This window comes from Anaerostipes amylophilus, from assembly GCF_025567365.1.
Lineage (GTDB): Bacteria > Bacillota > Clostridia > Lachnospirales > Lachnospiraceae > Anaerostipes > Anaerostipes amylophilus.
Window position 1 is genome coordinate 1 of sequence record NZ_JAOQJG010000001.1, and the last position, 115,343, is coordinate 115,343.

Below are 115,343 nucleotides of genomic sequence, written 5' to 3' on the forward strand. Positions count from 1 at the left end.
CCGCGGCTGCTGGCACGTAGTTAGCCGGGGCTTCTTAGTCAGGTACCGTCATTTTCTTCCCTGCTGATAGAGCTTTACATACCGAGATACTTCTTCACTCACGCGGCGTCGCTGCATCAGGGTTTCCCCCATTGTGCAATATTCCCCACTGCTGCCTCCCGTAGGAGTTTGGGCCGTGTCTCAGTCCCAATGTGGCCGTTCACTCTCTCAAGCCGGCTACTGATCGTCGCCTTGGTGAGCCGTTACCTCACCAACCAGCTAATCAGACGCGGGTCCATCCTGTACCACCGGAGTTTTTACCCCTGCACCATGCGGTGCTGTGGTCTTATGCGGTATTAGCAGTCATTTCTAACTGTTATCCCCCTGTACAGGGCAGGTTACCCACGCGTTACTCACCCGTCCGCCACTCAGTCTACAAAACATCAATTCCGAAGAAGATCAGTTAAGCAGCTTCGTTCGACTTGCATGTGTTAAGCACGCCGCCAGCGTTCATCCTGAGCCAGGATCAAACTCTCATGTTTAATGTTGATCCAAGTTCAAGAAGCACTAGCTTCTTTATCCTTGTTAATTACTGTTCTCTATAAAGAACGTTCGTTGATTTTTACTAAAATCATCTGAAAAATTCATTAGAATTTTCAAGGTTGTCTTATTGTTCAGTTGTCAAAGAACTTTTTTGTGATCCGCTTCTTGTGTGCAAGAAGCTTTATTATTTTATCACAGTTCTTTTTATTTGTCAAGAACTTTTTTAATTTATTTTGTTGTTTTGAACTCTTTCGTTCTGCAATAACTTTTATATAATATCATTTCTGATCTCATCTGTCAAGAACTTTTTAACTTTTCTTTCAGATCTGATCTCTATTGTTCTGATCGTTCTCCGTCAGCAACTTTTATAGATTATCACATCTGACAGCTTATGTCAAGAAGTTTTTTCATTCTTTTCAGAAGCAAAACCAGCTTTGATGTTATATTTTCATGCCGCTCTTTCAGCGACGTTGACTATCTTACCATAGCTGTATACAGTATGTCAACAACTTTTTTCATCTTTTTTCGACAATAATTTTGCCCATCAATATGTTGTGTTTTCATTTGCCAAAACTACAATATATCGATGGGCATTCTCTTTAGATTCTTATAAAACAAATTGATAAACTACTGCCAAGACAATAATTGCCAGAACAACCAGACCGAATAATACTTGTGATCTTCCATATCCTTTCCAGTCTTTTTGCAATTCTTTTGTCTTTTCCTCGCTGATAAAGCGAATCTTTCCTTTCTCTGACATAAGATACACCCTCTTTCTTCTATAAAAGAACATATTGTTTTACTGCTCGAATTTAAATATATACTTTATTTTCCTTGCATGATATCTGTAAATTCTGCCTGCTAAAATGTTTTGTTACTACAATGTCTTTATGCTACTTATTGTTTCAATTTAATATATTTTTATTATATATTTTTTATATATAACATTCAAGTTTTATATCAAAAATTATAAAAATAATATCTATTTCCTTGATTACTTATTTTTATCTATTCTTATAAATCTGGTACTTATATTCTTTCCATCTGTACCTTTTTCACTTCCACATCCTACTCCAGCTTCCCATTTTGATCCATCTAATCTTGTAACAATAATTCTTCCTTTCTTTATTTTGACTTTAGCAACATCAGACATTGTTTTTTGTGGAATATATTCATAATTTTCTTCCATGCCATATTCTCCACCCTTTTTACCATTTCCTAATTGTCCATATGCATTATCTCCCCACAAGTACAAATCATTATCTTCAGAAATAGCTGCTGCATTATACCAATTTGATGTTACAAATCTCATATGATCTAATATCTTTTTTACTTGTACTATATCTTTATTGCAATCCTTATCATACCCTAACAATCCACTTCCATTACAGCCCCAAGTCCATACCGATTTATCTTCTTTTATAGCAAGTACTGTCCCTGTTTCATTTTGATTTGTCATGTAAATAACATTATCTATAATAGAGACAGGTTTACGAACAACTCCTGTAATTTCACTAGATTTCTCTTCTTCATTCATTTTAATTCCTAATTCTTCTGTTCGATTCCATCCCATTCCATATAATTTATTTTTGTTATCAAGAAATAACAATGTAGATCCATTAAAACTCAGATGCTTAACATTTGATGCTATTTTTTCCTTTACACCTTTCCCATATTTCTTTAACGGATAACCATCATCCCCTATGGCACTTCCAATAAGAACACCTTTTTTATTTATCTTGTACTCATACGGTATCTTCTTCTCTGCAGATGATTCTGAATTAACAATTTCTTTGATATATTCATCCTCTATATTAAACTTCCTGTACTTTAACTTTTTAAATCGTACTGGTTTCTTGTAGTTCTTCTGAATAGATATATCTGAATTCATACATATAACCCCTCCTGTTGCCAATATTGCTAAAATTAGTAAGATAATAAAACTTTTTTTCTTTCCCATATCCCTTTCTCCTTTGTGTTTTACATTATATATTTATATTATATATGACATATACTCCTTCATCAATGTTTTTAATTTACCATAAAGTTTTATGCAAAAAAATGCAGCCTTGCATCCAACACGCAAAACTGCATTTCTTCTATATCTAATTTATAACCATATCCTACTCAAGAAAATCCGCACAAGAAACTAACAGGTCAATCTTCTTCCACTGTCTCTCTTCATCAATACAGTTTCCTTCTTCTACAGATGCAAATCCACACTGTGGTGATAACGCAATCTGATCTCCTACGATCGCTTTTGCTTCTTCATAACGTTTTTTAATCTCATCGTGATCCTCTAATTCTGGATTCTTTGTGGAAATTAATCCTGCTACAAAGATTGCATCTTTATCTTTTAATGCTTTCCATGGTTCAAATGATCCTGAACGTGCATCATCATATTCTACAAAGAATGCCTGATAAGGAATCTCAGCGATCACTGGTGCTACGGAATCATAGAATCCGTGGAACAATGGATTTCCTTTGAAGTTTCCTTTACAGAAATGTGTTGCAATAAACATATCTTCTGGTTTGTTATCTAATGCTTTTGTTGACACTCGTTTAAACCAGTCAAGGATTTCTTCTTTTTTATATCCAAGGGCGTCTACTTTCTTTAAGAAAGTTTCATCGATCAGATAAGTCCATGATGTATCGTCAATCTGAATATAGCGGCATCCATGATCGTAAAAGTCTGCAATTGCATCCTGATATGCTTTTGCTACATCATCGATCAAAGCTTCTACATTTGTTCCATAATATGGTGTCTCTTTATTTCCTAACTGCAAGAAATGATCGATAAAGATCATGTTCGGACCAGAAATACATTTTTTTGCTGTGACACCTTCGTATTTCTGTGCTAAAGAATGCAAATAATCCCATGCCTCGACTTCTGGATGTTTTTTGTTCTTATCATAGAATACTTTTCCTGTAACGACTCCAAGTTCAATCTCGTTGATCGTTCCATTGATCTCTTTTGTCAGATGTTTTGTCTCAAATCCGTCAAACTCTTTTAACCAGTCTAAATGCCACCATCTTCTTCGGAATTCTCCATCTGTGACATATGGAAGTTTATGTGCAACTTCTTTCTCAACTAATGCTGCGATTTCTTTGTCTTCGACTTTTGTTAATTCTTCTCTTGTGATCTTTCCTTCTTTAAAATCTTTTCTTGCATTTTTGATCGCTTCTGGACGTAAGAAAGATCCTACGATATCATATGTTAATTTCATTTTAATTTTCTCCCTTTATATTCTGCTGTCTGGCATTTTGTTTTCCGTTTGTTGTGCCTTTATTATGCAGTATTATTGGAGAAATGTATAATACTTATAAATGTCAGTTTGATATAACTTTAAGTTATCGCAACTATATTACAGATATTCTTCCAACTGATCTATGGAACTTTCCTCCGTTGACCAGCTTGTTGCAAATCTTACAACCGTATGGTTATCATCGTATTTCTCCCAGAAACCAAATTCTACATTCTTGCTCAATTCTTTCATCTTCTCATTCTCAAGAATGATAAATTGCTGATTCGTTGGTGATTCTAAGAAGAATGTATATCCTTTCTTATGGAAAACTTCTTTTAATTTCTCTGCCATTGCAATTGCATGTTTGCTGATCTCAAAATACAGATTGTCTGTAAATAAAGTATCAAACTGAATTCCCAGCACCCTTCCCTTCGCAAGTAATGCACCTCTTTGCTTAATCTGTGTCACAAAATGTTTAGGTGTATTATGATGCGGAAATACAACAGCTTCTCCGCATAATGCTCCTACTTTCGTTCCTCCAATGTAAAATACATCACAAAGTTCTGCTATCTCTTCTGGTGTCAGCTCATTTTCTTTGCTTTCAAGTCCATAACCTAATCTCGCTCCGTCAATAAACAATGGAATTTTATAATTTCTGCAGATATTGGATATCTCTGTTAGTTCCTTCTTTGAATACAATGTTCCGTATTCTGTAGGAAATGAGATATAGACCATTCCTGGATATACCATATGTTCATGATTGTCGTCTGCATAAAAATCTTTGATGCATTTCTTAATATCTTCTGCTGCTAATTTTCCATCCTTTTCTTCTAACTCGATTACTTTATGTCCGCTGTATTCAATCGCTCCGGCTTCATGAACACTGACATGTCCTGTTTTTGCTGCAATCACACCTTCGTAAGGCGCAAGCATTGTACTGATGATCACCTGATTTGTCTGTGTACCGCCGACTAAGAAAAAGACTTCTCCATCTGGACAGCGAAATACATGTTTGATCTTTTCTTTTGCCTGCGCACAATATTTATCCGTTCCGTATCCGCTTAAATTTTCCATGTTAGTTTCTAATAATCTTTGCATGATCGCTGGATGCGCTCCTGCGATATAGTCACTTGTAAATGAGATCATGTTGTTGTCCTCCCGAATTTATATAATTCCATTTATTTTAATAATTCTGTCAATTTTTCCAATCGTTTTAATGCTTCATCTAAAGTTTCTTTTTCTCTTGCAAAATGAAGTCTGATCAGATAATTTACATCTTCTTTAAAGAAACTTGATCCTGGAACTGCTGCCACTCCGATATTTTTGATCATCCATTCACAGAATTCAAGATCACTAAATCCTTCAAATTGTGGCAGTTTTAGATAGTCTGAAATATCTACCATTACAAAATATGTTCCCTGCGGTACATTGTGTTTTAAACCAATACGATCCATACCCTCCAGGAAATAATCTCGTTTTGCTGTATACACTTCTAATAGTTTCTTATAATATTCTTCAGAAAATTTCAATCCAACTGTCGCTGCCTCCTGAAGTGGTGCCGCTGCTCCCACGGTCAGGAAATCGTGAACTTTCTTTGCTGCCTCGATCACATATTCTGGTCCGATCAGATAGCCAAGTCTCCATCCTGTGATGGAATATGTCTTGGATAAGGAATTACATGTGATCGTATGTTCATACATTCCCGGAAGGGATGCCATACAGATATGTTTGTTTGGTTCATACACCATATGTTCATATACTTCATCCGTTACTACAAATGCATCATATTTTAATGCCAGTTTCCCGATTGCCAGAAGTTCATCTTCACGGAATACTTTTCCGCATGGATTAGATGGATTACAAATGATGATTGCTTTCGCTCCATCACGAAATCCTTGTTCGATCAAGTTGATATCAAATTCATATTCTGGCGGGATCAGCGGAATGTAGATTGGATCAGCTCCAGAAAGAATAGCATCTGCTCCATAATTTTCATAAAATGGCGAAAATACCATAACTTTATCTCCCGGATTGCAGATCGTCATCATGGCACACATCATCGCTTCTGTTCCACCGCAGGTTACAACGATCTCTTTCTCTGGATCTATCTCTCTGTTGATCGTCTTTCCCTGTTTCTTTGCCAATGCCTGTCTGAAATTTGGTGCTCCGTAAGTTACGGAATATTGGTGTGGTCCTTGATAAGCTGCTTTGGCTAATGCATCCATAATCTCTTTTGGCGGGTCGAAGTCTGGAAATCCCTGTGATAAGTTGATTGCTCCATATGCGTCACTGATACGTGTCATTCTTCGGATGACAGAATCTGTGAAGGTTCCTACTCTGTTGCTTAATTGTGGCATGATTTTGTCCTCCATTTTTCTTGCTGATATTTATTTTAGCATACTTGCAAGAAAAAAGAAGAACTTTGCGCCACCGTGGCACAAAGTTCTTCTTTTTTCTATAACGAATTATACATCATAATTATTTTTTAGTACTTTCTTCTAATTAATGTTTTGTATTACGCGCAACTTGACGTGATCCTTCAGTTTGAACTATCCGAAAATTTCGGATAGTTGAATCTTCTTCAAGTTCTGAATCCAAGTAAATCTTTTTTATATGATCGTTTATCGTACGAACATCGACATCATACAACGTCGCCATCATCTTCTGTGTCAACCATATATTCTCATCTTCATATCGCATCTCTATGCTATCCTGCTGATCACCAACAGAAGCAACATATGTCAAATATTCTGCTGCACTAGAGCGAATCGTTATTTTTTCATCTTTTTTCTTTTTCAACCCCGAATCCTCCTTACTAGTTACTATTTACTAATTAAATTTTTCTCTATTTATTAGTATATCATTTTTAAAAGATTTTTCAACAATATAATCACTTACAGCTAAAAAGGGTAACTTTGCGCCACAATGGTGCAAAGTTACCCTTTTCTCTATCTTACTTTCTGCAATAACACGATGCTTTCAATATGAACCGTATTCGGGAACTGATCCACAGCTGTCGCTCTCATAACCTTATATCCTGCTGCCTCAAATACCTCCAAATCTCTCGCAAGACTTGTCGGCTTACAGCTGATATATACCATCTGTTCAACTCCGAAATCAATGATCTTCTGAATCGCTTTTGGATGGATTCCATCTCTTGGTGGGTCAAGTACGATAAAGTCTGGTTTATCTTCCAGCTCATCCACAACTTTCAATACATCTCCTGCGATAAATTCACAGTTATCAAGTTCATTTAACTCAGCGTTCCCTTTCGCTGCTTCTACCGCTTCCTCTACAATCTCGACTCCAACCACTTTCTTTGCGACCGGTGCTAACATCTGTGCGATCGTTCCGGTTCCGCTGTATAAGTCAAAGATCACTTTATCTTTTGTCTCCCCGACAAAATCTCTGGCAGTTTTATATAGTACTTCTGCCCCTAATGTATTTGTCTGGAAGAAAGAGAATGGTGAAATCTTGAATTTCAATCCAAGAATCTCTTCATAGAAGTAATCCTGACCATATAAAACATCAATCTTATCTGCCTGTACGACATCTGCAAGACTGTCATTGATTGTATGAAGAATTCCAATAATCCTTCCATTTAATGGTAATTCTAATAATGCATCACGCAGGTTGTTAAGGTCAGCTTCTGCCTGTGATGTTGTGACAATATTTACCAGAATATCTCCAGAACTTTCCGCTCTTCTGACAACTAAATGTCTGAAATATCCTTCGTGGCGCATCTTATGATAAAATGGCAGTTCCATCTTCTGTGCTTCACTTAATGCACATTTTACGATCAGATTGTAATCATTATCCACAATCTTGCAGTCTGTAATGTTCACAATATCATGGAACGTGTTCTTCTTGTGCATTCCAAGTGCCAATGGTCCGTCTTTTACCTCATCTCCGAAAGAGAATTCCATCTTATTTCGGTATCCCCATGGTTTGGGACTTCCTTTGATCTCTTCCCATATGTCATCTGTCACATAATCTTTTAACAGGTCACGTACCATGCCTTCTTTAATCTTTAACTGATTCTTATAAGATACTGTCTGGTAAAAACATCCACCACAGATTCCAAAATGTGGACAGACAGGTTTTGCATCTTCCAATGGAGATTTCTCTAAGACATCTAATAATCTTACCACACATCCGCTTTTTCTCTTCTTTGTTACCTGTCCTTTGATCGTCTGTCCGTCTATGACACCTTTAACTGTGACTTTCTGGTCTTCACAGATAAATGTTCCCTTGTTCGGAAATTCTGTCTTTATGATCTTTCCTTCAATGATATCTTTCTTCTTCATCGTCATCCCTTTCTTTCGCAGAAAAAAGATGGAAATACCACTTCGGTACTTCCATCATTCCAGCTATAACATTAATTCATCAAACTGCTCTTTGTAATATCCATGGGCATAATGTGCCTGTCCTTCTTCGTCAATCTCCATGATAAGGAATGTTGGTTTCCTTCCTGGCTGACGTGGGTAGGAAATACTTCCCGGATTCAGGATCGTCACATCGTCCCCAATCTCAATATATGGAACATGTGTATGTCCATACATCACAACATCATATCCAAATTCTAAAGCATGTTCTCTTAAATAATCCACACCTGAGTTTACATAATAGTTATGTCCATGAGTTACTAACACCTTATAGTCTCCAAGTCGTATCTCTTCTTCACCCGGAAGATCCAAGTAATAATCGTTGTTACCTGCGACCATGACTACCGGACAGCCCGCTATTTCTCGTATGTATGAATCTCCACGTTCCACATCTCCGCAGTGAATCATCATATCGATGTCACCTACCTGCTTTAAGACACCCTCGATATCATCATTACGTCCATGGGAATCACTGATCACCAATATCCTCATAAACTTTCTCCTCATTTTATTTACAAAACTTCTCTAATACGTCTTAGTGCCTCTCCTCTGTGGCTGATGGCATTCTTCTCATCACTGGTTAGTTCGGCACTGTATTTTCCATATTGTGGTAAATAGAAGATTGGATCATAACCAAATCCATTCTCCCCTTTGATCTCATATCCTATACTCCCTTCCATAGTACCACGAATTACCTTACTTTGTCCATCCGGAAATGCAGCTGCGACCGCACAAACGAATCTTGCACTTCTTTTTTCTTCTGGTACATCTTTCAATCTTTCAAGGATCACACTGTTTTTCTTCACATACGAAGTGTCTTCTCCAAGATATCTAGAAGAATAAATTCCCGGTTCACCATTCAGTGCATCAATCTCTAATCCTGAGTCATCAGCAAGTGTTAACTGCCCTGTGACTTTCATAACTGCTTTCGCTTTGATCAGTGCATTTTCCTCAAATGTCGTTCCATCTTCCACAATATCGATATCCACTCCTGCTTCTTTCATGGATACGATCTCGTATTTGGACTCATCTAAAATCTCTCTGATCTCTTTCATCTTATGTTCGTTGCCTGTAGCAAAGATTAATCTCTGTCTCATTTATTTTCTCCTTCTTGGCGGTTTTGGCCCAAGGTACTGATAGAATTCTCCTCGGATCATTCCATTATAAACTTTACGTTTCTTTGTTGGTTTTCCAAGATATTTTTCTGTATCCTCATAAGAAGTAATAACATACTTAGACCATGTATCTAAGCGGTCAAACGCTTCTTTCATCTCTGTGTATAATTGAGGTAATGTCTCCTGATCTTCCAGTCGTTCTCCATATGGTGGATTCGCAATGACAAATCCATATGGTTTTGGATGCCTTAAATCTTTAACTTCTCTTTGCTGAAAATGGATCAGATGATCGACTTCTGCATCCTGTGCATTCGCCCTTGCAATCTTTAACATTCTAGGATCTTTATCATATCCCTGAAGATCCATTTCTACATCGTAATTTACCAGATCATTTGCTTCATCGATCGCATCATACCATACTTTCTTTGGAAGAAAATTGCTCCAATGTTCTGATTCAAAAGAACGATTCATTCCAGGAGCCATATTTAACCCCATCATAGCAGCTTCAATCAAAAATGTTCCACTTCCACAAAATGGATCCACTAAGATTCTGTCTTTGTGCCATGGTGTTAGCATAAGCAAGGCTGCTGCCAATGTCTCACGGATTGGTGCTTCACTGACTAACTTACGGTATCCACGCTTGTGAAGTGGTGTTCCTGTTGTGTCTAAACTTATGGTTACCTGATCCTTTAAAATGAAGACGCGTACCGGATAGTCATCTCCATCTTCATTAAACCATGATACTTTATATTTTGACTTCATACGATCTACCATGGCTTTCTTGACGATTGACTGGATATCCGGTGCGCTGAATAATTTACTCTTTGCTGTAGATGCTTTCTTTACCCAGAAACGTCCATTCTCTGGGATATAATCTTCCCATGGAAGTTTCTTTGTTCCTTCAAATAAATCATCAAATGTATATGCTTTAAAAGAACCTATTTTTAATAAGATTCTCTCTGCTGTTCTTAAAAATATATTGGAACGGGCGATTCCTTCTAAATCTGTACGAAAAGTCACTCTCCCGTCTTCTACTTTAACGATCTCATATCCTAAATCTAGGATTTCTCTTTTTAATACTGCTTCCAGCCCAAAATGGCATGGTGCAATCAGTTCGACTGTATTCATTCATTCTCCTTTGTATTTTTATTCTTTCACTATTCTACCTTTTTCCCCATTTTTCGTCAACTGTCAACTACATACATCCGACTTATTTCCGTTTGGTTTTCATTTGATTTTTTGCTTTTTCTTCCATATAGTAATATACACCTCCAATAATATTGTAAACTTCAAATCCATCTTTTCTAAGATGCCTTGCTGCCATCATACTCTGTCCCCCAAAATCACAATACACGATGATCTTTTTCCCAATCATCTGTTCATAACAGTCTTTTAAGATTCCATATGGACAACTTAGTGCATCTTCCAAATGTCCTTCTTTATAACGATCTTCCTCCCTTACATCCATTAAAATATAATGTTGTTTATCTCTTGAAAGCCTGATTCCTTCTTTTAATGATATATTCTCAAATTCCATAAAAGTTCCCTTTTTGTTAGCATATGCATATCTAAAACTCTCGGAACTAAAAAGGGATCGCTATATACATTACAAAGCGATCCCTCTTTCTTACTTAGTACTCATCATTTGCATTTTTGCTGCTGTTTTTTGAGCTGTTCTGATTCTTGTTTTTATTCTGATTGCTTGATTTGTTTGATCCTCCGTTGTTGCTTGAGTTGGAAGACTGGTTTTTGTTACTTGAATTTGAACAATTCTTTGCCATGTTCATTCTCCTTTCTTTGTGATACAGGTTTATTTTGCACAAAATCCTGTCAATCTATTCAAAAAAATTTATTTGATTTTTTCAAAAAACACTTGATTTTTTTCAACCAGTCATATATTATAAGGATATCGAGGATATGTTTATTTTCGATTATAACCCCTTATTAATTTATTTATACTCCCCTTAAAAAGAGCAGATTTCCCTATCTGCTCTTTTTATTATTATTTATTTATGTTTTTCAAAATGTACAAATGAATTTATTGACATTTTTTATGTCATGTGTATAATTAAAATTGTTCAAGAACAAAGGTGTTCCGATCATAGGATTGGAATGCCTTTTTTTATTATATTGGTTCATCTGATATAATAATCACACTGTTAATCTATGGTAATTCCTTGGGTCTTCTCCATAGATCAGCAGAATTCTTTCTTAAGACTTTATACAACACCGTACGCTAATCTTTGACAAGTTTTTGGCATCTTGCAGACATACTAGTAACGGACTAATCATTGACTTGAACACATACTTACTATGTTGACTAGAATAAGACTAAAATGAGACTAGAATTTGACGAATGAATGACTAGAATTTGACTGACAATGACGACTAATTTTGAAACTTAAAAGTAAGACCCAACACAATACCCAAACTACATATGACATTAGAGAAGCCTCGGACAAATGTCCGAGGCCTTTCTCTTTAATATATTTAATTATTATGAACTCTATTCTACATCATCTCATCTGGTTTCTTCTGATCTTCCGGACGCATAAATCCTGCAAGTAAAAGTTCATAACTTCCAAAATATGAAATAAACATCCAGATCATTCCTGAAAAGAATGACACTCCCGCTGTTACTCCGATCGTCTCTATCAGTTCAAAGATCACTCTTGCATAAATAGAAAGCTTAAAGATCTTTCCAAATGACACTTCATCTTTATTCTTACGGTCAAGTCTTGTTTTCTGATTAAAGTATGCAAGCATTGTGATAAACACTGCAACTGTCAGATAAGAGATAATATTCACGATCCATTGTGAGAAAAACATGATCACGATAAAAATATGAATTATCGGTATCATGGCCGTCATAGCTTTGTTGTTAAATACAACATCTTTAAAATCTTTAAATGAAACTCTATTGAGCATATTGCCTACTGCTGCATTCTTCACAACCATCTCATCTTTGGCAAATACCATCTCCATCGAATACTCATTGCTTAAATCATTCACATTTACTTTATCCTTTGATGTATCCGCAATAAAATGTACTCCTGCAATATCAAAATCCATTTGACGGTCAACCTTCAGCGTTCCATCTTTTAATTCAAATACAGGCATTCTTTCCATAATAAAGTTCTTAAAGCCACCGACACTGATACTGAATCCTGCAACGTCCATACCATAACCAAGGATTGTTATGATCAACGTGATTGCTGCAAGAAATAAGATCACCTTTCCTTTCGTAAGATCTAAAAGTCTTTTGTACTGGCTTGGTTTTAAGCATGCTATCTTAAACTGCTCAAACCAGCTGATTTTCTCTGATTTATCCATAAGTTTCTATTCCCCATATACGATACTTTCCAGTAATTCGTCTTTTTCTTTTGTTCCTTTTAAAAGTTCAACAAGTTTCGCTGCAAAATCAATTGCCGTTCCCATTCCACGGCTTGTGATGATCTTGCCGTCTACAACAACTTTTTCAGTCTGGTAATCTGCTGATTTTAATTCTTCTTCCATTGCAGGATATGAAGTTGCTTTTCTTCCTTCTAACATTCCATATTGTTCAAGCACTGTTGGTGCTGCACAGATTGCTGCCAGGTATTTATTATTCTTATATGCCTTTTTAAGCACCTTACCAAGACCTTCATGTTCTCTTAAGTGAATTGTTCCAGGCATTCCGCCAGGAAGTACATACATCGCTCCTTCTGCTTCGATCACTTCATGGAACATAATGTCCGCTTCCACTTCGATGCGGTGTGCTCCTGTGATCATTTTTGAATTCCCGATCGATACTGTAACTGTAGGGATCTCTGCACGACGCAGCATATCTACAACTGTCAGTCCTTCAATTTCTTCAAATCCATCTGCCAAAAATACAAATACTTTGCCTATCATAATGTTTTCTCCTTTATCAACTCATATTATGTGTATTACAATATTGTTTTTCTTCCTCTTCTTTATTATAATAACTTTATAGAAAAAGTAATAAAAAGTCAACCCGTCACAGGCTTAGTATTTCTTTCCTGTTTTTGATTGACATTTTCGTTAAGAATCTGTAAAATAGATTTCATTGAGAATATACATGTTTCCGTAGCTCAGCTGGATAGAGCGACCGCCTCCTAAGCGGTAGGTCGGGTGTTCGAATCACCTCGGGAACGTTTTTTGTGCCGGAGTTATATACATCATTTCCGGCACTTTATGTTTATTAAGGAGGAATCTCATGAAAGGTTTATTTATTATCAATCCATCATCTGGTAAACAAAATATTGAATCTATGTTAAAAGATATCATGGCAACTCTGATCCTTGACCAGATTTGTTCTCATATTGATGTTTTTTATACAAAAGGTAAAGATGATGCCAAAAACCGCACTGCAGAATTAAAACCGGGAGAATATGACTTTGTTGTATCTGTTGGCGGTGATGGTACATTAAATGAGGTCACAAATGGTCTGATCTTAAGCGAAAGCAATATTCCTATGGCTATCATTTCTGCTGGAACAGTTAATGACTTCGCTACATATATGAAGCTTCCACAAACAGCAGATGGTTTCTGTCAGATGATCAAAGAATTTCAGATCAAGAAAGTTGACGTCGGACGTGTTAATAATGAATACTTTATTAATGTTCTGGCTGCCGGTATGTTAACAGATATTGCTTACAAAGTTCCAAAAGACAAAAAAGCAGTCCTTGGTAAAATGGCATATTATCTGGAGGGTGTCAAAGAATTTCCAAAGCAGCTGGCACAGAATATGACTTTGACATTTAACAGTAAGGAATTTAATGGAACAGAAGATATCATGCTCTTTTTAGTTGCAAACTCAAAAAGTGTTGGAGGATTTGCTGATGCTGCCCCTCTTGCGTCTGTTTCTGATGGATATTTAGATGTTATGATCATTAAAAAAATGGCACTTCTTACAGAAGCACCAGATCTTATTTTTAAATTATTCCAAGGTGAACATCCAAAGCATCCTTCCATTGAATATTTCCAGACAAAATCTTTATCTGTTCTTCCAACAGAAAAAACTGCTGAAATCGCAATCGACTATGATGGTGAAATATTAGAAGAAGGACTCCCGGTTGATATCTCTATCATGCCAGAAGCCCTCAATCTTATCATCTTACGTTCGACAAATTAATATTATTTTAATTTTCCAGAACCAATCTGCTTTCCATTATAACTTACAGTATATTTGCTTCCTTTGCATTTATATGTAAGATTAGAAGCAGGTTGGTTTTTTTCTAACATCACTGTTACATCTTTTAAATGATTAAGTGGAATCTTATATGGTGATAATTTATTCCCTGTTGTAAGGAATCCGTATGCATCATCCTGTAATACCATTTCCATTGTCTTAAATGGTGCAATGGTTTTATAATTATTAAATCCATAGTTTAACATTTTGATCGTGTCTTCATATAATTCATATCCATGAGCACACAAATCCACAACGATCAGTTCCTGATCTCCTCGTTTTGCAAATGTTACAAGTGTTCCACCTGCTTTTGTTGTATACCCTGTTTTTCCACCTTCCACTCCATCGTACACATACATAGTTCGTTTTACCATCTTATGGTGGTTCCAGAGTTCTTTTCCATGTTTGTCCTTATTCGTTGGTGCGATGTAATAATTGGATTTACATGCAACATAGCGGAATGTTTCATTCTCAAGTGCTGCCTTTGAAATCTTAGCCATATCTCTTGCTGTAACATAATGATCATCATCATGTAATCCATTTGTTGTTACAAAGTGAGAACCTGTACATCCTAATTCTTCGGCTTTCTTATTCATTAATTCTACAAACTTCTTTGTAGTTCCTGCTGTATGCTCTGCTGCTCCATTACATGCTTCATTTGCAGATTCAAGCATAATTGCATTCAATACATCGATCAATGGAATCTTCTCACCTGCCTGAATTCCAATATGTGTACTTCCTGGTTCAATACTGTTTACCGCATAACTTGAGAAATTAACTTCATCATAAAGATCTTTATTATTCTCAATTGCTACCAGTGTTGTCAGGATCTTTGTAATACTTGCTGGATAATGACGATCATCGATCTTCTTCTGAAATAGTATCTTTCCTGATTTGGCATCAATGACAATCCCTGACTTTCCATAAATCGATGGCCGTTTTGCTGTTGTTTTTTCTTGTGTTGCAACTCCATCTTTTGCCAGAATATTTGCTGCTGGCACTTGTGATACAGCCAATAATGACACTGCTGCTATCGCTGTAATCTTTTTAAAAGTATTTTTCATGCTCTCTCTCCTTTTTCTTATTAGATTAGACCGAATTTTTTTAATCCTTTTTCAATTCCATCCTCATCTGCTCTTGCTGTCTTATATGGTGCGATTTCTAATAATTCTGGAACTGAATTGCCCATTGCTGTACCATATTTTACATACTGAATCATGTCAATATCATTTGCACTGTCTCCAAATGCATAGGAATCATCCCTTGAAATGCCTGTATGTTCAAGAATTCTTTCAATTCCTTTTGCCTTGTTAACTCCCATTGGTACAAATTCTACAGAATTAACTGGCTCATGATATGTTCCTTTGTATTTGTGTCCTAAAATCTCCTCGATCTCTGGTTTTAAATCAAGATCCATATGATGATATGTCCATTTAGCTACATCAACAGCTTCACTGATCGGATATAATGTTGTTTCACAGTCAACTTCTGTCTTGTTCTTCATTGCAACATAATAGTCATCATGGTTGTCTGGATCATAATATCCATGCTGTTCACCTTCCAGAATGATTCCGATCTTCTGCTTTTTACCCCAATCAATAACTGTCTGCACTTCCTGTTTCGTCATCAATTCTCTATGAATTACTTTTCCCTCATATTCTACATAAGCACCTGCACCTAAGATCATTCCATGAAATCCCATATGAAAATATTCTTCCGGCATCATTCCTTTGCTTCTTCCTGTGCACATAACTGCCTTGTGTCCATTTGCGATCAGCTGATTTACTGCTTTTACCGCTGATTGTGGAATTCCAATTCCTGAATAATGTAGTGTCCCATCAATATCAAAAAATACGATCTTGCTCATTCTCTCTTTTTCTCCCTCAAATATTCTCTATCTGCCAGTCAATTGGCTCTAACCCATGTTCTTTTAGGAATTCATTTGCCTGACTGAAATGATGACATCCAAAAAATCCTCTGTATGCAGATAACGGACTTGGATGTGGTGCCTCCAAAATCAAGTGATTTGGATTATTAAGCAATGCTTTCTTACTCTGTGCCGGGCGCCCCCAAAGCATGAATACAATTGGTCTGTCCTGCTGATTCAATACTCTGATCGCAGCATCCGTAAATTCTTCCCATCCAATACCTCTGTGGGAATTCGCACGATGTGCCTGCACTGTTAACACCGTATTTAACATCATAACTCCCTGATCAGCCCATTTCTTTAAATATCCATTATTCGGAATATAGCACCCTAGATCTTCATTCAGTTCTTTATAAATATTCACAAGTGATGGTGGTGCTTCAACTCCTGGTTTCACTGAAAATGACAATCCATGAGCCTGTCCATCTCCATGATATGGATCTTGTCCTAAGATCACAACCTTTACATCTTTTACTGGTGTAAAATGGAATGCATTAAAGATATCATCTGCTGGAGGAAATATCAGCTTTGTATGATATTCATCCATGACCTTCTGATAAAGTTTTCTATAGTATGGCTTTTTATATTCTTCTTTTAAATAATCTGCCCAGTCATTTGTAATTGGCGGCATATTTCGACCTCCTTTTTAAAATCTTTTCCCATTATATCATAATTTGTAGTAAAATAAAATTCGATATAAATTATGTAAAGAAAAGGAGGATATTATTTTGAAGCAAATGAAAAGTTTACTTGAAGATCCACATGGTTTTTCTGTATCTCTTGTCTTCGATGGAATTCTTGTCGGAATCTTTGCTGGCTGTATTTCTGTCATTTATCGTCTGCTTTTAAATAACGCTGAAAAACTATTATTTGCAATCATTGCATTTACAAAAACAAGACCTTTCTGGATTGCAGTCTGGTTTATCGCTCTCATTATCATGGGATTGATCGTTGGATGGATCATGTCTTGGGAAGGAATGGCTTCCGGAAGTGGTATTCCTCAGGTTCAGGGAGAAATGAAAGGTTATTTAAATCAGAATTGGTATCGTGTTCTTTGTTCTAAGATCATCGGTGGTACCTTATGTATTCTTGGAGGTTTGTCTCTTGGACGTGAAGGCCCATCCGTACAACTTGGTGCCATGTCCGCCAAAGGTCTTTCTAAAATCACTAAGAAATCTCCAACAAAAGAACGTTATATGATGACGTGCGGTGCTGGTGCTGGTCTTGCGGCTGCCTTTAATGCTCCACTTGCTGGTGTTATGTTTTCTCTTGAAGAATTACAGAAAAACTTTAATAGTTCTATGTTAGTCTGTATTATTTCAGGATGTGTTACTTCCGATTTTATTTCAAAAAATGTATTCGGATTATCTCCTGTCTTCGACTTTCACCTAACAGCAGCACTGCCTTTAAAACATTACTGGATGTTAGTACTTCTTGGAGTTTTGCTTGGATGTTGTGGTGCGTTTTATAACTTTGTTATGTTAAAAGGACAGGATCTTTTTAGCGCTATGAAAAAAATTCCAGCTAAATACCGTATTGTATTTCCTTTCGTGGTATCTGGAATCGTCTGTTATACTTTGCCTTCTATTTTAGCGGGTGGGCATGCCATGGTCTCTTTGATCACAGGACATACATTACTTGTTTCTACAATGTTATTATTACTGATATGCAAATTTTTATTTTCTGCATTTTGTTTTGGATCTGGTGCTCCTGGCGGAATTTTCTTTCCTATGTTGATCCTTGGATCTTATATTGGAGCAATTTATGGAACTATTATGATACAGGCAAGTGGAATTCCTTCCTATTATCTGGTAAACTTTATCACAATTTCCATGGCAGGATTCTTTACGGCGATCGTACGCGCACCGATCACTGGTATCTTGTTGATTGCTGAAATGACTGGTACATTTGAACATTTCCTGTCACTGGCAGTTGTATGTATCATCAGTTATCTTGTCGCTCATCTGTTAAAGAGTGAACCGATTTATGAAAGTCTTCTTGGACGTATCTTAGCAAAAAATGGTTTTAAAGAAAGTGATGATGCTGATCATAAAGTTCTTCGCGGATTCGCTGTAGGTACTGGTTCTCTTGCAGCTAGTAAGCTAGTAAAAGATATTCCTTGGCCCGATCATTGCCTGATCGTTACTTTAAACCGTGGTGACGAAGAGATCATTGCTCGTGGAAGCACAGAGATTCTTGCTGGAGATAAGATCATTGCTTTAATCGATGACAATTATCTTGGAATGGTCACAGAAAGTATCCAGTTGATCTGCGGGGAAATCATTCCTGAATAATCTTTTCATTATTTTCTGTAAGTTGATACAGTTTTTATATGTTGCGATTGACTAACCTTACTTTGGACTCATAAAATGTAAGAAAAGGCTACATAATAAGTTTGAAGGAGGGATTATGATGCAACCATTAACAAAAGTTATGCAAGGGACAACTTGTACAGTCAAGTGGGCATTAGGTCTGCCTGATATTATTGAAAAACTCCGCGAACTGAAAATTGAGCAGGGGAGTAAACTGCGTGTTGTTTGTAAGAATCATGATTATATGATCATTGGTGTAGGTAAAAAACGATATGCTGTTGGGAATGAAATTGCTGAGAGGATTCAAGTTTAAATTTTAATTTTGTAATTGGCCAACTGTAGATTTTGAGTATATGATAAAAAATAAATAAACAACCGAAAGCGCTGCGGTGAAATTTTGCTCATATTTTGAACTAATCAACATTCGCTACCGGCATCTTCTCTGGTTCTTTTTTGTTCTATATAATTATATCGTCACACAAATTTTATTTCAATTTCAAACTCATCAGAACAAAAAAAAGAGAGAACATCAAAGATGACATTCCCTCTTTTATTTTTATTTAACCTTAGCAACTAACTGATCATTCTCAACATCAATTAAGATTGTATCCTCAGCATCAACTCCATCACTTAAGATTAATCTTGCTGCCAGTGTCTCTACACTCTTCTGCAGATATCTCTTCAGTGGTCTTGCTCCATACATTGGTTCATAACCATGATCGGCAACATAGTTCTTGGCTGCTGGTGTTAATTCAACGCTTAATTCTTTGTCTGCTAATCGACGATTCAGGTCTTTGACCAGTAAATCAATGATATTTGTGATATTGGCTTTTGTTAATGGTTTGAACATAATCGTTTCGTCCAGACGGTTTAAGAATTCTGGTCTGAAATGATTCTTCAGGTCATTCATAACCATATCTTGTGCTTCTGGTTTGATATTGCCATCTTCATCGATTCCTTCTAGCAGATAAGAAGATCCGATATTAGATGTCATGATCAAGATCGTGTTCTTAAAATCTACTGTCTTACCTTTTGAATCTGTGATTCGTCCATCGTCTAATACCTGTAACAAGATATTAAATACATCTGGATGGGCTTTCTCGATCTCATCGAATAAGACAACGGAATAAGGTTTTCTTCTGACAGCTTCTGTTAACTGTCCTCCTTCTTCGTATCCAACATATCCCGGAGGCGCTCCGATCAATCTTGCCACGGAGTGTTTCTCCATGTATTCACTCATATCAATACGAACAATGTTCTGTTCATTATCAAATAAGCTTTCTGCCAGTGCTTTGGCAAGTTCTGTCTTACCTACACCAGTTGGCCCAAGGAATAAGAAAGAACCAATTGGTTTGCTTGGGTCCTTAATTCCGGCTTTAGAACGGATGATAGATTCTGTGACAAGTTCCACAGCTTCATCCTGTCCAACAACTCTTTCATGAAGGATCTTATCAAGATGTAAAGTCTTGTTTCTCTCACTTTCAGTAAGTTTCGCTACTGGAATTCCTGTCCAGCGGGAAATGATCTTGGCAATCTCATCTTCTGTGACAGATTCTCTTACCATAGAACGATCTTCTTTCGCTACACGTTCTTCTTCCTCTTCTAACTGTTTCTTCAATTCTGGCAAACGACCATACTGTAATTCAGCTGCTTTATTTAAGTCGTAATTTCTCTGGGCAATCTGAATCTCGCTGTTTACAGATTCAATCTCTTCTCTTAATTTGGAGACTTTCTCAACGGAAGCTTTCTCATTCTCCCATCTTGCTTTTCTTGCCTTGAAGTCTTCTCGCATCTCAGCAAGTTCTTTCTGTAATTCTTCCAGACGCTCTTTACTTAATCTGTCATCTTCTTTCTTAAGTGCTGCCTCCTCTATCTCCAGTTGCATGATCTTTCTCTGAACTTCATCAAGTTCTGCTGGCAGAGAGTTCATCTCTGTCTTGATCATAGCACATGCTTCGTCAACTAAGTCGATCGCCTTATCTGGTAAGAAACGATCTGTGATATAACGATTTGATAAAGTTGCTGCTGCTACCAGAGAACCATCTGTGATCTTAACACCGTGATATACTTCATATCTGTCTTTGATACCTCTTAAGATTGAGATCGTATCTTCTACAGTTGGCTGATCGACCATAACTGGCTGGAAACGACGTTCCAGTGCCTGGTCTTTCTCAATATACTGGCGGTATTCATCTAAGGTTGTAGCACCGATGCAGTGTAACTCACCTCTGGCAAGCATTGGTTTTAACATATTTCCTGCATCCATAGCTCCATCTGTCTTACCTGCACCAACGATCGTATGAAGCTCGTCGATGAATAAGATGATCTGACCATCACTTTTCTTAACTTCTTCTAGTACCGCTTTCAAACGTTCTTCAAATTCACCACGATATTTTGCACCTGCTACCAAGGAACCCATATCCAGTGAGAAGATTGTCTTGTCCTTTAACTGATCTGGCACGTCACCGCGAACGATTCGCTGTGCTAATCCCTCAACAACGGCTGTCTTACCAACACCAGGTTCACCAATTAATACTGGGTTATTCTTTGTCTTTCTTGATAAGATACGAACCACGTTACGGATCTCACTGTCACGTCCGATGACTGGATCTAATTTCTGCTCTCTTGCTCTCTTTACAAGATCATATCCGTATTTTTCAAGGCTGTCGTATGTTTCTTCTGGATTATCACTTGTGACTTTCTGTCCACCACGGATCTGTGATAAAACCTGTAAGAAACGATCTCTTGTGATTCCATATGCACGGAATAATTCTTTGATTGCTTTATTTGGATGTTTGATCATCGCAAGGAATAAATGTTCTACAGATACATATTCATCTTTCATGGCTTTCATCTCGTCTTCTCCGTGAAGAAGCACCTGATTGAGGTCATTGCTCATATATACCTGACCGCCGGATACTTTTGGTTTCTTATTCAGTAATTCCTGTACCTGACTTAAAAATGTCTCTTTGTTTATTCCCATTTTTTCAAGCAGGCTTGCGATCAAACTATCATCAATCGTAAGCAAGCTGTATAAGAAGTGTTCCTGATCTATTTCCTGATGTCCATGATCGTAGGCGATCTTCTCACACTGATTGACTGCCTCGATGGACTTCTGTGTAAATTTATTGATGTTCATACTCTTTCCTCCTTTACCAATGGGTATTTATCTATATTAAGATATCCATTTATCTTTTGTTCTATTCGTAATATAACACTCATTATTAGCACTGTCAATAGGTGAGTGCTAATTTTTTTATTTTTTTCTTCTGCGCGTTATTATATAGTTAAGAAAACAAGGAAAAACAACAAAATCCTAAATTTCATCGTTCTTCCTTGTTATAACTATCTATCTTATTTATATTCTTCTACTGCTTCCAAAACAGGAATCGATGGTGCTGCCCCTTGTCTGGTAACTGCGATCGCAGATGCTTTCGATGCAATATCCATTGATTCTTTGATCGTCTTTCCATTTAAGATTCCTGCAATAAAATATCCTGTATAGGTATCTCCTGCTGCCGTTGTATCAATTGCTTTTACCTTGTAGATTGACTGTTCTACATATTCATCATCAGAAATACAAACAGACCCTTCACTTCCCAAAGTTAACACGATCGTTGCATCTTTAAATCTCTCATGTAACAGACTGGCAATATATTTTCCATCAATCTCTTCTGGCTTATCCATTTCAAGGATCTGCATTGCCTCGATCTCATTTAAAATAAAATAATCAATCTGGTCTAATGGAAGCTTCATGATCTTCTCATTCATCGGAGATGGATTTAAGATAATCTTCATTCCCTCTTCTTTAGCTTTCTCTACGATATATGAAAGTTCGTTGATCTCATTTTGGATCAGTAAATAATCTTCGTTTGTAAAATCTTTAAAGACTTCATCAACCTGTTCTTTTGTGATCGCCTGATTTGCTCCTCCAAATAAAACGATACAATTATCACCTTCATCGTCATTTTGTATGATTGCATTTCCTGTCCTTACATCGTCAAGAATTTTGACAAGATCCGTTTTCACTCCTGCTTCTTTCAACTGCTCCAGCAAAAACATTCCATCTGTACCGATCGCACCTGCCTGATATGTTTCAACCCCTGCACGTGCAAGTGCAATGGACTGGTTTAAACCTTTTCCACCTGTGTATACATTTAATTCTTTTGCTGACAGCGTTTCTCCTTTTTTCACAAAATGTGGGACAGAATATACATAATCAATATTTAATGAACCAAATGATAATATCTTCATATGAACCTCTCTTTCTAAAACTTAATACACTCAATATGATTTTACATCCTTCCGTCCACAAAATCTACTTTTTAACATCATCTTTTTTAATTCCAATCATTTGTTTTAGGATCCTGGCAGATTGCTTTAATTTCCTTTCTTCTTCCTCATTTAATTCGATCGGTACTTGTGTCTCAATTCCATTTTTTCCTACGATTGCTGGCATACTTAATACAATATCTTCAATTCCATGTGCCCCATGCATCATGGTTGAGACAGGAAGAATTGCTTTTTCGTCTTTTAAGATCACTTCGCAGATACGTTTTACTGACATTGCGATTCCATAGTACGTTGCTTTTTTTCTCTTGATGATCTTATATGCACTTTCTTTTACATTATCTGCAATTGCTTTCATTGCCTCTTCATGGTCATAATGTCCCCGCATCTCGCAAAAATCATTGACTGGGATTCCTGATACATTAACACTGCTCCATGCCGCGATCTCGCTGTCTCCGTGTTCTCCTATAATAAATGCCTGAACACTTCTACTGTCTACATCAAGATGTTTCCCTAACAGATAGCGAAATCTCGCTGAATCAAGAACTGTTCCAGACCCGATCACACGATTTTCCTCAAATCCACTGATCTTGATCGCTGTATATGTCAATATATCAACAGGATTTGATACGATCAGAAGAATTCCTTCATAATCCCTGTTTGAAATCTCTGGTATGATTTCTTCAAAGATTTTCTTATTTTTCTTCACAAGATCAAGTCTTGTTTCTCCTTCTTTCTGATTCGCACCGGCAGTAATTATAATGACCGCAGCATCCATCATATCGTTATAGTTTCCGGCATATATCTTCATTCTTCCAGCAAATGGTGTTCCATGTGTAATATCCATTGCTTCTCCTTCTGCTTTATCTTTGTCCACATCCTGCAGAACAATTTCTGAAAACAATCCACTTTGCATCAGGCAAAATGCAGTTGCACTTCCTACAAAACCACAGCCTATGATCGCAGCTTTTCTTTGATTTAATTGCATTTTATATTGTCTCCTTTTTTCTTTTTAGTATTTTTCTTATTTTATGATTTATGCAGAAAATTTAAGGTAATATGTATGGAGCATGACAAAAAAAGAGATAAGAATAAACATTTATTCTTACCTCTTTTCTAGACTATCGTTACAGATCAGATTTTTGTTTTGGAAATATGATAGTGATCTTCGTTCCTTTTCCAAGCTCACTATCAACTTCCATCTCAGCATTATGGAATTTTGCTCCATGTTTTACAATGGAAAGTCCTAATCCTGAACCTTTCTTCTGATTTGAATGGCTCTTATCAACTCTGTAAAAGCGTTCAAATATACGGTCAAGATCTTCTTTTGGAATACCGATTCCTGTGTCTTCTACAATTACAATTGGATAATCGTTCATCTTAGAGATCGTAAATACGACTTCTCCTCCTTTGTGATTATATTTGATCGCATTTTCACATATGTTAAAGAACATCTCATATAAAATCTGCTGAACTCCTCGGATCTTTGTATGTACTCCTCGAATATGAACTGCGACCTTTTCTTCCTGACTTCTTCTTGTAAGATCATTTTTGATAGTAAAAGCAAGCTCATAAAGATCAACATTCTCCCAATCTAGCTGCACCCGATTTTCGTCCAATCGAGACAGTTTGATAATCCCTTCGATCATGGAGATCAGTCGTCTTGCTTCGTCATAGATCGTTGCTGAGAATCTTGGCATGTCTTCTGGCTTTACAAGACCGTCTTTCATAAGTTCTGCATATCCTGAGATCGTGGTTAATGGAGTTTTTAATTCATGAGATACGTTTGCTGAAAATTCTTTTCGCATATTCTCTGCTTCCTTGATCTCTTTGATCTGGCGTTCAATATCCATATTCTGTTTTTCAATCTTATCAAGCAATGGCGTCAACTCACTATAGGTTTTGTTCTTTTTAGGGTGTATAAGGTCTATCTGGTTAATTGGTTCTACAATTCGATCCGTCGACATTTTGGACAAGATCATTGATAAAATCGTCACAACCGCCAGCATTAACATGATGATCGGTATGATATCTTCCATTTGTTTTATGATGGTCTGCGTTTCCCGACTCATTCGAAGAATGGTTCCATCTTTTAACCGTACCGCATAATAATATGTTTGTTTTCTTAATGTATTGGACATACGAGTATCTTCTCCTTGCCCTTTTTCATAAGCTTCTTTTATTTCTGTACGATTTTTATGATTTCCCATGGATTTTTCTTTTCCACTACTGTCATAAATAACTTTTCCATTCTGATCGACTCTGGTAATTCTGCTTACCGTGATATTCTTGTATTTGTTCAGATTCTGATTATCTTTAACATTCAATGAAGCCGCCAGATAGGCCGCTTCATCTTTAATTCCCGATTTTACTTGTTCCATATAACGATAATATGTAAACATTCCAAGGAGTGTCGTTGTGATCAATACCGCCACAACTGCGATGTAGACCATATTGTTAAATATCTTTCGTTTCATTATTCACTGCCCCCGATGCGGTATCCAATTCCTCTGACCGTTTCAATAAGTTTACCGCATTCGCCAAGCTTCTGTCTTAATGAACGGATATGTACATCAACAGTTCTTGTCTCTCCGTCAAAATCATATCCCCAGATATTTGTAAGAAGCTGATCTCTGTTTAATACATTCCCTTTACTTTCTACTAACAAACACAGAAGTTTAAATTCTTTGTTCGTAAGTGTTACTTCATTTCCACAAGATTTTACTTTATGTTTATTTGGATAAATCTTAAGATCACCTACAATGATCTCATCTTTCTTATCATCTCTTCTTGATCGTCTTAATACTGCTTTAACTCTGGATACAAGTTCCATCATTCCAAATGGTTTTGTAATATAATCATCTGCCCCGCTGTCTAGTCCGAGCACTTTGTCATACTCCGTTCCTTTTGCTGTCATCATAATGATCGGCAGATCTTTGGTAGCTGATTTCTTGCGAAGTTTTCCTAAAATTGATATTCCGTCTTCCCCTGGAAGCATAATATCTAATAATACCAGTTCTGGTTTCTCTCCATCACTTAAAGCTTTTAAAAACTCTGATCCATTTTCAAATCCGCAGGCATCAAATCCGGTACTTTGTAAGGTGTATGTTACCAGTTCTCTGATATTCGGATCGTCTTCTACAACAAAAATCACAGGCTTCCTCCTTTATATTCCCCAGTGATCGCAAATTCGACCCATTCAGCGATATTACTTGCATGATCTCCAATTCGCTCAAAATACTTGGCGATCATAACGATGGCTACGCACTCTTCTCCTTTCTCAGGATCCTCATGAATCAGGGATATCGTTTCTTTCTTTACTTTGTTAAATAATTCATCTACGGTATCATCCTGTTCGATCACTTCATGAGCGATCATAAGATTCTGTTTAATAAAAGACTGTACGCTCTTGCTTACCATATTAATGGTAGCTTTTGCCATCTTGTCAAGATGTGTGTTCTCTCTGATTTCAAGAACTTCTGCATCTTTTCTTACGATTCCTGTAATATCACATGCCTGGTCTCCAATACGTTCCATATCAGAAACCATCTTCATAGCTGCTGAAATGACACGCAAATCGCTTGCCACTGGCTGTTGCTGCATCAGAAGTTTCATACAGATTCTCTCTATATCCCTCTCCTTCTGATTGATCTCTTCTTCCATTGTAAAAATATCTTCCATCAGTTCTTTATCTCTTGTCGCAACGATCTTTGCTGCTGCCGTGATCATCTCTTCACATAAAGAACCCATGTCGATCATCTCTTGGTTTAACTTAAGCAGCTGTCTGTCGAATCGGTTTCTCATCTAAATCACCCAAACCTTCCTGTAATATAGTCTTCTGTTCTCTTATCCTGTGGCATGGAAAATAATTGTTCTGATCTTCCATACTCAACCATCTCTCCTAACAAGAAGAATGCTGTATTATCGGAAATTCTGACTGCCTGCTGCATATTATGTGTTACCATGATGATCGTATACTTTGATTTTAATTCTACCGCAAGATCTTCAATTTTGGAAGTAGAAATTGGATCAAGTGCTGATGTTGGTTCATCCATTAATAAAACTTCTGGTTCTACTGCTAAAGCTCGTGCGATACATAGTCTCTGCTGCTGTCCTCCAGATAATCCTAATGCACTCTTCTTTAAGCGGTCTTTTAATTCATCCCAGATTGCTGCATTTCTTAAAGATTTTTCTACAATCTCATCTAACTTTGCTTTATTATGGATTCCATGTGTTCTTGGTCCATATGCGATATTGTCATAGATACTCATTGGAAATGGATTTGGTTTCTGAAATACCATTCCAACTCGTTTTCTTAATAAATTCACATCCATGTCTCCATAAATGTCTTCTCCGTCTAATGTCACTTTTCCAGTGATCTTACAACCTTCTACAAGATCATTCATCCTGTTTAATGATTTTAATAATGTAGATTTTCCACATCCAGATGGTCCGATAAATGCTGTAATCTCATTTTTGGGAAGATCCAGATTAATATTTTTTAAAGCCTTGAATTTTCCATAATACAGATCAAGGTTTTCAACTTTCATTTTACTATCCATATTGGTTACCCTTTCGTAATTCGTTTTGCAATAAATGAAGATACGGCATTGATCACAAGCACGATCAGAAGTAATACAACGGCTGTTGCATATGCCTGATTGATATGTAATCCCTCGCAGGATAATACATACATGTGAAGTGCCAGTGTACGTCCTGATCCCATAACATTTGCAGGGATTTCTGCAATCGTACCTGCTGTATACATTAATGCTGCCGTCTCACCGACAATACGTCCGATTCCTAAAATAACTCCAGATAAGATTCCTGGAACTGCTGATGGCAGGATAATACGAAATACGGTTCTTAACTTTCCTGCTCCAAGTCCAAAGCTTCCTTCTCTAAAAGAATCAGGCACAGACTTTAATGCTTCTTCGGTTGTTCTCATGATCAATGGTAAGATCATGATTGCCATTGTTGCTGCTCCAGATAGCAGACATAATCCCCATCCCAAAGCTTTTACGAAAAATAACATACCGAATAATCCATACACGATCGATGGAATTCCTGATAATGTTTCTGCTGTTAAACGAACAACCTCAACTAATTTATTTCCACGTTTTGCATACTCTACTAAATAAATTGCTGCAAAAATTCCAAGTGGTACTGCAAATAATAAAGATAATACTGTCATGATCAAGGTATTAATGATTGCTGGGAATACCGATGCATTTTCACTTGTATATTTTAATTCAAATAATTGTGAATTTAAGTATGGTACTCCATTTACAAGAATATAAACGATCAAATATGCCAGTACTGCGACAGTTGCGATCATCGCAACATTTACAAGAAGCCATAATACAAAGGATAACGGCGTTCTTTTATATGATTTCATTCTTTGTATCCAAGACGTTTTATTGATCGCTTGGATCTTTTCTACTGATTCCATTTCTTTTACCGCTTCCATTTTAACGTTCCTCCTTGCTCTTTAATACTGCAAAGCACAGGTTGATCATTAAGATAAATACAAATAATACAACTGCTGTTGCGATCAGTGCTTCTCTGTGAAGGTCTGTCGCATATCCCATTTCAAGGACGATATTAGAAGTTAAAGTACGAACTCCAGAGAACATTCCATCTGGAATGATCGCCTGATTTCCAGCTACCATAACAACTGCCATTGTCTCACCGATCGCACGTCCAATCCCTAATACGATTCCTGCCAGAATTCCTGATTTTGCTGCCGGTAATACTGCAAAGAATACGCTTCTCTCATGACTTGCTCCAAGTCCTAAAGATCCTTCATAATAACTTTCTGGAACTGCACGGATCGCACTCTCTGATACTCCAATAATTGTTGGAAGGATCATGATCCCAAGTAAAATAGATGCTGTAAATACACAGTTACCATTTCCAAACATATTACGGAAAGTTGGTACTAATACAACCATCCCAAAGAATCCATATACAACAGACGGGATTCCTGCCAGAAGATCAACTGCCGGCTTCACTATTTTATAAACTCGTTCATTACAAAACTTTGCCATATAGATCGCTGCAAGGATTCCAACTGGAACTCCAACTAAGATTGCACCTGCTGTTACATAAATACTTCCTATGATCATTGGGAAGATGCCAAAGATTCCACTCTTTGGCATCCAAATCTTTCCTAATACAAAATTTCCAAGTCCAATCTTCCCGATCGTAGGAATACCATTCACGAACAGAAATGCACAGATCAAAATTACTGCCAGAATTGAGGCACATGCTGCGAGCAAGAATACGACATGCATGATTTTTTCTGAATATTTCTTCATTCTTACCATTCCTTTATATTGATGATTTCTTCTTATTTAACATCTGCCCATTTTGTTGTTTTACCTGTGTAGATATCTTTTACCTGAGCACTTGTTAATTCATCAACCTTGCTGTCTTTGTTTACGATAACTGCAATTCCATCTTTTGCGATAACTGTTGCTTTTACACCTTTTTTAGTTTCGCTGTCTGCAAGATCACGAGATGCCATACCAATATCACATGTTCCTTCGATCGCATTTGTAACACCTGTTGTTGAATCGCTCTGCTGTACTTCAACTGTTACGTCTTTGTTTGCTTTTGCATATGCTTCTTTTAATTTTTCCATAACTGGTGTTACTGATGAAGATCCACCAACTACAACTTTACCTTTTGCTCCATTTGATTTGTAAGCTGGTGCCTTTTCGTCTGCTTTGATGTATCCATTATCCTGAATGACCTTCTGTCCATCAGCACTCATAATGTAGTTTTCAAAATCCTGTGCCTGTTTGTTTAATTTGTCTTTTGTTACAATATTAAATGGACGAACAATTTTATATGATCCATTCTTTACATTATCCACACTTGCCTCAGCTCCATCAATCTTCACTGCTTTTACTGTGTCATTTAATGATCCTAAGGATATGTATCCGATTGCTGCTTTATTTTCTGCAACTGTTGTCATCATAACTGATGTTGAGTTTGTGATCTGTACACTTGATGTTGTTTTGTCTACTTTATTTCCGTCTTTGTCTTTTTCTTCAATTCCGAATAATTCGATGAAAGCTCCTCTTGTTCCTGATCCGTCTTCTCTGGATACTGCTGTGATGTTTTCGTCAGCGGATGCTTTCTTATCACTGCTTGAACTTCCGCCACATCCTGTTAAGATGCTTGATGCTGCTACTGTTGCTACTGCTAATGTTAATATTTTCTTTCTCATAGTTCTTACTCTCCTTTTGAACTTTGTGTTCGTATCAATTACAGATATTATGTTACTTCGGAAATGTAAAATCAAAAAGAAGAGTTGTGTAAAGTTTTTGTTAAATGTAAAGTTTTTAGATAGGCTTACATGTATGTGACAGGGATCAAAGAAAAACAAATATTTAAAAGAATCCAGGTGGCAACGTTTAACATATACACCCACTTAAATTTTTCAATCTTGTAATTGTCCACACTTTAGACTTCTGGTATATGATAAAAAATAAATAAACGATCGGAAGAGCAGCATTAGAATTTTGCCACGTTTTTTACGGATTCGCAGCCGGCTTGGTGCGCTGTTTGAGCCTCAAAGAGTTCTGGGCTAAATAGCTTTGAAGGCGAGTTCGCAAAGAAAGCCGGCGGATCAGCGATCTGTAAAAAACGTGAGGAAAATTCTCTAGCTGCTCTTCCGATCGTTTATTTATTTTTCATCATATACTCAAAATCTACAGTTGGCCAACTACAAATTTAAAATTTTATAATCTTTTGCTGTTAATGTAAATTCCACTCCATCGCTTACATATACTTTATTGTTTTTATCTACAAAAACAGCCTTTGCATTATATTCTTTTAACAATTTCTGGCTTTTCTTTACTCCTAAACTGAAACATGCTGTAGATAGTCCGTCTGCGTTGAGTCCTGAATTGCAGATGATCGTGCAGGATCTGATATCTGTTTTTACACTGTATCCTGTTTTGGAATCTAAGATATGAAAGTAGCGTTTGCCTGTCTTTTTATCTGTAAATGTTTTTTCATAATCTCCAGATGTTGAAATGCTTGTGCCGCTTTTGACTTTGATCCCTCCTAGGACTTCTCCGTCTTTGCCGTTTGGATCTTGGATCCCTACGTTCCAGTCGGAGCCGTCAGATTTTTCTCCATAAACTACAATGCTTCCTCCTAGGGCTACCATGGCTCCTGTGATTTCTTTGTCTTTTTTGATCATCTTGATGGCTTCGTCGGTTCCGATTCCTTTTCCATAGGCTCCAAGGTCTATCTTGGTATTTTTGTCGCATGCAAGGATTTCTCCGTTGTCTTTGACTGTGACATGCTGGCTGTTTTCTGACAGATCTCCGCTGATCGCTTTCTTAATCTTATTTGCATCTGGTACTTTTGGGCTGCTTGATTCAAAATCCCAGAGTTTTGTTAATGCTCCGATCGTTGGATCTACCGTGTTTCTTCCGTCTGCATAGGAGTCCTGACTGATCTTGATCGCTTGTTGTAACCAGTTTTTAAGATTCCCTGTGACTTTTGTTTTTCCGTTGTTTTGTTCTAATTTCTGATTGATTTTTGAAACCTGGGAACTTTTTAATCTCCATGACAATTGTTGTTTTTCAAGTTTCTTTTCCATGTCGATGATCTTTTGTTCTGTCTGTTCCAGATCATCGCTTGTTCCATAGAGTGTAATGTTCGTTACAGTTCCCATTGCAAAATCTGTATGGCTGTATGATGTCGATTCCTTTTTGCATCCTGTCATCATAGATGGGATCATACTGATGCACAAGATACTTGCGATCATTTTTTTCAATGTAAGTTTCATATTCTTTACTTACCCCTTCTTTATAAATTTACATACTGCCATCCATACTCTTTGTAAGCTTTGATCTTTAATTTATTCTGACTAACATATTTTTGTAAGACTTTCTTCCTCTGATTTTGTGTGACAGAATCCTTCATCATCCTTATTGCAACATCAGGATATCCTTTACATAACTTCCAGATCGATCTCTCCAGAGATTCTCCATCTTCTGCGTATCTTGTCTTGGTTACTCGATAGCCGTCTTTTGTTTTCTTCAGATACATGACCCCTGGATAACTTCCACCAGAGTAGTTCTTTAACAGACTTCCATAACGATAATATGTTTCACTCCAAAAGTTCGCATAAACTTCTGCTCCGGATTTTGTTTCAACGATCTTATAAATATTCAGCATTGGGATTGTAACAAGTCCTTCTTCTTTATCTTCGTCAGATCTCTTTTTTGTCTCATCAAAGACTGCCTTGATCCTTAAGTCTTTCCCTGTATATTTGTATTCTGGAAGTTTGGTATTAAGTTTTATTTTGTCGGATGTTTTAAGATCTACCATTTCACTTTGTATGTCTGGCTGGTTTTCTTTTCCTGATAAAGTATATAGTTTTAGGCCGTCTTTGTCTACCACTAACACCGATTGTTTTCTGATTCCTTTGGAATCTTTCCACTGATATACATACTTACTTGATGAGACATCCATTGCACGGATCTTATCTCCGATCTTTCCAGGTATGTTGTCCGATTCTTTTTGTGTATGTTTATGATCTTTGATGATCGTCTGATACAATTTGTCTTTTTCACTGATCTGTTTGGATGGCGTGATTTTTGCAAATTTCATGTTCTCACACCGTTTGAGCGAATATGCATAAATATTTCCGTTTACTTTTCCTTGTAATTGATTGTAAATGATCATCCATTTCTGATCTTTTGACACCTTTATAGCCGTCTCAAGTCCTGGATTTTCTTCATCTCCTTCACTGTAGAAATGATCACATCCGATTTTGTCAAGATCTACCGCAGCAATGACTTTCTTCTTTGTTCTATCATAGATCACACTTCCGACAGAGTCTGAAAATACGGCAAGGTTATCTGAGCAATACGACAATTCTATTCCTTCATTCTGAAACAACCTATTATTTTTTGCCCTGTAAGAAAGCCAGGCACAGATCTGTGCTGCAGATGCTGACTGATCGCTTTTTTTGATCGTTGCATAGACTTCATTTTTCTGTGCCTGACTACTCTTACCCTTCCCACACCCTGTAAACAACGATGCTGCCATAACAGCACTCATCAATAGTAAAGTACCTTTCCCACACTTTCTCATCTTTGTTCCTCCTTATTCTCTTATTGTCTCCTGTCTTATTGTTTTCAACTTTATTATACAAAGAAAAAGCATCAAAAAAGAAAACAAAATCTTAAGATTCTTCTACATAATTCTTAATGATTTTGTTTTCTTCTTGTATACATTATAATTCTATGATCTTGCCATCACAGATCGTATATTTTACTTTTCCTTTTAATTTCCATCCTGTAAATGGAGAGTTCGTTGCTTTGGATTTATATTCCTTGACTTCCCATTCTTCCTCTGGATCAAACAAGACAACATCCGCAGGTTTCCCTTCCTGCAATCTTCCTTGTTCCATATTATATAGTTTTGCTGGATTGATCGTCATCTTCTCCAGAAGCTGCATCATAGAAAGATATCCTTTCTCCACAAGTTCTGTGACTCCAAGTGCCAGCGACGTCTCGATCCCTGTAATGCCACTTGGTGCCTGATCTAATGGTTTGTCTTTCTCTTCTTTGGAGTGTGGGGCGTGGTCTGTCGCAATGATCTCGATCGTACCTTCCTGTAATCCTTTGATGATCCTCTGACGGTCTTCTTCTGTTCGCAGTGGCGGGTTCATTCTTGCCAGTGTTCCGTATTTTAATACGGCCTCTTCTGTCAACGTGAAATGGTGTGGAGACGCCTCTGCGTAAACATTCGCACCTTTTTCTTTGGCTTCTTTCACGTAATCTACCGCAACACCAGAGCTGATATGCTGAATATCGACTTTCGCTCCTGTTTTGACTGCTAATTCACAGTCTCTCTTTACCATCACGGCTTCTGCCAGGTAAGAAGCTCCACCATAATTTAACTGTTCGGAGACTTTTCCCTGATTCACTCCTGGCTGTTTAATATATGCAGGATCTTCTTCATGAAGACTGATCGGTACATCTAATTCTTTGGCTTTCTTCATGGCTTCTTCTACGAGCTTCTCATCCATCAGTGGAATTCCATCGTCTGTAAATCCACGAACCCCTGCTTCATAGAGTGCATCCATGTCTGTTAATTCTTTTCCTTCAAATCCTTTGGACACAGCTGCTGCCTGCCATACTTTGATCGGAAGTTGTTCACATCTGTCTTCGATCTCTTTGTAAATATCCACAGAATCCACGACAGGCTTTGTATTTGCCATACATACTACCGTCGTAAATCCACCAGCTGCTGCCGCAGCAGAACCTGTCTGTAAATCTTCCTTATATGTAAATCCCGGATCGCGGAAATGTACATGTACATCGATCAATCCAGGGGCTGCGATCATCCCGGAAGCATCAATGACCTGTTCAATGCCAGAGACATCATCTACCTTACCGATCTGTCTGATCCTCTTCCCGTCTAATAAAATATCTGTTACCTGATCGAATCCGCTTTCTGGATCCATCACTCTTGCATTCTTAATTAAAATCATCTCTGCCTCCACGATCATATGTTTTATTTTACTTGTTCTTTCACTGCTTCAGCGACAGTTTCTAAATTATCTTGTGTCAGTTCTTTTTCTGATTTCACGACAATAACATAGTTATTTCCGCTCTTTGATGTGATCGTCCCAAATGCATTGTATGCTGTCTCATCATCAATTTCTTTTGTCATTGGTACAAACGCTACTTCTTCTGTCTCGATCGTATCTCCGATCTCGTAATTATGTCCTTTTTCTTCCAGTGCCATTACCTCATTAGAGATTGTTTCATCTAGATCTTCTTCCATGATCTCCTCAGATTTTCCTTCACACTGCTGAATGCTGACATTCATTCCATTGACTTCAAAACTGTTATCAGAGGCTTTGGTCGTGATCTTCTGTTTGATTGCAAATCCTCCGGCTACAGATAAGCAGATTCCTACAACTGCTAAAAACTTTTTATTAAAAATAATTTTTCTCATAGCATATCCCTCCTTGAATGTTGGCATTTTTGTTAGCTATAGTATACCCTATTTCAGGTATCAATTGCGAGTTATTTTTTTCTTAATTTTTTATTTCCAAAAAAGATACCTTTTACCTGATGTAAAAATGTTTGTTTTGGTGTCTTTTCCTTCTTTATAAGTCTTTTCGCTTCATTTAAGAAATAAATCTGCGAATTCACATTGTCTTCTCGTTTCTTTTTCGTTGTATATTCTCCACTTGAAAGCAATACCTGTGCCTGAATATTATCCTGTTTCATAATCTTGATCATCTTTAAGATTCTTTGTTTTAGCCTTGGATCATAGATTGGCACTGCAACTTCGACTCGTCTTCTTGTATTTCTTGTCATCATGTCTGCTGATGAAATATAAATATCTGTATCGTCCCCAACTCCAAATGCATAAATTCTTGAATGCTCTAAAAATCTTCCGACAATACTCTCCACCCTGATATTTTCTGTCTTTCCTGGAATTCCCGGACGGATACAACAGATTCCACGAATCAGAAGAAATATCGGAACACCTGCTGTTGAAGCTTTTGATAATTCGTCAATGATCTTTCGATCTGTCAGTGAATTCATTTTCATAAAGATTCCACATGGCTGGAAGCTCTCGGCTTTCATCTTTTCTCTCTCAATCCTTTTTATGATCTCATCCTGAAGACTTGATGGTGCGACAAGTAGATGTTTATAAGTTCTATTGAGATTAAAGGTCGCCATGTTATGAAAAAATATCGATGCATCCTGTCCAATCTTATCTGATGCTGTCATAAGACTTAAGTCTGTATACATTTTGGATGTACTTTCATTATAATTTCCTGTTCCTATCTGTGTAATATAGTAAATTCCACGACTGTTTTTCTTCGTGATCAGGCAAACTTTGGAATGTACTTTATAATCTTCCATTCCATACATAACTTTGCATCCTGCTTCTTCTAAGATTTCTGAATAATTGATATTATTTTCTTCATCAAATCTTGCTCTAAGCTCCATCAACACAAGAACTTCTTTTCCATTTTCGGCAGCCTCGCACAAATATTTGACAATCCGTGCCTGTTTTGCTAAGCGGTAGATCGTAATCTTAATTGATAGTGTCTCTTTATCTCTTGCACTTTCCTTTAATAATTCAATAAAAGTATCCATGCTGTCAAATGGAAATGATAGCAGTTTATCCTCCTCCATGATCTGTTTTGTCACGCTCATCCCTGGAATAAAATCTCTGTTTAGTGCTGGTGTAAATGGACGATAGCATCCATTTTTTCGTTCTTCTTTGGAGACTTTATCTGTTAACTTATAAACATATTTCAGATCTAGCGGACTCTGACTTTTGAAAATATCCTGTTCTGAGATATTTAACCGCATAGACAGATATTTCTTAATCTGTTTATGATCATTTCCTTCAAATTCCAAACGAACCGGTTTTAATCTTGCTCTCATTTTAATGATCTTTTTCATGTGAGTACGATAATCGTCCGTTGATTCATAAATCTCATCATCCGGATTGATGTCAGCACTTCTTGTGATACACAAAACGGCCTTTTCTTCCACGGAATAATTTTCAAACAGATCATCACAATAATACAAAATGATATCTTCCAAAAGTACATACCTTCTTCCATCTCCAGGAAAGAAGATCATTCTCTCCAAGTCTCTCGGAAGTCCGATGATCCCGAATGATATTTTCTCTTTCTTTTTTAAGATCAGTCCGATTTGTAAAACCTTATTCGGAATATGTGGAAATGGATGCTGTTTGCCGATCACGATCGGGGAAAGCACTGGTAAGATCATCGCTTCATAATATGATCTTAATTTTTTCTTTTCTTCTTTTGTAAGTTCCTCAATCTTGCTTCTTATAATATTTTTCTGTTCTAATTCTTTTGAAACTTTCGCAAATATCTGATCCCGTAATTCATATAATGGTCTTACATGCTTTGCGATTTCATCTAATTGTTCTTCTGGTGTAAGATCAGATCTGATATCTCTGTGATCATCATGGATCAGACTCATCTCATGAATACTTCCAACTCTGACCATAAAAAATTCATCCAGATTGTTTGTAAATATCTCTAGAAATTTTAATCGCTCAAAAATAGGAACATTCTTTTTATCCGCTTCTCTTAAAACTCTTTCGTTAAACTTCAGCCAGGACAATTCTCTGTCCTGTGTGTAGGAAAAATCATAGTGTTTGTTCATAATCCTGCCCTCCATGATCCTTTTGGCTGTTTTCAGGGTTTTTATTAGGTAAATTTAGGTAAAGAAAATCCGGAGAGATATCAGATATTCCCCCGGATCCTCATTCTTATTAATATGCGAATTTTTCTGCAAAATATGCTTTCAGATCTTCGATCTTAATACGTTCCTGTTCCATTGTATCACGGTCACGTACTGTTACTGCATTATCTTCTAAAGAGTCAAAGTCAAATGTTACACAGTAAGGTGTTCCGATCTCATCCTGTCTTCTGTAACGTTTACCAATGTTACCACGTTCGTCAAATTCACAGTTATATTCTTTTGCTAATTCTTCATAAACTTTCATAGCACCATCACTTAACTTCTTAGATAATGGTAAGATACCGATCTTAACAGGTGCTAATGCTGGATGGAAATGAAGAACTGTTCTTGTATCCCCACCTTCTAATTCTTCTTCATCGTAAGCAGAGCATAAGAATGCAAGTGTTACACGATCTGCTCCAAGAGAAGGTTCGATAACGTATGGAATATAACGTTCTTTATTCACATCATCAAAGTATGTTAAATCTTCACCAGATGTATTCTGATGCTGAGTTAAGTCATAATCTGTACGGTCTGCGATACCCCATAATTCACCCCATCCAAATGGGAACATAAATTCAATATCAGATGTTGCCTTAGAATAATGAGATAATTCTTCTTTCTCGTGGTCACGCACTCTCATCTCATCTTCTTTGATTCCAAGTGTCTGTAACCAGTTGATGCAGTAATTCTTCCAATATTCAAACCATTCTAAGTCTGTCTCTGGTTTGCAGAAGAATTCTAATTCCATCTGTTCAAACTCACGAGTACGGAAAGTAAAGTTTCCTGGTGTAATCTCGTTACGGAAAGATTTACCGATCTGTCCGATTCCAAATGGGATCTTCTTTCTTGATGTTCTCTGAACATTCTTGAAGTTTACAAAGATTCCCTGTGCTGTCTCAGGACGTAAGTAAACTGTATTCTTCGCATCTTCTGTAACACCCTGGAATGTCTTGAACATCAGGTTGAACTGACGGATCTCTGTAAAGTTCTTCTTTCCACAAGTTGGGCATACAACATCATGCTCATTGATGAAGCTTTCCATCTCTTCTTTGGACCATGCATCCACAGATCCTTCGATCTCCATTCCATGTTCCTGCATATAATCTTCGATCAGTTTATCTGCACGGAAACGTTCATGACATTCTTTACAATCCATTAATGGATCTGAGAAGTTACCAAGATGTCCTGATGCTACCCATGTCTGAGGGTTCATTAAGATTGCAGCATCAATTCCGACATTATATGGGCTTTCCTGAATGAACTTCTTCCACCATGCTTTTTTAACGTTATTCTTAAGTTCTACACCAAGGTTTCCGTAGTCCCATGTATTGGCAAGTCCTCCATAGATTTCAGAACCGCTGTATACAAATCCACGTACCTTGGCAAGGTTAACGATTTTCTCCATTGTTAATTTCATAATAGCCTTTACCTCTTCACTTTTTTGTATTATTATATATTGTATCTTGTAATAAGTAATTTTTCAAGATATATTTGAAAAGCTTCACACTCGAAAATATATCAAATATACTGAATGAATATTACTTTTTAATTTTTTTTATATTATAATACTTAGTGTTATTATTATATGAGATATGAAGAAAGGGAATTTATAACCATGTATCAAATTGACTACACCAATGTTGGTAAAAGAATGAAAACTCTGCGCAAGCAGGCAGGGTACACTCAGGAACAGATTGCTGATGCACTTGATGTAACAGTTGCATTTATCAGCAACATTGAGAATGACCGCGTAAAGATGAACCTTCGTGTATTATCTTACTACGCAAAACTATTAAATGTATCTATTGACTATCTTCTTCGTCCAGAATCCGATGAAAATGGTGAGAAAGATAACGTACTGAACAAAGAAATTCTTCGTCTGTTAGAAAAATTTTCTACAGATGATAAAGAAAAATTTGTAAAAGTTCTTCGCATTTTATCAAAATAACAAATAGATACATATCTCAGTAACGAAAAAAACTTCAGGACTTGTTTTTATAAAACAAGTCCTGAAGTTTTTTATTTTTTTTTTTGTATCAAACAGATTACAAAAAAACGAGTGATTTAAATTCATGATCAATATGATATCTCATATATTCTCTTATGATCTTTTTTAATTCCCATAATACATCATCACTTACCTTAAATGTATAAAGCTTTTGAATTGAACTATACATGATGTACTGAAGGGTATACAGGGTTGAAGGGCTTACTTTTACTTTGCCATGCTCACAATCTTTGCATACAACGCCACATTCTTTTGCATCAAACCAGATCAGATTTTCGGTTTTTCCACATTTTACACATCTGGATGCTTCAATTCCTATTCCATAAAATGCGAGAATCTTAATCTCATAAATGCAGCGGATCAGTTCGATATTGATCGTCTTTTTCTCCAACGCCCGCAAAGTCTGATATAGTAATTTTAGGATTTCCAGTTCATCATTATTTTCTCTTGTAAGATATGATGCAAGCTCACAAAAATAACTGGCATAATAAATGAGATCTAAATCTTTCTTTAATGTATCAAAATAATTATCGACTCCTGCCCACATCAGATTAAAAGAATTCTTTCCTTCATATAAAGAAAACTCTCCAAATGTAAATGGCTGACAGGCAGCAGCATACTGGCTGGTTGCTTTTTTTGCTCCTCTGGCAAATGCAGAAATTCTTCCGCGTTCTTTTGTAAGGAGTACGATCCGTTTATCGTACTCCCCGATATTGCCAGCCTGTAAGACCATACCTGTCACTTTGATCTCCTGTGACATTTTTATACTTCTTTCTTATCGTATCCATAGTTCTTAAGCAGCATGTCACTGTCTCTCCAGTCTTTTTTCACTTTGACCCACAACTGAAGATTTACTTTCATATCAAGAAGGTTTTCCATCTCGATTCTTGCCTGTGTCCCGATCTTCTTAAGCATAGATCCCTGTTTTCCGATGATGATTCCTTTGTGGGAATCTCTCTCACATACGATCGTTGCATCGATATCTACGATATGTCCATGACGTCTGACCTTCATCGCATCGATCACAACAGCGATTCCATGCGGAATCTCCTGGCTTAACAAGCGAAGTGCTTTCTCACGGATCAGCTCTGCACAGATCTGTCTCTCTGGCTGGTCTGTGATCGTGTCTTCATCAAAATACATTGGACCTTCATCTAAATATTTATAAATGCTGTCTATGACATCATCTGTATTCTTGCCTTTCAGAGCTGATACTGGTATGATTTCTGCAAAGTCACATACATCTTTGTAAGTATCGATTGCTTCTAAGATATCTTTTTCTTCCACTGTATCAATCTTGTTGATCACCAAAATAATCGGTGTTTTGATCTTAGATAACTGTTCAATGATATATTTTTCACCGCCACCAATAAAAGTACTTGGTTCTACTAACCATAAAACTACATCAACTTCATTTAATGTGCGTTCTGCAACCTGTAACATATAGTTTCCAAGTTTATTTTTTGCTTTGTTGATCCCCGGTGTATCGAGGAAGATGATCTGTCCTCTTTCATCTGTATACACAGTCTGAATACGATTTCTTGTTGTCTGTGGTTTGCTTGATGTGATCGCGATCTTCTGTCCGATCAAGCGGTTCATTAATGTTGATTTTCCAACATTTGGTCGTCCGATAAATGTTACAAATCCAGATTTAAATTCATTTGCCATAAATTGTCCTTTCCCTGTTTTCTCTATAGTACGTGTTTTACTTCATCAAAATATTCTTTATTCTGATCAATCTTCTCTTCATTTCCAATACAGCAACGGTTTCCTGATTCTACGACTGCCTTAACGATCGGTGCTAACGCTCTGATATCTGCCTGTGTGCAAGATAATACCTGATCTCTGTCTTTCTGAAGATCTGCTTCTGTCTTTCCTAGGAAATATGCATGGAAACTTCTTGCTCCCATATCAACCGCTTCCATTGGAATATCCATATTTCCGATCGTTCCGATGATATATTTCTTCATATCTCGATCATCAGCATCGAAATTTGCTACATAATCTGCTGCCTCATCATAAACTTTGTAAGATTCTGCAAGATTTGGATCACGGTATGTCACAAACATAGAATCTCCCTGATCTGAGAAACTGCACATGCATCCATAAGCTCCACCTTTGACACGAAGCTGAATCCACAGATATTCGTAAGAGAAGATCATCTGCAATACTTTTAATGCCCCTGTATATTCAAGGCCTGCATCTTTAAAGTTTCCTGCACATGCTACATACTGAACACCACCTGCTGTTGCAAATCCTTCATTATTCTTTGTGCATATAACTTTAACTTTCTCACCCTGTTTCTGATCTTCATACAGCCCTTCGATAAAGCTTTCTACTTCTGCTTTCATGAATTCAGGAGCTTCTTCTTTTCCTGTGTAACTGATCGTCATATTCTGTTTCTCAAAAATTGCCTTCGCTGCTTTCTTTAATCCATTGACGATGTTGTCATATTCTTCCTCGAAGTTTTCATACCATTTCTTCACAGTATCAAACATTGTGATTCCCTGAATTGCTTCACGGTATGCTGCGTATTCTGAGAAATAAGACATCGCACGGTTTGCAGCACTCTTATGTCCTGTCTCTGTCAGTGTGATCTTAAGATTTGTATAAATCTGTCCGATGATCTCTTTTAATCGTTTCTTATCATCTAACTTGCTTTCAAATGCAACTTCTTTTAATAACTCGAATGCTTTTGTGATATTAGAATAGAAGCATTTTGTCTTTAAGATAAACATTGGCAGGAATTCATGAACATCGGTTGGCATAACATCCATTGTCGTACCGATTCCACCTGTCTCAATGCTGATCTCATTTCCTAATTCCTGATAGCTGTAGTTTGTTGTATCAACGATTGTTAAGATCTCTGCTAAAAATGATGCATATGGTACTAGATTCATTGGTACATGACTCATATCAAAAGCCAATTTGACATAAGCGATCTTGTTTGTAAAATACTGATGCCATAAGACTTTCACACCTCCAAGTTCAGATTCCACATTGGATAATGGTTTGACATCTTTTCTGATATCCTCGATATCGATGACTGGAATCTTCTCTAATTCCTCTTTTGTTGAAGCTTCTTCCTGTGATGCTTTTAACTGTTTTGTCTCTTCCACTAATTTCTTCACTTCATCTTCAGATAAAGAATCTTTATAAGCTTTTAATTTATTCGCTTCTTCCTGGTCTTTGACTTTCTGTAAACCTTTCTTTGGCTTCATAATTACAATGGACTTATGTTTGTTATTGATCAGATATTCTTTGATCAGATTTTCAAAATAACCATTCTCTATCTCATCTCTTAACTGCTTGAATGTCTCATTTGTCTTAATATGAATAAATGGTTTCTCATCGTCGTATAACCAGCTGTCAAACATCTGAAGTCCATACATCAATCCCTTTGGAAAACGTCCAAAGTTTGCTTCTCTGTATTTGAATTCATAATAATTAAATGCAGCTAAAAGATTTCTTCTTGGAATTCCTTCTTCGGCGATCTTTGCTAAATTCTCTTCTAAGATCTTAACAAATTCTTCTTCCTGATCATCCCTTGCTTCCTGTGCGATCACAGAAAATACTGGCTGCATGATTCCATTGTCATAAGAGCTTTGAATATCTTTTCCGATCTGTGCATCCATCAATGCTTTCTTCACTGGCGCCCCTGGTGCATCAAATAACACTCTATTTAAGATTTCAAATCCTAAGTAAAGTTTCGCATCCAGACTGTCCCCGATCACTGCATTATAAGATAAATAAGTCTTCTCTTCTTCAGAATCATTTTCCCCGACTGGATAATATTCTTCCACACGTTTTACTTCTGTAAACGGCTGCTGCTTCTCCCATGAAGAATCAATCTGTTTCTCATCGAAATCACTTAAATAATGTTCATCGATAAATGTCAGATATTCATCAACATCCATATCTCCATACAGATAAATATAGCTGTTGGATGGATGATAATAAGTCTTATGGAAATCAAGGAACATCTCATAAGTCAGATCAGGGATTGCCTTTGGATCTCCTCCTGATTCGAATCCATATGGTGTGTCTTCTAATAAAGACTTCTGAATGATACGGGCAAGCTGCTGGTCTGGAGATGAGAATACTCCTTTCATCTCATTAAATACAACACCATTATAAGTAAGGTCGGCATCTTCACTTAACAGATCATAATGCCATCCTTCCTGTTTTAAAATCTCTGGTTTCTTGTAGATGTTTGGATAAAATACGGCATCAAGATAGACATGTACCAGATTAAAGAAGTCCTTGTCATTCTGGCTTGCAACCGGATAGACTGTCTTGTCTGGATATGTCATAGCATTTAAAAATGTGTTTAATGATCCTTTGACCAGTTCTACAAACGGGTCTTTCATTGGAAATTCTCTTGATCCGCATAATACGGAATGCTCTAAGATATGAGGTACTCCAGTGTCGTCTTTCGGTGGTGTACGAAATCCGATCTGGAATACCTTATTGTCATCTTCGTTTGATACGACAACGACTCTTGCCCCTGTCTTGTTATGTTTTAAAAGGTATCCTGTTCCATTTAATTCTTCAATAGATTCCTGTTTGATAATTGTATATTTATTATTCATAAAATCTTACAAAATCTCCTTTTTCTATATCATTTGATACCTTTTATGCTACTACAAATGGAACAGAATTGAAAGGGGTAGTTTTGGTAGTTTTTATCGTTTTATTGATTTTACTGCTGTGTAGGAACTATAGTAATATGTTCCTGAAACTTTTTTCGCTGTTCTTATTTTAAAATAATATTTTTTACCTTTTTTTAATTTTGTTTTTGTGTAAGATGTCTTTTTGGCAGAAATAGTCGCGATCTTTTTAAATCCTGATTTTGATTTTGTGGACATATAGATCTGGTAATTGCTGATACCAGTTACTTTGCTCCATGTGATCTTGATTCCGTTTTTGCCGCTTTTCTTTACACTTTTGATCTTTGTTGGTTTTGGTGTGACTGTTACTTTGCAGGTTGCTTTAGCTGAACTGTTGAATGTTGCTGTGATGTATACTTTCCCTGCGGATTTTGCCGTGATCTTTCCATTTTTATCAACCGTTGCAATCTTTGTGTTGGAAGATTTCCACTGTACGGATATTTTTTTGCTGTTTGCAGGATCATACGCACTTAGTCCTGTTGTTCTTCCAACCGTTGTATTGATATTATTCTGACTGATGACAAGACCGATCTTGTAATTATAATCAACCTTTCCGGAAATTCCGTTAATCACTGTTGAATTGCTGCACTGCCATATCTGATAATTCTTCTTATAGGTGCAGGAATTACTGTACTGTGCAACCCATTTTGGATATTGATTAAATACAGATGCTGTGAGTTTTGTTTCAAAATAATATTTGCTGCTGTATACACCAAGATTATTATATCCTGCCGCCTTCATTGTGTTTAAAAATGTCTGTGCGATCTGGCTTGCTTTTGCAGCTGTTATCTTGCTGTTATTCATAACAGATTTATCTTCCATATCGTAGTAGATCGGATAAGACAGATTCTTTCCTTCTAACATTCTTATCACATGTTCGGCTTCACTCTTTGCTTTCTCTGTCGTATCCGCATAGGAATATAAGTAAACTCCATATGGTATATTCAGTCTCTCACATTCGCTTGTGTTATATTCCCATTGTGGATCATCCTGTGTCCAAGTCTGTGTTGTCTCATTCCACTCATTCATTCCATATCCACAACGAATGATCGCAAAATCTACTTTCCCTGTATTCTTTACTTTCTCCCAGTTGATCACTCCTTGATGATAACTTACATCAATTCCCTGTGCAGATGCATTCTCAGGCCGTTTTACATTGATACTTGTTGTTGTCCTCGCTGCTGTTTTCGTTGAATCAACAATTAATTTTCCATTTTTGTAACGGAAACTATTCTCTATTCCTTTTTTCTCGGCCTCACTTGCACTTAATGTTGTCTGACTTCCCCATACTTTGCAAACTGGCTTCACTCCCATCAGAAAGCTGATCAGTAAAAGAATCGTTCCTACGATCAACCCAGTCAGCATACCTAGTTTTTCACTTCTTCTCATTTTACCCTCCTTTTGTGCCTGGCGATTTTATAAAACCTGTCCCTCATTGCTGCTGTCTCATTGTTTTGTTAAATTCATTATAGCATGGATAAAATGACAAATAGTGAACATTTTCTTAAGATTTCTGCGAAATTATACACAACCCATCTTGATCATCTCTTTTTTCAAACGTTTGATGATCTTCTTTTCAAGTCTTGAAATATAAGACTGGGAGATTCCAAGAAGATCTGCAACCTCTTTCTGCGTTTTTTCTTCTCCCTCTTTCTGGTTGATCCCAAATCTTAATTCTATGATCATTTTTTCACGTTCTGTTAATGTTGTCATGGCACGCATCAAAAGTTTTTTATCAACCTCATGTTCTAAATCTTTATAAATGATATCATCATCTGTACCAAGGATGTCAGATAATAACAATTCATTTCCGTCCCAGTCAACATTGAGTGGTTCATCGATGGATACTTCCATTTTGGTCTTATTATTTCTTCTTAAATACATCAAGATCTCATTTTCAATACATCTGGATGCATAAGTTGCAAGTTTGATCTTCTTCGCTGGATTAAATGTATTGATCGCTTTAATGAGTCCGATCGTTCCAATGGAAATTAAATCTTCCACACCAATTCCAGTATTATCAAATTTCTTTGCTATGTACACGACAAGTCTTAAATTTCTCTCGATCAACTTTGATCTTGCTTCTTCCTGTGCTGATGTTCCGAGCATATGGATCATCTTCTGTTCTTCCACCGCATCAAGTGGTGCTGGAAGGATTTCTGTTCCTCCAATATAATGAATCTCATTTCCTCTTGCAAAAAATGTTCTCTTTCTACTTACCAAGCTTAACTTTAACACGACATTACCTCCCATTTTTTATCAAGTCCGGATGCAGCAGTATTTCATATTGTCCCCACTTTGAAAGGGAAACTTTGGAAACTGCAATGACTGCATGTGGTACTTCTATCCTTCGTTTTTCCTCAACGATCTTGAGATCACTGACAAAGATTGCCGTCATGATGCCCCCTTCTTTTCCAATGCTTCGATAAGGAATCAGACGGATCTTATCCGTTTCATACTTTTTGATGAATTCCTCTAATGAATGATGAAAATACCTTTTGAATGCTTCTTCCTCCAGAATACAGACCGGGAGATGACTGATCGGATCATATAAAAAATTTCCTGTATCTACAAAACCACATACACAAACTTTTGTATGATTCCATATAAATTCAACCTCATAAAAGTTTCCTTGCTTCTCCAGCAGATCTTTTCCGAGCAGCTCATACACTCTTCTTAGGAAAAACATAGTGGATAATGCACATATGATCCACGGCAATGAAAAGTGCTGTCTTATCACTGTAAAAATTCCTCCACTTACAAATGCAAGAATCCATGCATACAAACTGTAAGTTCCTGCCTTTTTCACAGATACGCCATACGCTGCTTTTATCGTTATGATCAAAACTGGTTCTATCATCAAAAAACTTAACGTATGATATTTACTACAAAATTCAAGGATCAGACATCCAAAAAAACTTCCGATTCCTGCTGAATACAACATTCTTAAGTATTCCATCTTCTTTTTTAAGATTGTTCCAAGCAAGATGAGTTGTATGATCCCCATCACCCATTGCTCGAAAAACATCTCTATGAAATACATATTGCAATTATAAGAAAGGATGCCGAAATACTTTGTCAAAATATAGAAGAAAAAAACAACAACTTCTTACAGCTTTTGACGAATTGTTTCACACTTTTTCACCATCTGATAAAATAAATGTAGTAAAATGTAGAAAAACAAAAGAAAGGACAACTTGATATGACACATGTGATTCATAAAATTCCACCTGTATACAATAAAAACAGCCAGATTTTAATTCTTGGTTCATTTCCTTCTGTAAAATCCAGAGAAGGACGGTTCTTTTATCATCATAAGCAAAACCGGTTCTGGAAAGTATTATCCACCATCGTAAATGATGTTCTGCCTGAGACGATTGATGAGAAAAAAGATTTTTTGTTAAAAAATCATATTGCTGTATGGGACGTGATCGCTTCCTGCGATATTGAAGGTTCCAGTGACAGCAGTATCAAAAATGCAGTTCCAAATGACTTCTCAGACATACTAAAAGCGGCCCCAATCCGTAAAATCTATACGAACGGTGGAACCGCTTATAAGCTTTATCATAAATATTGTGAAAAGGTAACAGGCATTAAAGCTATGAAACTTCCTTCAACAAGTCCTGCTAATGCTTCTTATTCTCTTGATCGTCTGATCAGTGAATGGAAAGTTATCGCAGATCAGATTTCAAAAGACTGATCTGCATGAGTAATATCTTTGACGATCTGATTCCATTTGCGTCCATCATCACAGTTTAGATAATGATGATTGATCTTGTATTTTTTGAAACAATGCATTGGAAATACTGTTTTTACATCCGTATGTTCCAGAAAATAATTCATTCCCCAGCAGTATTTATCTTCCTGTCTTGGGTCTAGCAGCATAAATGCAAGATCGATCTTCTTGCCTTCCAGATATTTCATTTCATCCTGGAAGGTATTTTTGTAATATTCATTGTCTTCTTCTGGCTCTCCATTCCAATGCCACCAGTTTAAATCTCCTGCATGATAAATTACTTTACCTTCCACTTCTACAATGTATGCCACTCCAATATCATTTGACTTTAATGTTTCTACTGTCATTTCGCTGATCTGCTTTTTCTCATGTGGTTTCATACGAAGTGCATTTTCCTTTGTTTTAACATCATCAGATATGATATATTGCACTTTTTCATATTGCTCTTTTAATTCCCAGATGACCGGATTATAATGGTCTGCGTGGCTGTGAGATACAAACACATACAGCATCTTATTCTTATCAAATGTTGGAATCTTTCCATGATAATAATCAAATAATAAGACTGTGTGTTCCATTTCTACCATGAAACCACTGTGTTCTATAAATGTGATTTTCATTTTGCATTATCCTCCAAAATCTTTTCCTTCATTTGTGGATCAAATGTTTCTGTGCGAAGCATCTCAATCTCGTATTTGTATGGCGGATAGGATTTCTTTCCGTCTTCTGTCTTGATATATGGTGTTTCTAAGATCTTTGGTACATTCTCAAAATCTTTGTGATGAACGATATAATTTAATGTCTCAAATCCAATTGTTCCAAATCCGAGATTCTCATGGCGGTCCTTACCTGCTCCGACTGGATTTTTACTGTCATTGATATGAAAGACTGCAATCTGGTCTTTGCCAAGTGCCTGATCGAACTTATCGATAACAGTATCAAACCCTTCTGTCAGATCTAGTCCGCTGTCACTTACATGACAGGTATCGAAGCATACTCTTAAATTCTCTGGATATTTAACTCCATCGTAAATTCTTTTTAACTCCTCAAATTCTCGTCCGATCTCGCTTCCTTTTCCTGCCATTGTCTCAAGTGCAATCTGAACCGGCATATCTTTGTACATGACTTTATTAAGACCTTCTATGATGCGGTCAATTCCTTTGTCTAAGCCCGCTCCGACATGGGAGCCAGGATGAAGTACAAGTGTATGGCTTCCCATCGCTTTCGTACGTTCTACCTCAACCTCAAGGAATTCTACTGCCAGTTCAAATGTCTCTAGTTTTGTTGTATTGGCAAGATTGATGATATAAGGTGCATGTACAACAAATGTATCCATTCCATTTTCTTTCATCAATTGTGTGCCTTCTTCGATTCGCAGCTCTTCAATCTTTTTCCTTCTTGTATTTTGTGGTGCACCTGTATACACCATAAATGTATTTGCTCCATAAGATAATGCTTCTTTGACTGATCCAAGAAACATATCTTTCCCTTTCATCCCTACATGAGAACCGATCAACATATTTTTGCCTCCAATTTTTAAATTTTCTTTGCTATTCTGATGCAGATTATACCGAAAATATCTTATAAAATCTATATTTTGTAACTTTTTTAAATTTTATTTGATTTTTTTTGTAATTTTTATTGACAGATTACGCTGATAGTGATATTATAACCTTGTTGCGCAGTTGTGGCGGAATTGGCATACGCGCTAGACTAAGGATCTAGTCCGGGTTAACTGGGTAGGGGTTCAAGTCCCCTCAACTGCATTCAAGCCGATGTGGCGGAATTGGCAGACGCGCTGTGTTCAGGTCGCAGTGAGCTTACGTTCGTGCGAGTTCGAATCTCGCCATCGGCATAACCGAAGTTGAAGCTTCGGTTTTTTTGTTTTTATGGATATTTTTGCAATTAGAAAAACGGTACAATGAACTCATAGATCCATGAGTTCATTGTACCGTTTTTGTCTTATATCTCTTTTACTATTTTAAGATCCCGATTATTTTAAGCGTTCTGCTACTGCTTTAATAAATCCTTCACTGTTTACAGCATTTACATTCTCAAGAGTTGTGATCAGTGCTAAGTCTTTTGTCATTGTTCCACTCTCGATCGTGTCTAATGTTGCTTTCTCAAGCTTATCAGCAAATTCCATTAATTCTTTATTGCCATCTAATTCTCCACGTTTTCTTAACGCTCCTGTCCATGCAAAGATCGTTGCTACAGAGTTTGTAGATGTTTCTTCACCTCTTAGGTGTTTATAATAATGACGCTGTACTGTTCCATGAGCTGCTTCATATTCATAGTATCCGTGTGGTGATACTAAAACAGATGTCATCATAGCTAATGATCCGAACGCAGAAGAGATCATATCACTCATAACGTCTCCATCATAGTTCTTACATGCCCAGATAAATCCACCTTCTGATTTCATAACACGTGCTACTGCATCATCGATCAGTGTGTAGAAATATTCAATTCCTGCCTCATCAAATTTCTCTTTGTACTCTGCATCAAAGATTTCCTGGAAAATATCTTTGAATGTGTGATCGTATTTCTTAGAGATTGTGTCTTTTGTTGCAAACCACAGATCCTGTTTTGTATCTAATGCATATGTAAAGCAGCTTCTCGCAAAACTTGCGATAGATTCATCAATGTTATGCATTCCCTGGATCACACCTGGTCCATCAAAATCATGAATTGTCTCTCTGATCTCTGTACCATCTTCTCCTGTAAATACTAATTCTGCCTTTCCTGCTCCTGGAACTTTGATCTCGACACCTTTGTATACATCACCATAAGCATGTCTTGCGATCGTGATCGGTTTCTTCCATTTGCTAACAGTTGGTTCAATTCCCTTAACTGTGATCGGTGCTCTAAATACTGTTCCATCTAAGATCGCACGGATTGTTCCGTTTGGACTTTTCCACATCTCTTTTAAATCATATTCGTCCATGCGTGCTGCATTTGGAGTGATTGTTGCACATTTGACTGCAACTCCATATTTCTTTGTAGCTTCTGCAGAATCAAATGTTACCTGATCGTTTGTCTCGTTTCTGTGTTCTAACCCAAGGTCGTAATATTCTGTCTTCAAATCAATAAATGGTAATAATAGTTCATCTTTGATCATCTTCCAAAGAATTCTTGTCATCTCATCTCCGTCCATCTCTACTAATGGAGTTGTCATCTGAATTTTGCTCATGGTCATTCCTCCTGCGTTACGTTTTATTTGCTGTCTGACTGTTATTTTCAGCTTATTGTTGTTTATCATACCAAAAAAACTGACAGTTGTAAATAAATGTATTAAGAATAATACACAGTGTTCGAAAGTTCAAACACAAAACTGTTTCGATCACCCCTGTATTTCGCAATAGAATATTCAATGACTGTATGCGTTACATCGTATCCTGTGGAATGAAAATAAAATAAAGGATCTCCATTTTTGATATCTAAAAGATCAGCACATGTTTCATCTGCAAGGATCACGTCCAACTTTCGTTTTATTGATGTAATATCTCTTCCTTCCTTATGAAATGTCTGATACAGACTTTCCTTTTCAAAATCAATGTCTGATAAGTGTTCAAACAGCCTGCATGGCACATACGTTGTAACCAAAACATTTGGCTGATCATCGATGTATCTTAGTCTTACCAGTTTATATACTTTCTCTGTTTCTGACAGATTTAATTTCTGACAGACTTCCTCCTCTGCCTTTTCTTTTTTGAATGTCAGGACTTTCGTTGATGGGGTAAGTCCTTTTTCTTTCACTTCTTGATCAAATGTCTGAATCACCTGTGCAAATTCCTGGCGGATCGTTGGATCACATACAATCGTTCCTCTTTTTTTTCGTTTCTCTAAATAGCCTTCACCTACTAAGATCTGTACTGCCTTACGGACCGTTGGACGGCTGACTTTGTAGATTTCTGCCAATTCATATTCATTTGGTATAATGCTTCCTTGTGGATAGACTCCGCTTAAAATCTTATCTAATAAATCTTTTTTTATATCTAAATAAAATGCTCCCATTTTATACTCTCTTTCTTTTACTTTATGGTATATCTGGATTGTTTCTTTGCTACGCAATTGATATTTTTGACACTTACATCACTTTATCGAATTTTTCATATTATGTCAATTTATTTCCTTTTATTTCATTTACATAATATTGACATAATAATTACATAATGTTATATTTTAATTAACATGAAGTAAACATATTGAAAAAACAGGAGGTTTTTATGAAATCATATACATTAGATAATCTTGCAAGAATGATCGATCACACGAATTTACATACGGATGCTTCTCCAAATGACATGAAAATCTTATGTAATGAAGCGAAAGAGAATCATTTTGCCATGGTAGCGATCAATCAGGTACAGTCTGGATTATGTGCAAAATTACTCAACGGAACCGATATTCATATAGGAGCTGCTATTTCTTTCCCTCTGGGACAGACAACAATTGCTTCCAAAGTCTTTGATACAAAAGATGCCATTGCAAATGGGGCAAATGAGATCGATTACGTTGTGAATCAAACAGAGATCAAGGCTGGTAATTGGGATTATATCAAAGATGAGATGACTCAGATCGTTACTGCTTGTCATGAAAAAGATGTTACCTGCAAAGTTATTTTTGAGAACTGTTATCTAAATGATGATGAGAAGATCAAGCTTTGCGAAATTGCAAAGGAAGTGAAACCTGACTATATCAAAACATCTACTGGATTCGGTACTGGCGGTGCTACATTTGATGATGTAAAATTAATGAAAGAACATGTTGGAAATGAAGTTAAGGTAAAAGCTGCTGGTGGAATTCGTGATGCCAAGACATTTATGAAAATGGTAGAATGCGGTGCAGAACGTATCGGTACGAGTGCTGGAGTCACGATCATCAAAGATTTCGAAGCTATGATGAAAGAACAAGGTGTTTCCACACTTGAGATTTAGCACTTAAGATTTAGAAAATTTTTTCTTTAGGAGGCTGTTTATGAATCAGTTTAACTGGGATCAGGCTTTTACTTTGGATTTTGATCTAAATGACGGTCTGTCCAAACATGCAGAGACTACAAAGCGTTATCTTTCTCAGATGAAAGATATGTATCAAGACCAGCAGGTAGTTGAAGAAATTCTTAAGAATGATGATCCTTTGATCTATGAATTTTATGAACTTGGATGTCCGGAACGTGCCGGAGATCTTGCATTTGGCACAACGATGATCCATCCTGGTAAGATTGGAAATGAATATTATATGACCAAAGGGCATTTTCATCAGATCGTGGATACTGCAGAAGTTTATTATACATTAAAGGGCGAGGGATATATGATGCTTGAAAATCTTGAAGGCGACTGGAAAGTCGAACGCATGGAGAAGGGAAAAGCACTGTATGTTCCCCGTGGATATGCTCATCGTACCATCAATACCGGCGATGAGATTCTCACTGCTTTTTATGTATTTGATGCCAATGCCGGACATGATTATGGAACGATTGAAACCAAAGGATACCATCATATCGTTTGTGATATTGACGGTGAAATGAAAGTATTGGATAACCCACGATGGTAATTTCATCATTTATCAACGAAATTTTAATATTATAAAGAGAACCCATATATTTAGGATTTATATCTTCTAAATATATGGGTTCTCTTTATAATATTAAAAGGTATTAACAGCTATTCCTGCACATGTAGTAACTGATGTGCTTTATGACTTCCCGGTGATCCAAAATATTCATCGTATAGATGTTTGATATCTGGATTCTCATGGGAAAATCTTAATTGAGAAGTCTTGTCCAGGAAGTATAGGTTGGATCCACGGTCGGACGCCATTTCTTTTCCTTCATGGATCGGCTGCCCGCCTCCACCTACACATCCGCCTGGACAGGCCATGACTTCTACAAAATGATAGTGTACTTCTCTCTTACGGATTGCTTCCATCAGATTTCTTGTATTCTGAAGTCCACTAACAACTGCAATCTCTACCGTATTGCCTGCAATATCAAATTTCGCTTCTGTCCATCCATTTTTATTTACTCCACGGATTTCTTTGAATGCATCTGCTTCTGGGTTCTTTCCTGTGATCAGGTAATATGCAGAACGAAGTGCCGCTTCCATAACTCCTCCGGTTGCTCCAAAGATCACTCCTGCTCCTGTTCCTTCTGTAAATGGAGCATCAAATGCAGAATCTTTTAATGTCTTTGGATCAATGTGGTCTGCACGGATCAGTCGGTCTAATTCTCTTGTTGTTAATACAAGATCAACTCCATGACCTGCAAACTCTCCATGGAATAATGGTTTCTCTCTTTCGTCTTTCTTTGCAAGGCATGGCATGATGGACAACGCAAAAATGCGGTCTGGATCAATGTCCATCTTCTTCGCAAATGCAGTTTTCATCACTGCTCCAAACATCTCCTGTGGAGATTTTGCTGATGATAATCTGTTCGCCATCTGTGGATACTGGGATTTTATAAATCTTACCCATCCAGGACAACAGGATGTAAACATTGGATACATATCAAGATCACCTTTTGTAAATCTCTCTACAAATTCGGTTCCTTCTTCCATGATCGTAAGGTCTGCTGAAAATGTTGTATCAAATACATAATCAACCCCGATCTTTCTTAATGCATCTACGATCTTCTCTACGGTTGCTTCTTCTCTTGATAATCCAAGACTTTCACCCCATGCAGTACGAACTGCAGGCGCAATCTGAGCTACAACGATCGTATCTTTATCTTCTAATGCACGATATAATTTCTCTGTATCATCACGTTCACGTAATGCTCCTGTTGGGCAATGTGTAATACACTGTCCGCATAATGCACAATCCGCTGTTTTAATATCTCTGTTCCCAGACACTCCAACCGTTGTTCTTGCTCCTGTTCCAGATACATCCCAGATATGCATTCCCTGAATCTTATCACACACCTGTATACAACGCATACATTTGACGCATTTGCTTGCATCACGCACCAGTGGATATCTTGTATCCCACTCTTCTACACAGATTTCCTTCTTATATGGACTTTCCACAACATTCAAATCATTTGCAATGGTCTGTAACGTACAATTACCACTTCTTACACACGTTGCACACTGTGTATCATGCTGGGAAAGGATCATCTCTACCGTATGTTTTCTATTTCTTCTTACTTTTGGACTGTTTGTATAGATCGTCATTCCTTCTTCAACCACGTTGTTACATGATGTTACAAGGTGATCCTGACCTTCGATCTCAACTACACAGACTCTGCAGGCACCAATCTCGTTGATATCTTTTAAATAACAAAGTTTTGGAATTGGAATATGGATGGAGGCAGCTGCTTCCATGATCGTTGTACCTGCTGGAACTGCGATCGTATGGTTGTCGATTGTAATATTTACCATTTGGTAGCCCTCCCTCCTTTAAAGATTCCGTAACCAAAGTGGTCACAACGTAAGCATCGTCCAGCTTCCTGACATGCTTCTTTACTTGTCATGCAGTTTTCAATTCCTTCAAAATCTTTGATTCTCTCTCCGGCTTCTCTCTCTGTAAGATTCACTCTTCCACATGCTGGTTTATCTTCTAATTTTGGCTCTGGAATCTCAACATCTGCTGTAATTTCATGGTGATATCCAAGATATTCATCAATATTTGCTGCAATAACTTTACCAGCTGCGATCGCAGAAATCACTGTAGATGGACCTGTTGCGCAATCTCCACCTGCAAATACTCCAGGCATTTCTTCGAATCCACCGAATTTCTCTACATTGATCTTACCTCTCTGCACTGGAACTCCTGCTTCTTCAAAATGCTGATATTCGATATCCTGACCAATCGCTACGATCAATGCCTGACATGGGATAAATATATCTTCTTCCCCTGTTGGTTTTACAGAGGCTCTTCCATTCTTGATGTTACTGATCATCTGTGGAGTTACCCATACACCTTTGACATTGCCTTCTTCGTCTTTCTCAATTCTTGAAGGTGCCATCAGCGTTTTGATCTCAACACCTTCTGCTTCCGCACCTGAAATTTCATCTGGAAGGGCTGTCATATCTGCGACTCTTCTTCTATATACAATGCTTACTTTCTTCGCACCTAATCTTACGGATGTACGAACCGCATCCATAGATACATTTCCACCACCGATAACGGCGACTTCTTTGCCTTCTAAACTTTCCTGCGTTCCGTATCCAACATTTCTTAAGAACTGTACTGCTGAGATCACACCTTTAGCATCTTCTCCGTCAAGTCCTAACTTCTTATCTGTACTTGCACCGATCGTGATCAGTACTGCGTCATACTTTTCTTTTAAATCCACAATGGAATAATCTTTACCAATGGATTTTCCACAGTCTACTTTTACTCCTGTATCCAAGATTGCCTGAATATCATCATCTAAGCGTTCTTTTGGAAGTCTGTAGTTTGGAATTCCATAACGTAACATTCCACCAAGTTTTGGAAGCATCTCGTATACTGTTACCTGATGTCCCATTAACTGTAGGAAATAAGCTGCACTTAATCCACCTGGTCCACCACCAACAACAGCGATATTCTTACCGGTAGATTCTGCACACGCAGGTGGTGCAACATAACCTGCTGCATCTGCTGCCATACGTTTTAATCCACGGATATTTACGGCATCATCGATCATATTTCTACGGCATAATGCCTCACATGGATGCTCACAAATAAATCCGCATGTTGTAGGGAAAGGATTATCCTTTCTGATCAGACGGATCGCATCCTCATATCTTCCTTCACGCACCAGTGCAATATATCCTGGAATATCTACTCTTGCGGGACATCTTGATACACATGGTACTGGCTGTTTTAATGTACTTAAGCAGCGATGATACATAATATGTTCCACATAATCATCTTTAAATCCAATAGCTCCTTTATATACCATATTGGCTGCCTCATAACCAATTGCACAATCTGCTGATTCCATAATGGATTTTGCTGTTTCTTCAATTGCTGTCAATGTCCTGATCGTTGCTTTGCCATCTAAGACATCTGTGATCAGATTCTTAAGCTGTCCTAGTCCCACACGACATGGAACACACTTTCCACAGCTCTGTGCATGACAAATCTCTAAAAATGCTCTGGACATATCTACTGGACACAACCCCGGCGGGCTTGACTCGATTCTTCGTTCCAGATCCTTATAAAGTCCTTCCACAACCAGTTGTGCCTGGTTTGGAGTCCTTAATTCTAAACGACTCATGACTCATCCTCCTTAATTCCTCTATATCAGTATATTGGTTTCAATTATAGCGGAGAATTTCGAGCAATTCAATCATTTTTTGTGCATTATATACGTTAAATTCGTAACAATTGGTTTCTTTTTTGTGCATTATAACGTTAAATTCATAACAAAGAAATTGCGATTTGATAGCCTTCTGGTATATGATAAAAAATAAATAAGCAACCGAAAGCGCTACGGTTGCTTATTTATTTTTTATCATATACTCGAAATCTACAGTTGGCCAATTACAAAATTAAAATTTTAGTAAGAAACTATAATTCCCCCATCGCATGCATACATACTACTAACTCCCTTAGTATCAACAATATCTACATCCTGGGCATGTAAGTTCTTCTGAATCAGTTCTTTTACAAATACAGCTCTCTCATAGCAATTGCAATGTGAGATCACAAACTGTCTTCCTGAAAGGTCTCTTCCTTCACTAGCCATATGTTCTACCATCTTAGCGAGTGCTTTCTTCATTCCTCTTGCCTGGCCTGCTTTCTGAATGACGCCATCTCTTGTTCCGATCATGACTGGTTTGATATTCAGTGCACTTGCGATCGTTGCTGATAGTCTTGATAGTCTTCCGTTCTTTCTTAATACTTCTAATGTCTCTAAAACAAAATATGTTCTAAGACTTGTTGTGTATTCTTCAATCTTCTCAACTACTTCTTCAAATGGCATTCCCTGACTTGCATATTCATAGATCTTACGTGCGATCAATACCTGTGTTGTAGCAGCTCCTCTTGAGTTTACTACATGGATATTTTTCTTTCCATGGTCTTCTTCATAGAGGGTCTTTCCAAGTACCGCACTGTTATATGATCCACTTAATTCTGCAGATAATGTTACAACATAAATATCATCCGCCTTGGAATAAGCTTCCATGTAACTTTCTGGTGCTGGGCATGCTGATTTGACTGATTCTTTGCTGGCTGCTACTTTCGCTAAAAAGTCTGCCTGATCAAATGTTTCATCATCTATAATCTCTTCTCCGTCCACTAATAAGGTTAATGGCACCCATGTATAACATCCCTTTTTAATATCTTCTTCTGTCAAATCCGTACAGCTGTCACAAACAATATGAAAACTCATATTCGTATCTCCTTTTTACAACTTTCTTATCTGGTATTCATTACTACTTATTCTAACATATATCTTTTGAAAAAGAAACATACAAACTAAGTTTCTTTGTGGATCTTGCCTATAAGTTTGTGAAAAAATCTACAGATACTTTGTTAAAAAGTGGCACAAGTTATAGTATATACTTACATTTTTTATGAAAAAAATTTTTAATTTATCTTATAAAAATTCCAAAAATCTCTCTTTTACTTCCTGATCCCATGCTTCTTCTAATGTCTTATCAAGGACAAACGTCTTTCTTGAAACACCAGCCGTGCATTTTAATCCTTGTCGGTCATATAAGATATTGATGAAAAGTCCTGCGACTTCGTCTTCTCTGATCGCTAGGTTGTATTTTGCAAGGATATCGCTGACAAGATCTAGTTTTAACATCATGACAAACTGAAATGACAGAGGTGTTTTCTTACCTTTTACCAGTGAAAAGATCTTTTCTTTCTCTTCCTGCCACATCACGTAGGGATAGGTTTTCATTTCTTCCCATTCTTCAGTATCATAAAATTCTTTTAATATCTTCCCATCAAATTCATATGCGATATTCATAGAAAGTTTTCCTTCGCTCATTAAAAAATCATCAAACAGATTTCCTCCTAAAAATCCTGCCATGAATTTCTTGATATTTTCTATTTCGATCATAACCATAGGTTTCTTCTCCTGACTAAAAAATGGAACCCTGCCTTTGATCAGGGTTCCATTTTATTGTATCTTTGTTTGAATATTTTTTCAACTGATTTTACTGTCCATAGCTGTAATACTGGCTGTCGGAACTTTCATTATTATAATTGTTGTTATAACTGTTGCTGCTTCCGCTGTTATTACTGTTTCCACTATTGCTACTGTTACTGCTTCCGCTATTGCTGCTTGTGCTTGGTGCGTCAGATTTCTTTCCTAATGTTACTGTCAATGTCTTCTTCTCATATGTTCCCATCTGATTCTGACGTTTTACAACAATCTTGACTTTCTTTCCAGCTTTTAAGTTCGAAATCTTCTCTTTTAATCCATCCATTGTAGAAACACTGCTTCCATCAATTGATACGATCACATCACCTGCACTGATTCCTGCTTTCTGAGCTGGAGAGCTCTTGATCACTTGCTGTACATAAACACCAGATGGCATATCAAACTGACTTGCCATTGAGCTGTCGATCGTCTGTCCTGATACTCCTAAATATGCCTGCTCACTCTCACTTGTGGCTTCATTCTTGATCAGCTTATTGATGATCGGTTTTGCTGTGTTGATTGGAATCGCATATCCCATTCCTTCTACATCTTCAGAAGAATATTTGACTGTATTGATACCGATCAGTTCACCTTTGCTATTTAATAACGCACCACCACTGTTACCTGGGTTGATTGCTGCATCTGTCTGAATCAGTGTCATTGTCTTATCTGTTAACTGAACCTGACGATTTAAGGCACTGATATATCCACCAGTTACTGACTGTCCATAACCTAAAGCATTACCGATTGCAATCGCTCTCTCACCTGTCTTTAACTTGGAAGAATCACCAAGTGTGATCACTGCGATTTTCTTTAATGTAGAAGCTTTCATATCTTTTGTATTAACCTCTACAACCGCCAGATCAGCATCACTGTCGGTTCCACGGATCGTTGCACTTGCACTCTTGCCATCAACAAATCCTACTGATAATGATTTCGCATCTGCAACAACGTGGTTATTCGTTACAATTAAGATCTTACCATCTTTTTTCCCAATGATAATCCCAGAACCAACACCTTCTGATTCGCTGCTCTGTGTCTGACCGAACCAACTCTGGCTTGTTGTCTCAAACTTTCCTGTGATGGAAACGATTGATGGCATAACATTTGATGATACTCCTGAAAGGTCTTCACTGCTTGTGCTGGAACTGCTGCTTGTTGTCTTCGTCGTTGCAAGCTGTGTTGCTCCATTTCCAATGCCTGCTTTTGAAAATCCATAAGTAACACCCTGCATCACAAGACCTGCGATCAATCCAAATGCTACTGCTGATGCCACAAGCTTTGCTGCGTATTTTCCTCTACCTGATTTCTTTGGTTTCTTATTTGAAGTGTTGGCTTCCTCAGCTCTCCACTGATCAGAAGTCTTCCACTGTCCGTCTTGATTTGTATGATATCCATCCATATTGATGTTCTCCTTTCAATCTTGATCTTTTGTCTTTGATCGATATCTGATCTTTGTATGTTTTTTCTTTATGAGATAAATATATCCTATAAATGTGTAAAAAATGTGATTAATATGTTACAAAAAAATGGTTTTTTTCAAAAATTGAAGTTTTTTCCGTTTTCCTTAAAAATAAGAAAAAGTTAAGGCAATTTCTCGTTGTGCGATCTTTATTTTTCCCTTATAATAGAAGCAGTAAAAAAGGAGATTTATTTCTATGATCAAGCAAAATCAAACATATTTAAACAGACTGCACGTCGTGATGGATGCTGTCTGCATTTATCTTGCAGGATATGTGGCCTATTATATAAGATTCAAGATGATTATTCATGGATTCTGGTTGAATAAAGAGATTTTTGAGTATAACCGTTATTATAAGGAATTCTATCAGTACCAGCAGCCATTGATCGCTTCACTGATTTTTTTACTTCTATTATATTCCTTTTTTGGACTTTATACTCCAAAACGTTATCAACGTGGATCAAAAGAACTTGTGAATCTTGTAAAAGCAAACCTGATCGGACTTGGAGTTTCTGCTTTTGTGATCACCGTATTCCAGATTCAGAATTTTCCACGTTCCTTATATCTGCTTTTTTATTTCTTTAACTTTATCTTTGGTGTCTTTTCAAGATATCTGATTCGTAAGGTTCTAAAGGTAAACCGCAAGAAAGGCAGGAACATCAAACATACTGTATTTATCGGATTCAGTACATCAGCTGCTGCGTATATTGATCGTATCAAAGCTAATCCACAGTGGGGTCTTAAAGTTCACGGAATCTTTGATGATCTTGTAAGTGATAACTTTGAATACCGTGGAATTAAGAAGATTGGTACATTAAAGGATCTGGCTGCTTACCTTGAGAAGTCTTCCTTAGATGAAGTTGCGATCACATTGAACCTGAATGAATACCACAAACTCGAACAGATCGTTGCGATCTGTGAGAAGTCTGGTGTTCATACGAAGTTTGTACCTGATTATTATAACTTTATTTCGACAAACCCATACACGGAAGATCTTGACGGACTTCCAGTTATTAATATCCGTAACGTTCCGCTTACCAATACAGTCAACCGAATGATCAAACGTCTGATCGATATTATCGGTTCTATTGTGGCACTGATCTTATTTTCACCGATCATGCTCGTTGTAGCGATTCTTGTTAAGAAGAGTTCTCCGGGACCAATCTTCTTTGCACAGGAACGTATTGGACTTGGGAATAGACCATTTAAGATGTACAAGTTCCGCTCCATGGGAGTTCAGGATCCAAAGAAAGAAGCCAAGGAATGGACAACCAAGAATGATGCCCGTGTTACACCTGTCGGACGTATCATTCGTAAGACAAGCCTTGATGAACTTCCACAGTTCTGGAATGTACTAAAAGGTGATATGAGTCTGATCGGTCCACGACCAGAACGTCCACTCTTTGTTGAGAAGTTTAAAGAAGAGATTCCTCGCTATATGATCAAACATCAGGTTCGTCCTGGTATCACAGGCTGGGCACAGGTCAACGGATTCCGCGGTGATACTTCCATCCGAAGCCGAATCGAACATGACCTTTATTATATCGAGAACTGGTCTTTAGGACTTGATATCAAGATTTTATTTCTTACATTCTTTAAAGGATTTGTCAATAAAAATGCATATTAATAACAAAACGGATGGACATTTTCATCCGTTTTTTGTTTAAAGGGGGAACTACTTTATGGCAAATAAAAAACATATTAAAAAAAGACGGCTATCACCAATTCGTTTCTTATTTTTACTGATCCTTCTGATCGCAGTACTTATCGGAATTGTTGTTTTTATGCTTCATTCAAAGCTTGGCAAAGTTCAGACAAAAGCGCTGGATCAAAGCCAGCTTGTCACCGTCGATAATGACAACAACATGAAGGATTATACCAATTATGCTTTCTTCGGAATTGATTCACAGACAGGAAGTATGTCTGACCGAGGTAACCGCTCAGATTCGATCATTGTTGTAAGCATCAATAATTCCACAAAAGAAGTAAAACTGCTCTCTATTTACCGTGATACATTTTTAAGCATCAATGGAAAATACAGTAAAATAAATGCAGCCTACTCATGGGGTGGTCCAGAACTTGCCATCAGTACGATCAATCGTAATCTCGATCTGAATATTGAAAAATATGCAACTGTAAACTTTAAGATCCTTGCAAATATCGTCGATGCTGTTGGTGGTATTGAAGTAAATGTTGATAAAAGTATTATAAAGAACTTGAATTCTTATATTAAAGATATGAACCGTATCAATGGTGGTAATTCTTCTACGATCAAAAGTGCCGGAACTTACACGCTTGATGGTAATCAGGCCGTTGCTTATTCCAGAATCCGTTATACAGCCGGGGGTGATCTTGCAAGAGCTGGAAGACAAAGAGAGGTTCTTGAGAAAATTTTCGAAAAGGGTAAGAAAAATCCTTTAAAAATGATGTCTGTTATGGATGAAGTACTTCCACAGGTTAAGACAAATATGAGTCAGGATGAATTATTTAAGATGGTGTTATCTGTATTTAAATATAATATTAAAGACCAGCAAGGATTCCCTTGGAATCAGAAAGAGATGCGTTATTATGGAAGTTATTATGGTTTTCCAACAACACTGAAAGAAAATGCGATCCGCGCTCATGAGTATCTGTTTGGTACAAAAGATTATCAGGTTAGTGATGAATTGAGCAGGATTAATCAGAAGATTATTTATCGGGTTGGGTATTAAAATTATATAATAAATCGGCAGGATTCTATATATAAATCCTGCCGATTATTTTATCGTTCTATTTTATATTTTTCAGGAATTCAAGAAGTTTCTCCCCAACCATCTGCTGTCCATCTTTACAATAGAACAAATCTCTGACTCTCTGTCTCTCTTCAACAAAATGATCTTCATCCTTCGCGATACTATCTAATTCCGTCATTAATTCATCAAACGTCGCCGCCTTATAACCCGGTGTTACTTCGTCGTAATCATAATACATCTCACGATCATTCTGAAGATAATCTTCATAATCAAAGTTATAAAAGATCAACGGACGATCTAACAACAGATAGTCAATATAAGTGCTTGAATAATCACTGATCAGAATATCCGTATCCATTAAAATCTCCTGAATATCCATGGATTTCTTCGTGATATCTGTAATATTAGAATACATTGAGAAATCAACTTCTTCATTCTTATGATAGAAATGGCGACGTATAACAAATACCATATTATGCTCTACACACCACTGATTCAGCTTCTCAAAATCAAACTGTTTCCTCAATGGAAAGACTATTTTCCCTTCCTGTCTGTGTGTTGGTGCATAAAGAACAACTTTCTTACCCTTAGCTGCTTTCTCTAACTGATGGGATGGTGTAAACATTCCATTCTTATCATAAAACACATCATTCCTTGGCTGGCCCAGTGTTAAAATGTGGTCTGGTTTTCTTCGGAATGCACTTTCGTAGATTTTTGCATAAAAATCACTGGTTGCAACAACGTATTCTCGTCCTAATGGAATCTCCTGAATCGCTCGTCTTAATTTCTGCCCTTTGCTGTCCCAGTTCTTTACTTTATCATCATCATATCCGACTTTCTTTAATGGAACCCCATGCCATAGATTTAAGAACACGGCACGTCCCATAAATGTATGATTGACATCACTGATTCCATTGCATACAACAACATATTTGGCTCGAAGCTGCATCCATATTCCTTTCAGGCTGTTAAACATATAGGCTTCATAGCCAAGTTTTCGAACCTTCGCACAAACCTTCTCGTCTTTTGTGATCCATACTGGACGGATATCATCGTGTTCCTGTGCTTCCAGAAATAAATATCTTGGATTATCTGCAAACTGCTCTCCCAGCCACGCCCCAAATATATAGATCTTTCTGCTTCTTGGAAACAGACAGGAAAGATACATAACCAGATATTTCCCAATAAGTCCTGCTGCTTTTTTCATAAATCCCCTTTATCCCCACAGCCACTGCATCAGCTTGCGGACATTTCCTTCCTTTAATACATGGTTGTTCTTGTAGAAGCTTAAACGACGCAGCTTTCCTTTATAATATAACTCACCATAACATGCCAAAAGTTCGTATACGTCCAGACTGTCTATCTCTTCTCCATAAGTATCCACAAAGCCTTGTACCTGCTCCATAGATTCGATCATCATCCTGCGGTAACTGTTCTTGCCTTCTTTGAGACGATGATATAAATACACCGGATTCTTAGCATTCTTGGCTCCAACAGAATTGTTGCCATGCTGGCGATAGTACATCGTGGATTCATTGACAAATCCAATCTTACCAAAGACTTTCGCAATCAATGCTGCCCAGTAATCATGCATAATGATCTTGGAAATTGGAAGTTCCCGCAGAAAATACTGCTGTAAGCATCGATTGATCATCACAGTACATCCGGTCACTGAATTCTGTACCATCAGCTGATTTAACACAATTCTCTTTGGAATATCTGCATACTGGAAAAATGATTCTGCGATCATCTCCAGATTGCTGTCCGCCACAGAAAGGTCGGAATGTACCAGAATCGGTATCTTATCTCCATAACGTGCTTCCAAAGACTCCATCTTCTGTAATGTCAGATAAATCTTATCCGGTTTCCATACGTCATCCTGATCACAAAACATAAAATATGGTCCATAGGAATTACGCAACAGGGAAATGAAGTTATCCTTGGCACTTCCCTGCGGCGGATCATTCTTTATGATCGTTACCTGATCTGGATGTTTCTCGCTAAATTCTTCTATAATACTGATCGTATCATCGGTAGAACCATCATCCCCAACGACCAGCTGCCAGTTTTCATAGGTCTGAGCTGCAATTGATTCTAACTGCGCCTTTAAATAATCCTCTCCATTCAATGTCGCTAACAGAATCGTTACCATAATGTTTTCAAACCTCCTGACAAATTTATTTATCTGCTTTTCTTCTTAATCAGATCAACAATATGCTCTGATGCATGTCCATCATCGACATGGTTGTATTTTGCACTGTATGCCTGATATTTCTCTTTCCATTGTGATGGATCATAAGTCTTGATATCCTGAATCAGCTGGTCTGTATTCTTAGAAATTGGCCCTGGTGCCTCTTCAACGAAATCAAAATAGAATCCTCTAAGGTTTTCTTTATAATTCTCCAAATCATATGCAAAGAATAACATTGGTCTCTTTAATAAACTGTAATCAAACATTACAGAAGAATAGTCTGTGATCATCATGTCTGATACAAGATAGAGCCATGCAATATCCTTTGTCTCATCAAATGTATAAACGAATCCTTTGTATGGACTCCAGTCGATCTTATCTGATACAAGATAATGATATTTTACGATGAAAATATATTCATCAGATAATTCTTTCTGCGCCTTATCAAAATCAAGTTTGGATACAAATTTGTATTTTCCTTTGACACTGTACTCATTATCTCTCCATGTTGGAGCATATAAGATAATCTTCTTGTCTAATGGTAATCCAAGTTTCTTCTTATACTCTTTGATCTTTTCTTTGTTGTTATCTCTGATCAGAATATCATTTCTTGGATATCCAATCTGAAGGATCGGTCTGTCTTTAAATGCAAAACAAGATTTAAAAATCTCTGTTGAAAAACTATTCTGTGATACAAGGTAATCCCAGTCGTTGCATGTTGCAAGAAACTTTCTGTGATATCCTTCGATGTTTGTACTTCCACCCATATCCATACGATCCATATCAAGCGCTAATTTCTTAAGTGGTGTTCCATGCCATGTCTGAATATATGTTACATTCTTTTTCTTTCTGCAGTACTTAGGCTGACGGCTGTCAAATACCCAGAATCCTGCTCTCATCAGATACCAGAAATATGGGAAATAGTTATTTCTGATCTTCTTGCAATTCCCCGGTACCTCAATGCTTGTATCAAATAAAAACCAGATACATTTATATTTCTTATCTAATCCCTGACGGATCATCTCCTCATAAATATAACGAGGATTTCCTGTATAGTTTCTTCCGTTGCTACTCTGGAAAATGATGATCTTCTTGCTTGTTGGAATTATATGTGTTAATTTCTTATAAATTTTAATTGTATATTTTTTAATTAACTGTTTAATATTCATAAAGCACTATTCATCCTCTTTTGTAATTGTTGTTCCAAGTCCAAGATCCTTCTTGATCTTTGTTGTAGAGATTCCTTCTGTTCTTGGAAGATAAACAACTTCGCAATAATCTTTTAAGAAATCAAATTTACCTTTCCAGTCATCTCCCATAACAAATGTATCAACATGATATTCCTGTACATCTGAAATTTTCTGATCCCAGCTATTTTCTGGAATTACAAGGTCAACATAACGGACTGCTTCTACTAATTTTTTTCTTTCTTCATAGGTAAAATAACATTTCTTCTGTTTTTCATTCCAGTTGAATTCATCTGTTGAGACAACAACGATCAGATAATCTCCAAGTTCTTTTGCTCTTCTTAACAGATTGATGTGTCCTGCATGTAACAGGTCAAATGTTCCATATGTGATAACTTTCTTCATTATTAAAAACTCCTTGTACTCTGTTTTATTTTGTTTTTTCTTCGTATACTTTACTTACTTCTTCGATTGAACCACGAGAAATGATCTGTCCTTTCTCCAGTAAAATCGCTTTATTACAAAGTCTCTTTACCTGATCTAAGGAATGAGATACGAATAATACCGTAACTCCTTTATCAAACATACTCATGATCTTCGCTTCACTCTTCTTTCTGAATTTGGCATCTCCAACAGATAATACCTCATCCAGAATCAGAATATCAGGTTCTACTAATGTTGCTACGGAGAATCCAAGTCTTGACTTCATACCTGAAGAATAGTTCTTAACCGGCACGTCAATAAACTTTCCAAGTTCAGAGAACTCAATGATCTCATCTAATTTTTCATCTAAGAACTTCTTTGAGAATCCAAGAACTGCTCCATACAGATAAATATTCTCACGTCCTGTATACTGCTGGTCAAATCCAGCCCCAAGTTCCAGAAGTGGTGCGATCTTTCCTTTTGATGTTACTGTTCCTTCTGTAGCTTTTAATACTCCTGCGATAACCTTTAACAGAGTACTCTTTCCTGCACCATTCAATCCAAGAATACCCAGACGATCTCCTTTATTCAATGTAAAATTAATATCTTTTAATGCCCAGAATTCATTATATGAAATCTGATGTTTTAATAACTTAATTACATAATCCTTTAAGTCATCTACTTTTTCCTGACTTAAGTTGAACTTCATTCCAACATGTTCAACCTTTAATACTTCTTTCTTTGCCATGATACCCTCCTAAATGTGCAGAATGAATTCATCTTGCTTCTTATAGAAGAAAACCAATCCTACAATCACGCTTACAATTGCAAATACTACGGATGCTGCTAAAAATTTCATATTCATTGGCATACCAAAAACTGCCTGTCTGAAGTTATGGATCAGAAGATATAATGGGTTACATTTTAAAATCCATCCAAATCCTGACTTTAATAATCTGTCTGGTTTATAGAAAATTGCAGATGCATACATAATGATCATCAGTCCTACAGACCATAAATACTCTAAGTCTCTGAAGAAAACTGCCATTGTTGATAAGATCATTCCTACTCCAAAAGCTGTAATCAATAATAAAATCAGCGGAATGATTGCCTGCAACAGATAAACTGTTGGATATACCTTCAAAACAATTGATACAACAACCAATACAATTAATGAAATTGCAAAAATAATGTAGTTAAATAAAACACTTGATAATGGATAAATATACTTCGGTACATATACTTTCTTTATCATTCCAGAATTCGTTCTGATTGCCTTCATTGCTCCATTCGTCGCAGATGAAAAGAAACTATACATCAATCGTCCACAAAGAATATACACTGGGAAGTGTGGATCTTTGTTGCCAAACAATGTACCGAATACTACACTTAATACGATCATTGTCATTAATGGTTCCAAAAGTGTCCATAAAATTCCAAGATAAGATCTTCTGTATTTTAACTTGACACCCTTCTTTACTAATTCCCATAAAAGGAATCTGTACTTTTTAAAATTCTCAATATACGCTTTCACTGTACTTCTCCATTTTTGTTATTTGATTTAATCTCTGTGATATTATACTCTTCATCGACAAATTATTCAAATTATTTATTATTATTCACAAATTGTTATCAATTTTCTTGCTTCATCCAGATAAATATCTTCTTCTGGATTATCATAATCATAGATCAAATACTGATCAAATTTTGCCAAATACTGATCATTTAAATCAACTCCACAAACAACATATACATCGTCTCGTAAGTCCATATCATCTAACTGTGCATATACTGCATCTGATACATAGCGAATATTATCCAAAAGATAAAGTTTGGCATGTGCTTTTTCTTCTTTAATCTCCAAAAATCTTGACAATAACTTTTCAAAGTTTTCTTCAGAATAATTGGTAATATTCGTAACACAATTATATTTTGTCTTTTCTGGTTCTTTTACAACAGTTATTGTTAAGTTTCCGCCAGATCCTTGTTGATTTAATACAAAAAACTGATCATTTTGATAATAACAATGATTCACTTTTTGTGTTACAGCAAATTCCTTTGGTATACGATCTTTTAATACTTCAAGCTTTGTATTAATATCAAAATTTTCTCTTACATAATTGCATGCTTCATTTGATATAAGATACATCTTATCATATTGATTGCAATTTTTTATATAGTTATTTACTTTATTGGCATATTCTTCATTGCCCTGCATCATTTTATACTCTGACTCAAAATTTCTATATGCTATCACATATTTCTCTGGAATATCGCTTTGCAAAATCAACATATGCCATAATCCCATCTGTTTCTGAGCCATATTGTCACATACAATCACTTTATCAAAAGAAGCTTCTCCAAAAATTCTGTACCATTCATTTTGAATAGTATCTCTTGAGATTTCCTGTCTTAATTCCTGATAGTTATTTAACTCAAGATATTTTCCTATCATACAATGATATTTGACATACTCTTCTTTTTCTGCATTCATATGGCCTGATCTCATCAAAATTCTGATATTTTTATTTAGCGCTTGTAATACTTTAATTTGTGCAGCATTTCGTACTATCTGACTTACTAGAGTAATATCATATTTCTGATAATCAATGTCATCCAAAATTCTTTTTAACATTGGATGCCACCATTTTGCTCCTCTGTAGTCAGCATAAATCAATATCTTCTTTTTTTCATCTTTGCATGTGACAGTATTTTCTATTTTTTCATTTTTACAAATCTGTTCTAATATCTGGCTGAATTTTTCAGGATCTACTTTATCCATCTCAATAATTTCACCAGAATATATTGATCTTAACTGATAATTTTCTTTCAAATATTCTTCCGTCATCTTGCTATCTCTAGAAAAAATATAACTTGCATTTAATAAATCCCTAGTTACCATTCTCCTCTGATCAATATTCTCTTTTGTAGAATATTCCTGAATATCTTCATAAAAACTATCTTCAAATAATCTAACATAAATCTGTTCTTTTCTTGCCATGAAATAATAAGGCATTCTTTTATTCGAAATAATTATTTTCGAAGTTGCTGCAGCTTCTTTATATCCTAATTCTTTTTGAGAAACAATGTCTACATTACTAAATTTGCCTTTTAAAAACTCTTTTTCTTCTAATGTTTTAACCCCTACAACAAATTTATAATCGGCAAATTCCTGTTTATCACAACATGCTTTTATATAACAATTCATCATTGCATGCTTATTATTCGTAGTTTCAATATTAAATAAAATAATATTTTTAATTGTTTTTTCTAATTCTTCGCCATATTCTAATGCCTTTTTCTGCACATCTGTTGGATCTTGAATATTACTCAAAGCTTTCTGATACGCATCTTGATATTTATCTGTTTGATTTTCAATCATTATAATTTCTCCTATCCTAATCCAGCAATTTTTCAAAGTCACCGTAAGCTTCTTCATTATATCGTTCTGGGCTGAAACTATATGATGGTACATTTCCTAACATAAATTCTTTCATTCCCTGATAAATTGACTCTTCATCTGTATCAATCAGTAACTGTCCATTTTCCATGACACTATCACTTACAGAAGAAAACTTTCCAATAATTAATGGCATCTGTAATGTTCTTGCTTCTAAAAGCACAATCGGCTGACCTTCATGTAATGATGGAAGAATAAAACATTGACATCTCTTCATATAAGCAAATGGATTGCTTATATTTCCTGTAAGAATCACCTTTCCTGTCAGGTTTTGATCAAATATCTCTTTCTCTATTTGCTGTTTTAATGTTCCATCCCCAATGATATGTAATCTTGCCTGTGGATACTCCTTGCTTAATTTTGCAAATGCTTTAATCAATGCTAGATGATTTTTTTCAGTAGACATTCTTCCAATTGTAACAAAATTAATATAATTCTCTCTTGGTGCTTCCATTAATTCTAATTTCTTCGTACTTTCTGATTCATCCTGCTCAGTTTTAACCAGATATACTTTTCCATTCATTTTAAGTTCAATATCTTCTTTTAAGCATGCCTGAATTCGGTCAAAGTTTAATGTATTCGCTGCATAGAAAAATTTATCTTTTGTTTTTGGCGTCTGAAGATTCTTTTTATTAACCTCCATAACTGTTTTGCTGCATGAAACAATTTTATCAAAATATGGATATAATGAGAAAACAGTTCTCAATTTGATAATATGTGGCTGTTTACCATTGACGACCTTTTCTCTATCTGCTTTCAGATCATTATGCTGCCAAATAAGTTTTTTAGCACCTTCCGCATGCAGTAAAAGCATGCTAAAAAACGGAGAGTAACCTGAAAAATCAATTACATAATCAAAATGTGTCTGTCCAAAACATCTTCTAAACTCTCTGTCAAACATATCATGCGGAAATTGTTTCATAAAGAAATCATTTTTTATTCCCGTTTCAAAGAATACTTCTTTCATAAAGTCTTCTTTAAAATCAGCATTCCATGTTCCTACTCTTTTTAATGTACGAACATTTTTGTTTAATTCAAGAACTCTGTTTTTTGCAGCTGTATCATTTGCACCTGCACTTACATACGCAGTTACATCATATTTATCATAGTCAAAGTTATTTAATAAACTCATAAATGAATGTGTAATTCCATTTTCTGACATCGTACCACGGAATAATAAAACTCTTTTCTTTTTCTTAGTATCTGCTTTTCTTAAATTGTATCCTTCTTTTCCATCAAGAATAATTTCCCATACTTTTTTTGATACATTTCCATCATCTCTTGGACATGCCCATTCAACATTTTTATTATAAATTTCTTGATATTCCTTCTGTACATCTCCAATGTTATTAATCCAACCTACAACATCATCTAATTCTTTTGTTGTTGGACCTGGTAATTCCTCTAATGGGAAATACACACCTCTATATCCTTTATACATTTCCAAATCCGGAATATAGAATAATATCGGACGACCTGTATCTAAAAAGTCAAAATAAATACTTGAATAATCTGATACAAGAATATCAACAATTGATAAAAGTGAATTAGTATCAATTGTCGCAGGTATAAAATCACCACTTAAACTTGGATCATCCTTAATAAATCGATACACCTGTTGATGCGGTTTCACAAAAACCTGATATTTCTCTGTATCAATACGACTTTTAACTTTGTCAAGAAACTCAAAATATGCATTTAAACCTAACTCAGGTTTCCCAAAATCGCTTCCTTTCCATGTTGGAGCATACATGATAATCTTCTTATTTGGATCAATTGTAACCCCCTCATGTTTCAACTGATCTATCACTTCATCACGATCCGCATGATAAATCATATCACTTCTTGGCTGTCCCTCTTCGATAATAGTACCTTCGTATAATCCATCTAATTTGTATGCCTTTAAGTAGATATCTGAATGGAATTTATTTGGTGAAATAAGATAATCTGCTGATAGAAAATTCCTCATTGTATTAGCTACTGCTATATTAGCATCTGGGAGATCGTATCCCAATGTTTTAAGTGGTATTCCATGCCATGTATTAATATAAATTTGCTCATCTTTTTTTGTCACAAAACCAGGGAATGTACTATTATTAATAATATATTTTGCTTCTGCTAATGCTTTTAAATACTCATTTGAATTAAATTCTACAAAACGAACATTGGAAACATTCTTATATTTATTAATAATATATTCATTATCTTCCATATCGTAAATTGCCCATACATGCTCATATTTATCAAAATCACTTCTGTTCATAAATTCTTTAAATAACGCATATGGACTACAAAGCATTCCTCTTGCTGCAAATGCTTCATATAAAACAATATTCTTTACTTTACATTTTTTATAATACTCTGCATAATCACATCTTCTTTTTGAATATTCGCTTTTATTTCTATTTGATTTTACATGATTATATACTTTTTTTACATGTTCTAATTTCGTTTGTATCATCCAAATAACTCCTCTTATATATATAGCTTCTTTTTATTTTAACACATTTGTTAATGATTTAAAACCACCTAAAAAGGGACATTCCGAAAAATGTCCCTTCCAAACTTACAATATAATATATTATTTTTCAGTGCGATATCCATCTGGATTCATAGACTGCCATTTCCAAGAATCAGCACACATTTCTTTGATTCCTTTTTCAGCTACCCATCCAAGTTCTTCTTTGGCTTTTGTTGCATCACAGTAACATGTTGCGATGTCTCCAGCTCTTCTTGGTTTGATCTCATATGGAAGTTTCTTTCCACATGCTTCTTCATATGCATGTAATACATCTAATACACTGTATCCGATTCCTGTTCCAAGATTGTAGATACTTACCTGTGGTTCCTGCTCAAATTTCTTTAATGCTTTAACATGTCCTTTTGCAAGATCCACTACATGAATATAGTCACGAACTCCTGTTCCATCTGGTGTATCGTAATCGTCACCGAATACTCCTAATTTCTCAAGTTTTCCAACTGCTACCTGTGCGATATATGGTACAAGGTTGTTTGGAATTCCTTTTGGATCTTCTCCGATCAGTCCACTTTCATGTGCTCCAATTGGATTAAAGTAACGAAGTAATACAACATTCCATTCTGGGTCTGCTACATGGAAATCTGTTAAGATCTGCTCTAACATTCCTTTTGTCTGTCCATAAGGGTTTGTGATCTGTCCTTTTGGGCATTCCTCTGTAATTGGAATAAATGCTGGATCTCCATAGACTGTTGCAGATGAACTAAAGATAATATTCTTTACTCCATGATTTCTCATGACATCACATAAGATTAATGTTCCTGTGATATTGTTATGATAGTATTCTAATGGTTTCTGTACAGATTCACCAACCGCTTTTAATCCTGCGAAGTTGATAACTGAATCAATATCTTCTGTATCAAAGATTTTATTTAAAGCTTCACGATCAAGAATATCAGCTTCATAGAATTTTACAGTCTTTCCTGTGATCTGTTCTACTCTCTTTAATGCTTCTTCACTTGAGTTATATAAATTGTCTACTACTACAACTTCATATCCTTCTTTTAACAGTTCTACACATGTATGGCTGCCGATATATCCAGCACCACCAGCTACTAAAATAGCCATGTTCGTTCCTCCATTTTTCTCTGTTTGGTTTATTTACTCTATCTTTTATCATATCACAGTTTTTAGTGATACAAAAGCTTTTATTACTATGCAATCTTCCTATTTAATTGCTCTTCCTTCTATGTAATATCTTTTCTCACTTGCATGTCCCATAGAAAATGTCTTTCTTGGCAGCGTTCCATCTGTCATTACGCTTGGGAATAACTGGTCTTTCTCCATTGCTGGCAATTCGATTCCTACCGCATTTTCTTGGCTTGCAAGTTTCCTTAATACTTCTTCTCCGTGAATATAATCAATGACTCCTGAATTTTCTTTTAAATATTCATCAAGAAATGTCTGAACTTTATCCACTGCTAATTGATGTTCATGGAGGTTCAAATGTAATACTTCTTCTTTATTTTCATAATAACATTTGATTTCTTGTCCATCTTTGCCACAACACTGTTCTTTTAATGTTTCTATTAATTCTTGTGCATCAGTTCCTGTGATAACTCTGTGGATTGGTTCAAACTGCTGTGAATCATCGTGAAGATTTTCAAGTTCTACGAGTGCATATCTAGCCAGATGATTCTCTACATGTTTCCATTGATGATTTTTCTTTAATTTCTCATAACATGCTTTCGCTGTTGCCAGAGAGTGATTCCCATCTCCTACTGCATAATACATTGGATGTTCACTTAAATTCTTGTATTTATCAGCCATCATCTGTTCATATTGCTGTAGCTTCTCTATGAATTGTTCTTTTATCTCTCCATCTACCAGCCATCCTGCAATATGTCCACCTTTCTGCATCAGATCAAATTCATATAGCTTTGACAGGTTGCCTTTATTCTGTGTAATATACTCTAATAATTCATTCTTCCAGTCATCACAAAGTAAGATCACATGTGGCAGTTCAATCGGTGCCTGATATCTGATCTTCATTCTTGGCGGAATTCTCTCCATAACTGTTTTCTCTGTAGAACGGATCTTTGCTTCATCTTCTGGTGTGTAGCTGTATTCTTCCAGGTCGATCGCACCTATGATTCCTCTTCGTATCTTGCCATTCTGTAATGTTCTTTCCACATATATGAAGGATTGTTCGTAGGTTTTCAACAAATGATTGTCTACATAGTTCTTCATTGTGGATTGAATCTTACGAATTTTCTCATCTTCATCTTTACTGCCAAGTTTTGCTTCTGGAAGCATCAGATGTAATGTGGATGGTGCTTCTTTTACATAGTCTTCCACTTCTTTCCAGTATTCTGGCTGTGATGAAAACTGGTCGCAGGCGATGACTGCCCATTTCTTCATAGAATCTACTTGTGGCATTAGTATGTCTGCTGATATAAATGTACTCAATTTATGATTCCTCTTTTCTTAATTTTATAATTCCTTCTCACACATCTCAAGTGCCGCAGCAATTACTGCATCCATATCATAATATTTATATTCACCTAATCTTCCACCAAAGATTACATTCTCTTCCTGCTCTGCAAGCTTCTTGTACTCTTCATACAGCTTTCCATTCTTCTCATCGTTTACTGGATAATATGGTTCATCTCCTGGTTTCCATTCTGAGCTGTATTCACGACTGATAACTGTCTTAGGAATATCATTTCCTTCATCATCTTTTCCAAACTCAAACCATTTATGTTCAATGATTCTTGTCCATGGAGTTTCGGCATCCGTGTAGTTCACTGCTGCATTTCCCTGGAAGTTTGGTTTATCTAAGACTTCTGTCTCAAATCTTACAGATCTGTATTCTAACTCTCCTAGTTTGTAATCAAAGTATGCATCCACTGCTCCTGTGTATACAACTTTATCTGCCAGTGCATCCAATTCTTCTTTATGTTCGAAATAATCTGTATCCAGTCGTACTTCCACATCCCCAAGCATATTAGCTACCATCTTTGTATATCCTCCAACTGGGATTCCCTGATATAATGCATTAAAATAGTTATTGTCAAATGTCAGTCTGACTGGAAGTCTCTTAATGATAAAGGATGGAAGTTCACTACATGGTCTTCCCCATTGTTTCTGTGTGTATCCTTTGATCAGCTTCTCATAGATATCTGTTCCAACGAGACTGATCGCCTGTTCTTCTAAGTTCTTTGGTTCTATGATCCCTGCTTCTTTTTTCTGTTCTTCAATCTTTGCCTGTGCTTCTTCTGGTGTTATAACGCCCCACATCTTATTGAATGTGTACATATTAAATGGAAGAGAATATAATTCTCCTTTGTAATTAGCTACTGGTGAGTTTGTAAATCGATTGAATTCTGCAAACTGTGTAATATAATTCCATACTTTCTTATTATTCGTATGGAAGATATGTGCTCCGTATTTGTGTACATGGATCTTCTCTATATCTTCTGTGTATACATTTCCTGCGATATTCGGACGTTTGTCGATCACTAAGACTTTCTTGTCTTTTTTTACTGCCTGCTGTGCAAATACAGCACCATATAATCCGGCTCCTACGATCAGATAATCATATTGTTTCATTTGCTTTTGTTTCCTTCCTGTCTTTATAATATTTTCTTATGATAATACTTTTTACTATAATATTTTTTACGCTGATAACTTCTTATCATTTTATTACATATCTTCTTCTCAGTAAAGCAAGGATCACCAAGGCTCCCCATCCTGCAAGACTTATGACTACTCCTATTTTTAATCCAGGTGTCATATAATTTAACTCTACCTTATGTTCTCCCGACGTCATGAAAATTCCCATAAACATTCCATTTGCCTTATAGATTTTTGCATTCTGTCCATCAACTTTTGCACTCCATCCTTTGGAATATGGAATTGTGACACATAGCATTCTGTCTTTGTCTGTCTGGAAAGTTCCTTTGAGCATGTTTTCTTTATATTGAATATTTTTAAGTGTATGTCTCTTTAATTGTTTTAATTTATTAAAAGTATCCTGCTTCTTAACCGAGATCAGTGTAATCTCATCATATTCATAATTTCCCGGTGCCAGAAAATCTAACTTTACAGTCTCTTTCTTGTTGTTTGTATGATGATTTAACCTTACCATATAGTCTTTTCTTCCAAAATAATATGGGTTTGTTGGATTCTGAATATGAATCTTCTGCTGTACATCATTGTCACTAATCAAAATACTACTTGTTCCTTTTTTCCCTTCTAATAAAAATATGTCACCCTGTAGTTTTTTTCCTTTATAAACGAGATTCTTAAAATATAAATAGGTTTCCTTATCTTTCTCTACCGGCACTGTAATCGTACAATACTTTTGTCCTTTCGGATATGAGATATCATTCTCTGAAACAGTTCTTGTAGAAATCCCCTGATCTAGTGCATCTTCTATATGCTTGATCGTATTATGTTGCGGCTTTTCATCAAGAACAATACCATTTAACATTGCCTGTTCCCTGCCGACACCATTAAGTTGTTCGTATTGGTCTTCCGTAATGTAGGAATCGTACCCATATCCAAATGGTAAAGCATAAGGATTCTGATACAGTGTAATATTTCTATTTTGTTTTACTTTTTTCATTCCATATGGCACATCAGATGCAGTCGTTTGTTCTCTTCCTATCTTCTTTTTCTCATGGATTGTCATGTATTTTACACCAGATAAGGACAATAACCCGATTCTCTGATCCAATCCCTTATATTTATCTGCATACTGCATTCCAAGTGTCTCATAACTTTTTACTGTATCTGTCACACATTTTGATGTGATACTATAATAGCCACTGATCGTATTAAGATCATTGATCAATCCATAATTCTTATAACGACATCCATCTGCGTGAACTCTGTATAAAGATGGATCTTTAATATTTTTAAGCATCGTAATATTATCTGTTCTTAATTCTTTCAACGCTGTTCCCTGATCTAGAAATTCATTTGCATATGCAGACTGGTCTGTATGAAAACGATAATATCCATGAATTCCTACTGAGATCAGAAGCAACACAGCTGTCACAATCCTTGCACTTCTTGTCCTGCTGTCGTATCCCATCTTCTGAAAGATAAGAAATACTGCATAAAAAACAATCATCATGATACATGCTGCCATAATTCCCGGATTCTTAAGCATTTTTCCACCTGATACGCTGATCACTGCACATAAGATGATATACAAAACAATGCCTGATCCAATCCCGATCTTCTGTCTCTTCGTCATTAGAAACAGTCTTGGATACATCTCTGCTGTCAAAAGTGCTACGATAAAACTTAAGACAAATGCCCATCGGTTATTCGCATAAGATAGTCCATTAAATACATATCCAAAGATTGGAAAGATCAATGCGATCATACTTCCTAAAAATACGAGACGATATTTCTTATGTTTCATTCTTCTTGAAAATAAGGTAAATAACACTACGATTCCTGCAATCGGAAGATATCCTGTATTGGTATTGCTTCCAACATTTCCATAACCAACAAAGTTCTCAAGAAACATCAGATAATATTTTCCAGGATACACGATCAGCGCTTTCCAGTCTGTGCCACTTCCATATCTTCCATTTCCAAGAAAACCAATCACTGATGGAATCAAGATTACTGCTGCCATACAGATTCCAAGAATATAATACCCGCCGAATTTAAGAATCGTTAAGAAGAAGTTCTTGATTCTGTCTTTCTCTGTATATTTGTAAAATCTGATCCATGCATAGATTACTGAAAAGATCGTAAGCATGTAAAAGAAATAATAATTACTGATCGCAGATACATAGATCATAACAATAAACAGATATGGTCTCTGCTTCTGGTAGATTTTCTCAATTCCAAGACAAAGCAATGGAAAATAGATCATTGGATTTAAGAAAAATGGATGGCGCAGTCCAAGACGGAAACAAAATCCGCAAAAGACATACACTAATGCCCCGATCACTGTTCCATACGTTCTCTTCTTCATCTTTCTTGCATACAAAATAAATGCGATTCCCGCCAAATACATTCGAAACAGGATCATAAAGTTGTACATGATTTCTGTATATTTTACCGGTACAAATCCATACAGAAGATTTAGTGGATCTCCAATCGCATAATAATTCAGTGTTGCAATGACATCTGCTCCATAGCCAAGGCTCATATTCCACATCATAAGTTTTGGATGTCCTGCGATCAGATTCTTAACAAACTCCCGGAGCAATTCTCCATAATATGCCAATGCAGAAAAATGCTGGCTTAAGCCATCCTCTACTCCTGCACCCCATACAAAGTTCTTTCCTCCCATAAAAAAAGGAAGGAAGGCTGCCATACACATCAGTAAGAACATCAGCGTATACATCCCATAACAATATTTTCTCTCTTTTTCTCTCATATTCTGTTTCCTCTACCCTTTATCTTATTGCTTTATAGTCACTTTTAGTATATCATATTTTAGTTGAAAATTAATGAAAAATATCTTAAGATGTTAAGTATGTATAAATTTTATTATGGAGGAATAGCTGTTGTTAAATTTAATTAAAAAACTATATTATGATTCAAGAATACGTTATTTATTTTTTGGAGGACTGACAACACTTGTTAATATTGTTGTTTTTGGGATTCTCGAAGGTCCTCTGGGAATTGATTATAAGATTAGTAATTTCTTTTCTGTTGCGATCGCAATCTGTTTTGCGTTTGTCGTAAACAAACTTTATGTTTTTCAGTCAAAGTCTAAAACATTTGGCGATACTGTACAGGAATTTATTAAATTTGTTCTTGGTCGTCTTGTGACAATGGTCGTTGAAGTTGGAGGCGTTCCATTTTGTGTCGAACTGCTTGGTCAGCCAAAGATGGTCGCAAAAATCGAAACACAAGTCATTGTTGTAATCGTCAATTATTTTATCAGCAAATTATTTGTATTTAAATCTGGATCTGAACAAGATAAATAATACGGATTCAGATTCTTTCAAAGAGGAGTAGTTTTAATGAAAGTAACTAAGAAGAGATATTTATTTCTTACATACACTATTTTGTTTGCAATCTTATGTATGATTGTTTTTTATCCATTTTTTACAAACCATTTATCCCTGATCTGGGGACGTTCTGGAGAAGATGGAACATCTCAGCATTTAGCATCTTTGCTTTATTATGGAGATTATATCCGTACTTTCTTCAATAATCTGATTCATGGTAATTTTCAATTTCCTATGTGGAATAATAGTATTGGATTCGGTTCTGATATCATTACTACTTTAAATTACTATGCAATCGGTGATCCATTGAATATTGTTTATGTGTTTGCTAACAAGGCAAATGCATCTTACCTTTATACCTTTATGACACTTTTCCGTGCATATTTAGCTGGTATTTCTTTTATTATCTTTGGATGCTATTTCAAAAAGAATGCTTATGGAATCCTGATTGGAAGTTTTACTTATGTATTCTCCGGTGTATTTCTTAATTTTGCAATTCGCCATCCTTTCTTCTTAAATCCTATGATCTATCTTCCATTACTTGTCGTAGGCGTTGAGAAGATTTACCGTAAAGAAAAACCTTATCTATTCACAATCATGATTGCAATATCAGCTATGAGTAATTTCTATTTCTTCTATATGCTGACTGCCGTTGCCGTGATCTATGCATTGATTCGTTTCCCTATTTATAAGGAAGCTGGATTTTTCAAAACGTTGGGACGTTTTGCTGGATGGTATATTCTTGGATTAGGTTTATCCATGATCTTACTCCTTCCAGTTATTATTGCATTTATGGGAAATGCCAGAAGTTCTTCTGGAGTGAATTATTTTAATATCTTCCTTTATCAAAGGAAATACTATCAGTCTATCATTCTTCAGTCCATCGGTTTCCATCAGATTGGAAGAGGAACTTCACTAAACTTTATTGCCCTTGCTTATTGTGGTGGAATTGTATTATTATTAAAAAAATCCAAAGAACGTTTTCCTTACAAAGCCTCTTTGATCCTAGGTGTTGTATTTACATTATTCCCAATCTTTGCATATATACTTCATGCATTTAGTTATCCTACAAACCGCTGGCATTTTGCACTGGCTTTTATTGTCGGAGCTGTTTTAATGGAAGTTTATGATGATCTTTTAGATCTTACATTAATTCAAAAGATTGGTATTGTGCTTGGAATCGTATTTTATTATCTTGCCTATAAACGTTATGCAGAAGGTGCCATAGACGTTAAATATGCAGCTATTATTCTTATATTAACTGCATTCGTATTATTTGTAGTTAATGAGATTCCATTTATGTCAAAATTCCGTCTAAATCATTTGCTTCTTTTGGGATTAACTTGCTTTTCAGTAAGTTTCACTGGTTTTGGGCATTATTCAACTAGACTAAGTAAAGTTATTAATTCTTATGTTGCATTTGATGAAGCTTATGATTTATTAGGTAAACAGGAAGATTCATTATTCCGCTCTGCAAATATTAAAGTTAATCAGCTTGACCGTGTTGATGCTATGAATGAATCAGTTCCAAACTGGGGAATTATCAGACATATTCCAACTACAACAAACTATTATAGTATCACTGATAAAAATGTTTCTGATTCTCTGGAAAATCTTGGGTTGAATCAATATCAATATAAATTTAAGTTTAAAAAACTTGATATGAGAGAAAACCTTTTAAATTTATATCATGTGAAATATATCGTTATAAACAAAAATAATGCTGCTAAGATTCCAAATGGTTATGAATTAATTAAATCTAACGAAAAAAATAATCTTTATGAAAATAAAAATATTGTACCATTCGGTTATACATATAACACTTATGTTACAGAGAAAGATTTTGCAAATGCAAATGCAGCTCAAAAGGAACAGACCATGACACAAAATGCTGTCATTTCTGATTCAAATGATATTGCTTCTGCTTCATTGAAAAAATCTTCTATCACTGATAATTTAGTCACACATGATGTTTATACTAACTTCTACTACCATAAAACGAAGAAAAAGGAAAAAGTTGTACAGATCCAAATTCCAAAAGAATATTTTAATGATCAATGTTATATTTATCTTCAAAATATACAAACAATTCCTTCTAATAGTGGTAGAAATCATATTCTTTATACAGGGAAAAATAATACCCGATTAAAAGTTGGTATTTCTGGTCATACAGCTAATATCTATAATGCTGAAAAAGATTCTATTTATGATATTGATAATCGAAATTATTTGGTAGAAGTTAATACAGAAAAAATTAAAAAAGATCAGAAATATGTTACCTTATCTATTATCATGAAGCGACGCGCTACTTATAAGATCGGTAAGATTTCTGTCGTACAGATTAACAGCAAAACACAGACTGCTGCATTGAATACTTTGCGTAGCAATCCTCATTTAACTGATATTTCTTATGATGGTGCAAACCACTTTTCTGGAAATATCAAAACAACAGATGATCGTATCTTATGTATTCCTTTCGCTTACAGTAAAGGATGGAAGGCTACTGATAATGGTAAATCTGTAAAAGTAATTAAAGTAAATGGCATGTTCTGCGGTATAGTTCTAAAACCTGGAACTCATAATATTAAATTAAACTACACAACTCCTGGTCTTAAAATTGGTACTTGTATCTCATTGATCAGTTTGATCATTCTAATAGGAATTGCAATTCGTTCACGAAAAAAATTATTAAAAGACTAAATATATCATTTCTTTCGATTAGTTATAACATGAGGCTGTCGCACTAAAGCGGCAGCCTCTTCTAATATTAAAAATTCTTTTTTCATTTTTATTCATCTTTTGATTTCACAACTTCTGATATAATATATCTCGGCCGCATCTTCACTTCATCATAAATCTTTGCAATATAATATCCAATCACTCCAAGACTAAACATCAAAATACTTCCAACCAGCAATAGCAATAAGATCACTGTTGTAAATCCTGCAACTGCATGTCCTGCAAAATACATATAAAGTGACTGTATCCCTAGTATCACTGCAAATACAAAGAACACAATCCCACAAAACGTCACTATCTGCATCGGTGCTGCACTAAACGATGTAATGTTATTGACCGCGTATTTTACCAATGATTTAAACGACCATTTGGAAGCTCCTGCTTCTCTCTCCCGTACGTCAAATTCTACATAGGCTGTCTTGAATCCAACCCAGGAAGACAATGCTCTAAAGAATACATTACGCTCTGGCAGCTTTAGAAATTCATCTGCTGCCTGACGGTCTAATAATTTAAAATCAGATGCCCGAGACATATCAATTCCTGTTGCATCACTGATAATCTTATAAAACGTCTTGGCAAACATCTTATGAATAAAACTTTCTTTTCCTCTGGATGCCTTCACACCCTCGATCACTTGAAAGCCATCTTCCCATAATCTGTACATCTTAACCAATACTTCTGGCGGATGCTGGAGATCGCAGTCCATAACTGCGATACAATCTCCATCTGCCTGCTCAATCCCAGCAAATACTGCGGATTCTTTTCCAAAATTCCTTGAAAAACATATTCCTTTGATACAGGAATCTTCTTCCTTAATCTTTAGTATTTTGTCCCATGTATGGTCTTTCGACCCATCGTTTACAAATACCAGCTCATAGGGTATCTGCTCCCTGCTCAAAATATCTCCTACCACCTTGGCAGTTTTCTCAATCATCTGTTCTTCGTTATACGATGGAAGAACAACTGATAATTTCTTACCCATTCTACCTCTAACTCCTTAATTTTCTATTCGACAGTGATTTTCGCACTTACATTATCTTCGATCGTCATGTTCTTAATCTTTGTTAATTGAATCTGTACGGTATGTGTTCCCGGTTCATATAATCTCATATCCAGTTTTGGATTCAGATCTTTGACAACAACCTTATCGATAACTGAACGTAAACCACTGATCTTCACTTTAATCTCCTGATCGTCAAATGTCACAGCATAATTCTTTGTATTATTGATCAGTGCAATCTGACTTGTCGGTATCGTAAGTGTACGACTCTTTTTCTTTTCTATGTTCGCACGTATTACCACATTCTTAATCTTATCTACGGATTTCACAAATGAAATTCCATCTGGAAGCTTGATATCTGATGCTTTGATCGTCTTTTCAATGCTCTTTGTACTGTCACTGATATCCAGCTTCACCAGTTTGATACTGTCAACCTTGTCCAGGTCTTCTTTCGATCCTGTGATCTCGATATGTTTTGGCTGATAATCAATACTTCCAAGAACATATCCTTTTCCCGGACTTCCTTTGGTATCCACCTTAAATGGAACAATCTTAGTTCTTGACAGACCAATCTTGACCTTGATCTTGTTCGTATCCAGTTTAATTCTTTCCTGACTTACCTCGTCTCCGTCTTCATCATAGCATTTTACACTCTGTGTCATTGTGACATCTTTTTTGACACCAGAAACGTTGACAACTGCAACAATCTGTTTAATTCTGCTCACAACGCTCTTTGGCCCGGATATGGAGATAAGATTTGGAGTTGCTGTCTGTGTACTGACAGTATACCCGCTTGCAGGCTTTCCTTTTACTTCCATAACAACTGGAATCTGATCACTCTTCACATCCTCAAGCACAACCTTAATCGTTGCATTTCCTGTATCTACATCTAACTGACTCTTATACCTTAATGCCTCAACCTTAATCGGAATCGCATGAACATCGGACATAGACGATACATCCGCAGTCGCACGGAAATCTGACTTCGTCAAACGGTCTACAATATCTTTCTTTCCTTTAACGGTAAAACTCACTGTATCTCCAGATTCAATCTTATATGTCTGATTCAGTTCATCTAATACCTGTTCATTCAGCATATCTACAGGAACATCACTAAATGTCTTCTTAATCACAGGATTATCCGTATTAATTACAAACATCCAGAGCAGAAATGCAAAAACAACAGAAAGTATTTTCAATAAAAGATCACTTTCAATTCTTTTTCTCATTACGATTCCGTCCCTTCCATAATTTAAACTTCTTATTCTGTCCTTTTTCTTCTCTCAATACAGAAAGTTCATCTCTAAGCCCCTGCGGATCTAAATGTCTGATGATCTTTCCATCTCTTGCAATCGAAATTCCTCCTGTTTCCTCTGAGACGATGACTGTAAGACTGTCTGACACTTCACTGATACCTACTGCAGCTCTATGTCTGGTTCCCATCTCTTTGTCTATCTCCACACTATCACTTAATGGAAGGTAGCATGTTGCAGATACAACTCTGTTGTTCCTGATGATCACTGCTCCATCATGAAGTGGTGTGTTATGTTCAAATATATTGATCAGCAGCTGGCTGCTGACTTTAGCATCGATTGGAATTCCTGTTCGCTCATATTCTCCAAGTGCAACCGTTCTCTCCAACACGATCAATGCTCCTGTCTTTACTTTACCCATCTCAATTGCTGCCCTTGAAATCTCCTGCAATGTTCTTGCAGTATATTCCTGTTCTTCCTGTCTGCTCTCCGTAGAGAAGATATCTGTTACCCAGTTCTTCCTTCCAAGCTGTTCCAGTGCATTACGAAGTTCTGGCTGGAATACAATCAGAATTGCTGTAATTCCAACGCTCATCGTATTAGACAGAATCCATGATACTGTGTGGAGCTGCAGAATATATGCTGCAAATGCGATACAAAGAAGGATAATAATTCCTTTTAATAATACCCATGCCCTTGTTGTCTTGATCCACTTAACGATCAGATAGATCATAACACTAACGATCAAAATATCTACAATATCATTGATCCCCATCTTTGGTATTGATGTCCAATATATATACTTTTCAAGTCCATTGAAAAATTTGCTCAAATCTATTCTCCCTTTTTATGCTCTTTGTCTTGTTCTTTATGTTCTTTTCTTCTTAAACTGAATCTATGTGCCGGTGCTGTGATCTGCGTCACATTAAATTCTTCTTCTTCCACAGATACCTTTGGCACTGCTCTTACATAATAATAATATTCTTCATCTTCAAATTCAAATGTCTCTTCTCTCGTGTAGTCTATTACATTATATAAAAACTGGATGATGATCGCGATCACGATACTTACTACGACCATCCCGATCTGTGCCAAAATAGAAACTTCACTGTTTGCAAAATATCCACCTGCAAACAATAAGATTACATACGCTGCTCCTCCTACCAGAATTGATACTTCCCAGCTGCGTGCCGCACCTTTTCTTCTGATCGCAGTTATCAGTACCACGATCAAACAGAATATTCCAAAATACAGCAATAATTCCTTATTATCTATTGCTCTTGCTGCGACCAGGCTGTATATCTTTCCATGTGCTGCTCCTGTCTGAAGCTGTGTCACCGCCTGTGAGACCATCGTTGCAAGATAATAAATAAATGTTCCCATTAAGATAGCAGGAATTCCTGCAATTCCTGCAAACATTCCTGCAAAGATCGGAATGCATGCTGGCAATTGAAAGTAAAAGAATACCGGTACCATCATCAAATAAATTCGTGTCTCCGGAAATACTCTTTGGTACACTAAAAAATATAACAAAACAGCAAGTAAAAAAAACAATGCAACTTCCAGAGAAACATGTGCCAACTGTAAAAATATGACTACATAGAAAATCAATGAAAGGGCTGATGTTGGAATAAATACATTAATAATTCCCATCATAACAAGGAAAAATGGTGATGCAAAAAAATCTGTATAACCAAATAATCTTCCCATTGCATAAAACAGGATAAATCCGCTTAGAAATCTGATTCCTGATTGAATATATCTTCCTCTTGCTGCTATAAATTTTAAAAGCCGTTCTCTATATATCAATAATTTTTCCATCTTCGTCTTCCTCCGGTGCGATCGTTGGACTTACATCCTCATTCTCTTCCACTTTATAAAGCATCTCGAGTTCCTCCAGATGTTTGTCATAGATCAGAACTCTTGCCCTTACTTCATCATAATGTCTGGCTGCACGTTTTTTTATGAAATGACTATAAATAAGATACACTGCTATATAAATGATCAAAACAACTGCTGCTAATATAATGATTTTCCCATCTCTCAGGTTCATGATCACTGTATCCATCTTCACAACACACAGCAATCCTGTCAAAATAAGATATGCGATCAACAGACAGATACTTGTCTTGATCTGTTCTAATCTGATATAGTCTTTCTTCTCATATTTATAAACACGGAAATCATCTTTCCCGTGATTCTTCTCATATCTGGCCATCTCTGCCATAATCTTTACTTTCTCTTCTGAAATCATATGCTTTCACCTGCTTTTTCAGTCTTATTTTTTATTATAGCATGGAATATAGCAAAAAAAAAGGAGGTATGAAAACTCATACCTCCTAAAATAATCCTTCTTATCCGAAGTATCTCTTTAATAATCCTTCAAATGCCTTACCATGACGAGCTTCGTCTCTAGCCATTTCATGAACTGTATCATGGATTGCATCTAAGTTTGCTGCTTTTGCACGTTTTGCAAGGTCGAATTTACCTTCTGTTGCTCCGTGTTCTGCATCTACACGCATCTCTAAGTTCTTCTTTGTGCTGTCTGTTACAACTTCACCTAATAATTCAGCGAATTTAGCTGCATGTTCTGCTTCTTCGTATGCTGCTTTCTCCCAGTATAATCCGATTTCTGGATATCCTTCTCTGTGAGCAACTCTTGCCATTGCAAGGTACATTCCTACTTCAGAACATTCTCCTTCGAAGTTTGCTCTTAAATCAGCTAAGATATCTTCACTGACACCTTTGGCAACACCTACTACGTGTTCTGCTGCCCATTCTTTTTCTCCTTCTACCTGCTCTTTGAACTTATCAGCTGGTACTCCACACTGTGGACATTTCTCTGGTGCCTGTTCTCCTTCATATACATATCCGCATACTGTACAAATCCATTTCTTCATAATCTTGTTCTCCTTTATACTTTATATAATCATTTATATTGCTTTGCCTCTCGGCTTAGTGTCTCTGGATTAAAAATAGTAATTGTTACTGTTTTTAACTTGTCTTTATATTACCACCACATTGTATTTTTGTCAATGCTTTTTTAAACAATTTTTACAGATTCCTTTAAAATATACGACGTTTTGTGTGATCTCTCCTGGGAAATTCTCGCTTGCGATCTCATTTAGCTTCTCATCGATCGGTGCCATATCCAGATCAATGACTGATCCGCATTCCTGACATACGAAATGATAGTGTGGATCGGTGCATGCATCGTAATGATCTGCTCCGCCTTCATAAGATAACTTTAGTATCTCCCCGCGCTCGCTTAATAATGCAAGATTTCTATAGACCGTTCCAAGACTAATCTTTGGAAACTCCTCTTTGATGTTCATATATACCATGTCGGCAGTCGGATGGTCTTTGCGAGTCATTAAAAACTTGATGATTGCATCCCTTTGTTTGCTTTTCTTTGTTACTGGCTGCATAACCTCTTCCTTTCCTTTTACATTCAAATAGTAATTGTTACTATTTTTAGTATATGTTTTTTTGAAATATCTGTCAACCATTTTGCAACAAATTGTATTATTTTATGTACACAAAGCAGACAGGAATGTCTTTCCTGTCTGCTTTGTGTATTTTTAAACTTAAGAGGGTTTCTATGAATGTATGTTTCCAATCTTCTTTCATTTAACCTTGGAATACTTTATGTGGATTCAGGATATTCTTTGGATCAAATGCTTTCTTGATTCCGCTCATCAATTCAATGGTTTCAGGATCAAGAGATTCTCTTAAATATGGTTTCTTTGCAAATCCGATTCCATGTTCTCCGGATACTTTTCCACCTAACTGTGCAGCCTTTTCGTAGATTTTTTCCATTGCTGCTGCCATTCGTTTTTCAAATTCTTCCTGGCTTAAATCATCTTTTAAGATATAAGAATGCAGGTTTCCATCTCCAGCATGTCCGAAGCTCTTGATTCGAATATCTACTTCATTATGTAGATTATGCAGATATTCTACCATTTCGTTAACTTTATTTCTTGGTACAACCATATCTACCTCATCCATATCGGTTGTAGATCCTTTGATTGCTTCAAGGAAGGCTCCTCTGGCTTTCCAGATGGATTCTTCTCTTTCTTCTGTGTCTGAGATCAATACATCGATCGCTCCTGCTTCTAAGCATAATTTTGCAACTTTGTCATAGTCTGCTTCGATCTCTTCTGTTGAATTGCCATCAAACTTGAGCAGAAGATACGCATCGGATTGAGAATCTGGGAATTTTTTACCTAGGTATTCTTCTGCATCAATGATGACCTCCCTCTGCATAAACTCAATAGCGGTCGGGATTGCTTTGGACTTAATAATGAGAGGTACTGTGTCAATTGCTTCTTTTAAGGTTTTAAATGGTATCAGTAAGCTTATTGCCTTTTTAGGCAGAGGGAGTAACTTTAATGTGGCTTTTGTGATAAAGCCTAAGGTTCCTTCGGAACCGATCATCAGGTCTTTTAAGGAATATCCGGAACTGTTTTTTACAACCTTTCCACCAAATTCCACTATTTTTCCATTTGGAAGGACAACTTCAAGACCTCTAACATAATCTCTTGTCACGCCATATTTTACGGCACGCATACCACCGGCATTCGTGCTGATATTTCCACCGATTGTTGCAGATTTCTCTCCTGGATCTGGTGGGTAGAAGAAATCGTGATCTTCAACGTAAGCTGCAAGTTCCATCAATAAAACTCCAGGTTCTACGGTGATCGTTAAGTTTTCTTCGTCAAGTTCTAATATATGATTCATAAGGCTTGAATCGATCATGATCCCGTGTTCAATTGCTACGGATGATCCTACCAGACCGGTTCCAGCTCCTCGTGGTGTGACCGGAATATTATTTTCATATGCATATTTCATGATCTCTGAAATTTCTTCTGCGGATGTCGCTTTTACTACTACATCTGGATAGCTGCTTGCTCCACCTAATTCATCATGACTGTATTCTTCATTAATATTTTTCGCATATAAAATTCTTTCTTCATCTTTTACAATATTTTTGATAGCTTCTAAATCTGTTTGATCAAATTTCTTATAACTCATATCTCTTACGCCCCTTTCGCAGCTTTAATCTTCTCGATCAGTTTTGGTACGATATCGTAGACATCTCCTACCAGACAATAGTGTGCTGTCTTAAAGATTGGTGCTTTTTCATCGGTATTAATGGATACGATGCAATCAGAATGATCCATTCCAGCGACAAACTGGATGGCTCCTGATACACCACAGGTAATGATGAGTTTCGGGCGTACGGTTCTTCCACTTAATCCTACCTGACATTTTGCTTCCACCCATCCTGCTTCTGCAAGTGGTCTTGTGCAGGCTACCTGTCCGTCTAATAATTCTGCTAATTCTTTGATCATTGCAAGGTCTTCTTCTTTCTTGATTCCTCTTCCTGCAACGACTAAGACATCGGCAGATTCAATAAATTTCTCTGGTTCTTTCTTAACAATATCTAAAACATCTACGTGTGCTTTGATCTTTTCTTTATCGATTGCACATGGGATGATCTCTCCTTGAGTTTCCTCAGTTCTCTCTGGTGCATTCATGACTTTATATCTTACCGTTGCCATCTGTGGACGATTATTTGGTGTTAAGATATGTGCCATAATGTTTCCGCCAAATGCTGGTCGGATCTGGGAAAGGTCTGTGTTCTCATCCATCTCAAGGATCGTACAGTCTGCTGTCAGTCCTGTTTTCATTCTTGCTGCAACTCTTGGTGCTAACTGTCTTCCAACAGTTGTTGCTCCAGTAAGGATTGCGCATGGCTGATGTTTCTTGATGAAATCTTCAAATACGGATGTATAGGATTCGATCTTAAATCTTGCCAATTCTGGAAAATCGTAAACAAATACTTTATCAACTCCGTAATGTAATAATTCTTCTGCTTTGTCTTCGATGTTATTTCCCATAAATAAAGCATATACTGGGTGATTGATCTTACTTGCCAGTTCTCTTGCTTTACCGATCAATTCGTATGTGACTGGATGAATCTCTCCATCAACATGATCGACATAAACAGCAATTCCGTTCCACTGACTCTTATCAATCTCTTCTTTCTTCTCATCTTCTACATATTCTACTGCTCCAGCTGGTCCTTTCTTTACACAAAGTCTGCACATCTTACATGCAGCATTGATGGAAAGTTTTCCGTCTTTTTCTTCCATTGCTCCAAATGGACAAATATCAACCAGAACCTGTGGATCTTCTACTTTTTCCTGATGTATTACTAATTTTGGCATTCTCATTTCCCCCTTTTAGATAAATTTCATATCTGTGATCATATGGAATAATTTGTCTGCGACTTCACTTCCGTCTCCGTCCCATACTTCATGATGGTCATTCGCTGTTGGAGGGAAAATTCGTTTTACCTGTGTTGGTGATCCATTTAATCCATAATGTGTTTCATCTTTATCTTCCATGTCATCTAAGGAATATACTTCAATCTCACGGTCTGCGGTATCCATCTTCTTTACATAGGATGGTAATCGTGGCTGGAAGATGTCTTTATCTACGGATAACAGACATGGATACTGAACTTTGGCGATCTCTAGTTCTTCCGGCAGATCCATCTCGATCGTGATCGCATCGGATTCTACCTTTGATATCTTCTTTACATTTGATACACTTGGGATATTTAACCATTCGGATACTTCGGAACCAACCTGTGCTGTATCTCCGTCAGTTGTCTGTTTTCCACAAAGGATCAGATCAAAATCTCCCATCTTCTTGATTCCTTGTGCAATCGTATAACTTGTGGCGAGTACATCTGCTCCACCGAATCGGCGATCAGATAACAATGCCCCACGGTCTACTCCCATTGCAAATGCCTCTCTTATAACTGCCATTGCCTGTGGAGGTCCCATACTGATCACGCTGATCGTTCCTCCTACTTCTTCTCTGATCTTAAGTGCTGTCTCTAACGCATACAGATCATATGGATTCATCTTTGAATCGGCCCCGTTTCTTAACAGTACGCCGGTTACCGGATCAACTTCTACCTTATTAGATGCCGGTACCTGTTTGATACATACTAAAATATCCATGACTATTCCTCCTCATTCCTAAGACTTTTATATCCTTTATCTTAAGCTGTCCGCTCTTAATTGGTACTACCAATTTTCTTTTAAAAAAATTTGGATGTTTGATGCATCCATTTTATTTTCTCATTATACTTTGTCTTATTGGTACTACCAATTTATGTTTTTATTATATATATCTTGTCTGATTTTGTAAAGTACTATTTTTTATTTTTTGTTTTTTTGTTAATTCTGCATAAAAAAGAAGAGCCTTATTGGCTCTTTCTTTCGAGTTCTTTGTGAATAATTTTATCAATCATTTCAAAATGTTCCATCAATGCTTTCTGTCCATTGACCACATCTCTCTTTAATAAACACTCAACAATCTGCTTATGTGCTTCTTGTAGCATTCCTTTTCGTTTCTCTGTTCTTAAGATTTCTCGGCGCATCTCAGAAATGAAGATGTCGATCACGTCAGATAATGCATCTAAGATATTCATGATCAGGACATTGCCTGAAGCCTTCGCAATCGCGTAATGAATCTTCTTATCGTACATTGCTTTCTCTTCATCATCTGTACTTTGATCCAACGCATTGACATATTCTTGTAATTCTATGATATCTTTTGACTCTGCATGCTTTACCGCCAGTGCATATGCCCGCATTTCAAGTCCTATACGAATCTGGTTGATCTGATCATAATCTAGCTGATCAAGCATAAACATCATAGAGAGGGCATCTACCATATATCCTTTAAAATTTCCTGATATATAATTGCCTGCTCCCTGCCTGCTTGAAACAACTCCCATGACGGTTAAGATCTTTAGTGCTTCACGGACGGAATTTCTGCTGACTCCAAGCTTCTCTGAAATTTCTCTCTCTGGTGGAAGACTTTGTCCAAGGACGAGTTCCTGATCCATGATCTGTTCTTTGATACTGTCTATGACGATCTCATAGGCTTTCTTCGTTTTTTCCATATTTTAAATATCCATTCTGTCTGTTGCTTTTCTTTTAAATCCTATAATTGTTAATAGTATAACAGATTCATTTTTTTTTGAAAAGCCCTTGCAATATTATCAAAATAGTAGTAGTATGTAAGAAAGTTAGATGTGGTTTTTAATACTATGTTATAGATTTTATCATACTAGAATGACTGGAGGTTTTACCATGACACATAAATTAAAAGATCCCGGAAGTGCTATTACACATTTGATCGGAATGATCCTTGCAGCGATCGTTTCCATCCCTTTGATCATCAAGAGTTTTTTAAGCGGGGACTATGTACGCATTATTTCTCTGATCATCTTTACTTTAAGCATGATCGGACTTTATGGGGCGAGTACTGCTTACCACTCTTTTAATATCTCACCTCGGATCAACAAAAAGTTGAAGAAACTCGACCATGCAATGATCTTTGTTCTGATCGCCGGTTCTTATACTCCGATCTGTACGATCGTTCTTGGCGGTAAGATTGGTTATGGATTATTGTCTGTCATCTGGGCTATTGCAATCCTTGGTATCGTATTTAAGATGTTCTGGGTTACTTGTCCAAAGTGGGTGTCTTCTGTAATGTATATTGCCATGGGATGGCTTTGTATCGTTGCGATAGCTCCGATCATTCATTCGCTTTCCCACACATCCTTTGGATGGCTGCTTGCTGGTGGAATCATTTATACTGTTGGCGGTGTAATCTATGCACTTAAGATTCCTTGGTTTGAAAACCATTGGAAGAATTTTGGACTACATGAGATCTTTCATCTGTTCGTGATGGGTGGAAGCTTATGCCATATGATCTTGATGTTTCAGATTTAATTTTTGCTCCTGCTGGTAGGTTTCTATCAACAGGAGCTTTTCTTTTCTCGTAAGACGTTTGATCTTAGCTTCCCTGCTCATAGCCTCTTGCTTTGTTTCGAATTCTTCGAGGTAGACTAATTCTACCGGGCCTCTGCCTCTGGTGTATTTTGCTCCTTTTCCTTCATTGTGCATCTTTAGACGATGTGTGATATCATTTGTCCATCCTGTGTACAAGCTGTTATCGTTACATTTTAATATGTATGTTACATTTTTCATCTATATCTTCCTCTTTGTTTCTGTCTTTTTCTTTGAAGAAAGGCTGCCAGATCAACTCTGACCGCCTCTCTTCTACATCAGCCAGATATATCTTGGCTGTTATTTCCTTACTATATATTATAGTGTTTTTTTATTTTTGTCACAATTTTATTCCAGATATTTTAAAGGATCTACACTCTTTTTATTTTTTTCCATCTGAAAATAGAGATTGGTTCCTTCTAATGAATAATAGCTTGTCGGCTCTGCTACTTTTGCGATCACGTCTCCTGCATTTACTAAGGTTCCTTCTTTTACTTTTATGTCTTTTAACTGCCCATATAACACGGTGTAATCATTTCCAAGATCCATCAATACCGTTTGTCCATATTCTGCTGATTTTCTGATTTCTCTTACTTTTGACTGCTTGACTGCTTTTACTTCGGTTCCTTCTTTCGCTTCGATCAAAATTCCTTTATTGATCCTGTACTGATCGAGTGATTCAAAATAAATTGTTGAATTTACGCTGTATGGAAGGATGATATTTCCTTTGACCGGCCAGGTTAGTTTTGATGTACCATTATACGTCACACTTTTATTCATAGTACGTTTCGCTTGTGCATTTGCTGTCTTTGTTTTTTCTTTTGCTTGCGCTGTTGTCGTCTTTGTTGTTTGTGTGGTCTTGTTTGTAGCACTGTTATTTGCTCCAATGGATCGTTCTTCTAATTTTATTTCCTGCTTCGCCTGATTTCTTTTCTGTCTGAATGTTGCACTGTAATATGCCATAATTCCAAGAAATAATGTAAATACCACGATCATGATCCCATAATATTTTCTCAGCTGAAATGGGGTTTCTTTGTTGTTTTTTCTCATTTTCATCACCTCAAACATAGTTTTACCCATTTCATATTGTTTATTCATATAGATTTGTGATCCTTGTCTTTGGATAGTAATATTTTAATATTTTTTTATAACTTTTTCCTGTTTTTGCCATCGTTCCTGCTCCATACTGACTCATTCCAAGTCCATTTCCTTTTCCAAGACAGATGATCCTTAATTTTCCTTTATACTGTTCAAAATAAAAATTATTTGATGCTAAATGAAACCAATCTGCAAAATCTTCCCCTTTGATCATCAGTGAATCAGCATAGACTTGTCTTACATATCCATTTTTTGTTGTTCTCCCTATTCTTAAATTTTTTTCTAAGCGATTTATTTTGATATCTTTTTTTGTCTTTGTCTTGATCATTCCAGCGATTTTTTCATAGCTCATGACTTTCACGCTCATATAATCTTTTGCTTCAATATCACTTAGGCTTTCTTTTTCCCTGATATATGGAAGATCTTTTCCAAACCATTCCCTTGAATCAAGGGTCATCCCAACACTTAGTGCATGAAAATATGGTTCTATGAGTTTGTTTTTGTATGTGATAACCTTCCCTCGTGTCTCACTGACTGATTTTTTTCGTTTCTGATCCATGCTCTGATAGCTGCGATTTCCAAGCTTTTTTCTATATTCACTGTTTTCATAAGTTGTATAGGGAAGTTTCTGTCTTGCTATCTGCTTTTTATTTTCCATTCTTCTTATGATATCCGTCCGTAATATTACTGCCTGTGCTTTAACTGCTTCATTTTCCTGATCCATGGAAATCTGTCCCGGCAGTATCTTAAGCAGATATGTTTCAAGATCATCTTTATCATTTCCTGAAATAACCTGATAGCCGCTGTCATAGTTTTCAAACTGAATATTTTTATCTTGCTGGCTTAAAAATACTGTGATCACGTATGGAATTGTGATCAATAAAAATATTAAAAAAAGTATATATATCATTTTATACCTCATTTTCTCCTCCTCTTTTTGTCCGTCTTACTATTTTATGTTACAATAAGGTTACTTAGAACTATCTGAACAGAAAGAGGATTGATTTTATGAAAATATATGATTTTACGATCAAATCACCAAGAGGACTTCATGCACAACCTTGTGCTGCTCTTGCGGCTATTGCACGTAAATCTTCTTCCAAAGTTATCATGGAACACAATGGACAGATCATTGATGTTGCTGATCCGATCCAGATGATGACATCTTCTGCCAGCCTCGGTGAACACATAATCATAAAAGTTTCCGGGAATGATGAAGAAGATATCTTGTTAAAACTAAAGGAAATTATTGACTCGCAACTTTGAGAAGAATATTGTTTGTTATTGTCAAATTATGTTATAATATGTGCTGTATAGGCCTGATCAATGCAGGCCTGATATTTTTGTATGTAGAGAAGGAGTATTTATGGATATAAATCATCTTACCTTGCTGACTGATCTTTATGAATTAACCATGATGCAGGGATATTTTAAAACAGGTAACGACGAAACTGTTGTTTTTGATGTTTTTTATCGTGACAATCCATCCGGAAGTGGTTATGCGATCACTTGCGGTTTAGATCAAGTCATTGATTACATCAAGAACTTGTCTTTTTCTTACGATGATATCGATTATCTTCGTAATCAGGGAATCTTTGATGAGGACTTTCTGGAATATCTTGCCGGATATCATTTTACAGGAGATATCTATGCGATTCCTGAAGGGACTGTCGTTTTCCCAAGAGAACCACTTCTTAAAGTGAAAGCTCCGATCATGGAAGCCCAGCTTGTAGAAACTGCAATCTTAAATATCATCAATCATCAGAGTCTGATCGCTACGAAGGCTTCTCGTGTTGTTTATGCTGCTGGAGGAAGTGGTGTTATGGAATTCGGACTTCGCCGTGCACAAGGACCTGATGCTGGAACCTATGGTGCCCGTGCCGCTGTGATCGGTGGCTGTGATGGTACTTCTAATGTACTTGCTGGTAAATGTTTTGATGTTCCGATCCTTGGAACTCATGCCCACAGCTGGATCATGAGTTTTGATGATGAATATAGTGCTTTTCGTGCTTATGCAGATCTTTACCCTGATTCTTGTACATTGCTTGTGGATACTTACGATACCCTTCGTTCTGGTGTTCCAAATGCGATCCGTGTCTTTGAAGAATTAAGAGAAGAAGGACATATGCCAAAGCATTATGGAATCCGTTTAGACAGTGGTGACCTTGCTTACCTTACTAAGAAAGCCCGTATGATGCTTAATGATGCTGGTTTCCCTGATGCTGTCATTGCTGCTTCTGGTGACCTTGATGAGAATCTGATCTCCAGTTTAAAAGCGCAAGGGGCTCCGATCACTTCATGGGGTGTTGGTACGAAATTGATCACTTCTGAAGACTGCCCTGCATTTGGCGGTGTATATAAACTTGCTGCCTCTAAGCATAAAGGATCTAAAGAATTTACAGCGAAGATCAAGATTTCTGAAAATCCTGCGAAGATCACAAATCCAGGAAACAAAACGATCTATCGTATTTACGGAAAAGAAGACGGTAAGATCCGTGGTGATCTGATCTGTCTCGTTGGGGAAGAATATAATGAAGCTGATGATCTTACGATCTTTGATCCTCAGGCTACATGGAAGAAATCTACACTTGCTGGAGGAACTTATACATTACGCGAACTGCTTGTCCCTATATTTATCAAAGGACAGTGTTTCTATGAGAGTCCTTCTGTCATGGATATCCGTTCTTATTGTAAGGATGAATTAAATACATTATGGGATGAAAGCCGTCGTCTTGTAAATCCACAAGAAGTATACGTCGATCTTTCCATGCCTCTTTACAAGTTAAAGCATGAATTGCTCGATGCAAACCACAAAAAATAATTTAAATATCAAACACAAACTATAACTTATAGAAGGGAGAACGATCATGATTCGTTTTTTTGCGGATATTATTTATCTGTTCTTTTTCCTGACACTGACTGCACCACTTTATCCATTATTTGAGCATTGGAACAAAAGTGGAAAATCTCACAAACGTTCCTCTATAGCACAGCGTATGATTTTAAAATCTTTTAAGCTCTGCCTTGCTATGGCTGGCACGAAACTGGTTGTTGATGGTGAGGAAAATATACCAGATGATACTGCTGTTTTATATGTTGGAAATCACAGCAGTTATTATGACATTTTATGTAGCTATGTTGCGACTGGACGTGGAATGGGATTCTTTGCCAAGAAAGAGATGGAGAAGATTCCTTGTCTGGCACACTGGATGCGTTTTATCAACTGTCTGTTTTTAGATCGTAAGAATATCAAAGCAGGACTTGCTACAATGAATGAAGGTACACAGCTTTTAAAAGATGGATTTTCTATCGCGATCTTCCCTGAAGGTACAAGAAGCCAGGATGAAGATCCTCATGAATTTAAAGAAGGAAGCTTAAGACCAGCTCTGAAAGCCAAAGTTCCTGTCATTCCTATGGCAATTTCAGGTACCGCTGATATTCTTGAGAATAACAAACGTTTTCAGGTAAAACCTGCAACTGTTCATATTACTTTTGGACAACCAATCTATCCAGATCAGCTTGAACGAGCTGAGAAAAAGCATCTCGGAGCTACAATTCGTGAAGAAATTATCGAAATGAGGAAAAAACATAAGACAAGTTAGAAAAAAGATGTTATAATAGTTAAGATATTCAAATGTATATACTAGGAGGAGAAGAGAAATATGAGTATTTGGACAGTCATACTTATTATTGCAGTTATCGCTGCGATCATTCTTGGTGTTCTGTACTTTGTTGGTAGAAAGATGCAGGCCAAACAGGAAGACCAGCGTGCACAATTAGATCAGATGGCACAGACAGTTAATATGCTTGTCATTGACAAGAAACGAATGAAGATCATGGATGCTGGATTTCCTAAGATGGTAACAGACAACATTCCAAAACGTGCCAGATTATCTAAAGTACCAGTTGTAAAAGCAAAGATTGGACCTAAGATCACACCATTATTATGTGATGAAGCAATCTTTGATGATGTTCCTGTAAAGGCTGAGATCAAAGCCGTTGTAAGTGGAATTTATATTACATCTATCAAGAATCTTCGTAATGTAGCACCACCAGAACCAGAGAAACGTGGTTTACGTGCAAAACTTACTAAGAAAAGCGCTGAATATATGCGCAAGAACTAATCTTGTTGTTATATTAAGATTCAGATACAAATCAAAATACCGGAAACTTGTGGTTGAATTCAAGTTTCCGGTATTTTTCTTATTTAAAATTCATTTTTGTTGATTATTGTTTTCTTTCCTGAATCTTTACGATCACATATCCTTTCTCGGTTGTTATATAACCAAGCTTTAGATATTGTCCATCTCTCTTGATATATCCACCCTGTGTAGATGGTAGATGATAACCAAACTTCTTAATAAATTTGTCACCATAGGAAAAATGAACGCCATTAATATCAAAACTTTCTTCTTCCATGTCTTCCTGATCTTCACCTCCGCTTGATGCTGGTGTGAAGTTCTCTACATATCCTTCGACACTCTTATAATTCCCTTGTTTATATGCATGAATCACCTGCATATATCCAAAGCAAAATCTAAGTGCTGCAATCGCACAGATAGCAAGACAAACTGCAGATAACAATTTAAAAAATGGTTTCTTTGAAAATACAAGGAGTAGTACTCCTATTATTCCTAATATTGCAAATGGAATAACCCATCTTGCCTGTATCGTAAAATTACTGGCTTCGTATAATAATTTCATATATATCTAAGCCTCCCTTCAATTACAGTATTCTAAAACTTTTGCGAATTCCATATCACCACCAAATAAGTCTAAGGCACTTCCGATCGTTACATCGATCTTATCGTTTCCATAATCTTTCAATAATTCAAGATCATCAAAGTTCTTAACTCCACCAGCATATGTGACTTTATTGCCATCATACTGAGCCAGAAGTTTCACTAATTCCTGATCGATTCCCTGAGCCTTTCCTTCTACATCGACTCCATGAATCAGATATTCATCGCACCATGACTCTAGTTTGTGCAGCAGTTCTACCGTTAATTCTTCATCAGTAAACTTCTGCCAGCGATCGGTTGTGATATAATATTTATCGTCTTTCTTTCGACAGCTTAAGTCAAGCACAAGATGATCTTTTCCTACCTGTTCTTTTAAAGAATCCAGTCTGTCATAATGAATCTTGCCACCCGCAAATACAAACGATGTTACGATCACATGAGATGCTCCAGCTTCAATAAATTCCTTGGCATTCTCATCTGTGATTCCTCCACCGATCTGAAGTCCTCCTTCAAATGCTTTCAATGCCTTTAACGCCTGTACTTTATCTTCTTCATAATACTGTGAATCTCTGGCATTAAGCATGATGATATGTCCACCGTTTAAATGATTATCTTTATAAAGTTTTCCATAAAATGTACCATCTTTTTCTGATACAAAATTCTCTGTTGCAAAATCTCCCTGATCAAGGAGACTTCCACCTACGATCTGTTTGATCTTACCATTGTGAATGTCAATGCATGGTCTGAATCTCATTTTTCTTATCATCTCCTGTTATTCTGTCATCTCTAATAAGTCAAATGCTTCCCCACTTGGATCTGCCTTAAATACCATTCTCTCATGTGTCGTTGGATGGTCAAATGCAATCCTTGCTGCGAACAGTCCGATCTCTTTGTATTTCTTCTTTGTCTTCTGATAAATTGGATTATACTTTGTATCTCCCCAGATTCCAAATCCTCTGCTTGAAGTCTGGACACGGATCTGATGATGACGGCCTGTTTCTAAATGGATCAGACAATATGTGTATTTCATCTTAGAATCTTCCATCATATCAATAACTTCGTAATCAAGAATAGCTTCTTTTGCACCTTTCGTTCCTTCTTTGACGACTTTGGATACATTATTTTTGGGGTCTTTTAATAAGAAGTCTCTGAATGTTCCCTCATCATCAGGAAGCCATCCAGTTAGTACCGCCTGATAATCCTTCTCAAAAGTATGATCTTTGATCTGTTCTGTCAGTGATGCTGCTGCCTGCTTTGTTCTTGCAAATACCATAACACCACCAACTGGTCTGTCTAAGCGGTGTACCAGATATAGTTCTGGCTCTCCATCTGTATTTTCCTCAAAAAACAGTTGATTCTTAAGCTGATGCAAAAGATCCATATCTCCTGTCTTATCGCTGGAAACTGGAATTCCTTTTGGCTTCTCGCATACAACAATCTGTTCGTCTTTGTATATGATATTTATCTTTTTATTTTTTCTCATAAAAATCTCCTACATCTTGAAACGGTATCCAACACCCCAGATTGTCTCGATATACTGTGGTTTGGCTGTATTCACTTCAATCTTCTCTCTGATCTTCTTGATATGAACTGTAACAGTTGCAATATCTCCCAAAGATTCCATATCCCAGATTTTATTGAATAATTCCTCTTTTGTAAACACTCTGTTTGGATGTCCTGCAAGAAATGTTAAAAGGTCAAATTCTTTTGTTGTAAATACTTTTTCTTCGCCATTTAAATATACACGTCTTGCTGTCTTATCAATCTTTAATCCTCGAATCTCAATGATGTCGTTGGCTTCCATCTGATTATTTACAAGTCTCTGGTAACGATTCAGATGTGCCTTTACTCTGGCTACAAGCTCACTTGGGCTGAATGGTTTTGTGATATAATCATCTGCTCCGAGTCCTAATCCTCTGATCTTATCGATGTCTTCTTTTCTTGCAGATACCATAAGAATTGGAATTTCTTTGGCTTCTCTGATCTGTTTGCAGATTTCAAACCCATCAACTCCTGGAAGCATGATATCAAGAATGATCATATCAAAATCTTCTTTTAATGCTTTCTCAAGTCCTTGCTGTCCATCTGTTTCTATTTCTACTTCAAATGAACTAAGTTCTAAATAATCTTTCTCTAATTCTGCGATTGAAAGTTCGTCTTCTACGATTAATACTTTGCTCATGTTATTTCTCCTTTGACTGATCGATTACTTTATTTAATGTAAAGAATATTGTCGTTCCTGCACGCAGTTTACTCTCTGCCCAGATTTCTCCACCATGTTCTTCTATGATCTTCTTGCAAATGGATAGTCCAAGACCACTTCCTCCGGCAGAATTTCTTGACATATCTGCACGATAGGTTCTTCTGAAAATATGTGGAAGATCTTCTTTGGAAATTCCCATTCCATTATCCTTGATCGCTACCTGTACCTTGCGATCAAATTCTGTTAAGGTAATTCCTACCTTTCCTTTGGCCTTATTGTTATATTTGCATGCATTATTAATAATATTATTAATAACTCTCTTAAGCTGTTCCGGATCAGCTGTTACCAATACATTCGCTCCACAATAATTACGATATGAGAACAGCATTCCCTTCTGTTCAAGGTCTGCTCCGATCTCATCTACACAATCTTTGAAATATGAATTAATATTAATCTTCTCAAAATTATACGGAATAATATTGGAATCAATCTTTGAATATAAAGATAATTCGTTGATCAGGACGTTCATATCATTTGCTTTATTATAAATCGTCTTAATATAGCGATCTATCTTCTCTGGAGTATCTGCAACTCCGTCCATGATTCCTTCGACATATCCCTTGATCGCTGTGATCGGTGTCTTAAGATCATGAGAAATATTACTGATCAGATCCCTATTCTGCTTTTCATAAACAATTCTTGCATCGATCGAGTCTTTTAACTCCGCCCTCATCTCATTAAATGCATTGCAAAGTTCTCTGATCTCTTCGCCACCACTGTTGATCACTACATCATTATCAAGGTTTCCTTCCTTGATTCGTTCTGCTCCTGCCTTCAGTTCCCTGATCGGACTTACGAATTCACGGTACATAAACCATGATAAAAATGTACTCGTTAAGATCAGTACACCAATGACTGCACAAGATACCTGAATAAAGATATTGCGGTAATGTGGCAGGACTGTTCCAAGATCTGTCATAATAAATACAGATCCTTTTCCTCCATCCTTGTATTTAAAATCCTGCTGCTTTACAAGGTAATTCCCTGGATGGCTTACAAAAAAACCACGGTCAGCATCACTGTCTTTATTCCCATAGGATGGCAGTTTATTGATCAATTTGTCAGAAACATTTTCCTTTCCTGCATAAGTGATCTTGTTATTTTTTCGAACGAGCAGATAGGAATCTTTACCCCCTAATCGTTTATTGACGTCATTTAAATATTGCTGATTATTAAAGATTTCAGGATTCTTATTTACATGCTCTTCTAATTCAAAGAAAATGCCCTGTGTCTCTGTATTCATCGTCTTTAAAGGATTTGCGAATCTTTCAAAAGATCCTACTGACAGGTCTGCTTTGTTGATCCTTGAATACCCTATACTTAAACCAGCGATCGACACTATCATCACAAAGATTGGTAGCACGATCGCTGGCAAATAGATTAATCGAACTTTATTTACTGCTTTCATCCCTTGACTCTCCTTTGGTATTAATATCTTTTATTATACCATAGTCACAGAGAGAAACCAGAAGTTGAACAATTATTTTATTTAATTTTTAGAAAGATTTTTATCATTATAAACATCTAATTTCTTGAAATGATAAAATCAAGGATTGCATCTGCAACTTCTTCTTTTGTCATCTTTGGAAGCTGTTTTTCTTCATCCTTTGTGATCAATGTGATCACGTTTGTATCTGTGTTAAATCCAGCTCCCTGTTCTTTGAGGTTATTTGCTGCGATCATGTCAATCTTCTTCTTTTCAAGCTTTGCTCTGGAGTTTTCTAACATGTTCTGTGTCTCCATGGAAAAGCCGCATAGGAACTGACCTTCTTTTTTATTCTCTCCAAGAGTCTTTAAAATGTCTTTGGTCCTTACCAGTTCAATTGACATATCTCCGTCTTTTTTCTTGACTTTATGATCGCTGACATTCGCTGGTGTGTAATCTGCAACAGCTGCTGCCTTGATAATGATATCCTGTTCATCACTTCGGCTTGTCACAGCATCATACATATCCTGTGCACTGGTAACAGGTACTACATCTACAAACATTGGTGGTTCGATCGCTGTTTGTCCTGTAACCAAAGTTACATCCGCTCCGCGAAGCATTGCCATCTTTGCGATTGCATACCCCATCTTTCCTGAAGAATGATTGGAAATATAACGTACCGGATCGATCGCTTCAATCGTTGGTCCTGCTGTTACAAGAACTTTCTTGCCTTTTAAATCTTTTTCTTTCGCAATCGCTCTCTCAAGATGTGCAACCAATACTTCTTCTGATGGCATCTTTCCTGCTCCACTTGTTCCACAAGCAAGATGTCCTGTTGCTGGCTGTACGATCTCATATCCAAATCTTCTTAATTTATCAAGATTATCCTGTAAGATTGGATTATTGAACATCTTCGTATTCATCGCTGGTGAGATGATCACTGGTTTGTTACATGCCATCACTGTGGTTGATAACATATCGTCTGCAATTCCATTTGCAATCTTACCGATGATGTTCGCTGAAGCTGGTGCGATCAACATTGCATCGGCTTTATCTGTCAGTGATACATGTGCTACATGAAACTGAAAATTACGGTCAAATGTTTCTACAAGACATTTTGTGTTGGTCAAACTTTCAAATGCAATCGGGTTGATAAAATGTGTGGCATTCTTTGTCATGACCACATGAACTTCACACCCACGTTTCACAAGCATACTTGCCACATTTGCCATCTTATAAGCTGCAATACTTCCTGTCACACCCAATACAATCGTTTTTCCTTTTAACATGATCTTCTTTCTCCTACATATCTTCTAATCGTCCATGTCTTTCATAGTTTGTGCAGCGGGAAATCTGGTTATCGTCATCTACAAATACGACTTTTGGCTCAAATGTCTTTGCTTCTTCTGGTGTCATATCTGCATATGCGATAATGATGATCTTGTCTCCTGTTGCAACGCAGCGTGCTGCAGGTCCGTTTAAGCAGATCATTCCACTTCCTGGTTCTCCAGGAATTGTGTATGTCTCAAAACGACTTCCGTTGTTAACATCTACGATATGTACATGTTCGTATTCTAAGATTCCTGCTGCTTCTAATAATACAGGATCAACTGTAATACTTCCTACATAATCTAATTCTGCCTGTTTTACTGTTGCTCTATGAATTTTTCCTTTTAACATGCTGATATTCATTATTTTTCTTCTCCTTTAGTCTATTCGTTAATGAGTGTATTGTCAATAAGTCTTGTCTTTCCGATGTAAACTGCCATAGCCAGCATACATGTTCCTTCTAGTTTCTCAACTGGTTCCATAGACAATGCGTCAACTGCTTCTACATAGTCAATCTTAGCCATTGGTTCTGTCTCGATATTTTTCTTCATTGCTTCTACGACTTTATTTGCATCTTTTTCTGTTTTCGCAAGTTCTTTTCCTAAAGCAACTGTTTTTGATAAGATCAATGCTGCTTTTCTTTCTTCTGGAGAAAGATATGTATTTCTTGAGCTCTTAGCAAGTCCGTCTTCTTCACGAACGATTGGACATCCGATGATCTCGATATCCATATTCAGATCACGCACCATACGTTTGATAACTGCTAACTGCTGTCCGTCTTTCTGTCCAAAATATGCTCTGTCTGGTGTTACGATATTAAAGAATTTATTTACAACAGTACATACTCCTCTAAAATGAATTGGACGTGTTTTTCCACATAATCCTTCTGTAAGTCCTGTCATATCCACAAATGAGCAGAAATCTTTCTCATACATTTCTTCTGGTTCTGGATGGAAGATTAAATCTACTCCTGCACTTTCACATAATGCTGCATCATGATCTAAATCTCTTGGGTATGTTGCAAGGTCTTCTGTTGGTCCAAACTGCATTGGATTTACGAAAATACTTACAACGACTTTGTCGTTATCTTTTCTTGCTGCATCCATCAGACTTTTATGTCCTTCATGAAGGTATCCCATAGTTGGGACGAAACCAACTGTTAATCCCTGTTTCTTCCACTCTTTTACCTGTTCTCTGACTTCTTTGACTGTTTCTACGATTTTCATTGTTAAAACTCCTTTTTCCCATTTATGTATGAGAATCTATCTATATAAAATATGTCCTTTATGTTGTCTGTTTTTAATATAATTTTTCAATCACATCATCACTGATCGCATATGTATTTTCTGGTCCTGGGAAAGTTCCTTCTTTGACTGCATTGATATAGTCTTTGACTGCTCCCTGCATCACTTCTCCAACCTGTGCAAACTGTCTTACAAATTTAGGCACAAAGTTTCCATACATTGCTAACATATCCTGGTATACCAGTACTTGTCCATCACATTCTGGACTTGCTCCGATTCCAATCGTTGGAATATGTACTTTCTTTGTGATAATCGCTGCTAATTTCTCTGGAATTCCTTCCAGAACTAACATAAATGCTCCAGCTTTCTCAACTGCCTGTGCTGCTTCGATCAGCTCTTTTGCTGCTTCTTCGCTTTTTCCCTGTACTCGGAAACCACCAAACATATTAGATGACTGTGGTGTCAGTCCAATGTGGGCACATACTGGGATCTGTGCATTTACGATTGCTTCGATCTGTGGACATACGTTTTTTCCACCTTCTAATTTAACCGCTGTACAACCTGTTTCTTTCATAATTCGTCCAGCATTTGCTACCGCATCATATACAGATGTGTGATAAGATAAAAATGGCATATCAACTACGATCAGAGCATCTTTTGCTCCTCTTACAACGGCTGCTCCGTGATGGATCATGTCATCAACTGTTACAGGAATCGTTGAGTCATATCCAAGCATTACCATTCCAAGAGAATCTCCAACTAACATTGTATCGATTCCAGCTTCATCGAATAATTTTGCGGTAGAATAATCATATGCTGTCAGCATTGTGATCTTTTCTCCGTTATCTTTCATTTTCTGTACTGTGCTTACTGTTGTTTTCATTTTACTTCCTCCAATACATGTTTCATGTCTGCATAAGAAGTATCAGGATGACGTGTCTCTGCAAGTTTTATGATCTCTTTTGTCAGAGCACTGTAAGTTTCCTTTTTCTCCTGATCTATGGCATCTAAATGTTTTTGCACGGTTTTGATATCATGGCGTTCTACTGGCCCTGTCAGTGCATCACATGTTCCAACATCAAATATATTGTTCATGTTTGTAACTGCCAGTGGTTTCAATGCATTCAATGCTGCTTCATCATCAAATCCACATTCATTAAGCAGTTCCTTCGCCTGATTGATCAATCCGACTGCAAGATTAGATGCAAAGACGGCTGCTGCATGGTATTTAGGCTTATCTTCGCTTTTTAATCTCACGATGCGATTTGGACAAGCTGACAATAAATCCATGATCTCTTCCATGTGTTCTTCATTTCCTTCCACACTGAATAATGCCTGTGCTAGATCTTCGTATGCAGTTTTTTTACTTTTAAATGGAAACATTGGATGAATAGAGTAACCGTATGCTCCGGTTGCTTCAATTCCAGAAAGAACAGCTGATCCTAGTGATCCGCTGCAATGACAAATAAACTTTCCTTGTATCGGATAAGTTTTGACTTGTTCCCAGACTGTGCTGATCGCATCATCTGGTACTGTTAAAAATAGAACATCACTTTTTGTTAATATTTTATCAATCGATGTTGTAAATATCTTCTGTGTTTGTTTTTCCGTTCCACTTACATTCGCTTGTGTACGGGTGTAGCACCCTGTGACGAGTATGTTATTGTGTACAAAGTAATCATAAAGAGAGCAGCCTACTTTCCCTGCTCCGATGAATCCTACTTTCATACATGTATCACCTGCTTTCTTGCGGGTGATGTTCTAAGTTAAATTGATTTGCCGGTATGATTTCTTTCAAGAATACCATCCAGATGTTAACTATAACACCCGTGTGGGGAAATAGCAAGTATAATTTTGATTTGTTGATAGTGTTGCATGTATGAGTCAGAAAGAACAAGAGAAGAAATATTTATAAGAATAAAGGGTGACACTCAACATACACACCACTTAAGTTTTCCAATCTTGTAATTATCCACACTTTAGACTTCAGGTATATGATAAAAAATAAATAAGCAACCGAAAGTGATGCATTGGAATTTTAAGACAACAACATTCTATCGTTTGCAAATTCTCCGCCGCTGGCTTCTTCGAATTTCTGCAATAAATCTGCTACCTTAAGCTTCTTCTTTTCTTCCCCTTTCACATCATAAATGATCTTTCCATCGCTCATCATGATCAGGCGGTTTCCGATATTGATCGCATCTTTCATATTATGTGTTACCATCATTGTTGTAAGATTATCTCTGGCTACGATCTTCTCTGTGATGTCTAGTACTTTCTTCGCAGTCTTTGGATCAAGGGCTGCTGTGTGTTCGTCTAATAATAGCAGGCTTGGTTTCTTTAGTGTTGCCATAAGCAGTGTCAATGCCTGTCTCTGACCTCCGGATAATAGTCCTACTTTGGATGTCATTCGATCTTCTAGTCCTAAGTCGAGCATTTGTAATTTTTCTTTAAACATTTCTTTTTCTTTTTTTGTGATTCCCCAGCTTAGGCCTCTTTTCTTTCCTCTACGGTTTGCCATTGCCATGTTTTCTTCAATCTGCATACCTGCTGCCGTTCCCATCATTGGGTCCTGGAATACTCTTCCTAACATGTAGGCACGTTTGTATTCTGGAAGATCTGAAATATCCTTGCCATCTAGAATGATCGTTCCTTGATCGATCGGATAGACTCCTGCTACCATGTTGAGTGTTGTAGATTTTCCGGCCCCATTTCCTCCGATGATCGTTACGAAGTCCCCAGGATCTAAGTGAAGATTGACTCCATTTAATGCTTTTTTCTCATTAATCGTTCCTTTATTAAATGTTTTATGTACATTTTTAATTTCTAACATAACTTTGCCCCTCTTTCTATGCTGGTGTCCTGCGGTGTGAATATTTTGATTTGAGAGCAGGAATACCGAGTGCTAATGCTACGATGATCGCTGTGAATAATTTCATATCATCGGTACTTAATCCGAAATGTAAAACAAGTGAGATGATCATACGATATACCATTGCTCCTCCGATCAGTGATGCAAGGATATAAGCAAAGTTAAAACGTTTTCCAAAGATAACTTCTCCGATTACAATGGATGCAAGACCAATTACAATAGATCCTGTTCCCATTTTGATATCTCCGTATCCTTGGTTCTGGGCTACTAAAGCTCCAGATACTGAGATCAGTCCATTAGAAATCACCAATCCTAACACTTTGGATGTATCTGTATTGCCCCCTAAAGCACGTACCATAAATTCATTGTTTCCTGTTGCCCTAAGTGCACATCCGATCTCTGTTCCAAAAAACCAGTACAGAGCTGCGATCACAATGGCTCCAATAATGACTCCAACTACCAATGTTGCCAGTGTCTGATCTACTCCTAACAGATCCATTACCTTTGTAAATGCAGTGTCTTCTCCAAGTAATGAAACATTTGGTCCTCCCATAACTCTGATATTAACGGACCATAATGCGATCATTGTTAAAATACCTGCTAAGATCGCAGGGATCATAAGTTTCGTGTGCAGCCAGCCTGTAACAAGTCCTGCTAACATTCCTCCTACAAGTGCAAATAATAATGTTACAAATGGATTGACTCCCCTTGTAATAAGGATTGCACTGATACATCCACCGAGTGCAAATGTTCCATCGCAGGATAAGTCTGCGATATCTAAGATCCTAAATGTAATATAAACTCCCAGTGCCATGATTCCCCATAATGTTCCTTGGGCTAATGCACTATAAAGATTTGTAATTAATGCCATTTTCTACCTCTTTTCTAAATGCACAGAAGTGCCTCCCGCAAATCGGAAGACACTTCCTGATCTTCTTGTAATCTTACATGCAAGAAAATCTTATTTATTATTCTTTATCTGTCTTTTTCTGTGTTGTTACCATCTTAGCTTCTTTTTTTAACTTCTCTGGAATCTTAATTCCTAATGTCTTTACTGTGTCTTTATTGATGATCAGATCCGCATTTTCCTGATATTCAATTGGCATATCTTTTGGTTCAGCTTTTCCTTCTAAGATCTTTACTGCCTGCTTTGCTGTCTGCTGTCCTAACTTGTAGTAGTTAACTCCGTATGTTGCAAGTCCTCCACCTGTACACATTCCTTCTTCAGCTACGATAAATGGAATCTTAGCTTCATTTGCTACCATGGATACTGTATTGATTCCTGCTGCGATCATGTTGTCTGTTGGTGAATAGATTGCATCAACTTTACCTTTTAAGGATTCTACAACCTGACGGATCTCACTGGATTCTGATACTGTTGCATCGATTGTTTTTAATCCTAATTTCTTTGCTTCTTTCTTCGCAAGTCCTACCTGGAATTTGGAGTTTGCTTCTGCAGAACAATATAACATTGCAACTTTCTTTGCATTTGGAATTAATTCTTTTAATAGATTCATCTGTTTTGCTACTGGTGTTAAATCTGATGTTCCAGATACGTTTGTTCCTGGTTTTTTATTTGATTTCACCAGTTTGGCATCGGCTGGATCTGTAACAGCTGTTACTAAAATCGGAATATCTTTTGATTCATTGGCCATTGCCTGTGCTGCTGGTGTTGCGATCGCTAATACAAGATCGCACTTATCTGTGACAAATTGTTTGGCAATTGTCTGACAATTTGACTGTTCATTCTGTGCGTTCTTATATTCAATCTTGATCTTGTCTCCGTCTTTATATCCAGCTTTCTCAAGACCATCCTTAAACCCTTTGTAAGATGCATCTAAAGCATCATGTTCTACTAACTGAACGACTCCGATCTTCTTCTGGTCTGAACTGTCTTTCTTGCTTGAGCAACCAACCATTGTGGATAATGCTAATGCAGCAACTAATCCTGTTGCCATGACTTTCTTTAATCTCATATTTTTCTCCTCCTTAATATCGTTCCCGATTGTATTCCTTGACTTTAAACTTCTGAACTTTAAAACTTCAACGCTTTTATGTACTAAATTGTAGCACTATGATTTTGTGTCGTCAAGCTAATTTTATTGCTTTATATGGTACATCATATTCCATACAATCTAATATCAATTATTTTATACGCATATTTCTTTATTTCTATGCAAAAAAGGATGAAAGATTTCCCAAATTCTTTCATCCTTTTTCTTCTATCAATTTCTTCTATTGCTGTGCTTCTTCGGCTGCTTTCTTCGCATTCTCTTCTGCAACTGTACGATATTTTATTGTCAGTGTTCTGATCAGTTCTTTTAACTCATCTGTTAACTGCTCTTCTTTCACTCTCCACTCCCAGTTACCACCTACCGTAGATGGTGTGTTGATCCTTGCTTCATTTCCTAATCCAAGATAATCCTGAAGTGGGATGATCACCATATCGCTTCGACTCTCTAATGCAAGAGAAATCAAGTCTAAATGTACAGTTCCTGTTCTCTCGATCGTACTGTATTTTAAATAATGCTCTAAGAATTTCTTATCATCTTCTGATAATGTTTCGTACCATCCAACAACCGTATCATTGTCATGTGTTCCTGTGTATACAACACTATTTTCTTTGTATTTATGTGGAAGATAGATGCTGTCATCATATGCTCCAAATGCAAATTCCAGAACATTCATTCCTGGGAATCCTGTGTCATCTAACAGTTTGTGAACACTGTCTGTTAAAAATCCTAAGTTCTCTGCAATAACCTTCTTGTCTCCAAGTTGTTCCTTCATTGCTTCAAAGAACTCAATTCCTGGACCTTTGACCCATTCTCCATTGACTGCTGTTTCATCTTCTGCCGGAATCTCGAAATACTCGTCAAATCCTCTGAAATGATCTAAGCGTAATACATCATATAGCATGAAGTTATGACATAGTCTGTTCATCCACCATTCGTAGTTTGTCTTCTTATGATATTCCCAATCATAGACTGGATTAGACCATACCTGTCCATCTTCTGCAAATGCATCTGGAGGGCATCCTCCAACAACAGTTGGCTTTCCTTCTTCATCAACTTTAAATAATTCTTTGTGATATGTAAAGGCTGTTCCGTCCAAGGCTACATAGAATGGAAGATCTCCTACGATCTGAATTCCTTTATCATTGGCGTATTTCTTTAACTTGAGCCATTGTTTATGGAAATAATATTGACAAAAAGCGAAATAACTCTCTGGCAATTTACTCTTTTTCTTGCTCATATACTCTGTATATTCTCCAAGCCAGTACTCATTGTCTTTGACAAATTTCTTATACTCTTCGTCTGGATGGAATCTGAAATAAGCCTTTCTTAATAGTTTTCTATGATTCTGTCTTACTGTATCATAGTCAACTTTCCCCTGATTTTCTTCCTTGATCGATTCGAGTTCCTTTTTCTTAAGCAGTCCTTCTTCAAGTAGTTGTTCTAAGTCAATATAGTATGCACTTCCTGCAAAACTTGAAAACGAAAGATAAGGAGAATTTCCTGCTCCGATCGTTCCTAATGGAAGGATCTGCCAGTAGTTCTGGCCTGCTTCTTCTAAAAAGTCTACAAATTTATATGCTTCTTTTGAAAAGCATCCGATTCCGTAATCTGATGGTAAACTAAATATTGGTAATAATATTCCACTTGTTTTCATTGAATAAATTCTCCTAATTTTTTCTCATGATGCAATATAGTATATCACAAAACATACTCCTTGAACAGAAGTGCCCTTGTACTTAATTTAGTTCTATGGCTTATTTCTGGCTTTCTTCTGCAACAGCTTTTGCTACAGCTTTGCATACTCTCTCATCGAAAGCTCCTGGAATAATATATTCTTCATTTAATTCATCATCACTGATAATACTTGCGATTGCTCTTGCTGCTGCCATCTTCATCTCTTCTGTGATCTGTCCGGCTCTTGCATCTAAGGCTCCTCTGAAGATTCCTGGGAATACTAATACGTTGTTGATCTGGTTCGGGAAGTCAGATCTTCCTGTTGCGATCACCCTTGCTCCACCTTTTTTCGCTTCATCTGGCATGATCTCTGGTGTTGGGTTTGCCATTGCGAAGATGATCGCATCGTCTGCCATTGTAGATACCATCTCAGCTGTTACGATATTTGGTGCGGAAACTCCGATAAATACATCTTTATCTTTGATGATCTCCGTTAATGGACCTGTCTGTTTATCTTTGTTTGTGATCTCTGCCATCTCTTTCTGGGCTGGGTTCATCCAGTCTTCTCCTGGGCATAATGCACCTTTCTGATCAACTAATACTACATTTCCAGCTCCGAACTGTAATAATAATTTACAGATAGAGATTCCTGCAGATCCTGCTCCGTTGATCACGATGTTGGCATCTTCCATTTTCTTTCCGACAAATTTTAAGGCATTTAATAATCCGGCTGCTACAACAATGGCTGTTCCATGCTGGTCATCATGGAAAACTGGGATGTCTAATTCTTCTTTTAAGCGGCGTTCAATTTCAAAACATCTTGGTGCGGAAATATCTTCTAAATTAATACCACCGAAACATGGTGCGATATTTTTGACTGTCTTGATGATCTCTTCTGTGTCTTTTGTATCAAGACAGATTGGAAATGCATCGATATCTGCAAATTCTTTAAATAAAAGGGCTTTTCCTTCCATAACAGGCATCGCTGCTTCTGGCCCGATATCTCCAAGTCCTAATACAGCTGTTCCGTCAGATACGACAGCGACTAAATTTCCTTTTGCTGTATAGCGGTATACATCTTCTTTATTATCACGGATCTTACGACAAGGTTCTGCAACTCCTGGTGTGTAAGCTGTGCTTAGGTCATCTCTTGTCTTTACTGTTACTTTAGAACGTACTGCGATCTTTCCTTTATTTTTTTCGTGCATTTCTAATGCCAGTTTGTTGTAATCCATTTTTGTATCTCCTTTATGGTATGATGTTTCAGATTTTTGTTCTTTTATTATTGTATCATAACATAATTTGATTGACCATGTTTTTAAAAATATGGTATAATAGAAAATTACAATAAAAAAAGAAGAATGCATAACATTCTTCTTAATAAAAGAGCGGGTGATGGGAATCGAACCCACGTGATCAGCTTGGAAGGCTGGAGTTCTACCATTGAACTACACCCGCATACAATGCCCAGAGCCGGAATCGAACCAGCGACACGAGGATTTTCAGTCCTCTGCTCTACCGACTGAGCTATCTGGGCAGTTAAGTTGTTGTCTCATTTCTGCGACTTCTATACTTTATCATATTCCTCGTGTCTTGGCAAGCTTTTTTTTCAAAAAATTTTATTTATCAGCCAGATTCCTGTTTTGGTCTTAAAAATCTTGTTTTTTACGGACTCAATTGTCTCTTTGGAACTTTGTTCTTCCGCAAGATTTACAAGGAAATCTGCTTCTACAAGAATCTGATAGTCGATTCCATCGATTTGATCATATGTGTGATGATGTCCGATCAGATAGCAGACTCTCTCTATTTTTGTTTTATCGTACTGTAAGTCTTTCAACATCTTCTGCGCGATTGCTGGTCCTTCAATCTCCTGATATTTTCCTGCACTGCTGTTATATTTTTCTTCGCTTATTTTGATCCCAATATCGTGTGTTAATGCAGCCACTTCAAGAATATCTAAAGTTTTCTTATCTAATCCTTCCTGTTCTCCGATCAGTTTCGCATATGCGTGTACTTTCAGGAAATGCTGGATTCTCTTTGGGTCTCCTTTGTAATAATCGATCATTGCTGTTGTCACTTGATTTTTGTCCATCTGTCCAATCCCCTTTGATACTTTCTTATTTAATATCTTCTTATTTAATATTTTCTGAAAAAGCTAAATAGTCTTTTTTTATTTAATATCCTGATTGCTCTGTCTGCATCTTCTGCTCGTAATCCACCTGTACAAAAATCTGTCTTTACCAGATGCTTATCAAATCCATGTCTATGCCATTCGTAGTCTCCATCATCTAATATGACAAATCCTTCAATCTTCTCTTCGCACTTATCTAACCAGTCTTTGATCTCGTCTTCTCTTCTTCCACTGCTTAGATATTCTGTCTTATCTATGATCTTTAGATCGTATTTTGCTAAAATATCAACCAGGATCTGGCACCAGTCCTGTACTGCATCACTGTGTTCTGCCCATCCATATCTCCAGGAAGATGATAAAACGATCTTGGCTCCTGTTGCATCTACGATTTTCTTCAAATTCTTAATATTCTCCTCGTCTACGGAGATCAATTGGGCATCTTCAGATTTTTCAAATAACTGCTGCGAATTTAATACTCCATCTACGTCCAGAAATATAACTTTCATGTCTTTATTCCCCCTTTTACCTTTACGGCTATAAGACATGGTCCTTGTTGAGTATTATACTCTCTTTTCTCGAAAACGTAAATCCTTTTCAAATTTGCTCATTTATAATATTTTCTAATCCACCCTCAATTGCCCAATTCTTAAATTCCTGCATCTGTTCTTTCGTGTACAATTTAGGATTTTCTTCAAAACAGTATTCTTTATCTACCAAATGATATTTGGCTTCTGCCAGTGGATTATAGTTTAAGATTTCATAAGAAACATACTGATAGATTCCATTTAAATATTTTGCAATCCCTTTGATGTTCTCTCTGGTTGCAGTCATGCCTGGGATCATCGGTGTTCTTATGATTACTTTGTTTCTATTTGATGTCTCTAGTAAGTATCTGATATTCTCTTTGATCTTGCGATTTGAAACCCCTGTATAATGCATATGATCTTTCTCTGTTGCTAACTTAAGGTCTGCAA

107 protein-coding genes, 5 tRNA genes, 1 rRNA gene and 1 pseudogene (1 of these 114 running past the window's edge) are annotated in these 115,343 nt (G+C 36.6%); 19 read left to right on the forward strand and 95 right to left on the reverse strand.

Annotated features, from left to right (window positions below):
- From OCV53_RS00005 to OCV53_RS00075, 15 genes and pseudogenes are all read right to left on the reverse strand, one after another.
- Positions 1-521 (reverse strand): 16S ribosomal RNA (locus OCV53_RS00005); the annotation flags it as partial.
- 608 nt (positions 522-1,129) lie between these two features.
- On the reverse strand, positions 1,130-1,282 hold the full coding sequence (locus OCV53_RS00010; protein ID WP_226799491.1) for a hypothetical protein: 153 nt from the start codon (positions 1,280-1,282) through the stop codon (positions 1,130-1,132).
- A gap of 234 nt (positions 1,283-1,516) precedes the next feature.
- Positions 1,517-2,482: an RCC1 domain-containing protein gene (locus tag OCV53_RS00015; protein ID WP_055196201.1), complete on the reverse strand. Its 966-nt coding sequence runs from the start codon at positions 2,480-2,482 to the stop codon at positions 1,517-1,519.
- 163 nt (positions 2,483-2,645) lie between these two features.
- Entirely contained in the window at positions 2,646-3,749 is a 1,104-nt protein-coding gene (locus OCV53_RS00020; RefSeq protein ID WP_055196202.1) for a 5-methyltetrahydropteroyltriglutamate--homocysteine S-methyltransferase, read from the reverse strand.
- Between the two features lie 138 nt (positions 3,750-3,887).
- Positions 3,888-4,913, reverse strand: a complete 1,026-nt coding sequence (locus OCV53_RS00025) for a threonine aldolase family protein (RefSeq protein ID WP_055196203.1) — start codon at positions 4,911-4,913, stop codon at positions 3,888-3,890.
- 32 nt (positions 4,914-4,945) lie between these two features.
- Positions 4,946-6,124 carry a pyridoxal phosphate-dependent aminotransferase gene (locus OCV53_RS00030; protein ID WP_055196204.1) on the reverse strand — a complete coding sequence of 393 codons (1,179 nt, stop codon included), beginning with the start codon at positions 6,122-6,124 and terminating at the stop codon, positions 4,946-4,948.
- Positions 6,125-6,272: 148 nt separating this feature from the next.
- Positions 6,273-6,566 (reverse strand): annotated as a pseudogene (locus OCV53_RS00035) (cell filamentation protein Fic); the annotation flags it as partial.
- A gap of 149 nt (positions 6,567-6,715) precedes the next feature.
- The gene (gene rlmD / locus OCV53_RS00040; RefSeq protein ID WP_055196206.1) at positions 6,716-8,074 is read right to left on the reverse strand and encodes a 23S rRNA (uracil(1939)-C(5))-methyltransferase RlmD; all 1,359 of its coding nucleotides are present in this window, start codon (positions 8,072-8,074) and stop codon (positions 6,716-6,718) included.
- A gap of 63 nt (positions 8,075-8,137) precedes the next feature.
- A complete protein-coding gene (locus tag OCV53_RS00045; protein ID WP_055196207.1) occupies positions 8,138-8,644 on the reverse strand; it encodes a metallophosphoesterase in 507 nt (168 codons plus the stop codon).
- Between the two features lie 20 nt (positions 8,645-8,664).
- Entirely contained in the window at positions 8,665-9,249 is a 585-nt protein-coding gene (locus OCV53_RS00050; RefSeq protein ID WP_022375163.1) for an XTP/dITP diphosphatase, read from the reverse strand.
- Complete coding sequence (locus OCV53_RS00055; protein ID WP_022375164.1) at positions 9,250-10,395, reverse strand: THUMP domain-containing class I SAM-dependent RNA methyltransferase; 1,146 nt, start codon at positions 10,393-10,395, stop codon at positions 9,250-9,252.
- Positions 10,396-10,477: 82 nt separating this feature from the next.
- Entirely contained in the window at positions 10,478-10,804 is a 327-nt protein-coding gene (locus OCV53_RS00060) for a rhodanese-like domain-containing protein (protein WP_022375165.1), read from the reverse strand.
- Between the two features lie 94 nt (positions 10,805-10,898).
- Positions 10,899-11,048: a hypothetical protein gene (locus tag OCV53_RS00065; protein ID WP_022375166.1), complete on the reverse strand. Its 150-nt coding sequence runs from the start codon at positions 11,046-11,048 to the stop codon at positions 10,899-10,901.
- Positions 11,049-11,778: 730 nt separating this feature from the next.
- Entirely contained in the window at positions 11,779-12,600 is an 822-nt protein-coding gene (locus tag OCV53_RS00070; RefSeq protein WP_055196208.1) for a DUF1189 family protein, read from the reverse strand.
- Positions 12,601-12,606: 6 nt separating this feature from the next.
- Positions 12,607-13,158 carry a DJ-1 family glyoxalase III gene (locus OCV53_RS00075; RefSeq protein ID WP_431833211.1) on the reverse strand — a complete coding sequence of 184 codons (552 nt, stop codon included), beginning with the start codon at positions 13,156-13,158 and terminating at the stop codon, positions 12,607-12,609.
- Positions 13,159-13,350: 192 nt separating this feature from the next.
- Between OCV53_RS00075 and OCV53_RS00080 the strand changes: the two genes are divergently transcribed.
- A tRNA-Arg gene (locus OCV53_RS00080) sits at positions 13,351-13,424 on the forward strand.
- A gap of 62 nt (positions 13,425-13,486) precedes the next feature.
- Positions 13,487-14,404 carry a diacylglycerol/lipid kinase family protein gene (locus tag OCV53_RS00085; protein WP_055196209.1) on the forward strand — a complete coding sequence of 306 codons (918 nt, stop codon included), beginning with the start codon at positions 13,487-13,489 and terminating at the stop codon, positions 14,402-14,404.
- Positions 14,405-14,406: 2 nt separating this feature from the next.
- Here the strand turns inward: OCV53_RS00085 and OCV53_RS00090 are convergent, their stop codons facing one another.
- From OCV53_RS00090 to ung, 3 genes are read right to left on the reverse strand one after another with little or no spacing between them, the layout of a single operon-like run.
- Positions 14,407-15,525 (reverse strand): D-alanyl-D-alanine carboxypeptidase family protein, encoded by a 1,119-nt coding sequence (locus tag OCV53_RS00090; protein ID WP_055196210.1) that lies wholly within the window; start codon positions 15,523-15,525, stop codon positions 14,407-14,409.
- Between the two features lie 20 nt (positions 15,526-15,545).
- Entirely contained in the window at positions 15,546-16,328 is a 783-nt protein-coding gene (locus tag OCV53_RS00095) for a Cof-type HAD-IIB family hydrolase (RefSeq protein ID WP_055196211.1), read from the reverse strand.
- Positions 16,329-16,344: 16 nt separating this feature from the next.
- The gene (ung, locus tag OCV53_RS00100) at positions 16,345-17,019 is read right to left on the reverse strand and encodes a uracil-DNA glycosylase (protein WP_022375172.1); all 675 of its coding nucleotides are present in this window, start codon (positions 17,017-17,019) and stop codon (positions 16,345-16,347) included.
- 106 nt (positions 17,020-17,125) lie between these two features.
- On the opposite strand from ung, the gene OCV53_RS00105 reads away from it, so the two are divergent.
- A complete protein-coding gene (locus OCV53_RS00105; protein ID WP_055196212.1) occupies positions 17,126-18,682 on the forward strand; it encodes a ClC family H(+)/Cl(-) exchange transporter in 1,557 nt (518 codons plus the stop codon).
- Between the two features lie 115 nt (positions 18,683-18,797).
- Entirely contained in the window at positions 18,798-19,013 is a 216-nt protein-coding gene (locus tag OCV53_RS00110) for a FeoA family protein (RefSeq protein ID WP_242852069.1), read from the forward strand.
- 243 nt (positions 19,014-19,256) lie between these two features.
- Here the strand turns inward: OCV53_RS00110 and clpB are convergent, their stop codons facing one another.
- The 16 genes from clpB to OCV53_RS00190 form a co-directional block, all read right to left on the reverse strand.
- The gene (gene clpB, locus OCV53_RS00115) at positions 19,257-21,839 is read right to left on the reverse strand and encodes an ATP-dependent chaperone ClpB (protein ID WP_055196214.1); all 2,583 of its coding nucleotides are present in this window, start codon (positions 21,837-21,839) and stop codon (positions 19,257-19,259) included.
- A gap of 215 nt (positions 21,840-22,054) precedes the next feature.
- Positions 22,055-22,954 carry a ribokinase gene (locus tag OCV53_RS00120; RefSeq protein WP_022375176.1) on the reverse strand — a complete coding sequence of 300 codons (900 nt, stop codon included), beginning with the start codon at positions 22,952-22,954 and terminating at the stop codon, positions 22,055-22,057.
- Between the two features lie 64 nt (positions 22,955-23,018).
- A complete protein-coding gene (locus OCV53_RS00125) occupies positions 23,019-23,978 on the reverse strand; it encodes an L-lactate dehydrogenase (RefSeq protein WP_022375177.1) in 960 nt (319 codons plus the stop codon).
- 139 nt (positions 23,979-24,117) lie between these two features.
- Positions 24,118-25,467: a sensor histidine kinase gene (locus OCV53_RS00130; RefSeq protein ID WP_022375178.1), complete on the reverse strand. Its 1,350-nt coding sequence runs from the start codon at positions 25,465-25,467 to the stop codon at positions 24,118-24,120.
- A complete protein-coding gene (locus OCV53_RS00135; protein ID WP_022375179.1) occupies positions 25,467-26,144 on the reverse strand; it encodes a winged helix-turn-helix domain-containing protein in 678 nt (225 codons plus the stop codon). The genes OCV53_RS00130 and OCV53_RS00135 overlap by 1 nt, the downstream gene beginning before the upstream one ends.
- Positions 26,141-26,794: a phosphate signaling complex protein PhoU gene (phoU, locus tag OCV53_RS00140; RefSeq protein WP_022375180.1), complete on the reverse strand. Its 654-nt coding sequence runs from the start codon at positions 26,792-26,794 to the stop codon at positions 26,141-26,143. Before phoU ends, OCV53_RS00135 begins: the two co-directional genes overlap by 4 nt.
- A gap of 5 nt (positions 26,795-26,799) precedes the next feature.
- The gene (gene pstB, locus OCV53_RS00145; RefSeq protein WP_022375181.1) at positions 26,800-27,552 is read right to left on the reverse strand and encodes a phosphate ABC transporter ATP-binding protein PstB; all 753 of its coding nucleotides are present in this window, start codon (positions 27,550-27,552) and stop codon (positions 26,800-26,802) included.
- A gap of 5 nt (positions 27,553-27,557) precedes the next feature.
- Positions 27,558-28,460: a phosphate ABC transporter permease PstA gene (pstA, locus tag OCV53_RS00150; RefSeq protein ID WP_055196215.1), complete on the reverse strand. Its 903-nt coding sequence runs from the start codon at positions 28,458-28,460 to the stop codon at positions 27,558-27,560.
- A gap of 1 nt (position 28,461) precedes the next feature.
- Positions 28,462-29,310: a phosphate ABC transporter permease subunit PstC gene (gene pstC, locus OCV53_RS00155; protein WP_055196216.1), complete on the reverse strand. Its 849-nt coding sequence runs from the start codon at positions 29,308-29,310 to the stop codon at positions 28,462-28,464.
- Between the two features lie 32 nt (positions 29,311-29,342).
- Complete coding sequence (locus OCV53_RS00160) at positions 29,343-30,227, reverse strand: substrate-binding domain-containing protein (protein ID WP_055196217.1); 885 nt, start codon at positions 30,225-30,227, stop codon at positions 29,343-29,345.
- A 498-nt stretch (positions 30,228-30,725) separates the two neighbouring features.
- The gene (locus OCV53_RS00165; protein ID WP_055196450.1) at positions 30,726-31,742 is read right to left on the reverse strand and encodes an FAD:protein FMN transferase; all 1,017 of its coding nucleotides are present in this window, start codon (positions 31,740-31,742) and stop codon (positions 30,726-30,728) included.
- Between the two features lie 80 nt (positions 31,743-31,822).
- Positions 31,823-33,115 carry a hypothetical protein gene (locus OCV53_RS00170; protein ID WP_055196218.1) on the reverse strand — a complete coding sequence of 431 codons (1,293 nt, stop codon included), beginning with the start codon at positions 33,113-33,115 and terminating at the stop codon, positions 31,823-31,825.
- A 142-nt stretch (positions 33,116-33,257) separates the two neighbouring features.
- Positions 33,258-34,520, reverse strand: coding sequence for a dihydroorotase (locus OCV53_RS00175; RefSeq protein WP_009265529.1), 1,263 nt, complete (start codon positions 34,518-34,520; stop codon positions 33,258-33,260).
- A 23-nt stretch (positions 34,521-34,543) separates the two neighbouring features.
- The gene (locus tag OCV53_RS00180) at positions 34,544-34,990 is read right to left on the reverse strand and encodes a hypothetical protein (protein ID WP_055196219.1); all 447 of its coding nucleotides are present in this window, start codon (positions 34,988-34,990) and stop codon (positions 34,544-34,546) included.
- A gap of 71 nt (positions 34,991-35,061) precedes the next feature.
- Positions 35,062-37,200 (reverse strand): polyphosphate kinase 1, encoded by a 2,139-nt coding sequence (gene ppk1, locus OCV53_RS00185; protein ID WP_242852071.1) that lies wholly within the window; start codon positions 37,198-37,200, stop codon positions 35,062-35,064.
- A gap of 109 nt (positions 37,201-37,309) precedes the next feature.
- A complete protein-coding gene (locus tag OCV53_RS00190; protein WP_055196221.1) occupies positions 37,310-38,698 on the reverse strand; it encodes a glycine--tRNA ligase in 1,389 nt (462 codons plus the stop codon).
- Positions 38,699-38,896: 198 nt separating this feature from the next.
- Between OCV53_RS00190 and OCV53_RS00195 the strand changes: the two genes are divergently transcribed.
- On the forward strand, positions 38,897-39,229 hold the full coding sequence (locus tag OCV53_RS00195) for a helix-turn-helix domain-containing protein (RefSeq protein ID WP_242852072.1): 333 nt from the start codon (positions 38,897-38,899) through the stop codon (positions 39,227-39,229).
- Between the two features lie 97 nt (positions 39,230-39,326).
- Here OCV53_RS00195 and recO read toward each other — a convergent pair whose 3' ends face one another.
- From recO to OCV53_RS00225, 6 genes are all read right to left on the reverse strand, one after another.
- The gene (gene recO / locus OCV53_RS00200; protein ID WP_055196223.1) at positions 39,327-40,049 is read right to left on the reverse strand and encodes a DNA repair protein RecO; all 723 of its coding nucleotides are present in this window, start codon (positions 40,047-40,049) and stop codon (positions 39,327-39,329) included.
- A 2-nt stretch (positions 40,050-40,051) separates the two neighbouring features.
- Complete coding sequence (gene era / locus OCV53_RS00205; protein WP_022374164.1) at positions 40,052-40,957, reverse strand: GTPase Era; 906 nt, start codon at positions 40,955-40,957, stop codon at positions 40,052-40,054.
- A 23-nt stretch (positions 40,958-40,980) separates the two neighbouring features.
- A complete protein-coding gene (locus tag OCV53_RS00210; protein WP_055196224.1) occupies positions 40,981-43,881 on the reverse strand; it encodes an insulinase family protein in 2,901 nt (966 codons plus the stop codon).
- A 93-nt stretch (positions 43,882-43,974) separates the two neighbouring features.
- Positions 43,975-45,348: a GH25 family lysozyme gene (locus OCV53_RS00215; protein ID WP_055196225.1), complete on the reverse strand. Its 1,374-nt coding sequence runs from the start codon at positions 45,346-45,348 to the stop codon at positions 43,975-43,977.
- Positions 45,349-45,480: 132 nt separating this feature from the next.
- Complete coding sequence (sigE, locus tag OCV53_RS00220) at positions 45,481-46,212, reverse strand: RNA polymerase sporulation sigma factor SigE (RefSeq protein WP_055196226.1); 732 nt, start codon at positions 46,210-46,212, stop codon at positions 45,481-45,483.
- Positions 46,202-47,002, reverse strand: coding sequence for a sigma-E processing peptidase SpoIIGA (locus tag OCV53_RS00225; protein ID WP_070097204.1), 801 nt, complete (start codon positions 47,000-47,002; stop codon positions 46,202-46,204). Before OCV53_RS00225 ends, sigE begins: the two co-directional genes overlap by 11 nt.
- A 159-nt stretch (positions 47,003-47,161) precedes the next feature.
- Here OCV53_RS00225 and OCV53_RS00230 point away from each other — a divergent pair, with 159 nt between their 5' ends.
- Positions 47,162-47,659: a DNA-deoxyinosine glycosylase gene (locus OCV53_RS00230; RefSeq protein WP_022374169.1), complete on the forward strand. Its 498-nt coding sequence runs from the start codon at positions 47,162-47,164 to the stop codon at positions 47,657-47,659.
- Here OCV53_RS00230 and OCV53_RS00235 read toward each other — a convergent pair.
- Both OCV53_RS00235 and OCV53_RS00240 read right to left on the reverse strand, forming a co-directional pair.
- Entirely contained in the window at positions 47,641-48,315 is a 675-nt protein-coding gene (locus OCV53_RS00235) for an MBL fold metallo-hydrolase (protein ID WP_022374170.1), read from the reverse strand. The genes OCV53_RS00230 and OCV53_RS00235 overlap by 19 nt on opposite strands.
- Positions 48,312-49,214 (reverse strand): deoxyribonuclease IV, encoded by a 903-nt coding sequence (locus OCV53_RS00240; RefSeq protein ID WP_022374171.1) that lies wholly within the window; start codon positions 49,212-49,214, stop codon positions 48,312-48,314. Before OCV53_RS00240 ends, OCV53_RS00235 begins: the two co-directional genes overlap by 4 nt.
- A 162-nt stretch (positions 49,215-49,376) precedes the next feature.
- Here OCV53_RS00240 and OCV53_RS00245 point away from each other — a divergent pair.
- A tRNA-Leu gene (locus tag OCV53_RS00245) sits at positions 49,377-49,461 on the forward strand.
- 5 nt (positions 49,462-49,466) lie between these two features.
- Positions 49,467-49,550 (forward strand) — tRNA-Leu (locus OCV53_RS00250).
- 138 nt (positions 49,551-49,688) lie between these two features.
- Here the strand turns inward: OCV53_RS00250 and OCV53_RS00255 are convergent.
- Positions 49,689-50,888: an NADP-dependent isocitrate dehydrogenase gene (locus OCV53_RS00255; RefSeq protein ID WP_055196228.1), complete on the reverse strand. Its 1,200-nt coding sequence runs from the start codon at positions 50,886-50,888 to the stop codon at positions 49,689-49,691.
- A gap of 101 nt (positions 50,889-50,989) precedes the next feature.
- Positions 50,990-51,712: a GntR family transcriptional regulator gene (locus tag OCV53_RS00260; RefSeq protein WP_055196229.1), complete on the reverse strand. Its 723-nt coding sequence runs from the start codon at positions 51,710-51,712 to the stop codon at positions 50,990-50,992.
- 212 nt (positions 51,713-51,924) lie between these two features.
- Between OCV53_RS00260 and deoC the strand changes: the two genes are divergently transcribed.
- Positions 51,925-52,635: a deoxyribose-phosphate aldolase gene (gene deoC, locus OCV53_RS00265; RefSeq protein ID WP_055196230.1), complete on the forward strand. Its 711-nt coding sequence runs from the start codon at positions 51,925-51,927 to the stop codon at positions 52,633-52,635.
- 40 nt (positions 52,636-52,675) lie between these two features.
- On the forward strand, positions 52,676-53,251 hold the full coding sequence (locus tag OCV53_RS00270; RefSeq protein WP_022375651.1) for a glucose-6-phosphate isomerase family protein: 576 nt from the start codon (positions 52,676-52,678) through the stop codon (positions 53,249-53,251).
- A 110-nt stretch (positions 53,252-53,361) separates the two neighbouring features.
- Here OCV53_RS00270 and OCV53_RS00275 read toward each other — a convergent pair whose 3' ends face one another.
- The 5 genes from OCV53_RS00275 to OCV53_RS00295 form a co-directional block, all read right to left on the reverse strand.
- Entirely contained in the window at positions 53,362-55,074 is a 1,713-nt protein-coding gene (locus OCV53_RS00275; RefSeq protein WP_055196231.1) for a [FeFe] hydrogenase, group A, read from the reverse strand.
- Complete coding sequence (locus tag OCV53_RS00280) at positions 55,068-56,900, reverse strand: NAD(P)-binding protein (protein WP_022375649.1); 1,833 nt, start codon at positions 56,898-56,900, stop codon at positions 55,068-55,070. Before OCV53_RS00280 ends, OCV53_RS00275 begins: the two co-directional genes overlap by 7 nt.
- A gap of 282 nt (positions 56,901-57,182) precedes the next feature.
- Positions 57,183-58,019: a DegV family protein gene (locus OCV53_RS00285; protein ID WP_022375648.1), complete on the reverse strand. Its 837-nt coding sequence runs from the start codon at positions 58,017-58,019 to the stop codon at positions 57,183-57,185.
- A gap of 207 nt (positions 58,020-58,226) precedes the next feature.
- Entirely contained in the window at positions 58,227-58,706 is a 480-nt protein-coding gene (locus tag OCV53_RS00290; RefSeq protein WP_022375647.1) for a DUF5721 family protein, read from the reverse strand.
- A gap of 91 nt (positions 58,707-58,797) precedes the next feature.
- Positions 58,798-60,186, reverse strand: a complete 1,389-nt coding sequence (locus OCV53_RS00295; RefSeq protein ID WP_055196232.1) for a S1C family serine protease — start codon at positions 60,184-60,186, stop codon at positions 58,798-58,800.
- A 256-nt stretch (positions 60,187-60,442) separates the two neighbouring features.
- Here OCV53_RS00295 and OCV53_RS00300 point away from each other — a divergent pair, with 256 nt between their 5' ends.
- Both OCV53_RS00300 and OCV53_RS00305 read left to right on the forward strand, forming a co-directional pair.
- Positions 60,443-61,873 carry an undecaprenyl-phosphate glucose phosphotransferase gene (locus OCV53_RS00300; protein WP_055196233.1) on the forward strand — a complete coding sequence of 477 codons (1,431 nt, stop codon included), beginning with the start codon at positions 60,443-60,445 and terminating at the stop codon, positions 61,871-61,873.
- 55 nt (positions 61,874-61,928) lie between these two features.
- A complete protein-coding gene (locus tag OCV53_RS00305) occupies positions 61,929-62,957 on the forward strand; it encodes an LCP family protein (RefSeq protein ID WP_055196234.1) in 1,029 nt (342 codons plus the stop codon).
- 58 nt (positions 62,958-63,015) lie between these two features.
- Here OCV53_RS00305 and OCV53_RS00310 read toward each other — a convergent pair whose 3' ends face one another.
- The 12 genes from OCV53_RS00310 to OCV53_RS00365 form a co-directional block, all read right to left on the reverse strand.
- Positions 63,016-64,185, reverse strand: coding sequence for a CDP-glycerol glycerophosphotransferase family protein (locus OCV53_RS00310; protein WP_055196235.1), 1,170 nt, complete (start codon positions 64,183-64,185; stop codon positions 63,016-63,018).
- Positions 64,186-64,194: 9 nt separating this feature from the next.
- Entirely contained in the window at positions 64,195-65,130 is a 936-nt protein-coding gene (locus OCV53_RS00315; protein ID WP_055196236.1) for a glycosyltransferase family 2 protein, read from the reverse strand.
- A gap of 29 nt (positions 65,131-65,159) precedes the next feature.
- On the reverse strand, positions 65,160-66,338 hold the full coding sequence (locus OCV53_RS00320) for a CDP-glycerol glycerophosphotransferase family protein (RefSeq protein ID WP_242852073.1): 1,179 nt from the start codon (positions 66,336-66,338) through the stop codon (positions 65,160-65,162).
- A 6-nt stretch (positions 66,339-66,344) separates the two neighbouring features.
- A complete protein-coding gene (gene tagD / locus OCV53_RS00325) occupies positions 66,345-66,761 on the reverse strand; it encodes a glycerol-3-phosphate cytidylyltransferase (RefSeq protein WP_022375640.1) in 417 nt (138 codons plus the stop codon).
- 25 nt (positions 66,762-66,786) lie between these two features.
- Complete coding sequence (locus OCV53_RS00330; RefSeq protein ID WP_022375639.1) at positions 66,787-67,527, reverse strand: ABC transporter ATP-binding protein; 741 nt, start codon at positions 67,525-67,527, stop codon at positions 66,787-66,789.
- A gap of 9 nt (positions 67,528-67,536) precedes the next feature.
- Positions 67,537-68,313 carry an ABC transporter permease gene (locus OCV53_RS00335; protein WP_055196237.1) on the reverse strand — a complete coding sequence of 259 codons (777 nt, stop codon included), beginning with the start codon at positions 68,311-68,313 and terminating at the stop codon, positions 67,537-67,539.
- 81 nt (positions 68,314-68,394) lie between these two features.
- The gene (locus tag OCV53_RS00340; RefSeq protein ID WP_022375637.1) at positions 68,395-70,161 is read right to left on the reverse strand and encodes a hypothetical protein; all 1,767 of its coding nucleotides are present in this window, start codon (positions 70,159-70,161) and stop codon (positions 68,395-68,397) included.
- Positions 70,162-70,177: 16 nt separating this feature from the next.
- Positions 70,178-72,700 (reverse strand): glycosyltransferase, encoded by a 2,523-nt coding sequence (locus OCV53_RS00345; RefSeq protein WP_022375636.1) that lies wholly within the window; start codon positions 72,698-72,700, stop codon positions 70,178-70,180.
- 120 nt (positions 72,701-72,820) lie between these two features.
- Positions 72,821-73,843 carry a UDP-glucose 4-epimerase GalE gene (gene galE / locus OCV53_RS00350; RefSeq protein ID WP_055196238.1) on the reverse strand — a complete coding sequence of 341 codons (1,023 nt, stop codon included), beginning with the start codon at positions 73,841-73,843 and terminating at the stop codon, positions 72,821-72,823.
- A gap of 99 nt (positions 73,844-73,942) precedes the next feature.
- Positions 73,943-75,184, reverse strand: a complete 1,242-nt coding sequence (locus tag OCV53_RS00355) for a DUF1015 domain-containing protein (protein WP_055196239.1) — start codon at positions 75,182-75,184, stop codon at positions 73,943-73,945.
- A 24-nt stretch (positions 75,185-75,208) separates the two neighbouring features.
- The gene (gene glf, locus OCV53_RS00360; protein WP_055196240.1) at positions 75,209-76,327 is read right to left on the reverse strand and encodes a UDP-galactopyranose mutase; all 1,119 of its coding nucleotides are present in this window, start codon (positions 76,325-76,327) and stop codon (positions 75,209-75,211) included.
- An 85-nt stretch (positions 76,328-76,412) separates the two neighbouring features.
- Positions 76,413-79,124 (reverse strand): YfhO family protein, encoded by a 2,712-nt coding sequence (locus OCV53_RS00365; RefSeq protein ID WP_055196241.1) that lies wholly within the window; start codon positions 79,122-79,124, stop codon positions 76,413-76,415.
- Positions 79,125-79,254: 130 nt separating this feature from the next.
- Here OCV53_RS00365 and OCV53_RS00370 point away from each other — a divergent pair, with 130 nt between their 5' ends.
- Together OCV53_RS00370 and OCV53_RS00375 are read left to right on the forward strand one after the other, a co-directional pair.
- Complete coding sequence (locus tag OCV53_RS00370; RefSeq protein ID WP_022375631.1) at positions 79,255-79,680, forward strand: GtrA family protein; 426 nt, start codon at positions 79,255-79,257, stop codon at positions 79,678-79,680.
- 36 nt (positions 79,681-79,716) lie between these two features.
- Positions 79,717-82,404 (forward strand): YfhO family protein, encoded by a 2,688-nt coding sequence (locus OCV53_RS00375; RefSeq protein ID WP_055196242.1) that lies wholly within the window; start codon positions 79,717-79,719, stop codon positions 82,402-82,404.
- An 88-nt stretch (positions 82,405-82,492) separates the two neighbouring features.
- Here OCV53_RS00375 and OCV53_RS00380 read toward each other — a convergent pair whose 3' ends face one another.
- The 11 genes from OCV53_RS00380 to OCV53_RS00430 all read right to left on the reverse strand — a co-directional run bounded on the left by OCV53_RS00380 (position 82,493) and on the right by OCV53_RS00430 (position 92,683).
- A complete protein-coding gene (locus tag OCV53_RS00380) occupies positions 82,493-83,425 on the reverse strand; it encodes a glycosyltransferase family 2 protein (RefSeq protein WP_022375629.1) in 933 nt (310 codons plus the stop codon).
- A 23-nt stretch (positions 83,426-83,448) separates the two neighbouring features.
- On the reverse strand, positions 83,449-84,672 hold the full coding sequence (locus tag OCV53_RS00385; protein ID WP_055196243.1) for a CdaR family protein: 1,224 nt from the start codon (positions 84,670-84,672) through the stop codon (positions 83,449-83,451).
- On the reverse strand, positions 84,656-85,528 hold the full coding sequence (gene cdaA, locus OCV53_RS00390; protein WP_022375627.1) for a diadenylate cyclase CdaA: 873 nt from the start codon (positions 85,526-85,528) through the stop codon (positions 84,656-84,658). Before cdaA ends, OCV53_RS00385 begins: the two co-directional genes overlap by 17 nt.
- A gap of 2 nt (positions 85,529-85,530) precedes the next feature.
- Positions 85,531-86,517: a hypothetical protein gene (locus tag OCV53_RS00395; protein WP_022375626.1), complete on the reverse strand. Its 987-nt coding sequence runs from the start codon at positions 86,515-86,517 to the stop codon at positions 85,531-85,533.
- Complete coding sequence (locus tag OCV53_RS00400; protein WP_022375625.1) at positions 86,495-86,950, reverse strand: hypothetical protein; 456 nt, start codon at positions 86,948-86,950, stop codon at positions 86,495-86,497. Before OCV53_RS00400 ends, OCV53_RS00395 begins: the two co-directional genes overlap by 23 nt.
- A 100-nt stretch (positions 86,951-87,050) precedes the next feature.
- A complete protein-coding gene (locus OCV53_RS00405) occupies positions 87,051-87,596 on the reverse strand; it encodes an NADH peroxidase (protein ID WP_022375624.1) in 546 nt (181 codons plus the stop codon).
- A gap of 132 nt (positions 87,597-87,728) precedes the next feature.
- Positions 87,729-88,124: a Fur family transcriptional regulator gene (locus OCV53_RS00410; protein WP_055196244.1), complete on the reverse strand. Its 396-nt coding sequence runs from the start codon at positions 88,122-88,124 to the stop codon at positions 87,729-87,731.
- A gap of 202 nt (positions 88,125-88,326) precedes the next feature.
- Positions 88,327-89,730 (reverse strand): FAD-binding oxidoreductase, encoded by a 1,404-nt coding sequence (locus OCV53_RS00415; RefSeq protein ID WP_022375622.1) that lies wholly within the window; start codon positions 89,728-89,730, stop codon positions 88,327-88,329.
- A gap of 5 nt (positions 89,731-89,735) precedes the next feature.
- Positions 89,736-90,929: an electron transfer flavoprotein subunit alpha gene (locus OCV53_RS00420; RefSeq protein ID WP_055196245.1), complete on the reverse strand. Its 1,194-nt coding sequence runs from the start codon at positions 90,927-90,929 to the stop codon at positions 89,736-89,738.
- Positions 90,930-90,944: 15 nt separating this feature from the next.
- Positions 90,945-91,733, reverse strand: coding sequence for an electron transfer flavoprotein subunit beta/FixA family protein (locus OCV53_RS00425; protein ID WP_055196246.1), 789 nt, complete (start codon positions 91,731-91,733; stop codon positions 90,945-90,947).
- A 245-nt stretch (positions 91,734-91,978) separates the two neighbouring features.
- The gene (locus OCV53_RS00430) at positions 91,979-92,683 is read right to left on the reverse strand and encodes a FadR/GntR family transcriptional regulator (protein ID WP_055196247.1); all 705 of its coding nucleotides are present in this window, start codon (positions 92,681-92,683) and stop codon (positions 91,979-91,981) included.
- Positions 92,684-92,873: 190 nt separating this feature from the next.
- Here OCV53_RS00430 and trhA point away from each other — a divergent pair, with 190 nt between their 5' ends.
- Positions 92,874-93,518, forward strand: a complete 645-nt coding sequence (gene trhA / locus OCV53_RS00435; RefSeq protein WP_117944227.1) for a PAQR family membrane homeostasis protein TrhA — start codon at positions 92,874-92,876, stop codon at positions 93,516-93,518.
- Here the strand turns inward: trhA and OCV53_RS00440 are convergent.
- The 3 genes from OCV53_RS00440 to OCV53_RS00450 form a co-directional block, all read right to left on the reverse strand.
- Positions 93,486-93,776: a GIY-YIG nuclease family protein gene (locus OCV53_RS00440; RefSeq protein ID WP_022374700.1), complete on the reverse strand. Its 291-nt coding sequence runs from the start codon at positions 93,774-93,776 to the stop codon at positions 93,486-93,488. The genes trhA and OCV53_RS00440 overlap by 33 nt on opposite strands.
- A 147-nt stretch (positions 93,777-93,923) precedes the next feature.
- Positions 93,924-94,625, reverse strand: coding sequence for a M23 family metallopeptidase (locus tag OCV53_RS00445; RefSeq protein ID WP_242852074.1), 702 nt, complete (start codon positions 94,623-94,625; stop codon positions 93,924-93,926).
- A gap of 40 nt (positions 94,626-94,665) precedes the next feature.
- Positions 94,666-95,583: a SpoIID/LytB domain-containing protein gene (locus OCV53_RS00450; protein WP_055196453.1), complete on the reverse strand. Its 918-nt coding sequence runs from the start codon at positions 95,581-95,583 to the stop codon at positions 94,666-94,668.
- Between the two features lie 98 nt (positions 95,584-95,681).
- Here OCV53_RS00450 and OCV53_RS00455 point away from each other — a divergent pair, with 98 nt between their 5' ends.
- The 4 genes from OCV53_RS00455 (at position 95,682) to OCV53_RS00470 (ending at position 98,797) form a co-directional block, all read left to right on the forward strand.
- Positions 95,682-95,939 carry an HPr family phosphocarrier protein gene (locus OCV53_RS00455; RefSeq protein ID WP_022374697.1) on the forward strand — a complete coding sequence of 86 codons (258 nt, stop codon included), beginning with the start codon at positions 95,682-95,684 and terminating at the stop codon, positions 95,937-95,939.
- A 100-nt stretch (positions 95,940-96,039) separates the two neighbouring features.
- Positions 96,040-97,494 carry a nicotinate phosphoribosyltransferase gene (locus tag OCV53_RS00460; RefSeq protein ID WP_055196249.1) on the forward strand — a complete coding sequence of 485 codons (1,455 nt, stop codon included), beginning with the start codon at positions 96,040-96,042 and terminating at the stop codon, positions 97,492-97,494.
- A 46-nt stretch (positions 97,495-97,540) separates the two neighbouring features.
- Positions 97,541-98,275 (forward strand): lysophospholipid acyltransferase family protein, encoded by a 735-nt coding sequence (locus OCV53_RS00465; protein WP_022374695.1) that lies wholly within the window; start codon positions 97,541-97,543, stop codon positions 98,273-98,275.
- 60 nt (positions 98,276-98,335) lie between these two features.
- On the forward strand, positions 98,336-98,797 hold the full coding sequence (locus OCV53_RS00470; RefSeq protein WP_022374694.1) for a hypothetical protein: 462 nt from the start codon (positions 98,336-98,338) through the stop codon (positions 98,795-98,797).
- A gap of 103 nt (positions 98,798-98,900) precedes the next feature.
- Here the strand turns inward: OCV53_RS00470 and OCV53_RS00475 are convergent, their stop codons facing one another.
- The 20 genes from OCV53_RS00475 to OCV53_RS00570 all read right to left on the reverse strand — a co-directional run.
- Entirely contained in the window at positions 98,901-99,377 is a 477-nt protein-coding gene (locus OCV53_RS00475) for a hypothetical protein (RefSeq protein WP_055196250.1), read from the reverse strand.
- 18 nt (positions 99,378-99,395) lie between these two features.
- A complete protein-coding gene (gene hisA, locus OCV53_RS00480; RefSeq protein ID WP_022374692.1) occupies positions 99,396-100,169 on the reverse strand; it encodes a phosphoribosylformimino-5-aminoimidazole carboxamide ribotide isomerase in 774 nt (257 codons plus the stop codon).
- An 18-nt stretch (positions 100,170-100,187) separates the two neighbouring features.
- On the reverse strand, positions 100,188-100,898 hold the full coding sequence (locus OCV53_RS00485; RefSeq protein ID WP_055196251.1) for an RluA family pseudouridine synthase: 711 nt from the start codon (positions 100,896-100,898) through the stop codon (positions 100,188-100,190).
- 9 nt (positions 100,899-100,907) lie between these two features.
- Positions 100,908-101,597: a response regulator transcription factor gene (locus OCV53_RS00490; RefSeq protein ID WP_022374690.1), complete on the reverse strand. Its 690-nt coding sequence runs from the start codon at positions 101,595-101,597 to the stop codon at positions 100,908-100,910.
- 1 nt (position 101,598) lies between these two features.
- A complete protein-coding gene (locus tag OCV53_RS00495) occupies positions 101,599-103,086 on the reverse strand; it encodes a sensor histidine kinase (protein WP_055196252.1) in 1,488 nt (495 codons plus the stop codon).
- Between the two features lie 116 nt (positions 103,087-103,202).
- Positions 103,203-104,393: a bifunctional phosphopantothenoylcysteine decarboxylase/phosphopantothenate--cysteine ligase CoaBC gene (gene coaBC / locus OCV53_RS00500; RefSeq protein ID WP_055196253.1), complete on the reverse strand. Its 1,191-nt coding sequence runs from the start codon at positions 104,391-104,393 to the stop codon at positions 103,203-103,205.
- A gap of 13 nt (positions 104,394-104,406) precedes the next feature.
- The gene (panD, locus tag OCV53_RS00505) at positions 104,407-104,796 is read right to left on the reverse strand and encodes an aspartate 1-decarboxylase (RefSeq protein ID WP_044921912.1); all 390 of its coding nucleotides are present in this window, start codon (positions 104,794-104,796) and stop codon (positions 104,407-104,409) included.
- 20 nt (positions 104,797-104,816) lie between these two features.
- Positions 104,817-105,659, reverse strand: a complete 843-nt coding sequence (gene panC / locus OCV53_RS00510; protein ID WP_022374225.1) for a pantoate--beta-alanine ligase — start codon at positions 105,657-105,659, stop codon at positions 104,817-104,819.
- Between the two features lie 73 nt (positions 105,660-105,732).
- Positions 105,733-106,560, reverse strand: coding sequence for a 3-methyl-2-oxobutanoate hydroxymethyltransferase (panB, locus tag OCV53_RS00515; RefSeq protein WP_055196254.1), 828 nt, complete (start codon positions 106,558-106,560; stop codon positions 105,733-105,735).
- Positions 106,557-107,405, reverse strand: coding sequence for a Rossmann-like and DUF2520 domain-containing protein (locus OCV53_RS00520; protein ID WP_055196255.1), 849 nt, complete (start codon positions 107,403-107,405; stop codon positions 106,557-106,559). Before OCV53_RS00520 ends, panB begins: the two co-directional genes overlap by 4 nt.
- A 310-nt stretch (positions 107,406-107,715) precedes the next feature.
- Positions 107,716-108,510: an ABC transporter ATP-binding protein gene (locus OCV53_RS00525; protein WP_008394120.1), complete on the reverse strand. Its 795-nt coding sequence runs from the start codon at positions 108,508-108,510 to the stop codon at positions 107,716-107,718.
- A 16-nt stretch (positions 108,511-108,526) separates the two neighbouring features.
- Complete coding sequence (locus OCV53_RS00530) at positions 108,527-109,420, reverse strand: ABC transporter permease (RefSeq protein ID WP_009203201.1); 894 nt, start codon at positions 109,418-109,420, stop codon at positions 108,527-108,529.
- A 97-nt stretch (positions 109,421-109,517) separates the two neighbouring features.
- The gene (locus OCV53_RS00535) at positions 109,518-110,525 is read right to left on the reverse strand and encodes an ABC transporter substrate-binding protein (RefSeq protein WP_055196256.1); all 1,008 of its coding nucleotides are present in this window, start codon (positions 110,523-110,525) and stop codon (positions 109,518-109,520) included.
- A gap of 259 nt (positions 110,526-110,784) precedes the next feature.
- On the reverse strand, positions 110,785-112,218 hold the full coding sequence (gene malQ, locus OCV53_RS00540) for a 4-alpha-glucanotransferase (protein ID WP_055196257.1): 1,434 nt from the start codon (positions 112,216-112,218) through the stop codon (positions 110,785-110,787).
- Positions 112,219-112,318: 100 nt separating this feature from the next.
- A complete protein-coding gene (locus tag OCV53_RS00545; protein ID WP_022375183.1) occupies positions 112,319-113,473 on the reverse strand; it encodes an NAD(P)-dependent malic enzyme in 1,155 nt (384 codons plus the stop codon).
- 152 nt (positions 113,474-113,625) lie between these two features.
- Positions 113,626-113,696: transfer RNA gene (locus OCV53_RS00550), tRNA-Gly, on the reverse strand.
- A 6-nt stretch (positions 113,697-113,702) separates the two neighbouring features.
- Positions 113,703-113,775 (reverse strand) — tRNA-Phe (locus tag OCV53_RS00555).
- Positions 113,776-113,847: 72 nt separating this feature from the next.
- Complete coding sequence (locus OCV53_RS00560; protein WP_022375184.1) at positions 113,848-114,330, reverse strand: HD domain-containing protein; 483 nt, start codon at positions 114,328-114,330, stop codon at positions 113,848-113,850.
- A 44-nt stretch (positions 114,331-114,374) separates the two neighbouring features.
- Positions 114,375-114,875, reverse strand: a complete 501-nt coding sequence (locus OCV53_RS00565; protein WP_055196258.1) for an HAD domain-containing protein — start codon at positions 114,873-114,875, stop codon at positions 114,375-114,377.
- Positions 114,876-114,963: 88 nt separating this feature from the next.
- Positions 114,964-115,343: the 3' portion of a glycyl-radical enzyme activating protein gene (locus OCV53_RS00570; RefSeq protein WP_055196259.1), read on the reverse strand. Its footprint extends 553 nt past the window's final position; only the last 380 of its 933 coding nucleotides appear in the window; the start codon falls outside the window, past its right edge; the stop codon is at positions 114,964-114,966.

What these genes read in the sequence shown, in the direction of transcription:
- OCV53_RS00525 (WP_008394120.1), bottom strand. Translation starts at nt 108,510, where the DNA reads ATGTTAGAAATTAAAAATGTACATAAAACATTTAATAAAGGAACGATT.
- OCV53_RS00530 (WP_009203201.1), bottom strand. Translation starts at nt 109,420, where the DNA reads ATGGCATTAATTACAAATCTTTATAGTGCATTAGCCCAAGGAACATTA.
- OCV53_RS00025 (WP_055196203.1), bottom strand. Translation starts at nt 4,913, where the DNA reads ATGATCTCATTTACAAGTGACTATATCGCAGGAGCGCATCCAGCGATC.
- OCV53_RS00010 (WP_226799491.1), bottom strand. Translation starts at nt 1,282, where the DNA reads ATGTCAGAGAAAGGAAAGATTCGCTTTATCAGCGAGGAAAAGACAAAA.
- OCV53_RS00280 (WP_022375649.1), bottom strand. Translation starts at nt 56,900, where the DNA reads ATGAGTCGTTTAGAATTAAGGACTCCAAACCAGGCACAACTGGTTGTG.
- OCV53_RS00450 (WP_055196453.1), bottom strand. Translation starts at nt 95,583, where the DNA reads ATGATATATATACTTTTTTTAATATTTTTATTGATCACAATTCCATAC.
- pstB (WP_022375181.1), bottom strand. Translation starts at nt 27,552, where the DNA reads ATGGATAGTAAAATGAAAGTTGAAAACCTTGATCTGTATTATGGAAAA.
- panD (WP_044921912.1), bottom strand. Translation starts at nt 104,796, where the DNA reads ATGAATATCAGCATGTTAAAAGGAAAAATTCATAGAGCAACAGTAAAA.
- OCV53_RS00210 (WP_055196224.1), bottom strand. Translation starts at nt 43,881, where the DNA reads ATGAATAATAAATATACAATTATCAAACAGGAATCTATTGAAGAATTA.
- OCV53_RS00290 (WP_022375647.1), bottom strand. Translation starts at nt 58,706, where the DNA reads ATGGTTATGATCGAAATAGAAAATATCAAGAAATTCATGGCAGGATTT.
- OCV53_RS00165 (WP_055196450.1), bottom strand. Translation starts at nt 31,742, where the DNA reads ATGATGACAGGATGCAAAAAGGAATCGACATCATACAGCCATACAGAT.
- panB (WP_055196254.1), bottom strand. Translation starts at nt 106,560, where the DNA reads ATGAAAACAACAGTAAGCACAGTACAGAAAATGAAAGATAACGGAGAA.
- OCV53_RS00030 (WP_055196204.1), bottom strand. Translation starts at nt 6,124, where the DNA reads ATGCCACAATTAAGCAACAGAGTAGGAACCTTCACAGATTCTGTCATC.
- malQ (WP_055196257.1), bottom strand. Translation starts at nt 112,218, where the DNA reads ATGAAAACAAGTGGAATATTATTACCAATATTTAGTTTACCATCAGAT.
- OCV53_RS00385 (WP_055196243.1), bottom strand. Translation starts at nt 84,672, where the DNA reads ATGAGAAAAAGAATTGAAAGTGATCTTTTATTGAAAATACTTTCTGTT.
- OCV53_RS00565 (WP_055196258.1), bottom strand. Translation starts at nt 114,875, where the DNA reads ATGAAAGTTATATTTCTGGACGTAGATGGAGTATTAAATTCGCAGCAG.
- OCV53_RS00095 (WP_055196211.1), bottom strand. Translation starts at nt 16,328, where the DNA reads ATGAGCAAGATCGTATTTTTTGATATTGATGGGACACTACATTATTCA.
- OCV53_RS00475 (WP_055196250.1), bottom strand. Translation starts at nt 99,377, where the DNA reads ATGAAATTATTATACGAAGCCAGTAATTTTACGATACAGGCAAGATGG.
- OCV53_RS00125 (WP_022375177.1), bottom strand. Translation starts at nt 23,978, where the DNA reads ATGCAATTAAATCAAAGAAAAGCTGCGATCATAGGCTGTGGTTTTGTA.
- OCV53_RS00415 (WP_022375622.1), bottom strand. Translation starts at nt 89,730, where the DNA reads ATGAGTTATAAGAAATTTGATCAAACAGATTTAGAAGCTATCAAAAAT.
- phoU (WP_022375180.1), bottom strand. Translation starts at nt 26,794, where the DNA reads ATGAGAAACCGATTCGACAGACAGCTGCTTAAGTTAAACCAAGAGATG.
- panC (WP_022374225.1), bottom strand. Translation starts at nt 105,659, where the DNA reads ATGAAAATCGTAGAAACAGTCAAAGAAGTCAGAGAACAGGTAAAAGAG.
- OCV53_RS00400 (WP_022375625.1), bottom strand. Translation starts at nt 86,950, where the DNA reads ATGATTTCAGAAGAGAAAGTAAAGATTATGGCAGAGATGGCCAGATAT.
- OCV53_RS00085 (WP_055196209.1), top strand. Translation starts at nt 13,487, where the DNA reads ATGAAAGGTTTATTTATTATCAATCCATCATCTGGTAAACAAAATATT.
- OCV53_RS00445 (WP_242852074.1), bottom strand. Translation starts at nt 94,625, where the DNA reads ATGAGAAAAAACAACAAAGAAACCCCATTTCAGCTGAGAAAATATTAT.
- OCV53_RS00440 (WP_022374700.1), bottom strand. Translation starts at nt 93,776, where the DNA reads ATGAAAAATGTAACATACATATTAAAATGTAACGATAACAGCTTGTAC.
- hisA (WP_022374692.1), bottom strand. Translation starts at nt 100,169, where the DNA reads ATGAGATTCAGACCATGCATTGACATTCACAATGGTAAGATCAAACAG.
- OCV53_RS00130 (WP_022375178.1), bottom strand. Translation starts at nt 25,467, where the DNA reads ATGAAACGAAAGATATTTAACAATATGGTCTACATCGCAGTTGTGGCG.
- clpB (WP_055196214.1), bottom strand. Translation starts at nt 21,839, where the DNA reads ATGAACATCAATAAATTTACACAGAAGTCCATCGAGGCAGTCAATCAG.
- OCV53_RS00345 (WP_022375636.1), bottom strand. Translation starts at nt 72,700, where the DNA reads ATGATACAAACGAAATTAGAACATGTAAAAAAAGTATATAATCATGTA.
- OCV53_RS00050 (WP_022375163.1), bottom strand. Translation starts at nt 9,249, where the DNA reads ATGAGACAGAGATTAATCTTTGCTACAGGCAACGAACATAAGATGAAA.
- rlmD (WP_055196206.1), bottom strand. Translation starts at nt 8,074, where the DNA reads ATGAAGAAGAAAGATATCATTGAAGGAAAGATCATAAAGACAGAATTT.
- trhA (WP_117944227.1), top strand. Translation starts at nt 92,874, where the DNA reads ATGACACATAAATTAAAAGATCCCGGAAGTGCTATTACACATTTGATC.
- OCV53_RS00405 (WP_022375624.1), bottom strand. Translation starts at nt 87,596, where the DNA reads ATGAAGAAATGGATTTGTACAGTATGCGGATATGTATATGAAGGAGAA.
- OCV53_RS00255 (WP_055196228.1), bottom strand. Translation starts at nt 50,888, where the DNA reads ATGAGCAAAATTCAGATGACAACTCCATTAGTAGAGATGGACGGAGAT.
- OCV53_RS00065 (WP_022375166.1), bottom strand. Translation starts at nt 11,048, where the DNA reads ATGGCAAAGAATTGTTCAAATTCAAGTAACAAAAACCAGTCTTCCAAC.
- OCV53_RS00240 (WP_022374171.1), bottom strand. Translation starts at nt 49,214, where the DNA reads ATGTTGATCGGTTCTCATGTAGGGATGAAAGGGAAAGATATGTTTCTT.
- sigE (WP_055196226.1), bottom strand. Translation starts at nt 46,212, where the DNA reads ATGGGAGGTAATGTCGTGTTAAAGTTAAGCTTGGTAAGTAGAAAGAGA.
- OCV53_RS00460 (WP_055196249.1), top strand. Translation starts at nt 96,040, where the DNA reads ATGGATATAAATCATCTTACCTTGCTGACTGATCTTTATGAATTAACC.
- OCV53_RS00410 (WP_055196244.1), bottom strand. Translation starts at nt 88,124, where the DNA reads ATGCAGCCAGTAACAAAGAAAAGCAAACAAAGGGATGCAATCATCAAG.
- OCV53_RS00195 (WP_242852072.1), top strand. Translation starts at nt 38,897, where the DNA reads ATGTATCAAATTGACTACACCAATGTTGGTAAAAGAATGAAAACTCTG.
- OCV53_RS00380 (WP_022375629.1), bottom strand. Translation starts at nt 83,425, where the DNA reads ATGGGTAAGAAATTATCAGTTGTTCTTCCATCGTATAACGAAGAACAG.
- OCV53_RS00470 (WP_022374694.1), top strand. Translation starts at nt 98,336, where the DNA reads ATGAGTATTTGGACAGTCATACTTATTATTGCAGTTATCGCTGCGATC.
- OCV53_RS00070 (WP_055196208.1), bottom strand. Translation starts at nt 12,600, where the DNA reads ATGGATAAATCAGAGAAAATCAGCTGGTTTGAGCAGTTTAAGATAGCA.
- OCV53_RS00395 (WP_022375626.1), bottom strand. Translation starts at nt 86,517, where the DNA reads ATGGAAAAATTATTGATATATAGAGAACGGCTTTTAAAATTTATAGCA.
- OCV53_RS00090 (WP_055196210.1), bottom strand. Translation starts at nt 15,525, where the DNA reads ATGAAAAATACTTTTAAAAAGATTACAGCGATAGCAGCAGTGTCATTA.
- OCV53_RS00455 (WP_022374697.1), top strand. Translation starts at nt 95,682, where the DNA reads ATGAAAATATATGATTTTACGATCAAATCACCAAGAGGACTTCATGCA.
- OCV53_RS00275 (WP_055196231.1), bottom strand. Translation starts at nt 55,074, where the DNA reads ATGGTAAATATTACAATCGACAACCATACGATCGCAGTTCCAGCAGGT.
- OCV53_RS00295 (WP_055196232.1), bottom strand. Translation starts at nt 60,186, where the DNA reads ATGGATGGATATCATACAAATCAAGACGGACAGTGGAAGACTTCTGAT.
- OCV53_RS00545 (WP_022375183.1), bottom strand. Translation starts at nt 113,473, where the DNA reads ATGGATTACAACAAACTGGCATTAGAAATGCACGAAAAAAATAAAGGA.
- era (WP_022374164.1), bottom strand. Translation starts at nt 40,957, where the DNA reads ATGGCAAATGAATTTAAATCTGGATTTGTAACATTTATCGGACGACCA.
- OCV53_RS00170 (WP_055196218.1), bottom strand. Translation starts at nt 33,115, where the DNA reads ATGAGAAAGTGTGGGAAAGGTACTTTACTATTGATGAGTGCTGTTATG.
- OCV53_RS00285 (WP_022375648.1), bottom strand. Translation starts at nt 58,019, where the DNA reads ATGAGTTTTCATATTGTTTGTGACAGCTGTACGGATTTGACAGAAGAA.
- OCV53_RS00520 (WP_055196255.1), bottom strand. Translation starts at nt 107,405, where the DNA reads ATGAAAGTAGGATTCATCGGAGCAGGGAAAGTAGGCTGCTCTCTTTAT.
- OCV53_RS00310 (WP_055196235.1), bottom strand. Translation starts at nt 64,185, where the DNA reads ATGAAAAAAGCAGCAGGACTTATTGGGAAATATCTGGTTATGTATCTT.
- pstC (WP_055196216.1), bottom strand. Translation starts at nt 29,310, where the DNA reads ATGAAGAAATATTCAGAAAAAATCATGCATGTCGTATTCTTGCTCGCA.
- OCV53_RS00020 (WP_055196202.1), bottom strand. Translation starts at nt 3,749, where the DNA reads ATGAAATTAACATATGATATCGTAGGATCTTTCTTACGTCCAGAAGCG.
- OCV53_RS00465 (WP_022374695.1), top strand. Translation starts at nt 97,541, where the DNA reads ATGATTCGTTTTTTTGCGGATATTATTTATCTGTTCTTTTTCCTGACA.
- recO (WP_055196223.1), bottom strand. Translation starts at nt 40,049, where the DNA reads ATGTCACAGGAGATCAAAGTGACAGGTATGGTCTTACAGGCTGGCAAT.
- OCV53_RS00485 (WP_055196251.1), bottom strand. Translation starts at nt 100,898, where the DNA reads ATGAGAAAAAATAAAAAGATAAATATCATATACAAAGACGAACAGATT.
- OCV53_RS00215 (WP_055196225.1), bottom strand. Translation starts at nt 45,348, where the DNA reads ATGAGAAGAAGTGAAAAACTAGGTATGCTGACTGGGTTGATCGTAGGA.
- OCV53_RS00300 (WP_055196233.1), top strand. Translation starts at nt 60,443, where the DNA reads ATGATCAAGCAAAATCAAACATATTTAAACAGACTGCACGTCGTGATG.
- glf (WP_055196240.1), bottom strand. Translation starts at nt 76,327, where the DNA reads ATGAAACAATATGATTATCTGATCGTAGGAGCCGGATTATATGGTGCT.
- OCV53_RS00340 (WP_022375637.1), bottom strand. Translation starts at nt 70,161, where the DNA reads ATGATTGAAAATCAAACAGATAAATATCAAGATGCGTATCAGAAAGCT.
- OCV53_RS00105 (WP_055196212.1), top strand. Translation starts at nt 17,126, where the DNA reads ATGAAAAGTTTACTTGAAGATCCACATGGTTTTTCTGTATCTCTTGTC.
- OCV53_RS00490 (WP_022374690.1), bottom strand. Translation starts at nt 101,597, where the DNA reads ATGAGCAAAGTATTAATCGTAGAAGACGAACTTTCAATCGCAGAATTA.
- OCV53_RS00375 (WP_055196242.1), top strand. Translation starts at nt 79,717, where the DNA reads ATGAAAGTAACTAAGAAGAGATATTTATTTCTTACATACACTATTTTG.
- OCV53_RS00180 (WP_055196219.1), bottom strand. Translation starts at nt 34,990, where the DNA reads ATGAGAAAAATTATTTTTAATAAAAAGTTTTTAGCAGTTGTAGGAATC.
- ung (WP_022375172.1), bottom strand. Translation starts at nt 17,019, where the DNA reads ATGCCGCCAATTACAAATGACTGGGCAGATTATTTAAAAGAAGAATAT.
- coaBC (WP_055196253.1), bottom strand. Translation starts at nt 104,393, where the DNA reads ATGTTAAAAGGAAAAACGATTGTATTGGGTGTGACAGGAAGTATTGCA.
- OCV53_RS00535 (WP_055196256.1), bottom strand. Translation starts at nt 110,525, where the DNA reads ATGAGATTAAAGAAAGTCATGGCAACAGGATTAGTTGCTGCATTAGCA.
- OCV53_RS00365 (WP_055196241.1), bottom strand. Translation starts at nt 79,124, where the DNA reads ATGAGAGAAAAAGAGAGAAAATATTGTTATGGGATGTATACGCTGATG.
- OCV53_RS00420 (WP_055196245.1), bottom strand. Translation starts at nt 90,929, where the DNA reads ATGCCAAAATTAGTAATACATCAGGAAAAAGTAGAAGATCCACAGGTT.
- tagD (WP_022375640.1), bottom strand. Translation starts at nt 66,761, where the DNA reads ATGAAGAAAGTTATCACATATGGAACATTTGACCTGTTACATGCAGGA.
- OCV53_RS00120 (WP_022375176.1), bottom strand. Translation starts at nt 22,954, where the DNA reads ATGAAGATATTATCATTTGGTTCATTAAATATTGATTATGTATATTCT.
- OCV53_RS00305 (WP_055196234.1), top strand. Translation starts at nt 61,929, where the DNA reads ATGGCAAATAAAAAACATATTAAAAAAAGACGGCTATCACCAATTCGT.
- OCV53_RS00235 (WP_022374170.1), bottom strand. Translation starts at nt 48,315, where the DNA reads ATGAAAATCACATTTATAGAACACAGTGGTTTCATGGTAGAAATGGAA.
- OCV53_RS00430 (WP_055196247.1), bottom strand. Translation starts at nt 92,683, where the DNA reads ATGGAAAAAACGAAGAAAGCCTATGAGATCGTCATAGACAGTATCAAA.
- OCV53_RS00110 (WP_242852069.1), top strand. Translation starts at nt 18,798, where the DNA reads ATGATGCAACCATTAACAAAAGTTATGCAAGGGACAACTTGTACAGTC.
- OCV53_RS00015 (WP_055196201.1), bottom strand. Translation starts at nt 2,482, where the DNA reads ATGGGAAAGAAAAAAAGTTTTATTATCTTACTAATTTTAGCAATATTG.
- OCV53_RS00160 (WP_055196217.1), bottom strand. Translation starts at nt 30,227, where the DNA reads ATGAGAAAGAAAATATTAACATTAGCAGTAGCAACAGTAGCAGCATCA.
- deoC (WP_055196230.1), top strand. Translation starts at nt 51,925, where the DNA reads ATGAAATCATATACATTAGATAATCTTGCAAGAATGATCGATCACACG.
- OCV53_RS00425 (WP_055196246.1), bottom strand. Translation starts at nt 91,733, where the DNA reads ATGGATATTTTAGTATGTATCAAACAGGTACCGGCATCTAATAAGGTA.
- OCV53_RS00320 (WP_242852073.1), bottom strand. Translation starts at nt 66,338, where the DNA reads ATGAATATTAAACAGTTAATTAAAAAATATACAATTAAAATTTATAAG.
- OCV53_RS00045 (WP_055196207.1), bottom strand. Translation starts at nt 8,644, where the DNA reads ATGAGGATATTGGTGATCAGTGATTCCCATGGACGTAATGATGATATC.
- OCV53_RS00315 (WP_055196236.1), bottom strand. Translation starts at nt 65,130, where the DNA reads ATGGTAACGATTCTGTTAGCGACATTGAATGGAGAGGATTATTTAAAG.
- OCV53_RS00190 (WP_055196221.1), bottom strand. Translation starts at nt 38,698, where the DNA reads ATGAAATTAACAATGGAGAAAATCGTTAACCTTGCCAAGGTACGTGGA.
- OCV53_RS00175 (WP_009265529.1), bottom strand. Translation starts at nt 34,520, where the DNA reads ATGATTTTAATTAAGAATGCAAGAGTGATGGATCCAGAAAGCGGATTC.
- galE (WP_055196238.1), bottom strand. Translation starts at nt 73,843, where the DNA reads ATGGCTATTTTAGTAGCTGGTGGTGCTGGATATATCGGCAGCCATACA.
- OCV53_RS00270 (WP_022375651.1), top strand. Translation starts at nt 52,676, where the DNA reads ATGAATCAGTTTAACTGGGATCAGGCTTTTACTTTGGATTTTGATCTA.
- OCV53_RS00225 (WP_070097204.1), bottom strand. Translation starts at nt 47,002, where the DNA reads ATGTATTTCATAGAGATGTTTTTCGAGCAATGGGTGATGGGGATCATA.
- OCV53_RS00330 (WP_022375639.1), bottom strand. Translation starts at nt 67,527, where the DNA reads ATGGCAAAGAAAGAAGTATTAAAGGTTGAACATGTTGGAATGAAGTTC.
- OCV53_RS00560 (WP_022375184.1), bottom strand. Translation starts at nt 114,330, where the DNA reads ATGGACAAAAATCAAGTGACAACAGCAATGATCGATTATTACAAAGGA.
- OCV53_RS00495 (WP_055196252.1), bottom strand. Translation starts at nt 103,086, where the DNA reads ATGAAAGCAGTAAATAAAGTTCGATTAATCTATTTGCCAGCGATCGTG.
- pstA (WP_055196215.1), bottom strand. Translation starts at nt 28,460, where the DNA reads ATGGAAGCGGTAAAAGAAATGGAATCAGTAGAAAAGATCCAAGCGATC.
- ppk1 (WP_242852071.1), bottom strand. Translation starts at nt 37,200, where the DNA reads ATGAACAAACACTATGATTTTTCCTACACACAGGACAGAGAATTGTCC.
- OCV53_RS00260 (WP_055196229.1), bottom strand. Translation starts at nt 51,712, where the DNA reads ATGGGAGCATTTTATTTAGATATAAAAAAAGATTTATTAGATAAGATT.
- OCV53_RS00230 (WP_022374169.1), top strand. Translation starts at nt 47,162, where the DNA reads ATGACACATGTGATTCATAAAATTCCACCTGTATACAATAAAAACAGC.
- OCV53_RS00060 (WP_022375165.1), bottom strand. Translation starts at nt 10,804, where the DNA reads ATGGAATTTGAGAATATATCATTAAAAGAAGGAATCAGGCTTTCAAGA.
- OCV53_RS00055 (WP_022375164.1), bottom strand. Translation starts at nt 10,395, where the DNA reads ATGAATACAGTCGAACTGATTGCACCATGCCATTTTGGGCTGGAAGCA.